We start from the raw sequence: 115,343 nt of genomic DNA, 5'->3' as shown, positions 1-115,343 counted from the left end.
TGTTGCCGTGGTCCTGGAGCTTGATCGGTCCGGTGGACAGGCCCTCGGCGATGCCGCCGCCGGTCGGCCCGTTGAGGGCCACGTCGTCGTGGACCGTCCGGCCGTTCCACACCACCGTGACCCGCGCCTTCTCGGTCATCTCACCGTTGCTGTCGTAGCGCGCCGCCCGGAAGACGATGTCGTAGGACTGCCAGGTCTCCGGCGCCGTCGACGCGTTGGTGTCGGCCGCCTTCTGGGTGTAGATGGCGGCGGCCTCGTTGTTGGCGAGGGTGGGCACCCCGTAGGAGTCGAGGATCTGGATCTCGTAGCGGTTCTGGAGGTAGACGCCGCTGTTGCCGCGGTCCTGGCCGGTGACGTCGTCGGGGAGCTTGGGGACCCGGAACTCGACGTGCAGCCGGTGGTCGCCGAAGTTCTGCTTGGTGCGGATGTCCCCGCAGCACACCTCGATGGAGCCCTCGTCGGTGCGGGGCCATTCGACCGCGCGGCCGTCGGTGTGCTGCCACTGCGACAGGCTGCCGCCGTCGAACAGGTTGATCCGTTCGCCCGGCCGGTTGATGTGGATCATGTCGAGGTTCACATGGCCGTCGTCGCCGTCGTCGTGCCGGTAGGCGATGGTGTTGACGCCCTTGCGCAGGGTCAGCCGCTCGGTCCGCGTCGCCCAGGTGTCCCAGTTGCCGGTGGGCGGCAGCACCGTCTGGCGGACCTTGTCCCCGTTGACGTAGAGGCTGATCTTCTTGTCACCGTGGAAGGGGTTCGGGCCGTTGGAGTAGCGCAGTCCGACGTCGTACGTGCCCTGCTTGGCGACCTCGACACGGAAGGTGGTGGTGGCGCCCTGGGTGCCGTAGCGGTCGACGAAGCCGCCGCCGGAGTAGCCCGGGTGGTCCTTGTTGACGCCCGCGCCGCCGCTGAGCTTGGCCTCTTCCGCCTCGTAGGCGGTGACGGGGGTCTGTCGGCCGGGGATCGCGTTGAGGGTGTACCAGGCCTCGGTGCTCCACAGCGCCTCGCCGTTCTCCGCGGCGAAGGGGCGCGGGGAGCGGATGTGCACCACGCGGTCGGTCTTCAGGCCGGGGATTTCCAGGCGGACCTGCTTGCGGTCGTCCGAGAGGACGGCGCGGGACACCGTCAGCGGCTCCTCGTCGATCTTCGGGCCGCCGTACTCGGGGGTGGGGGAGTAGCGCCACTGGCGGACCTGGTAGCTCTGGGCGAGCTTGTCGGCCGTCTCCTGGGAGAGGGGCTGGGTGTACTTCAGGACGAAGCCCTTGCTGGTGGCGCGCATCGAGTGGATGTCGAAGGCGTTGGTGCCGTTCGGGGTGAGCTTCTGGAGGCCGAAGCGGAGCTTGCCCTCCTGGCCCCAGTTCCCGTCGGCGCCCAGGCCACCGGCGTAGATCGCGCCGTCGGGGCCGACGCTGATGCGGTTGACGCCCGCCTCCAGGCCCTGGGTGTGGCGGAAGACCGCGCCCTGGTACTCGCCGTGGACCTTCTCCAGGTTGGCGCGCTGGAGTCCGCCGTAGGTGACGTCACCGAAGATCATCTGGCCCGCGAAGGGGCCCTTCTTCAGCATCAGCGGGGTGCTGGGCGAGTTGGCGATCTCGTTCTGCGGCAGCCACAGCACCGGCTTGGTGACCGGACGGTCGTCGAAGGGGCCGGACCGCGAGCCGTCGCCGTAGCGGGTGTAGTGGTTGAAGAAGCGGTCCTGCTTGATGTGGAGCAGCTTCGAGGAGGGCAGCCAGCCGCCCTGGTTGTCGGTGACGAAGATGTCCTTGTCCGGGCCCCAGCCGATGCCGTTGGGCGTGCGCAGGCCTCCGGCGACGTAGGAGACCTTGCCGGTCTTCCTGTCGACCTTGATGGTCGTGCCGCGACCGCCCTCGGCGGGCTGCGGGTCGGTCGTGGCGCCGCCGTAGTTGATGGAGACCGACAGGTTGAGGTAGAAGCTGCCCTTGTCGTAGAGCAGGCCGAAGGCGAACTCGTGGAAGTTGCCGCCGTAGGGCCAGGAGGCGATCTTCTTCTTCTCGTCGGCGACCTCGTCGCCGTCGTGGTCGTTCAACTCGGTGAGCTGGTGCTTCTCCGAGACGTACAGCTTGCCGTCGACGTACTTGATGCCCATGGGCTCCCTGAGCCCCGAGGCGACCTTCTTGACCGTGACCTTCTGCGGCCCGGTGTCCCCGATAACGTTGTCCAGGAGGTAGACCTCGCCCTCCGCGGTCTCGCTCTCGCCCCAGGTGGACACGGCCAGCCTGCCGTCCGGCAGCCAGTCCATCGCGGACACCTTGGGCTCGAAACCGGCGGGGCGCAGGTCGGTGAGGGTGTAGTTCGGGTGGACGTCGGCGAGCGGCAGCCCGTCGCCGGGGCTGTCCTGGCCGCCGACGCACTCCTTGCGGCCGGGCGCGGTGACCCGGACGACCCCGGCGTCCGTGCTCAGCGCCGAGTTGGGGACGAGGGTGAAGTCCGTGGCGCCGGGCGGCTTCCACTGGAGGGTGAGCTGCTGGCCGCCGCCCGCCTCGAAGTGCTCGATGCGCAGCGGGTGCAGACCCGCCGTCAGATCGACGGATCCGTCCTTCGGCTCGGCGCCGTGCAGACCGTCGTGGTCGATGACCTCCCGCTCACCGATGGTCAGACGGGAGCCGTCGTCGCTGATCAGACGGAAGGCGTACGTGCCGTCCTGCGGGATGTTCAGGTTCCCGAGGGCGTGGGTGACGAAGTTGCTGCCCAGGCCGAAGTCCGCGTCCGTCGTCCAGTCGACGGTCGGCATCAGCTTGTCGATGTTGGGCGTCTGACCGGCCTTCAGCTCGCAGATCTTCTTCAGGGGTACCTGCACGTCGAAGACGCGCAGTGTCACCCCGGGTTCCTGGGGCGGGATGTCCGCGGCGGTGGCCCGGGTGGCGGACTGGGCGGCGGCGGGGGTCCAGCTTCCGACGACGATCGCGGCGAGTGCCAAGCCCGCGGCATGTCTGCGGCGTCGGCGGTACGGCCGTTGACTCACTTCTCCTCCTGGCGCTGAGGGGGCGGACGGGAGCAGACGCCGCGTCAGGAGTTCGCGCAGCCGCGGAACGTGGCCTGAGGGGGAGGGGAACGGGCGTCTGTGGTCCGCTGGTTGCGGGTGCGCTGTGCCTAGGGGTGGGAGGTCTGGGGTGGTATGTACCGGGTGCGGTGTGCGGCTGCGAGCAAGACGGTAGGGACTTTCCCCTCCCCCGTCCATGCTTTGTCCTCAAAAAGTCGAAAGAGGGAGCGACGGTTGAGCTGCGCGTGGAGGGTAGACCGGGGTCCGATCAGGCCGAGTCGGTGCCGAGCCCTTCGGTGCTCTCGCGCAGAACGAGGCGGTGGGCCACCACGAGATCCTGGGTCGACTGCACGCCGTTGGGCGCCGCGTCCGTCGACGCCGACCCCGTGGCCTCGTCCATCCGTCGTTGCAGCAGTTCGACGGCGACCCGCGCCACCGCGGCCTTGTCGGGGGCCACGGTGCTCAGGGTGGGGACGCTGAACCGTCCGGCCTCCACGTCGTCGAAGCCGATGACGGCGATGTCCTCGGGCACCCGCACCCGGCGCTCGTACAGCGCGCGCAGCGCGCCCAGCGCCAACTGGTCGTTGAGGCACAGCAGCGCGTCCGGCCGGGCGCCGTCCGACAGCGCTCGCGCCACGGCCGCGGCGCCGTCCGGCATCCGGAAGGAGGCGACGGGGAGGAGGGCCGCCGGATCGTGGGCGATGCCCGCTTCCGTCAGGGCGGCGCGGTAGCCGCGGGTGCGGGCCTGTGCCGTTCCCAGGCCCCCGCCGTCGTGTCCGCCGACGACCAGGATGGTGCGCCGTCCGAGGCCGATCAGGTGCTCGGTCGCCTCCCGCGCGGCCTTCTCGTTGTCGATGGCGACGTGGTCGGCGCCCTCCTCCAGCAACTCCCCGAGCAGCACGGTCGGCGGGGCGCCCGCACGGTCGCGCAGGTCGTCGCGGGTGAGGGCGAGCGGGCTGAGGATGACCCCGTCGACGAAGCTGGAGCCGAACCCGGCCAGGGCCGCCAGCTCGTGATCGCGGTCGGCTCCGGTCTGGTGGATCAGTACCGTCAGGGAGCGCCGCTCCGCCTCCCGGATGACGTGCCGGGCCAGTTCGGCGAAGTACGGGACGTCCAGTTCGGGGACGACGAGGGCGATGATGCCGGTGCGTCCCTGGCGCAGGTGCCGACCGGCCAGGTTGACCTTGTAGCCGAGTTCCTCGATGGCCTCGCGGACGGCGCGCCTGGTCCGGTCGGAGACATGGGTGTAGTCGTTGATGACGTTGGACACCGTCTTCTCCGACACCCCTGCGAGCCGCGCGACGTCCTTGATCCTGGGTCGTGCCACCGGAACCTCCCTGCCCTGGCGCTGCCGAGTTTATGTCCCGGGGGGACGCGGCCTCGGAGGCGGGCTGCCCGGCGCCGCATCGGCCCACGCCTTTCAGCCGTGGCCGCAGGCTGCTCGGGACCGGAACCAAAGGCCCGTCGCGCCCAGGAACCCAGACTCGTCGCGCCCGGAGTTCCCGGCGGCTCACGTCCGGAGTCCCGGGCGGCTCACGTCCAGAATCCAGGCAGCTCAGGCCTAGGGTCCCCGGCGGTTCACGTCCAGAGTTCCGGGCCGCTCACCCCGAGAATCCCCGTCCCCTCGCCCTTGCAGCCCCACCCCCCTCCCGCCCAGATTCCCAGTCCCCCCGCCGCCACGGCCCCCAAGCTCTTTACAGCCGATGTACATCGATGTAAAAACAAGCCACCGCACCGGTTCGGCCCGGTGCGCCCCCGCCTGACCCGCGCGGTGATCTCCCCTCCCGGGGTGGTCCACCGCAGGTCCGGCATGCGATCCGGCCGTCGGAAGGTCCGCGATGTCTGCCCGCTTCCCTGTTCCACAACCTGCATCCACGCCCGGTGCGGCACCCGGCCTCACCCGCCGTCGGCTGTTGCGCCACGGCACGGCCGCCGCGGGCGCGCTGCTCGCGGCCGGTCCGTTGTCCGGCTGTGCCACCTCGTCCTCCAGCGCCTCGGCCCTGAGCGTCTGGGACCTGTTCCAGGGCGGTGACGGCATGCTGATGGACGACATGATCAAGGCCGTGTCCGGCCGCCCGCGCGGCTTCGAGGTCGAGCGGACGATCCTGGACTGGGGCCCGTCGTACTACACCAAACTGGCCATGTCGGCCGCCGGGGGCCGCGCCTCCGACGTGGCGATCCTGCATCTGTCCCGGCTCGCTGGCTATGCGCCCGGCGGCCTGCTCGACCCCTTCGACCTGGACCTGCTCGCCGAGTTCGGTGTCACGCGGCAGGACTTCGCACCGGCCGTCTGGTCGCGCACCCAGCATGACGGGGCCGTCTACGCCATCCCGCTGGACGTCCACCCCTTCATCGTCTTCTACGACAAGGAGGCCGCCGACAAGGCCGGACTCCTCGACTCCGACGGGGAACTGGCCCCGCTGGGCTCCCCGGACGCCGTACTGGACGCGGGCAAGGCGCTCGCCGACGCGTCCGGGCACTCCGGCATCCTCTTCGGCCACGTCCTCGACACGGCCCAGAACTGGCGGCAGTTCGCCGCGCTCTACGCCCAGACCGGCGCCGCCTTCACCCTGCCGGACGGCGGCCCGGCGGAGATCGACGTCGACGCCGCGGTGCGCGTCGTCACCTTCATGAAGCAGCTGTTCGACGGCCGGACGAACCCCAACAACCTGGACTACAACAGCGCGATGGCCAGCTTCATCGGCCGCCGCGGAGGCATGATCATGCTGGGCGAGTGGGAACTGCCCACGCTGAAGAAGTCCGGCGTCCCGCTCGGCGCCGCGCCCTTCCCGCAGGTCTTCGACAAGCCCGCCGTCTACACGGACAGCCACAGCTTCGTCCTCCCGCACCAGGAGAACCCCGACCCGGAGCGCCGCCGCCAGGCCCACCGGTATGTCGCGGAGATGGTCAAACAGAGCCTGACCTGGGCGAGCGCCGGTCACATCCCGGCCTACCAGCCCGTACTCACGGAGCCGGAGTACGCCGCCCTGGACCCGCAGTCCTCGTACGCGGACGCCGGGGAGGTGGCGGTGCTCGACCCGCCCAACTGGTTCGCCGGAGCGGGTTCCAACTTCCAGAACCGGATGTGCCAGCCACTCCAGTCGGCGCTCCTGGGCAACACGTCCGCCGAGAAGGCGGTGCGTCAGATGGTCCGCGAGGCGGACACGCTGCTCCGGCAGCCCAACCCGGTGGCCTGACGAGCAGAAGGAGTGACCCCATGACCACCACCGCACCCCCCGGCGCCCCCGACACGAAGACGGGCTCCGACTCCCCGCGCCGCGCGGTCCTGAACCGCGGCCGTACCAGCCACGGCCCGGGATGGGCGTTCGTCCTGCCGTTCCTGCTCGTCTTCGCGCTGTTCCTGGTCTGGCCGATCGTGCACGGACTGTGGATGAGCTTCACCGACACCTCGCTGGCACTGCGCGACACGTCCTTCGTCGGCTTCGACAACTACAGCGAGGCGTTCGGCGATCCGGACGTCTGGAGCAGCCTCGGCAACACCGCCTTCTTCACCGCCGTCTCCAGTCTCCCGCTGGTGCTGGTCGCGCTGGCGATGGCGCTGCTGGTGCACAGCGGGCTCGCCGGGCAGTGGGCGTGGCGCCTGGCCTTCTTCGCCCCCTACCTCCTGCCCGTGACCGTGGTGACGCTCATCTGGAACTGGCTCTACCAGCCGGAGATCGGCATGGCGAACCAGTTCCTCGACACCCTCGGCATGGAACCCGTCGGCTGGCTCTCCGACGAGTCCGTGGCGATGTGGTCGATCGCCGCCCTCACCGTGTGGTGGACCGTCGGCTTCAACTTCCTGCTCTACCTCGCCGCGCTCCAGTCCCTCCCGTCGACCTACGACGAGGCCGCCGCGCTGGACGGCGCCGGAGCCTGGCGGCGCCTGTGGTCCATCACGCTGCCGCAACTGCGCAGGACCACCGCGCTGGTGGCGATGCTCCAGGTCCTCGCCTCGCTCAAGGTGTTCGACCAGATCTACATCCTCACCAAGGGCGGCCCCAACGGCTCCACCCGCCCGGTCCTGGAGTACGTCTACGACGTCGGCTTCACCGGCTACCGGCTCGGTTACGCCTCCGCCATCTCCTACCTCTTCTTCGCCCTCGTCATCGTCGTCTCGCTCGTGCAACTGCGCCTCTTCCGCCAGGAGGACTGACCGTGTCCGCAACCGCAACACCCCTTCGCCCGCGGCGCCGCCCCTCCGCACCGAAGGCCGGTTCCCCGATGCTCCTCGGCCCGGGCCGACTGCCCCGCGTCCTGGCCGGGACAGCGCTGGTCGTCCTGGCCGCCGTATGGCTGCTGCCGTTCGTCTGGGCCGTCGCCGGGTCCGTGCAGAGCGAGCAGGACGTGGCCTCGCCCGGCCTGTCCCCGATCAAGGGCGCCTTCACGACGGAGGCGTACCGGCAGATCCTGGAACGCGGCAACATCACCGTCTGGGCCTTCAACAGCTTCCTGATCGCCGCGCTCGTCACCGTCATCACCGTGGTCGTCTCCACGCTCGCGGCGTACGGCTTCTCCCGCGGCACGTTCCGGGGCCGCCGGACCCTGCTCGCCGTCACCGTCGCCGCCATCCTCGTACCGCCGCAACTGCTCGTCGTGCCGCTGTTCGAGCAGATGCTGCTGTTCAACCTGGTGGACACCTACGCGGCGGTCATCCTGCCGCAGGTCGTCGCGCCCATGATGGTGTTCATCCTCAAGCGCTTCTTCGACGCCATCCCCCGGGAGCTGGAGGACGCGGCCCGGCTGGACGGCGCCTCCGAACTGCGGGTCTTCCGGTCGGTCGTGCTGCCCCTGTCGCGGCCCATCGTCGTCGCGGTGGCGATCTTCGTCTTCATCGGGGCGTGGAACAACTTCATGTGGCCGTTCATCGTCACCAACGACCCGGACCTGATGACCCTCCCGGTCGGCCTGGCCACCGTCAAGGACGCCTTCGGCATCCAGTACGCCCAGTCCATGGCCTCCGCGCTGCTGGCGGCGCTGCCACTGATCGTGGTGTTCCTCTTCTTCCAGCGCCGCATCGTCGACTCCGTCGCCACCACGGGCCTCGGCGGGTCCTGACCGCATCCCCCTCTCGCTGTACCCACCGGCCGACGGCTTCGCGTCGGCCCCCGATCACCTGGAGCACGCGTGCCCGAAAACTCCGTACCCCGTCCGGAGTACCCGCGACCGCAGTTCGTGCGGCGCGACTGGCTCAACCTGAACGGCGCCTGGCAGTTCGAGACCGACCGGGGGGACAGCGGGCTCGAACGCGGCCTGCTCGGCCGTGAGCTGCGTGACGAGATCCTCGTGCCCTTCCCGCCCGAGTCCGAGCTGTCCGGCATCGGCGACACCGACTTCCTGGAGGCCGTCTGGTACCGGCGCGCCCTCACCCTGCCCGCAGACTGGGCCGGACGCCACGTCCTCCTGCACTTCGGCGCGGTCGACTACGACACCACCGTCTGGGCCAACGGCGAGGAGGTCGCCCGGCACCGCGGCGGCTTCACCCCCTTCACCGCCGACCTCGGCGACATCGCGGGCAGCGGCGAGGAGGTCGTCCTCACCGTCCGGGCCCGCGACCCGAGGTCCGGACCGCAGGCCCGCGGCAAGCAGGCCATCCAGTACGCCAACCACGACTGCAACTACACCCGCGTGACCGGCATCTGGCAGACCGTCTGGCTGGAGCCCGTACCCGAGACACACCTGCGCCGCCCCCGGATCACCCCCGACCTCGCCGGTTCCGCCTTCCACCTGGAACTGCCCCTGTCCGGCAACCGCCCCGGCCACCGGGTCCGCGCCGTCCTCAGCGACGCCGACGGCGAGGTGACCCGTGCCGAGGCCCGGGCCGACCTGGACCTGGCCCCGCGCCTGCACCTGCCCGTACCGCACGACCGGCGCCGCGAGTGGGGCCCGGCCGACCCCCATCTGTACGACCTGCGCCTCGAACTCCTCGACGCCACCGGCCGGGTGGTCGACCGCGCAGACAGCTACGCGGGCCTGCGCGCCGTCGGCCTGCGCGGCAAGGCCGTACTGCTCAACGGCCGCCCGGTCTTCCAGCGCCTCGTCCTCGACCAGGGCTGGTACCCCGACGGCCTGATGACCGCGCCGACCGACGAGGCCCTGGTCCGGGACATCGAACTGGCCATGGAAGCGGGCTTCAACGGCGCCCGCCTGCACCAGAAGGTGTTCGAGGAGCGCTTCCTCTACCACGCCGACCGCCTCGGCTACCTGGTGTGGGGCGAGTTCGGCGACTGGGGGTGCGAGGTGGGCGGCTCCTCGGGCGACAACCAGCAGCCCGACGCCTCGTACGTCGGACAGTGGCTGGAAGCCCTGGAACGCGACTACTCGCACCCGTCGATCATCGGCTGGTGCCCCCTGAACGAGACCTACCAGAAGCTGCACGACCGCATCACCCAGCTCGACGCCGTGACCCGCGCGATGTTCCTGGCCACCAAGGCGATGGACACCACCCGCCCGGTGATCGACGCCTCCGGCTATGCCCACCGCGTCGCCGAGACCGACATCTACGACTCCCACAGCTACGAACAGGACCCGACCGCCTTCCGCCAGCAGATGGCGGGCCTGGCCAAGGACGCGCCCTACACCAACGCCCACGAGAGCGGCGCCCCCTATTCCGTCCCCTATCGCGGCCAGCCCTACTTCGTCAGCGAGTTCGGCGGCATCTGGTGGGACCCCGAGGCCGCCGCCGCCCAGTCCGGCGAGGACCGCACCCTCTCCTGGGGCTACGGCGAACGCGTCCGCGACGAGGACGAGTTCCACGCCCGCTTCAGTGGCCTGACCGAGGTGCTGCTGCGGGACCGGGACATGTTCGGCTACTGCTACACCCAGCTGACGGACGTCTTCCAGGAACAGAACGGCGTCTACCGCTTCGACCGCGGCCTGAAGCTGGACGTCGACCGCATCCGGGCGGCGCAACTGCGCCGGGCGGCCATCGAGGAGGAGGGCGACACAGAGGACTGACGGTGGTGGCCGGGAAGGTCCTGGAGGATGGCGCTGACTTCCTTGTCGGCCTGTGTCAGGGAGGTCACGTCGGCGTCGAAGCCCGTTGCCTTCTCCATGGCGGGCTCCATGACAGCGCTGATGTCGGCGGCGTGGTCGGTGATGGGATGCAGATGGGTGGTGCCCGCGTCGACATGGGTGGTGAAGGCGGTGATGTCGACGCCCTTCTCGGCGAACTTGAGCTTGGCGATGCTGGCAGCCTCCGCCACGGCGGGGAAGACCACGCCTTCTCGGCGACCCGCTTCGATGGTGAGCACCACGTAGACGAAGGTGACCTCCAGCGCGTTCCAGAACTCGGGATCCTCGAACGCCTGGCGGTAGTTGTCGATGCCGACCCATCGCGGCGGGGCCAGCAAGGTGTACTCGGTGCAGCTCAGGTAGACCGTCCGCAGCGTGGGCCACAGGTAGAAGACGACGAATCCCAGGGCGGCGGGCAGCACGAACAGCAGCGCTGCCCGGCCCTCTCCGTTCTTCCCACCAGGACAAGCCCGTTGGCGGTTGGCTCTGGGAGCGGCGCCGGGCCCGAGAAGGCCGTCGGTGGGCCGCGGGTCCGGTCGCGTCGTACGTTCAGCATGCCGTCACCCTCAGCAGGAGGATCTGCTCCGGGTGAAGTGCCGGGGCCTGAACGCCGACTGCGGCGAGCACGGCCCCGGTGGCCCGAACGGTGACGTCCTCAGCGAGCCAGGGAACGGTGCCCGACCCGTTGACCTCGGGGGAGTCGCCCGGAGGCAGGGGGCGGACCAGGTAGTGAGCCTGGGGGGCGAGACCGGGGAGTCGTACCCGGCCAGGGGGTGAGCTGACGCCGGTCCCGGTCGCGGCGAGGGCGATCCGCTCGACCGCCAGCTTCGGGTGGTCGCCCTCCAGGAAGGCGCTACCGCCCAGGATGAGCCGCGTGGTGCGGGTCCGGAGCGTGAAGAACGCGCCCCCGGGAAGAGAGCCCGCACAACCGGTTGGCACGGAGAGGTACTTGCCGCCCGCCCCGCGGTCCGGAGCGGCCATGCCGGGGTCCGTGACCCAGCGGAACCACGTGTCATGGAGGAAGCAGAGGGCGAGGGGTGGCCGGGCCGGGCCCCTCCCACGCGGCCCGGAGGTCAGCGCCCTCAGGACACGGCCGCGCCCGAAGCTGGCTGCTTGCCGACCCCAGCCCGGTGATCATGCTTGGTGGTGCTGTGTCCCGCCCGCCTGACGGAGCGGGACACGGTGGCCGTTTGAGACGCGCAGCCAGCGGCTCCGAGCGCAGACGGTGCCAGCCCTCGAAGGCGCCTCGGCAGTGTGGCGTGCCGCCCCGGCTCATCGCGACGTTGGCGGGCACCTCGATGACGCCGTTCTCCGAGGTCGCAGGATCGGCCGCGGTGAACCACTGGCCGATCCGGACTCGCCCTGGCGCGCGCTACGTGCTGGGCGCGGCGGTCACAGGCAGTGTGCGCGTGGGGCCAGGCCCGTTGGGTGTCGCGGCAGTGGAGTGCGATGCGGCCCGAACCGCGCGCTCCCGTACCGGCTGCCCCGCTGGCCACGGGCCCCCGCCCGGCTGTCAGGCCCGGTCGCCGTCGAAGATCAGCTGCAGTGAGCTGCACGCCCCGTCCAGGTGGGCGCGCATACGGCGAACGGCTTCCTCCGCCTGCCCGGCGCGCAGCGCCTCCAGTATCGCCCCGTGTTCGGCGACGATGCGTTCGCGTCCCAGGGTGTGCCGGGTCTGCACCATGCACAGGTGCATCTCGCCCTTGATGCCCCGGTAGAGCCTGCTGAGCCGAGGGCTGCCCACCGCGTCCACCAGTGACTGGTGGAAGCGCAGGTCCGACTCGACGAAGGTGCTGTGCGGCGCGTCCGGACCCAGCCGGTCGAGGTCCGCGATGGCCCGCTCGGCGGCGGTCACCGGTACCGTCCCGCGGTCGACGAGAACCCGTACGACCTGCGCCTCCAGTGGCGTACGGACGAGGAACAGATCGTCGACGTCGGCGCGGGTGAGGTGGGGCACGTAGGCCGGTTTGTTGGCATCGCGGTGCAGCAGTCCCTCGTGGACCAGTGCGGTCACCGCGCTGCGGGCGGTCGGCCGGGAGACGCCGTAGCCGACCGCGATCTCGGTCTCCGCGAGGGTCGTTCCCGGTGCCAGTTGACCGTCCAGCACGCGGTCGCGCAGGGACGCGGCGAGGGCCTCGACAACCGAGACGGTGGACAGCCGGATGGCGGCGTCCTGAGCCATGAACACCTCCGATGGGGACACGGACATTCTCGCACGCGCCCTTGCGCGATTCATTGACAGACATGTGCGGTTGTCTGACAATCGATCGATCCCGCGGCCCGGAGTGACGGGCATCACAGTGGAGTCCGACAATGAGGCAAGGACGCGTCATGGCTGCTTACCAACAGGTTTTCGACCCCGTCGGGGGCTCCCTCGGGTGGAGCGCGCTGTTCGCCGCGCTGCCCCTGATCACGCTTTTCATCCTGCTCGGTGGACTGCGGTGGAAGGCGTGGAAGGCGTCGCTGGTGTCGTTGGCGGTTGCCCTGGGAGTGGCGGTCTTCGCCTACTCGATGCCCGCCGGGCAGGCGATGCTGGCCGCGAGCGAAGGTGCCGCGTTCGGCCTGTTCCCGATCATCTTCATCGTGCTGAACGCACTGTGGATCTACAAGATGACCGAGATCACCGGCTGGGACGCGGTGCTGCGCAGGGCGTTCGGGTCCCTCTCCGGGGACCAGCGGGTCCAGGCCGTGATCATCGCCTTCTGCTTCGGTGCGCTGCTGGAGGCGCTGGCCGGATTCGGCACCCCGGTCGCGGTCTCCTCCGTGATGCTGATGGCCGTCGGCCTGAGGCCCATGAAGGCCGCCGCCGTCTCCCTCGTCGCCAATACCGCCCCGGTCGCCTTCGGCGCCATCGCCGTCCCGATCACCACCCTCGGCAAGATCACCGGCATGGATGCCGCCGACCTCGGCGCCATGGTGGGCCGTCAGACCCCGCTGCTCGCCCTGTTCGTGCCCCTGGTCCTGGTCTTCATGGTGGACGGCAGGCGCGGCGTGCAGCAGACCTGGCCGGTGGCGCTCGTCGCCGGCTTCACCTTCGCCGCCGCCCAGTTCGTCAGCGCCAACTACATCTCGTACGAGATCGCCGACATCGTGGCCGCCTTCGCGGGCGCCCTGGCCGTCGTGGGCATGCTGCGCGTCTGGCAGCCCAGGGAGGTGCTGGCCGCGCAGCGCCACGTCCCGGTCATCGCCGGTGGCTCCACCGCCGACGCCTGGTCGGACGCCGTGCTGCGGCGTCGGCAGACCGGCGAGGGCTCGGCGCTGAAGGCCTTCGCGCCCTACCTGATCGTCGTGGCGCTTTTCGCCGTGGCGACCGCCGGACCGGTCAAGACCTGGCTGGAGGCCCACTCGGGCTGGAAGTTCGCCTGGCCCGGCCTGGACGTCGTCAACGCCGACGGTGAGCCGCTCTCCTCCCTCACCTACAACCTCAACGTCTTCAACGCAGGCGGATCGATTCTGCTGCTGGCCGGCCTGCTCACCGCCGTGCTGTACGGCATCGGCGGCCGACGGACCGCGGTCGCCTACGCCAACACGGTGCGGCAGTTCCGCTGGACGATCGTCACCGTCATGGCGGTGCTCGCCCTCGCCTACGTGATGAACCTGTCCGGCCAGACCGTCACCCTCGGGCTGTTCCTCGCCCAGACCGGGGGCGCGTTCGCCCTGCTCTCTCCCGTGGTCGGCTGGCTCGGCGTGGCCGTCACCGGTTCCGACACCTCCTCCAACTCCCTCTTCGGCATGCTCCAGGTCACCGCCGCCGAGGAGACGGGCATCTCCGCCTACCTGCTCGGCGCGGCGAACACCACCGGTGGTGTCCTCGGCAAGATGATCTCCCCGCAGAACCTGGCCATCGCGGCCGCGGTCGTCGGCCTCGAAGGCCGGGAGGGCGAGCTGTTCCGCAAGGTCGTCGGCTGGGGCCTCGGCATGCTGGTCGCGGTCTGCGCGCTGGTCTACCTGCAGTCGACACCGGTCCTGGACTGGATGGTGGTGCGCTGATGCCCGCCCGTACCGACCTGGCCGCGATCGTCGGACCGGACCATGTACGGACCGACGACGGTGCCCTGGCCGCGTACGCCCGCGACGCCACCCCGCTGTTCCACTCCCGGCCGCAGGCCGTGGTGCTGCCCGGCAGCACCGAGGAGGTCGCGGCCGTCCTGAGGTACGCCACCGCACACGGCATCCCCGTGGTGCCGCGTGGCGCGGGCTCCAACCTGTGCGCTGGCACCGTCCCGTTGACCGGGGGCATCGTCCTGGTCCTGACCCGGCTGAACCAGTTGCTGGAGATCAGCTCCGGCGAACTACTGGCCCGGGCGCAGACCGGCGTGTCCACCGCGGCGCTGGCCGACGCCGCGGCCAGCAAGGGCCTGCTCTACGCCCCCGATCCCGGCAGCCGCACCGTCTCCACCATCGGCGGCAACGTGGCGACCTGCGCCGGGGGCCTGCGCGGACTGAAGTACGGCGTCACCCGCAACTACGTCCTCGGTCTGGAGGCCGTCCTGCCCACCGGCGAGATCATCCGCACCGGGGGCAGGCTGTGGAAGGACGTCGCCGGCTACGACCTGACCCGACTGCTCACCGGCTCCGAGGGCACCCTGGCGGTGATCACCGAGGTGACCGTGGCACTGCTGCCCGCACCGGCCGAGTCCGGCACCGGAGTGGCGTACTTCGACACCCTCGCCGACGCCTCCCGCGCGGTGGCGGCCGTCATCGCCTCCGGCATCGTCCCGGCGACCCTGGAGTTCCTCGACCGCAAGTGCGTCGACGCGGTCGAGGAGTTCGCGGGCCTCGGCCTGCGCAGGGACGCCGGCGCGCTGCTCCTGTTCGGTGACGACGGCTCGGCGGCGAACGTCGCGGGCAACCTGGCCCGGATCGGTGACGTCTGCCAGCAGAACGGAGCGCTGGAGGTCACGCTCGCCGAGAACGTGGCCCGCGCCGACGCCCTGCTCGCCGCCCGCCGCTGCTCGCTCCCGGCGCTGTCCAGGCTGGGCTCGCTGACGATCCTCGAGGACGCCACGGTGCCCCGGCACCGCATGGCCGAGATGGTCGACCGCATCGACGAGATCGCCGACCGGTACGACCTGCGGATCGCCACCTTCGGCCACGCGGGCGACGGCAACCTGCACCCGACCTGCGTGCTGGACCCCGACGACAGCGAGGGCGCCGACCGCGCCCACAAGGCCTTCGCCGAGATCTTCGCCGCCGCGATCGCGATGGACGGCACCATCACCGGCGAACACGGCGTGGGCGCGGCCAAGTTGCCGTACCTGGCCGACCGGCTGGGGAACGACCAGGTGGCGCTGTTGCGCCGCATCAAGCAGGCCTTCGACCCCGCAGGCATCCTCAACCCCGGAAAGCTCGGATCATGACCGACCTCGACAGCGAGGACCGCTCCGGCCCGTGCGGCTCCTCCGGTCCGTGCGGCTCCTCCGGTCCGTGCGGCTCCTCCGGCCCGTGCGGATCTTCTGGCGCCGGGTGCGCCGACGGCGACTGCGGATCCGCTCCCGCGGCCTCTCCGCCTCACGTCCCGCCCGGCCCCGGCCGCGGGATCTTCGACAAGGAACTCCTGGACCGCTGCATCTCCTGCGGTTTCTGCCTGCCCGCCTGCCCCACCTACACCCTCACCGGCGAGGAGACCTCCTCCCCGCGTGGACGCATCACACTGATGCGGGCCCTGGAGACCGGCGACCTCCCCCTCGACGACCCCACGCTGGCCGAGGAGTCCTCGTTCTGCCTGGGCTGCCGCGCCTGCGAGACGGTGTGCCCGGCGGGTGTGGAGTACGGCCAACTGCTGGAACAGTGGCGCGACCACCAGTGGAGCGGCCGGAACCGGCCGTGGATCGCCCGGGCCCTGATGATGCTGGTCTCCCGGCCGGGGCTGCTGCGCCTGCAGGGACTCGTACGACGACACGCCAGCGGTCCCGGCGGGAAGGCGCGGCCGGAAGCACCCGCGCCCGCGCCGTCGGCGCGCGAGACCGGTCAGCCCGCGGAGTCGGCGCGGCCACCGGCCGAGTCGGAGCGGCCCGTGTCCCTGATGCTGGGCTGCGTGGAACGCGGGCTCTACCCCCAGGTCTCGCGCGCCGTCCGCCGCCTGTGCCCGGAGGTCGACGTGCCGACCGAACAGGGCTGCTGCGGCGCGCTGCACGCGCACAACGGCGACTCGGAGGCAGGCGGGAGGCTCGCCCGCACCCTCGGCGACCAGATGCCCGGCACGATACTCACCACGGCGGGCGGCTGCGCCGCACATCTCGCGCACCACCTCGGCCGCGACCGGGTACGGGAGCTGAGCGAGTACCTCGACGGCCAGGGGCACCGGCCGGTCGGCCAGGTCACGGTCGACGGCCGCAGAGCACGGGCCGCGCTCCAGGACTCCTGCCACCTGCGGAACGGCCTGGGCGTCACCCGCCCGCCCCGTGAACTGCTCGCGGCGGTCTCCGACTACGTCGAACTCCCCAGCTCAGGACAGTGCTGTGGCGCCGCAGGCACCTACTCGATGCTCCGGCCGACCGACAGCAGGAAGGTACTGGAGCCGAAGCTGAGCGAGGTGGAGTCGGCGCGGGTGGACTACGTCGTCGCGCTCAACCCGGGCTGCCTGCGGCAGCTCCAGCAGGGCCTGCGCCGCGCCCGCTCCCGCGCCAAGGCCATTCACCTGGCCGAGTTCCTCGCCCTGGCGGCGGAGCCCGGTCAAGGCCCCCCTGATCCGGTCCCGGGCGCGGCCGACCTGAGGGAGCCGTGAGACTCCATGCCCACGGACCATGCCTGTCAGGCCGCGGCCGATGCGGCGGCGCGAAGCCTGCGTCGGCTCCGGGACCACCTGGGGGAGATCCAGGGTCACGACGGTGCACTCCGGCCGGACCACAGCGGCCCAGCCGACGGCGCGGCGGGACTGCTCGTGTTCCTGGACGGCCTGCACGCCCAACTGAGCGACACCCTGATCGGCTGGCACTCCACCGTCGGCCTCCGGGTCTGTGACGTCCTGGGTCTGCCTCCGCCCGGTCCTGGGAGCACCGCACCCCGCACCACGCGGCAGCTGTTCGGTTGGGATGCCCTCAGCCTGGTGCGGCACAGGGCGGAGGAGATCCTCACGACGATGGCCGACCGGTCGCACGACGGACCGGTCGGTGGGGCGGCCCTGCCCCGACGGCTGGACCTGGTGGGGGACGCCTTGGCCGGTGCCCTGCGCCGCCTGGGCGTGCCGGTACCGGAGTCGGCCCACCACGCCGCCGAACTGGCCGCGGCCACCGGCTCGATCTTCGGCATGCACCCGCATCCCAGGACCCGAGTTCCCCACCCCATGCCCGCCCCGGCCCACCCGCAGCCCCCCGCGACACCGTTCGTGCACCTCCCGCAGATGAGCGACTGGGCGAAGGACGGCATGCCCTGACACACAGCCACCGACGTGCGCCTCCCCGGGTGGGCCCACCCGGGGCGAGGGCCGACGGCGACCGGCCCCGCGCCGAGCCACGACGACTCCCGACCCAGGAGGCGCGACCCTCGACGTCACGCCACAGTCGGCACGAACTCGGAACAAGGACGCGCAGCGCGCGTCATGGGCGTCGGGCAGCGGACGCGCCGCAGACAGTGGCACGCGCACTGCTGCCGGTGGGGCGAGACGGAGGAGTGCGACTCCTCCTCACATCGGCTCCGTGGGCAGAGCCAGCCCCGGGACTTCTCGGACGGGTTGCTCGGCCGCGCTCCAGTTGGCCAGGAAAGCCAGGGCCTCCGCCGAGCGCGAGCCCGGTTCGACCGTGTACGCGAGCAGCATCTGCTCCGACCTGCCGCCCACCTCCAGCACCTGGAAGTCCAGGCTGAGCGCACCAGCGGTCCCAGTGCACGTACAGTCCCCGGACCTCTGGGGCGAGGAAGGCCAGCCAGATGTGGTTGCGCTGCTCCGGCGGCAGTGCGGCGAAGTCGGTGAACAGCGCGGCGCCCAGGCGGTTCCACGCCAGGATGTCCATGCGCTGGCCCTGCACGAGGGCGGGGACGCCCTGCATGCTGTCCAGCAGCTGGTAACCGGGGAAACGCGCTGTGCCCGGGACGCGGCCGAACCCGTCCTCGACGCCGGGGAGCCCGTGGGCGCCGCGCACCGCAGGAGGTACTCCTCCTCGTCCGGGCGCAGACGCAGCGCCCTGGCGAGTGCGGCGAGGATCTCGGTGGAGGCGGACCTGACCCGGCCCTGTTCGAGACGGACGATGTAGTCGACGCTGACGCCCGCGAGTGAGGCGAGTTCCGCACGCCGCAGCCCCGGCACCGCGAACTTGGTGGAGCAGTAGACGCCCCAGTCGGCGGAGCTGTGGAACCCTCCGACGGAACTGAGGTTGAGGACACGGCCCGAGCCCTGTCACCGCATCACCGGGAGCACGGCACGGCTGACGTTAAGGAGGCCGAAGACGTTGGTGTCGTACACCGCGCGGGCTTCCGCGTCCGATGCCTCCTCCACCGCGCCCAGCAGGCCGCGGCCCGCGTTGTTGACCAGGACGTCGATCGCTCCGAAACGCTCGGTGGCGGCCGCGACAGCGGCTCGGGCCTGCGACCCGTCGGTGACGTCGAGTGCCAGCGCCAGCAGCCGGTCACCGTACTCCGCGAGCGCCTTGTCCACCGTTGCGAGATCGCGGGCGGTCCCCACGACGTTGTCACCACGTCGAGGGCTTGACGGGCGATCTCCAGTCCGAGACCCCGGGACGCTCCGGTGATGAACCAGGTGGTCATGTCTGCCTGCCTGCCCAATCCGGTCCGTGCGATGTCTGTCCCGCCCATGCTCACCGGTGCCCGGGCGGCCAGCCAGGGAAAGACCTGCATAGGAACGTCCGTTCCAGCCCACGCCCTGTGATCTCTTGGCGTGGGCGCTCGATCCCCCGTGGGTCTTCCCCTGCCGCGACTCCTCTACTTCGGTATAGAGAATTGTGCGGAGACAGGCCGGTGTCGGCGACCCGCCCCGACCTGCGTTGACCGTGGCGTGCGTGATCGACGGACGACCGGGGCGGCGGACGAAGCGCGTGGTCGAGGACTCAGTCGTGGTGGTCGCGCCCGGGGCGCTGACCGTGCTGGTGGCAAGGGCCCGTCAGCAGGGACTGTCGCTGTATCCCCAACTGTGCAGCGGAGCGGCGTTGTTGGAGCTGCTGTCGCTCAACTGGTTGCTGACCGCACAGGGCAACGCGCTGGTGCCGTTGGGCGCCTGCGCAGCGCTGTACTGGCGCCGGAACCACCCGGTGGCCCTGGCCCTCCCGATGGTGCGCTGGCCTGCGTCTGGCCGGTTGTGGTGCCCATGCTGGTCGCGTTGTTCGCCGTGGCCGCCGCACGTCCGGCCCGCTCACCCGCCGGGTGACCGCCGTGGCCCTGCTGCCGGTGGCGGTACAGGTGTTCCTGGCCCCTTGGGACGGGGCGCCGAGCGCGGCCACGGCCGTGTCCGGGGTGCCCTTGTCGCGGGTTCGGTCGGCTGGGGCCTGTACGTGGCCGGAGTGCGCGAGCGCGGACGGCACGCGGATGGGGGGCCGAGCTGCGGGAGCAGCGTGCCAGGCACGACACGCGCGGGGAGATCGCTCGGGAGATGCACGACGTACTGGCCCACCGGCTGACCCTGCTGAGCATGCACGCGGGGGCCCTGGAGTTCCATCCCACCGCGACGCGGTCCCAGATCGCGGAGGCGGCGGGCGTGATGCGGCGCAGCGCCAGCCAGGCGCTGGAGGAACGGCAGGACGTCCTCAAGGTCCTACGCACGCCCGCCGTCGCGACGCACGCCCAGCCTCCGCAGCCCCAGCTCGCGGACATCGGCCAGTCGATCGACGAAGCTTGCGCGTCCGGCGCCGTCATCGACCTGCGCGAGCTGGTGGAGGGCCGGACGATGTCGGCGGACATGACCGGCCGCACCGCCTACCGCGTGGTCCAGGAAGCGCTGACCAACCACCGCAAGCACGCGCCGGGGACACGACTGCGGCTCACGGTGGCCGGAGGCGCGGCAGGCGGTCTCACCAGCACCGCGGTCAACGCCCTGCCGAAGGTCCCCGCGCGCGAACGGCGAGGGCAGGGGCACGGTCTGGTGGGCATGAGCGAACGTGTGCACCTGGCAGGAGGGCACATACGCCACGACCGCACCGACGCCGAGTTCCGCCTGGAGCTGCTGGAGCGGCGAGAACTCGAGGTCGCGCTCGCCGTGGGGCAGGGGATGACCAACGCGGAGATCGCCGCTCACGCCTACATGAGCCTGCCCACCGTGAAGGCACACGTCTCCCACATCCTGACCAAACTCGATCTGAACAACCGCGTGCAGATCGCTTTGCTGGTGTACCAGGCCGGGCTTGTCTGACCGGCGCCCGGCCGCCCCCGCCCGGCCGCCCCCGCCCGGCCGCCCCCGCCCGGCCGCCCCCGCCCGGCCGCGGTCAGCCCTTGACGGCGGAACTGGCGACCCCTTCGACGAACCAGCGCTGGAAGAAGGCGAACACGACGAGGACCGGCAGGACCAGCAGCACGCCGAAGGCGAGGATCTGGCCCCAGTCGGGGGGCTGCTGCCCCTGGAAGACGCTCATCTCCAGGGGGAGGGGACGCACCGACGGGTCGGACACCATCAGCACCGGCCATAGGAAGGAGCCCCACTGGATGAGGAAGGTGAGGATCGCGACCGAGGCGAACACCGGCCGCGACATCGGCACGATGATCGCGAAGAAGGTGCGCCAGGGCCCCGCGCCGTCCAGCCGGGCCGCCTCCTCGATGCTCGGCGGGATCTTCCGGAAGAACGTGTGGAACTGGTAGATCGCGAAGGCGTTGGCGATGAACGGCAGGGCCTGGATGAACAGGGTGTTGCGCTGGCCGTTGAACATGTAGAACAGCGGCACCGCCACCGACTCGAACGGGATCAGCATGAGCAGTAGTACGAGGGTGAACACCGCGTTCTGCCCACGCCACTTCAGCCGGGTGAGCCCGTACGCCGCCATCGAGTTGACGATCAGCCCGCCCGTGACCACCACGAACGACAGCAGCACCGACACGCCCATGAACTGCCAGAAGTAGCCGGTGCTCTCCGAGTTCAGGCTGTCGAGGACGGCGGCGTAGTTGTCGAAGGAGAGGTGGGTGGGCAGGAAGCCGGACAGGCCGTTCAGGACCTCGTCGGACGGCTTCAGACTGCCGAGGAAGAGGTAGAGCGCGGGCAGGGCGAAGACGAACGCCAGGACGCTCAGGACGGTGTAGTCAAGCACGCGGCGTACGGGATTACGGGTCATGGCCATGGGTTGAGTCAGTCCTCGTTGTCGGGCCGGACGACGCGGCGCTGGACGATCGTCAGGGCGACGACGATCAGGAAGAACACCACCGTGACGGCCGAGGCCTGCCCGATGTCGTTCTGGTCGAAGGCCGTGGTGACGGCCTGGTACATCACCGTACGGGTGGCGTCCTCGTCCAGGCCGCCGCCGCGGATGAGGATGTACACCTGGTCGAAGACGCGGAAGGACAGCACCGAGGTCAGCATCGCGACGAACACCAGGGTGCCGCGGATGCCGGGCAGCGTGACGTGCCGGAACCGCTGCCAGCGCGAGGCCCGGTCCAGTGCGGCGGCCTCGTGGAGTTCGCTCGGGATCTGCTGCAGCCCGGCCAGCAGGATGACCATCTGGAAGCCGACGCCCTGCCACACCGACAGCACGATGATCGAGCCCATCGCGGTGAGACCGTCGCCGAGCCAGTCGAAGGCGCCCCAGTTGCCGAAGGTCACCGCGTCCAGCGCGGAGTTGAGCATGCCCTGCTCGCCGCGGGCGAGGATCAGCCGCCAGATCACGGCGACCAGCGCCATCGGGAAGACGACCGGCATGAAGAAGAAGGACCGGAACAGGCCGATGGCCCTCAGCTTGCGGTTGAGCAGGATCGCCAGCGCCAGCGCGAGGCCGGTCTGAAGCGGTACGACGACCGCGGCGAAGGTCAGGTTGTTCAGCAGCGCCCGCAGGAACGGGCCGGACAGGTCGGGGTCGGTGAACAGCCGCCGGTAGTGCTCCACACCGAAGAAGGTGGGCTCCAGCGGGGAGCCGAGGCGGACGTTGTAGAAGGAGAGCACGACGGCGTAGCCGAACGGGATGCCGACGAAGGCGATCAGCCCGCCGACGGCCGGGGCGGACATCAGCAGCCCGTGCAGCCGGTCGCGGTTGCCGCGCGGGCGGCGCGAGGGGTTCGCGGGGGGCACGGAGGAGGCGGCCGGCGTACGGTCTGGGGTCGCGGCGTGTGCGGGTTCCACGGTTTTCACGGGAGGTTCCTGTTCCCGGCGAGGCGGGCCCGCCGACATGTCGCCGACGGCCCGCCCGGGCCGATGCGTCCTGCGGGCTACGGGATCTCGTAGCCGGCGTTGTCGGCGAAGTCCCGGTCGATGGCGCGGGCGGCCTTGCGCAGGGCCTCCTGCGGGTCGGCACCGCCGTAGATCGAGTTCAGGGCCGTGTGGAACTTGGCGGTGACCGTGGGGTATCCGGCGGTCACCGGGCGGGTGACGGCGACGCAGGAGTCGTCGACGGCGCTGTCGCCGCAGGACCGGGCGAGCTGGTCGGCGAAGATCTGGAGCGGCCCGCCCTCCCGGTACAGCTCGCTCTTGGCGAGCGCGGTCCTGGTGGCGGGCACCGCGCCGTTGGCCTTCGTCATCGCACCGACGTTGGTGTCGTTGAGGAGGTAGTCCAGGAAGGCGCCCGCGGCCTTGCCGTTCTCGCTGCGGGCGCCGATGCCCCAGGCCCACGAACCCTGCCCGGTCCTGGGACCGTCGCCGAAGTCCGGCAGCGGCAGGACGACGAGGTCGTCACCGAGGGCCTCGCCGTAGGCGGGGTACATCCAGTGCCCGACCCAGCTCAGCGCCACCTTGCCCTTGGCGAAGGCGTTGCCGTCGGTGTTGGGGTCGACATACGCCTTCCAGGACTGGAAGGTCTTCATCGCGGAGACGACCTCCGGACTGTCGAGGGCGCCCTCCGCCTTGCCGTCCTTGAGCAGCGCACCGCCGGCCGACCACACGATCGGGGAGAAGCCGTAGGTGCCCCACTCGGTGGCCAGGCCGTACTGCTCCGATATGTCGAGGACCTTCCCGTCGGGGTCCTCGGCCTTCAGCGCCTTCAGCGCCTGGCCGAACTCCTCGGCCGTCCAGGCGTCCTCCACACCCTTCGGATACGTCACCCCGGCCGCGTCCAGCAGCTTCTTGTTGGCGTACAGACCGAGCCCGGAATCGAACATGCCCAGGCCGTAGTGCTTGCCGTCGATCTGGCCCTGCGCCTTGACGGCGTCGGTGGCGTTGCCGAGGGTCCGGGTGGAGACGTGGTCGTCGACCGGGGCGAGCTTGCCGTTGTAGACGAAGTTCGCCATCGTCGGGCCGTCGAACTCCAGCACGTCCGGCAGTTCGGAGGCGTCGGTGGCGGTGATGGTCTTCGTGTAGTCGTTCTCGGGGATCAGCTTCAGCTCGGCCTTGATGTCGCTCTGCGAGGAGTTGAAGGACTTCACCGCGTTCTGCAGGGCGGCCGTCTCGCTCGCCTGACCCTGGTGGGCCCAGATGCTGATCGTGCCCTTGCCGCTGCCCTCCTCGGCCGAGGTGTCGCCCGTGCCGCCCCCGCCGCCGCAGGCGGCCAGCGCGGCCAGCGGCAGGAGGGCGAGGGCCGTCAGGGCCGTCCGGCGGTGTCTTCTGGGTGTGTTGGTCATGGTGGTACCTCCGAGCGGTGTGCGGTGTGCGGTGTGCGGTGGGTGCGTGGACGGTGGAGCCGGGGGGATCGGCCCTCCGGGAACGGATGGTTGACGAGGCGGGCGTGGGCTACCGCTGCCGCTGGCTGTGCGGCGGAGCGGTGGTCTCGCGGAGGACGAAGCGGATGGGCATCTCGACGGGAGCCGCTGGCCCGGCGTCCGGGTCGTCGAGCTGGGCCAGCAGCAGCCGGGCCGCCTCCCGGCCCTGGGCGGCGACCGGCTGGGCCACGGTGGTCAGTCCGACGACCTCGGACAGCTCGTGATCGTCGAAGCCCACGACGGACACGTCCTCCGGCACCCTCAGCCGGTGCCGGCGCAGGGCGCGCAGCGCACCCATCGCCATCTCGTCGGACTGGGCGAACACGGCGGTCGGCGGGTGACGCAGCGCCAGCAGCTCGGTCATGGCCCGCTCGCCACCCTCGACGGTGTAACCGCCGTCCGCCTCCAGGCCGGGGTCGTGCTCGATCCCGGCGTCGGCCAGCACGTCCAGGTAGCCCTGGCGGCGGTCCAGGGGAGTGGTCCAGTGCAGCGGCTCGCTGGCCCCGGAGATGATGCCCACCCGGCGGTGGCCGAGGTTCACCAGGTGCCGTACGGCGCTCTCCGCCCCGCCCCGGTCGTCGATGCCGACCACCGTGAAGCCGGGCCGGGCGCCGCCGACCGTGGTCGCCAGCGGCACGTCCAAGGAGCGCAGGGCGGCGGCCTCCTGCGGGTCCGGGATCAGCAGGGACAGCACGGCGTCGACCCGCTTGCGGATCGGGAGCTTGGTGAAGAAGCGCTTGCGTACCTCCGGTGAGCCGAGGTTGTAGAGCAGGACGTCGTAGCCGGCGGCGCTGAACACCTTCTCGGCCGCGTCCAGGACGGTGCCGAAGAACCAGCGGCCCACGTACGGGACGACGACGCCGATGGTGTAGGTGCGCCCGCTGGCCAGGCTGGACGCCGAACGGGACGCGGTGTAGCCCAGGTCGGCGGCGGCCGCGACGATCCGGGCCCGCATCTCCTCCGACACTCCGGGGCGCCCACGCAGGGCGCGGGACACGGTGGACGCCGAGACACCGGTGGCCTCGGCGACATCGGTGATGCTGACCGTCACGGGACGCTCCTTGTTCGGGTACGCGCCGCGTGGCCGGGGCCCGGCAGCACGTCGGCGTGAGGGGGAGTGACGAGACCGTAAACCCGCCCCAGCAGTTGCGCAAGCGTTTGCGTTCGGATTTACTGCGGCTGGTCACCGGAGGAACTCTCACCAGCCAGAGCACAGCGCACACGCTTGAGTGCCGCTGTCGGCAGACAGGACCCGTCCATGCGATACGCGCCGCCCGGCCTCTGCGTGAACGACTTCGACCTCCTGCGCCACGGGGACGGCACCTACACCGTGCTGCACCTGCAGGGCCCGTGGACGGCCGAGTTCGACCACCTGCGCATGGAGACCTCGTACGGCCGGGCCACCTCCGCCGACCTGGTCCACTGGGAGCCGCAGGGCACCGCCTTCGGCAACGGCCTGCCGGGCCGCTTCGACCAGCAGGCGGTATGGACCATGCACGCCTTCCCGCACGGCCCCGGTACGGCGATGCTCTACACCGCCGTCTCGGGACTCACCCCCGGTGGCTGGCCCCTGCAGTCGGTGGGCCTGGCGTACTCCGACCGCACCGACGGCACCGGCTGGCGCCGCCACGGCACAAGGCCGGTCGTCGAGGCCGACCCGCGCTGGTACCGCACGGGTGAGCGCATGGGCTGGCGCGACCCCTTCGTCGTACGCGACGACGAGTCCGACGGCTGGGTCATGGTGCTCTGCGCCGCCGACGCCACCCTGCCCGTCGACGTCAGCGGCTGCGTGGCATGGGCGACCTCCGACGACCTGGAGCACTGGACCGTTCACCCGCCGCTCGTCTCCCCGGGAGACGTCGACGAGTTGGAGTGCCCCGTCCTTGAACGCCTCGACGACGGCAGTTGGCTGCTGCTCGGCTCCATCGGCGCGACCCGCGGCTTCGAGGCGTGGACGGCGCCCCGCCTGCGCGGCCCGTGGACCCGTCGCGGCCCGCTCGGCCCGACGGGCGCGTACGCCCCGCGTGTCGTCGCCGCCCCCGACGGCTCCCGCGTCGTGCTGCACACCACCCCGCGCCGCGTCGGCCTCACCGACACCGGTGACCGCTGCCGCGGCATGCTCGCCCAGCCCAAGAAGCTGGTCGCCCTGCCGGGCGAGACGCCACACCTCGCGTGGTGGCCGGGCCTGGAGCCCTGGCTCCAGGAGCAGACCCGCGATCCCGCGCTGCACGCGGTCGGCGACGTCGACGTCAGCGGACGCGTCGAGGTCGTGCTGCGCGCCGAACATCCCGGCGACGACCGCGCCGCCCTCGCGGTGGTCTGCGACGGCACCGATCTCCGGATCACCGGCCCCGGGGGAGAGGCGCTGGCCTGGACCGCCCTGTCGAGCCTCCCCGGCACGCTGCGCATCCTCACGGTCGGTGAGTACGTCGAGGTCTACGCCGACGACACCTTCGCGCTGACCGCTCTGAGCTATTCCGGTCGGCCCGTCCCCTGGACGGCGGTCACCGGCAAAGGGGCCAGCCCAGTCCCGGTCCGCCCGGTCCGCCTGCCCGACCCGTTCCGGGACGACGCCTCCGCGGTGTGGCCCGGCGCGACGGCACCGCCCGCGGAAGCCGCCGGGCGGAGGTGACCTCCGGCGACCGCGTGTCTGAGCCGCTCCTGAGTCCGGCCTTCGGGCCGCCGAGGAGTGCGATGCCCACCCGGGTCGGGCCTGCGGCAGCGCGACTGCCGGGTTCACCTCCGTGAACCCGGCGGATGTGGCGACATCGAGTCGAAGGCCCGCCAGCACTGGAGCCGTTGGGACCGTGAGGCCGTCCGGTACGCGACGGCTGCAGCGGCCTCGCTGCCGGGCTCGGTGGTCTGCCGGTAACGTCCCGCCGACTTCGGCACCCTGGCGCACAGCGGCTGGAGTCCCCGCAATCGACTTGCGGTGCATGTGCCGTGCGCGGCCGACGCCTTCTTGTCCATCGCGGTCGCGGACCTGCTGCCGGAGATCACCACGCTCGGTCAGCCACCAGCTCCCGCACTTCCGGCGTGCCCCGTCGCGGTCGTCCGCCCGCGCAACTTCCCATTGATCAGCGCGCTAGTGACATGCACCGGATACATCGGGATCTCGTCGGCGGTCTCGCTCGCGGTTACCTTGGACTCCGCCGACACACGACTTCGGCGGCACGAGGACCCGGGATACGAAAACAAGCTACGGACTTGAGCCCGGGATCTCCGGCGCAGGACGCTAGCCCGGCATCTCCGTCCGCTCCCACCACTCGTAGACGGGGAGGCGGCCCTCGGGCGTGTCCGCCTGGCGCGCCGTCGGCCTGAAGTGCTCGTAGCCGTTGCGCAGCTCGATTTTCACGTCCGGCCCGGTGGACGGGGCCAGGACGATCCGGTCGGGCAGGTCGTCGGGGCCGCCCTCGAGAAACACCTTCGACGTGTCGTTCATGAGTTCACCGGTTCCCCTCGTCAGAAGCCTGTGTCCCACGCCGTGCGCAGGATCAGCCGAGTGGGCGATCCGCCGGGCCGGTTCCCGTCGGCCCGGCGTCCGCCGCCGTCCACGGATCAGCGTATGGCCGGTCCCCGTCCCCGTCCGGCGGTGACGGCGGATACTGGTCGAATGACCACGACCGCATCCGCCGTCACCCCGCGTACCGCGCACACCGCCGACCTGACCGCCGACGAACTGCGAGAGCTACGCGCCCTGTTGGACGACGCTTTCGACGGCGACTTCGCCGACGAGGACTGGGATCACGGGCTCGGTGGCATGCACGTCCTCATGCACGACGACGCCGGCCGGCTCCTCGCGCACGGCGCGGTGGTCATGCGGCGCGTCCGGTACCGGGACCGCTGGCTGCGGGTCGGCTACGTGGAGGCGGTCGCCGTACGGTCCGACGCGCGCCGCTCGGGGCTCGGCGGTCGGGTGATGGCGGAGCTGGAGCGGGTGATCGGCCGGGCCTACGACGCGGGGATGCTGTCCGCGACCGACGAGGGGGCCGCGCTGTACGCCGCCCGCGGCTGGAGGGTGTGGGGCGGGCGGGTCTGCGCGCTGGGCCCGCAGGGCATCGTGCGGCTGCCCGGAGAGGAGGAGGGCCTGTTCGTGTGGCGCGCCCTCGCCGGTCCGCTCGACCTCGCGTCCGAGCTGGTCTTCGACTGGCGGGACGGGGACGTGCTCTGACGGTCCGAGGAGTCCCGCACCGTGGCCCAGCGGTTCATCCGCAGATCATCAAGCCCCGGACGCGGGGCGTCGTCACGTCCGGCCGAACCGCATACCTCTTCTGCTACCCCAGCCTCGCCGTGTGCTCCGCGATGACGAGCGACCTCCGCACGCTTCCCGGTTCCCCTCATATGCGCCTGCAACCGGAAACCGTTCGGGACAGGATCTGATCCAGGTGTACCCGCATCCCGAGCCTTCGCCACGAGCGGACAGCCTCCGGCGAAGCCGGAACACCCGGGAGAGATCCCGCCCCCGCCAAGGGGGGGCGACCCGTCCAGCGCCGGACGTGTCGGCGCGTGCAAGATGTCCGACTGCGAGCACAACGTCGACTTCGCATCCCGTGCCCCCGGCACCACCGTCAGCTACCAGCACACCGAGGTCGACTGCCTGACCTGCGCACCCGCCTGAGTCTCACGGACCAGGGTCCGCTGGCGCCGAGTCCGCCGATGCCCTGCAGGGAGCGGCCCACCTCCACCGGTCAGGCGCGGTCCGGTCGCGTGGTGGGTGGGGTTCGGTGCAGTACACGAAGTGCCCGTGGCGGCACATCGCGCACGCGCCGCCGTGTCCGCCCAGGTAGCCCAGACCGCCCCGCTGTCCGACGTGCCACCGGGAAACACCGTCACCAAGAGCGTCGATCCGGCCGATGACCTCGTGCCCCGGGCACCACGGGCCCGCCGGACGGCCGACTGCCGGTCATGTTCATGATTCCAGCCACGTCGCTGTGGCAGACCCCGCACGCCTCTACGACGATTCGGACCTGTCCTGCTCATGGCCGCTCGAACTCTCGCTCGACGAGGGTGAAATCACCGTCAGCGGTCGCCTCGACGGCGCGATAGCCGCTCGCGACGTCCTCCTGTTCCTGTCCGGGCCCTGTCGGGTTGACGTCCGTCGCTTCACGAGACCCTGATGTCGGTGAGGCCGATGGAGACGATCACCGGTTCGGCGACCTTCTGGTTGTGCTCGTCGGTGAGGTGCACCGAGCGCCGGGTCGGGAGCACGAGGCCGTCGAAGGTCCGGTGCTCCCACGTGTAGTGCGCCGAGTCGCGGTCGGCGGCACCGAACACGTCGGGACGGTAGTCGTGGCGCCGGATGAGGCCCTCGACGTCGATGTAATAGGTCTGCACCTGGCTGTGGGTGGCGATGCGCTCGGGGAAGTCACCTCCAGGCGCCGCCACGTCTCGCCGTTCTCCTCCCACGGCTCGATCTCCGTGGTTGTGAAGCCCGGCTCGGTGAAGACGAAGGGCTCGGTCAGATAGGTCCACATGGCGTACCCGGCGAAGTACGCCGCGTGCACCCGGTCCCACGGCGTCTCCAGTGTGTGACCGGCGAAGGACTCCCGCGGCTGGACACGCTCCTGCGTCACCTGCCCGTCGAGGGACTCGATCGCGACTCGGTCAGGGGTGTACACCGCGCGCAGCCCCGGCTCCGCGAAAGGCGCGAGGGTGGCCGACTGCCGGTGCAGGTCGGCGGTGATGGTGTAACGGTCGAGCACTCCGGGTTGGCCCTTGAGGCCCCACAGCGCGCCGTCGGCCTGCACCTCGGCCGTGATCTGAGTAGCGGAGCGCCAGCGGTCGAGGCCGCCGTGGGCGGCGATGACGGTGTCGAGGAGATCGGACATGGAGGGTTCCTTCCTGGTTCCGACCGTTCAATATGACCAGTCGTCTTAATAGCTAGAAGCGGATCGCCTGAAATGCAAGAGAGAGCGTCGTCATCAACACCTGGTGGGCCGCGACGACCGGACCGGGTGCCCCCGCCGCACGCCCGCGCGCGGGTTCCCTGGGGGCGCGGGCGCGTGATGAACAACGTGATTCCGCATGTCGGCGGCGAGCCGTCGCCGCCGACACCCTTACGGCAGTCGCGTCAAAGCCTCAGAGCTTCGGTGAGCCGGACGGCCCCGAGGAGCCCTTCCTCCGCAGGTCGCCACGTACTGGCGGACGAACCCGACCTCGCGGCAGCTGTCTCCCCTGCTCGACCGCAACGACCGCAACGACCGCAAGGCGTGGGAGCTGTCCGGAGTCGAGAACTCGGTCGGCGACGCCGCCGTGATCGCAGACGGCTGCCACGGAACTGTCCTGATCATTACGCACTCCCGAGAATGCGGCAGGACTGAGCTACCGCCCCGGAAGGAAGCCCGCACGGCTTCCCACCGCAAGGGCGCCCGAGTCGAGCACTCCTTCGCCCGGATGAGGACCTGGAAGATCCTCCGCGCTCCGGGGCAGCCCTCAGACGACGATCGCGTCGAAGACGTCGAAGAAGCTGTCCAGGGGAGCCCGGCGCCGGGTCACCTTGGCCCGCAGCACCGCGCCTTCCCACCCGTCCACCAGAAACTGCCCGAGCTGGCCGGGGGAGAGGGCGCTCGTGAGGGCGCCGGCCTCACGAGCTTCTTCCAGTACCTGTGTGACGGCGTCGGTCCAAGCGCTCAGCCCGGCGTCCACTTTGCCGCGCATGGTGTCGGTCTGGTTCGACAGTTCCGCCCCGAAGTTCCCGAACATGCACCCGCGCTCGTAGGAGAAGTGCTCCAGATCCGCGGCGAGGTACTCAAAATGGGCGCGGAGCCGCGGCACGGGCGCCAGTTCCTCGTCCGCGAGCATCTCCAACCTGCGGGAGGCGGCGTAACGGTCCAGGACCTCGCTGGCGAGGGCTTCCTTGTTCTCGAAGTGGTTGTACACCGACCCCTTGGGAATTCCCGCCGTGCGGGCGATGTCCTGAATCCCCGTGCCGTTGAAGCCGCGCTCGTGGAAGCACTCCATGGCGGCCTCGATCAACTGCGGACGAACGCTGGGCCTGGGCATACGGACCCCCTTTCTCCCATACGGGATAATATGAACGGTCGTCTTGCTCGTCAAGCGGGATCGGTGACGAGCGGGATGCTCACGCCGTGCCAGTGCCAGTGCCAGTGCCAGTGCTAGTGCCAGTGCCAGTGCCGGGAGCTGGGTGCGCGCTGGCGATGTGGGGCATCCGGTGCCGCACCGGGGGGGGAGCCGATGTCTCGCGGCGCGATGGCCGGGCGGGCGTCGCGGCGGCGGACGAGGCGGTGGCCGGGCCGGGGCAGGGGGCGACGGCGGCGCCCTCGTCATCACCACCACCCTGTGTCGGTGATCCGTGAGGGCGAGACAGGTCCACTACTGAGGGCCCGCCGGGGTCCCAGCCGCTGCCAGATGACGAGTTCGGCCAGGCGGGCGGGGTGGCCTGGTCGGCTCTGCCGCCAGGGCAGCTGTCGCAGTTGCCGACGGAGCTTCTTCTGGTTGTCCTTGACGACCAGAAGGTAGTGCCCGTCGGCGGCTGCGGTGTTCTTCGCGGTCGGGCGCCGGGTGGCTGTCATGCGGGGCGGCGGTCGGCACGTGTATCGCGGTCGCGATGTCGGTGCGGGACCCACGTAACCGCCCAGCGAATCACTCAGGACTGACCGTCCGGCATCGACCTTTCGCGACCGCGGAACCGGCGGTAGGCGGTCCCGACCGGGCCCGGAGAGGTAGCGGTCAATGACTAGGCCACTGTCCGGGGTGGACAACTGCTGTGTCATGAAGCCGATGAGTCCTCTCTCCGCCAGCCACCCGTGCCACACGACCTCGTTGTGATCGGGGCTGACCTCGACCGGGATGACCGCCTCAGGATGCCCAGCCAATGAGGGCTGAGGCCACTCCGACTCGGGAACTTGGTCACACAGCGGGCGGACGCCCGTACCCCAAGCTCCTCCGTCAACTCCCGAATCGCGCGCCTCTTCATAGGATTCACCAGCAGCAACCGCCCCGCCCACCACGACCTCATGATGTCCCGGGTACCGGGCCGCTCGCTCGGACCGTCGATGCACGAGGATCCGCCCGTCTCGATCACGGCACAGCGTTACGGCGGCCCGATGCAGCGAACCCAGGCGGACGGCATCACCGCGAAGCACCACGGCAGATACCTGGTCCTGCTCCTGCCGTTCTAGCTGAGGGAGCTGGAAGAACTCACAGGCATCCGCAGTGATGTCGTGCGCACTTCGCGATGGAGACACTGTCGGATCCGTCAGCCGTCATGCCCAACGTGCCCGTTGTCGGTACGGCCGTCCATGTCGGTGTGATCGCCGTCAACATAGAGCAAAGGGCCGCGCTATGCCCACGTCCCGGCAGGAAACGGTCAAGGTCGAGGTGACGTTCTTCGTCGCTGTCGCTGTCGCTGTCGCTGTCGCTGTCGCTGTCGCTGTCGCTGTCGCTGTCGCTGTCCGGGCGCCCTGGCGGGCCCGGTCGCCGATGCTTCGTCGACCGCCCCATCGAGGGCCGACTTCGGTTGGACGCTAGGTCTGAGGTGGATGCTCCTCGACCCTCTGGCTGCGGGTCATGACGTTGTCGGCGTGGTGTCGGTCAGAGGCTTCCGGGGGTAGGCGCGGAGCACGAGGGACGTGGTGACAGGACCGTAACGGGCAAGTGCGTCGACGACTTCTTCGAGTCGTCCTGCCTGGGGGCAGTAGACGTCGAAGACAAGGCAGTCCTCTCCGGTGACCCTGAGGGTGGAGGCGATCTCGGAGGTCCGGGAGGCGTAGTCCAGGGCGCGTGCGAGCTGGGCGTGTGTGGTGCGCAGCCGGATGACCGCGTGAATGTTCAGACCGAGGGCTGCGGGGTCGACCACGGCTCGGTAACCGGTGATGACGCCGCTCTTTTCCAGCCGTTGGATGCGCGCGCTGGCCGCGGGCTGCGAGAGTCCGACGCGGCGCCCCACCTCCGCGCCGGTCAACCGGCCGTCGGTCTGGAGCAGAGTGAGGATGTCTCGGTCTATCCGGTCGAGTGATTCCATTGTTGTCCGCACCATTCTCTTTGAGATCACTTGCGTCACCGCCGCTGCCCTGGTGCATCCCACAGAATGTGCGCCAGGTGCTCCCGCGATCGTAGGGAGCGACGAGTGGAACGGTGGTGGGCAGTGGTCTTGTACGTCATCATCCCGGGTATCGACGGCTCGGACGGGCGGCACTGGCAGACCCTGTGGGAGCGGCAGTGGGGCACCTCAGCGGTGAGGATCTCCCCTTCCTCGTGGTCCGCCCCCGATCTGGATGACTGGGTTGACGCTGTCCAGGAGGCGTACGACGACGCTTCCCGGCAGGGCGGCCACGTTGTGTTGGTGGCCCACAGCCTGGGCTGCTGGGCCGCGTCCGCCTGGCTGAACAGGAACCCCTCCAGCCCGACAGGCAGCGCGTTCCTGGTCGCACCGCCCGACCCGCACGGGTCGGCCTTCCCACGCCAGGCGGCCGCGACGTTCACCGGGGTGTCGGCACAACCGTTGCCGTGCCCGGCCCTGGTGGTGGGCAGCACCAATGACCCGTACTGCACCCCCGAGGCAGCCGCCGGGTTCGCGGCGGGCTGGGAGGCGCGATGGCACCTCGCGGGCGCGTCCGGACACATCAACTCGGCCAGCGGCCTGGGCTCGTGGCAGGACGGCCGTGAACTCCTGGACTCGCTGACCCCGCGGTGATCGACCACCGTGGGGGACGTACAGCCACCGATCACAGGGGTCGCGGTCGGTACGCCGGGCACGGTGGCCGCCGTTGCCAGTCGAGTGGCCGCCCCGTCTTCCTACCCGGGCTGGCCGTTGACGTTGTCCTCGAAGAGTTCCCGGGTACGGCGCAGCAGAGCTTCCCGTACGGCGTCCGGTGACAGGACCCGAAGGGGGGTGGCCAGGCTGAGGAGGTACTTGGCGAGCCCGTCCGCGTCGGGGCCGCCAATGTCGACGATCGTGGCGTCGCCGCCCTCCTCCGGGCGGTGCGCACCGACGGTCGGCGGGATCAACCGAAGTGCCTGCTCCATGGTCAGGGGCAGGCGGATCGTCACGTAGAGCGGGTAGGCGCCGGTGGCGATGGAGTGGGAGACGAGCAGAGCCGGGTCAGGTGGGTCGATGAGTTTGACCGGGAGCCCTGTCGGTTGTATCCGGCCGACTCTGTCGGCCCGGAAGGTACGCCACTCGTCCCGCGTCACGTCCCTGGCCACGAAGTACCAACGGCGTCCCGTGTGCACCAGGCGGTACGGGTCGACGTCCCGGACCGTGTCCCTCCCTTCCCGATCGCGGTAGGACAGGCGGCTGCGCTCGCCCCGGATACACGCGCCGGCCAGTTCGAGCAGCATGCCGGACACGATCTGCGGCTCGTCGAGCCTCGTGGTGTGGACGAATGCGGCGTCCATCTCACTCAGCCGGTCCGCGATCCGGCGCGGCAGAACCTGACGCAGTTTCAGGAGAGCGGACAAGGCGGCCTGGTCGCCGCCGAGAACCCCGCTGAGCGCCGCCTCGCGCAGCCCGACGGCCACGGCGAGCGCCTCCTCCTCATCGAGGATCAACGGCGGCACCCGGGCCCCAGCCCGGAGGCGGTATCCGCCCCATGGCCCAGGATCGGACTCGACTCCGTAACCGAGTTCCCGGAGCCTGGCGACGTCCCGCCGCACCGTGCGCTCGGTGACCGCCATCTGCTTGGCCAGATCGGCGCAGGTCCACGACGGCCGCGCGGACAGCAGCGACACCAGTCGCAGCAGACGGGCGGAGGTGCTGATCACGTTTCCCAGTGTCCCGCATGACCAGGACCGAATCTGTCCTGGTCCCGTCATAGCGTCTGCCGCATGAGCACTGGAAACCCTTCCGCACCCGCGATCCGCTACGCGGCCATCACTTTCGACTGCCCGGACCCCGCCGAACTGGCCCGCTTCTATGGCGAAGCCCTCGGCCTGCCCGTCGCCTACTCCAGCGACGACTTCGTCCTGCTCGGCCAGGAGGGCTCGGCCGGACTGGGGTTCAACCGGCTGGCCGACTACAAGCGCCCCACCTGGCCGGACCCCTCACAGGAGAAGCAGGCCCACATCGACCTGGGCGTCGACGATCTGGACTCCGCCCAGGCCCACCTGCTGGCCCTGGGCGCTGTCGAGCCCTCGGCCCAGCCCCAGCCCGACCGGTGGAGGGTCCTGCTGGACCCCGCCGGCCACCCGTTCTGCATCACCACCCTGGTCTGAACATGATCGGCAGAATGATGACCATGACCGCGCACCCGGGGCCGCACGCCGAAGGTCCCGACCCCGCAGATGTCCTCGCGCTCCTGTCGTCCCCGCCGCAACGCACCGACCTGACTGTCCTCGGCGGAGTGGGCCTGCCCACCGTCGGCGGTCGGCCCTGAGTCATGCCCCTGGCCGCAGGGAATGGCCCGCTCGGAGACCGGTCCTGTGGCTGGGGCGCGTACGGCGTCGGCGGGCGGCCGGTCGCTGGTTGGGCTTGACAGCGACTGGCCGCACCGGGGTACGGTGCGTCCGGTGACGTGTCCGGAGCGGCGATGCGTTACTCGGCCTCGGTGACCGCGTGTTCCAGGGCCGAGGATGGGGGCGGTCGCCGGGATGACAACGATCCGGGATGACACCGATAAGGATCAGGCTGGGGTCTCGCCGACAGCTCCGTACCGCCACTACTCGGACCGCGACGCGCTCGTCCCCGCCGTCGCCGCCGAGTGGTACCGCGAGCTGGCCGAGCGCCTGGCCACGGCGTACCCCTCGCCCGACGACACCGGCTGAACTCGCGACCGTCGCTGCCGCCTACGTGCGCTTCGCGCTGGAGCATCCGGCGATGTTCCGGGTGTTCTTCGCCGAGCCGTGCGACCCCACCAGCGAGGAGCGGGTCAGGGTGACCGAGGCCATCTCGGAGTACGTCCGCGGCATCGTCCGCGCGGCCTTCCCCGAGGCCGACGCGGACGCACTGTCGACGACCGTGTGGGCCTTGGTCCACGGCCTGGCGTTCCATCACCTGGACGGCAGGCTCGACGCCGCCAGCACCGAAGTCGTCGACCGTCAGGTGCGTTCCGCTGTGCGGGCGCTGTTCGTGGTCTCGCCCGCGATGTCACAGTCGGTTGTGGGGGAACGGGATCGGTGGGGGCGTAGGAGCACCGCCCCCGGGTCAGTGAGGGTCCGAGCGAGCGGCTCGTCTCAGGGGGCAGGCGGCAGGGGGCAGGGGGTCGCCCGGCTCACCTCCCGGAACTGACGGTAGAAGTCCCCCATCACCGCGGCGACCGGTGCGTAACGGACAAGCAGTGCCGCGATCGCCGCGGGGACCCCCTCCGGGTGCACGCCTTGGGCGCAGGCGCGTACGAAGGCCCTGCGTTCTTCCGGTGCGTGCCCGTACAGGGCGACGACCAGCCAGTTCACCAGATGGGTGACGGAGTAGTGCCTGTCGTAGGCGCGGTGCCGGTCGAAGAAGTCGGCCTCGTCGTGGGGGAGTTGGAAGTGGGAGGAGATGGCCAGGCCGTAGTCGGTGAAGAAGAGTCGGTGGCCGTCCGTCAGGATGTTCTGGAAGTGGGCGTCGAAGTGGAGCAGTCCGTGGGCGTTCATGAAGGAGATGCCGGATTCCAACTCGTCGTCCACCATGGCGCAGGCACGTTCGGCCGCCTCGTCACCGGCTCCGATCCGGGTGCCCAGCCAGTCGTGCAGGTTCTGCGGGATGTACTCCAGGAACAGCGTGAGGAGGGCCGTGGAGTGTCGGAGGGCCTCGATGCGGTGGCGTACCGCTGATCCGCCTCCCCAGTAGGCGACGGCTCGCTCCACGTCGGCGAGTTCGTCGGGCAGTGGCTGGCCGGGGCCGGGCAGGACACGCCAGTGGTACAGCAAGGGGAAGCCCTCATGGGCGCCCGTGAGCACCCAGTTCGTCGTCATGGTGTGCGCGGCCAGCTCCCGCCAGGCTCCGAAGCCGGGGCCGCCGATGGTGCCGACGCCGTAGTGGCAGAAGAGCGGCAGTCCGAACAGGTTCGTCGTGGAGTGGACGTTCTCCGGCTGTCGCTCCAGATCGGTCAGGGGTATCTGTTTGACGAACACCGGCGTCTCGTCGACCTCCAGCAGTACTGATGTGCCGCCGATGCCGGAACCGAGTGGGGTGGCGGTGTCCAGGAGTTCTCGCAGCCTGCTGTCACTGCACAGCGTGAGCGATGTGGAGACGGCCCCGTGGGCGGTCAGGCGAGCACTGCGGGACATGTCAGGGAACTTCACCCGGTTCGAGCGTGAGCATCGGCTCGGCCAACGCGGGCGCCGGTGCGTCCGGATGCGCGGCGACTGCCTGTTCCAGTCGTCGGAAGCCGGTTTCCAGTTCGTCGGGGTTGAGCTGGGCGAAGAGTGAGAGGGTGCGCAGGCGGAGTCGTTCGAGCATGTCGCCGAGGGTGCCCGGGGACGGCTCGGTGACGGTCGTGAAGTCGGTGACGCGCCACCCTGCCGAGGTGAATGTCGCGATGACCTCGTGCAGTGGCTGGAAAAGCGATGCTTCCACCTCGTAGCCGCGGGGGAAGTACTCCAGCCACCAGGGCCAGGGGTGGTGGTCGCTGAAGTTCGTGCGGAGGAGCAGTCGGCCGCCCGGCCTGAGGACCCTGGCCAGTTCGCGGGCCGCGCGTGGCTTGTCCCGGACGTGGTGCCAGGACCAGGCCATGAGGGCGTAGTCGGCGCTGGCGGACGGCACGGGGATGGCCTCGGCGGCGCCTGCCACGTATCGCACGTCGGGGTGCCGGGACTGCCTCTGCGCCACCTCCCGCATGCGGACCGACGGCTCTACGCCGGTCACGGGGCCGAACGCCCCAGCCAGCGCGGGCGTGAAGCGGCCGGTCCCGGAGCCGATGTCCAGCCCTGTCAGCGGGCGTCGCTCGGGCAGCACCGCTTCGAAGGCGCTGACCCATACGTCGAGTTGCCGCTGGCTGAGCGCGCGGCCGCGTGCGTAGTCCTTGTGCTGCTCCGTGTCGTAGTCGATCGACCTCATGGCACCTCCGCGTCGGCCGGGGATCGCGACCAATGGGCTGCATGTATCGCTTCGATATATCCAGACGATATGTGGAGTCGTGGCACCGCACAAGGTGACCGTGCGACGGGAGTTGCACCGGCGACACGGTGCCAGCCCCCGCAGCCAGGGCTGGGAACCGGCGACCTCGATCCCGAAGCCGATCAGGCCGACGCCTGTGACGGACAACAGCTCCACCAGCGCGGCGCCCCGGTCGGTCAGTCGCTGGCGTACCTCACGGCCGTGACGCTCCCGTTGGAGCAGCAACGAGACCGGCAACGTCCAACCCGTGCTGGGCCTGAGCACCTGACACCACCCACCCGGCCCGGGCGCGCGGCCAATCAGGGCCTACAAGGCACGGATTGGGGGCGTTCGGCCCTGGCGCAGTGTGATCGGGACGGCCTCTACTGGCCGTGCCCGATCGACGAGCAGTCCTAGGAGACTCCTTATGCGCGCGTCCGGCGCCCAAGACTCCACCGGACCCCCGGTCGCGGAGAGCGAACCGGGCGGTGCGCTGCCGCATGTCGTGGTGGTGGGCGGCGGAATCGCCGGGCTGGCCGCGGCGGCCTTCCTCAGCGGTGTGGCGGACGGGGTGTCCCGCGCGCGCGTGACCGTCCTGGAGGCCGCCGACCGCGTCGGCGGCAAGCTGTACGTCGGCGAGGTGGGCGGCATCGCCGTGGACCTCGGCGCCGAGGCCCTGTTCGCGCTGCGCCCGGAGGCAGTCGACCTCGCCCGGCAGGTCGGGCTCGGGCCGGACCTGGAGTCGCCGCGCACGACCGAGGCCGCCATCTGGACCCGGGGCGCGCTACGTCCCGTCCCCACCGGGCAGGTGATGGGCGTGCCCGGCGACCTCGACGCGCTGGCCGCCTCGGGGGTGCTCTCCGACCAGGGCCTCGCCCGGGCCCGCCAGGACCTGGAACTGCCCCGCACCGAGATCGGCGACGACATCACGGTGGGCGAGTACGTCGCGGCCCGGGTCGGCCGGGAAGTGGTGGACCGGCTGGCCGAGCCGCTGCTCGGAGGCGTCTACGGGGGCCGCGCCGACCGCATCTCGCTGCGCGCCGCCGTGCCGCAGCTGCTGACCGTCGCCCGGGGCGAACGCTCCCTCGTGGAGGGGGTGCGGCGGATGCTGGACGGGCCGTCCGACGCGGCCTCGGGCCCCCGACCGCCGGTGTTCCAGGGCATCCGGGGCGGCATCGGCCGACTGCCGGAGGCCATCGCCGAGTCGTGCCGGGCCGCGGGGGCGGACATCCGTACCGGCACCGAGGTACGCAAGCTGCGCCGCACCCGCCACGGCTGGTGGCTGGGCGGCACGGGACCCGGGGGCGAGCGGGAACTCACCGCCGACGCGGTCGTACTGGCCGTGCCCGCGCCCGCCGCGGCCCGGCTGGTGGCCGACGACGAGATGAGCGCCGCCGTGGACCTGCGAGCCGTCGAGTACGCGAGCATCGCGCTGGTCACCATGGTGTTCCGGCGGGCCGACCTGCCGGAGCTGACCGGCAGCGGCTTCCTCGTGCCGCCGGTGGACGGCCGCACCATCAAGGCGTCCACGTTCCTCAGCAACAAGTGGGCCTGGCTGACGGAGGCCGCGCCGGACCGGTTCGTCCTGCGGACCTCGGTGGGCCGCCACGGCGAGACGACCGCGCTCACCCTCGACGACCCCCGACTGGTCGCCCGCTCGCTGGCCGAACTCGCGGAGGCGACCGGGCTGGACGCCACACCGTACGCGACCGCCGTCACCCGCTGGGACGCCGGACTCCCGCAGTACCCCGTCGGCCACCTGCCCCGAGTGGAACGGGTCCGTCAGCGCCTCGCCGCGCTCGGCCCGCTGGCGGTGTGCGGAGCCGCGTACGACGGTGTCGGCATCCCCGCCTGCGTCGCGAGCGGCCGACGGGCGGCCGAGGCCGTGGTCGGCGCCGTGGGCGCGCGGCACGACGCCCGATGACGGGAACAGGCCGTAGGGGGCGATCGATTGCCCCGGCTACCGCCGACACCACCGGCCCGGACCCCCAGAGCGCGACCGCGTCGCACTCCTGCCGCGACGGGTCGTGCCCGCTCGGCGCGAGGCAGGTGGTCATGCCGTGCGAAGGAGTTCCCCAGTCGCGGCCCGTGCCCACGCCCGGCCCGCCCGCCGCGCTGTCCGCGTTGCTGCCACGGCTTCCTCTGTTCTCCGGCCTCACCCCGGACCAGATCGCCGTCCTGCGCACGGGCTCCCGCCTGACCACCGTGGACAGAGGGGAGGTCCTCTTCCACCAAGGAGACCCGGTACGGGGGTTCTACTTCGTACTGCGCGGCCAGATGCAACTGTCGGTCTCGACCGCCGAGGGCGCCGCCAAGGTGGTCGAGATCGTCGCCGCCGGGGAGACCTTCGGCGAGGCCGTGGTCTTCGACGGACTGCGGTATCCCGTCACCGCCGCGGCACTGGTCACGACGGAACTGCTGGCCGTATCCAGCGAGGCGGTGCTCGATCTGCTGGACCGGGACCCGGCCTTCGCACGGCGCATGCTCGCGAACATGGCGGTCCGTCTGCGCCGCTTGGTGAGCGACGTGGAGGCGTACTCACTGAGGTCGGGAGTCCAGAGGGTCGTCGGCTTCCTGCTGCACGAGACCGACGCGGACGGGGACGGGGAGGCGGCTCGGGACCGTGTCGTGGTCCTGCCGACGCGCAAACACGTCCTCGCCTCACGCCTCAACCTCGCGCCGGAGACGTTCTCCCGCGCCCTGCGTGACCTCTCGGCCGAGGGACTGATCAGTGTCGAGGGGCGGCGGATCACGCTCCATGACGTTCCCGGCCTGACGGCCCGCCTCGCCTGGCAGTGAACTCCCCAACCCCCAGGGCAGTTTGTGAATCCGGTCACAAAGTGTGGTGGTGACGCGGTGCCTTGATGTGCGTCAAGGATCCGGCGGTCCGCCGTCCCTAGCGTCGGGACGGCAAGGCCATGAAGATCCAAGGAGGACACCCATGTTCTGCTACCAGTGCGAGCAGACCGACCGGACCGGAGACGTACCTGGCTGCGCGGGGCCACTCGGCAACTGCGGCAAGGATCCGGAGACATCCGACCTGCAGGACCTCCTGCTCCACGCGGTGAAGGGCATCGCCCAGTACGCGACGAAGGCCCGCGCCCTCGGAGCCGCCGACGACGAGGCGGCCGGGTTCATCCTCTTCTCGGTCTTCACCACCCTCACCAACGTCAACTTCAACCCCACCCGTCTCGTCGGCCTGGTGCAGGAGGCCGCGGCCGTCCGCGACCGGGTCAGGGCACGGTACGAGGAGGCGGCGCGCCCCCGCGGACTGCGCACCGAGCCACTGCCCGGCCCGGCGGCGTGGGAGCCCGCGCCGGACATGGAGGGGCTCCTCGCCCAGGCGGCCACGGTCCGCGTCGACGCGGGACTCACCCTGGTCGGCCCGGACGTCGTCGGACTGCGCTCCCTGCACCTCTACGCCCTCAAGGGGATGTGCGCCTACGCCCACCACGCCCACGTCCTCGGCCGCCACAGCACCGAGGTCCTCGCCGGAGTCGAGGAGGCCCTGGCCTACCTGGCGGGCGACCCCACCGACCCCGAGGAACTGCTGGAGCGCGCGCTCGGCCTGGGCCACCTGAACCTAGCGGTCATGGAGCTGCTCGACGCGGCCAACACCGGCGCGTACGGCGCCCAGCGGCCGACCGCCGTCCGCACCACGCCGGTCGCGGGCAAGGCCGTCCTCGTCAGCGGCCATGACCTCAGGGACCTGGCCGCCCTGCTGGAGCAGACCAAGGACACGGGCATCAACGTCTACACCCATGGCGAGATGCTCCCCGCGCACGCCTACCCGCTGCTCAAGGCGTACCCCCACCTCGTCGGCAACCACGGCGGCGCCTGGCAGGACCAGCAACGCGAGTTCGCCGCGTTCCCCGGCCCCATCCTCATGACGTCCAACTGCATCATCGAACCGCACGTCAGCTACCGTCGGCGGATCTTCACCGCCGGTCCGGTCGGCTGGCCCGGCGTACGGCACCTCACGGACGGGAACTTCGCCCCGCTGATCCAGGCCGCCAAGGCACTGCCCGGCTTCCGCGAGGACGGGCCCGAGGAGTTCGTCACCGTCGGATTCGGCCGGGACGCGGTGCTCGCCCTCTCGGACCAGGTCATCGACGCCGTCAAGCAGGGCGCCATCAGGCACTTCTTCCTGATCGGCGGCTGCGACGGCCCGACCCCCGGACGCGACTACTACGCCGACCTCGCCCTGGGTGCCCCCAGCGACACCGTCATCCTCACCCTCGGCTGCGCCAAGTACCGTTTCCACAAGCACGACTTCGGCAGCATCGGCGGGATCCCGCGGCTGCTGGACGTCGGCCAGTGCAACGACACCTACTCCGCCATCAGGATCGCGACGGCGCTCGCCGACGCCTTCGACTGCGGCATCAACGACCTGCCCCTGACGCTGGCGCTGTCGTGGACCGAGCAGAAGGCGGTCGCGGTCCTGCTCACCCTGCTCGCGCTGGGCGTGCGCGGCATCCACCTCGGCCCGACGCTCCCCGCCTACCTCACCCCGGCCCTCGTCGAAGGGCTCGTCGAGCGGTTCGGGCTGCGCACGATCGGCGATGCCCGGACCGACCTCGCCGCGGCACTGGAGCGGACCACGTCATGACCGCCGCCACCGACGGGGCCGCCGTCTCGCTGTCCACCTCCGACGGTGAGCGGCTGGAGTTCACCTGCGCGCCCGGCCAGAGCGTGCTGGACGCCGCCGCGGCAGCCGGAGCCGCCCTGCCCGCCTCCTGCCGACAGGGCACCTGCGGCTCCTGCCACGCGGCGGTCACCAGCGGCTCGTACGAACACGGTGCCTGCACCCCGCAGGCACTCCCACCGGACGAACGGGAACGCGGTGAGGTGCTGCTGTGCCGCACCTATCCCCGGGGCCCGCTGACGGCGGCGCTGCCGTACGCCGCCTCACGGATCCTGTACGGCGGCATACCGAAGCGCGACAGCGTCATCACCGCGCTGGAGCCCGCCGGACGCGGGACCGTACGGCTGGAACTGCGGGTGGCGCCCGACGACGACGCGGGCGAGGGCTGCCAGTTCGACCCCGGGCAGTTCATGGAACTGCAGATCCCCGGCCAGGACGCCAAACGCGCCTACTCCCTCGCGAACACCGGGAACTGGGAAGGCCGCCTGGAGTTCTTCATCAGGCTCCGCCCCGGCGGACTCTTCTCCTCCTACCTGGGGGAGCGGGCCCGCCCCGGCGACCGGATCACCGTGCACGGCCCCCAGGGCGCCTTCGGACTCCACGAGACGGGTCTGCGACCGCGCTGGTTCGTCGCCGGAGGAACCGGTCTGGCGCCGCTCCTGGCGATGGTGCGCCACATGGCCGAATGGCAGGACCCGCAACCGGCCCGGCTGTTCCTCGGTGTCAACGAGGAGGAGGACGTGTTCGGCGTACCCGAGCTGAAGGCCGTGGCGGCCGAACTCCCGGGCTTCGCCCACGAGATCTGCGTCCGGCGTCCCGGACCCTCGTGGCCGGGCCCACCGGCGACCCCGGCCGACCTGCTGGCCGCGCACCTGCCCGCCGCGCCGGTGAAGCCGGATCTCTACGTGTGCGGTCCACCGCCGCTGGTCGACTCCGTCACCCGCACGGCGACCGCCTGCGGCGTCGGGCCGGACCATGTCTTCCACGAACGGTTCCTGCCCACCTGAGGGGTGACGGTCGGCTGGGCCGAAGGGCCCTGGGCGGGCGGCGCGGGAGCCGGTTGACTCTGACCTGGGTGCGGACCACCTCCGGGTGGTCCACTGTGTCCGGCCGCGGTTCCCCGGACACGGCGATCGGCCCGGACGGTGCATGTCTTCTCCACCGTCCGGGCCGTATATCGCTTCGCGACTCCCCTCCGGGGCCGGACGGCCCTGCCGGGCGCCGGGGCCGCCGGGCTAGGTTCGCGGGGTGCGATGCAAGAACATCACCGACCCGGGCTACGCGCAGGACGACGGATCGGCTGATCCGCGCCCGGCCGAGGCACCGGCCGCCGACCTCGCCGCCGATCCGCTGCCGCGCGTGCGCGTCGACCGCGGCCTGGACCTCAGGGTCGTACCCGGGCATACGACCGCGCCGACGCCGCCTCTGCATGACCGGGACTGATGGCGCGTACCGGGTGCCGCCCTGCCCGTCCAGGGGAGCGGGCCGCAGAGGGGTGCACCCGGCCGCGAGGCAAGACAACCACCGCGTGCGGCGGGTGGGGTAGGGCCGAACGGCCCCACGAGGACCGGTCGGCCGACCGGCGCCGACGGGCCGACGAGGGCCGTAGGCTGGTCTTTCGTGGAAGCACGCATGCACCCTGACCTGGCCCCCGCCCCCGCTCCTCCCGTACCGCTGCGGGTGTTCATCCTGGACGACCACGAGGTGGTACGACGCGGGGTGCGTGACCTGCTGGAGGCCGAGCCGGACATCGTGGTGGTCGGGGAGGCCGGGACCGCCCAGGAGGCGCTCGCCCGGGTGCCCGCGGCCCGCCCGCACATCGCCGTGCTGGACGTACGGCTGGGCGAGGGCGGCGGCGGGGACCACGCCGGGGTCGAGGTGTGCCGTGAACTGCGGGCCAGGATGCCCGAGCTGGCGTGTCTGATGCTGACGTCGTTCGATGACGACGAGGCGCTGTTCGACGCGATCATGGCGGGCGCGGCCGGGTACGTGCTCAAGCGGATCGACGGTTCTGACCTGGTGGCCGGGGTGCGTACGGTGGCGAGCGGGCAGTCCCTGCTCGATCCGCGGGTGACCGCGCTGGTGATGGCCCGGCTGCGCGCCCCACGGCCGGTGCCGACACCGGCGGCCCCCTTCCCGGCTGTGCTGGACCGGTTGTCGCCCCGCGAGGTGCAGGTCCTCGAGCTGATCGGCGAGGGGCTGACGAACCGGCAGATCGCCGAGCGGCTGTTCCTCGCGGAGAAGACGATCAAGAACCGGGTGTCGTCGATCCTGGCCAAGCTGGGCGTGGGCCGACGCGTCCAGGCGGCGGTGCTCGCCGAACGGCTGCGGGAGCAGCAGGGTCCCCGATAGGAGACCGGTCCCGCTCAGTCGGCGGGCAGGGGGACCTGCCAGATCAGCCGGGTGCCGCGGTCCGCCGACGACTCGACGGTCAGTGTGCCGCCGTGCTGCTCGGCACGCGAACGCAGGTTGGTCAGTCCACCCGTGGGCCGGGCGGCGCCGATGCCCACGCCGTCGTCCGTGACCGTGAGAGTGAGCCGGTCCCCGGCCACCGGTACGGACACGACGACGTCCGCCCGATGGGCCCGCGCGTGCCGGGCGATGTTGCTGAGGGCCTCGGCCAGCACGGCGAGCACCTGCTCGGCCACGTCGGCCGGGACGGTCGAGTCCACCGGGCCGTCGATCCGCAGGGACGGGCTGAACCCCATCGACTGCGAGGCCAGGCGGGCGGTCTCGGGCAGGCGGCGGCGCAGCCCCGGACCGCCGCGGTCGTCCCCCGCGGACCGCAGCTCGAAGATGGTGGAGCGGATGATCTGGATGGTGGTGTCCAGATCCCGCACCGCGCGCGAGACACGCTCGGCGGCGTCCGGGCGGTCGATCCCCCGGGTGGCGCTCCGCAGGGTCATGCCGGTGGCGAACAGCCGCTGAATGGCCAGGTCGTGCAGGTCGCGGGCGATGCGGTCGCGTTCCTGCATGACGGCCAGCTCCTCGGACTCGGCGCGGCGCAGGGCGAGTTCGAGGGCGATGGCGGCCTGGTCGGCGAAGCGGGAGACGAGGGCCACCTCGGTGTCGTCGAACGCCGCTCGCCCGGTACGTCGGCTCAGCCGCAGCGCGCCACAGGCGGAAGCGCCGACGGGGAGGGGTACGGCGACGGCGGGACCGTACGCCGTATCCCCGAGCGGGCGGGCGCGGGGGTCGTCGGCGATGTCCGCGCTGGCCACCGGTCTCCCGGTCCGCACGGCCCGCCCCGCCAGCGACCCGCGTACGGGAAGGCCGAGCCCCTGGAGACGCTCGGCGTCGGGCCCGTAGGCCACCTCGACCGTGAGCCGGTCACCGTCGGCCCGGGCCGGGAGCAGGACGACGGCCTGGTCCGCGTCGGCCATCTCGCTCGCCCGGCGCGCGATCAGCCGCAGTACGTCGCGCACCTCCGTCCCGCCGAGCAGACTGCGGGTGATCTCGCCGAGCGCCTCCAGCCACTGCTCCCGGCGGCGGCTCTCGTCGTACATCCGGGCGTTGTCGATGGCCACTCCGGCCGCGTTGGCCAGCGCGGTCAGCACGGCCTCGTCGTCGGCGTCGAAGTCCGCGCCGCCCCGCTTCTGCGTCAGGTACAGGTTGCCGAACACCTCGTCACGCACCCGGATGGGCACCCCCAGGAACGTTCGCATCACCGGATGGTGCTCGGGGAAGCCGTAACTGGCCGGGTGACGGCTGAGGTCCGTCAGCCGCAGCGGCACGGGGTGGTGGATCAGCTCACCGAGGATGCCGCGCCCGGACGGACGCGGGCCGATCCGGGACGCGACCGCGTCGGTGACGCCCACCGTCAGGAACTGGGAGAGCCGCTGCCCGTCGCCGATCACGCCCAGGGCCCCGTACTCGGCGTCGGTGAGGGCGACCGCCGCCTCCACGATGCTCCGCAGCACCTGGGGGAGCGCCAGGCCGCGACCGATGTCCGTGACGGCGTCGAGGAGCCCGTGCATCCGGTCCGGCACGTCGAGCCGGGGGTGGGACGGCCTCGCCGCCTGGGGTGTGGGTTCGGTCATGCCCGCCGTTCCTGGACCAGCTTGTGGCCAGCAGCGTACGCACGGGGGTGTGCGTGGGGGAGGGGCCGTTCGACCCCAACGGATATATGAGTTGCCAAATCTTGCAATTCATTAGATGATGTATTCAATATATTCGCAACGCGTGCCGGAGGCCGGAAGCAGCCGGGGAAGTCAGGGAAGAGGAGACCGATGAGCACGCCCTCCGCCCGGGTGGGCTGGACCCGGATCACCTCTCTGCTGCCCTCCCGAGCCGACCTGGCGCAGACGCGGCGTGACCCGCGCCGGGACCTGCTCGCCGGGCTGACGGTGGCGATCGTCGCACTGCCGCTCGCGCTCGGCTTCGGTGTCTCCTCCGGGCTGGGCGCCGAGGCGGGCTTGGCCACCGCCGTAGTCGCGGGCGCCCTGGCGGCGGTCTTCGGCGGCTCCAACCTCCAGGTGTCCGGGCCCACCGGGGCCATGACGGTCGTCCTCGTCCCGATCGTCGGCCAGTACGGCCCGACCGGTGTGCTCACCGTCGGTCTGATGGCGGGCGTCCTGCTCGTCGCGCTGGCCGTGCTGCGTGCGGGGAAGTACATGCAGTACGTGCCCGCGCCCGTCGTGGAGGGCTTCACGCTCGGCATCGCCTGCGTCATCGGCCTCCAGCAGATCCCCAACGCGCTCGGCGTGCCCAAGCCCGAGGGCGACCGCGTCCTGGTGGTCACCTGGCGAGCGGTGCGGGCATTCGCCACGTCCCCGAACTGGACCGCCGTCGCCTTCGCGGTCGCCGTGGCCGCACTCATGCTGATCGGCGCCCGGTGGCTGCCCGCCGTCCCCTTCTCCGTCCTCGCGGTCGTCGGCGCGACCGCGGTAGCCCAGTTCTTCCACCTCGACGCGGCCACCCCCATCGGTGATCTGCCCGCCGGACTGCCCGCGCCCTCGCTCGGCTTCCTGGATCCCGGATCGCTCGGCTCCCTGCTCGCCCCCGCCGTGGCGGTCGCCGCCCTGGCCGCCCTCGAGTCGCTGCTGTCGGCATCGGTCGCGGACGGCATGACGGTCGGTCAGAAGCACGACCCGGACCGAGAGTTGTTCGGACAGGGCCTTGCCAATATCGCCGCGCCGCTGTTCGGCGGCGTGCCCGCGACCGGTGCGATCGCCCGCACCGCGGTCAATGTGCGGACCGGCGCGAGCACCCGCCTGGCCGCCCTCACCCACGCCGCCGTCCTCGCCGTCATCGTCTTCGCGGCGGCGCCCCTGGTCTCGAAGATCCCACTGGCGGCGCTGGCGGGCGTGCTGCTGGCCACCGCGATCCGCATGGTCGAGGTCGGCTCGCTCAGGGCGATGGCCAAGGCGACCCGGTCCGACGCCGCGATCCTCGTCCTGACCGCGGTCGCCACGCTCGTCTTGGACCTCGTCTACGCCGTGATCATCGGCCTGGTGGTCGCCGGTGCTCTGGCACTGCGCGCCGTGGCCAGACAGGCCCGCTTCGACCAGGTGCCCCTCGACCGCGGCGACCACAGCGCCGAGGAGCATGCCCTCCTCGCCGAGCACATCGTGGCGTACCGCATCGACGGGCCTCTGTTCTTCGCCGCCGCGCACCGCTTTCTCCTGGAGTTGAGCGAGGTCGCCGAGGTCCGCGTCGTCATCCTGCGGATGTCCCGGGTCTTGACCATGGACGCGACCGGCGCCCTGGTCCTGAAGGACGCGGTGGAGAAGCTGCGGCGGCGCGGCATCCTCGTCCTGGCCTCCGGCATCCGCCCCGGTCAGCGCCAGGTCATGGAGTCCATCGGCGCCCTGAGCCTGCTGCGCCACCAGGGCCGGGAGTACGCCACCACACCCGAGGCCATCCGTGCGGCCCGCGATCACCTGGAGAAGGGCGGGTTCCTGCCCGCTGTACCCGCGCAGCAGACGAGCGCGACGACGCCGGACGACGAGTCGCAGCCGAACGAGTCGCAGTCGAACGAGTCGCTGTCGAACGAGTCGCTGTCGAACGAGTTGCTGTCGAACGAGTCGCAGCCGAACGAGTTGCTGTCGAACGAGGCGCCGCCCACGGTCAGACGCCCGCCCAAGGAGGAAATTGCTAATCTTGGCAATTCATGCGAATGCGATGCGTCCTGACTGCGCGGGCGAGACGCGAGACGGTACGGGCGCTGCCCGGTGCCGGGGAGGAAAGGAGACGGCACGATGACAACGCCGCTCTACCAACTCAAGGCCGAGTTCTTCAAGACGCTCGGTCACCCCGCGCGCATCCGGGTCCTGGAACTGCTGAGTGAGCGCGAGCACGCGGTCGCGGAGATGCTGCCCGAGGTGGGCATAGAGCCCGCGCACCTGTCCCAGCAACTGGCCGTGCTGCGCCGGGCGAACCTGGTCGTGACCCGCAAGGAAGGGTCGACCGTGTACTACTCCCTGGCCACTCCGCAGGTAGCCGACCTCCTTCAGGTGGCACGGGCCATCCTGTCGGGCGTGCTGGCCGGGCAGGCCGAGCTGTTGGCCGACCTGCGGGCCGTACAGGCGGAGACGAAACCACCGTCGTAGGGGCTACGCGAGGTGCCCGGCCCCACGCGGCCAGATCAGCTCGACGTCGACCCCGTGACTGCGGGCGTAGGCCACCAGGTGCGCCGTGGCGTCCCGGCCGTTCGAGGGGGAGCCGTTCCACACGGCGAGCACCCGGGAGCAGGCGCGCAGCAGGCTCTCGTCGGCAGCCAGGCACGAGGCGCGGTCGCTAGGGTCGTACTCCACCAGCCGTACCTGCTCCGACAGCAACAGCAGCTCACCGGCCGCCTTCCGGTCGGACTCGGTGGGATACCCGGGTACGCCGTCACGGCATGGCAGCACCGTCACCAAGGACAGCCCCGCCCTGCGCGCAGCCCGCCCGACGGTGAGCGGCAGCCCCTTCCCCGCGCGGACCAGTCCGGCCCTCCCCGCCTTCGCGAAATCAGCCAGCCGGGAACGCAGCTCCTCCTCGAGTAGCGCGAGCGTCGGCGAGCTGAGATGGGGGTGTCCCACGACAGCGATCACTCCTGGCATCCCCTCTCACCACCGCATGGTGACCCTCGAAACCGACTCGATGAGAAGTCCTGGTGGAAGCCGCCCACAAGCACACTGGATCATCTCAGACGGCGGACGCGACCCACCGGGGCCGAGGGGACCGACAATGGGGCCCATCGGCCCTTGGCAGCCGCCTGCTCCAGAGGATCGGCGGCGGCACGGCCAGGGCGAGGACAGCGGCCACTGGACCGGCTCGCTTGCCCCGCTCCAGCAGTGGAGCCGTAAGTCAGGGCGTAGACGTGTTCGCGCGGCCGGAGGTCGGGTGTGGGGCCCCGTGGACCCGTACGCCACGGCCGAAGGGGGCGGAAGCGGATGCTCTCCGCCCTTCCCCGCGTACCGCCCCGGTCCAGACCGCCCTGACCCGGGTGCGCCGGTGTCGACCGGCTGGCGCTGCCGCCGAGACCCAAGTTGATCACCCGGGCGGCCTCGTCGGCGGCCCACTGCATGCCCGCCTCGATGCCCGACTCGGTGCCGTAGCCCTCGTCGTCGAGCACCTTGCCGTCCAGGAAACGGGCCCCGGGTGCCACACCCTTGAACTACCCGTCCGACTTCTCACCGGAGCCGAGGACGGCCGACGCGACATGCGTGCCATGGCCGTACCGGTCGACCGCGTCGGCCGCGGCGCTGGAGTTCCGTTCGGTCACCTGCCGTCCGGGCAGGTCCGGGTGGGTGTCGTCCACGCCGGTGTCCAGCACGGTTACCGTCACGCCGGTCCCGTCGTAACAGGCCTTGCACACCTGCGGTGCCCCGATCTGCGGAGCGCTGCGGTCGAGTGTGGTGCGCGCCGTGCCGTCCAGCCATATCCTCCGCACGCCCGGTGCCGCCCCGAGCCGACCGGTGTCCGTCTCGTCCGTGAGGGCCTGCCGCGCGTCCACCGCGTCGCGCCTTGGCCGCGCGATCGTGTCGGTGCCCAGGGGGGGCAGTCTCCGGCCGAACCTGCCGTCGGCTTCTCGCACTTCCGCCTTGGTGGCCGCCGCGGTGCCCTGGAAGGAGACGACCAGCGGCAGTGCCGCCCGGCGGGTGTTGGCGTAGTCATGAGCCCTGGAACCGGAGCCCTTCGGCACCACGGCGTCGGCGGTGACACGGCTGCGGCCTATGCCGGGGGGACCACTGCCACGGGACACCCCGTGTCGCGCAGCAGACCGAGCATCGCGGGGCCGAGCGTCCTGCCGTGCCGCCCCACCACGGCCAACTCGGCGGAGTACGACACCCGGATCAGCGGGTGGGACGGGCCGGGCACGACGACGTCGCCGACGACGCGCACACCGGGGTACTTGTCCCGCCAGGGGCGCAGAAGTTCGGACAGCCTCCGGACCTTCTCCTCCCACGGCTCCAGGTCGCTCCCGAATCCGGGCGGCGGTGGCTGCCCCACCACGGGCGGGGCGGACGAACACGCGTAGAGAACCCTCAGCCGGGCCCCGCGCCGTTTCGCCGTGTCGAGCGCGAAGTCGATGGCGGCCTCCACCGGATCGCGGGCGTCGACGCCGAGCACCACCTTCTCAAGGTGTTCTCCTGTGCCCGTGCACGTCGGCCCGGCCGGAACCAGCACCACCGGGGAGGGAGCCTCAGCGGCGACACCCCCCGCCACGGAACCGAGCGACAGCCCGGCGTGACCGCCCGCGCCCCGCAGACCGAGCACCATCAGATCGGCCCACGCCCCGAGCGCCAGCAGGAGCGGGAGCGGCTCTCCGGCGAGCGCCGCTCCCTTGGCCTCCAGACCCGGATGGCGCTCGGTGAGCTGTGCCGCCACTTCGTCGGGCACGGATGTGGCAGACCCACGCCCCGTCGTGGCGGAGCGCCCCGCGGCGAACGGGGAGACGTGCGCCACCAACAGCGGCAGACCGCGTCGTAACGCCTCCAGCGCGGCCCAGTCCGCTGCCACGCGACTGCGTGGGGACCCGTCGACTCCGGCGACCACGACTCGTTTCACGGCCTCTCACCTCTGTTCACCCACACAGGCCCGGACGCTTTGCCGCCTCTACCGTCCGCCGGTCGGGGCCAGGGTGCGAAGGGGCCGTACGGCCCGGCCGCGAGACCAAGGGCCTCTCGGCTCCGATGCGCGGCCCCCTCCCGGCCCCGGGAAAGGGCCGGTCGCCCCTGGCCGTGCCGCTGGTCGCGGACAAAGCTGTGGCGCAGGCAGGCGCCACGAGTCGAGGCGATCACCATGAAGCGGATCCAGGAGAGCAAACACCCACGGCCCGTGCGTCGGCCAGACCCTCCCGACCCGCGGACGCCGTCCGGGCGCCCCATGCCCTACTGAGTGCTGTCACCGGCACGGATCGTCGGGCGCCGTCGCCGCCAGACGCGGGCGGACAGCCGTGTGCGCGGCCGGTGCCGCGCCGACCGCGCACACGTGGTGCGCACGCGGGACCCCTGATGAGCCGCGCCGCACACGAAGGTCCTCGTCCCCGCCTGCCCGCCGGGACCGGGACCCTGATGGTCAGTACACCGTCCTTGTACTGCCTCCTTCACCCTCAGCTTCGCGCCCCACGACACCGCACACCGATGGGCCGACCGGCCCCTGCCGAAGACCGGTCGGCCTCTGGCGGCCCGACACCGTACGTCCCTGAGTGCCTCCGCTGAGTAACACCTGGCGGTGGCCTCCGTCCGCTGAGAAGCTGGAACGGAGACTGCTCCGTCCCTGAGGAGCTGGAACCGAGACTGCTCCGTCCCTGAGAAGCTGGAACGGAGACCGTTCCGGAAGCGGTCGGCGTCCGGCGGTGTCGGGCAGGGCCGGAAGGCGGGGGACGCGGGGGTACCCGGGTCGTGTTCCGAGCACCCGGCTCGCCCGCAGGAGAGGAGGGAACGATGCCGCACACGGTGGAATGGACGGTTCGTCTCCACCTTGTCGAGGACGACGAGGGAACGACGACAGCCCGCGTGGTGCTGGACACCGGCAGCGCGGCGTTCACTGGCCACGGAGCCGCACACTGTCATCCGGCCGACACGAACGTGCCCGAGATCGGCGACGAGCTGGCAGCCGGCAGAGCCATGAACAACCTCGCCCAGCAACTGCTGGACGCCGGTGAGCGCGACATCGACAGCGTCGGCGCGTCCCGGTCGAACACCCGTCAGGCCAGAGGATGGCTCATGTGACCCGAACCCACACCGCACGGGACGGATGAGAGGGCGGCGACCATGCGAGCGCACCTCGGCGACCAACTCGTCATCGAAAGCCCGACGACCGGCACCACCAGGCGTGACGGCGAGATCGTCGGACTGCACCACGAGGACGGAACACCTCCCTACGACGTGCGCTGGTCGGACACGGACGAAGTGACGCTCGTGTTCCCCGGCCCCGACGCACACATCCGCCACGTCCCGCACAGGCAGCCGGAGACAGCCGACGAGTCCTCCCAGACGGACACGGATGAGCCACGGCCCCCGTCGGCGGCTGCGCCCGCCGGGACACATGACCCCGGCGACATCGGCCGACGTGTGGCCGTCCAACGCCGCAGGCGGGGACTCAGCCTTGAGGAGACGGCCCACCGCGCCAGGATGTCCCCGGGATACCTCGCCTACCTGGAGGAACGGCCCGCAGACCCGAGTACGGCGACCCTGATCCGGATCGCCGACACACTGGGCACCACCGTCGCGGCGCTCCGTGGCCATGGCGCCGACGTCCCGCCCGGCCAGGGGCAGGCGCTGCGGCATCCCCGGCTGAGGGACCTCAGCGAGGAGGAGTGCCGTGCCCTGCTCTCCACGCACGGGGTGGGGCGCATCGCGGTGTCGGCGCCCGACGGCCGTCCGGCCGTCGTCCCGGTGAACTACGAGGTCGTCGAGGGTGAGATCGTCTTCCGGACCGCTCCCGATTCCGTGCCCGCGGCGGCTGCGGGAACAGAGGTCGCCTTCGAGGTCGACCACGTGGACGAGGCGCTGAGCCAGGGCTGGAGCGTGCTCGCGGTCGGCCCCGCCGCAGTCGTCACGGACCCGGAGATCACGCGCCGTCTCGCCCAACGGGCCCACACCCTGCCGTGGGCGGGAGGCGAACGCGACATGTGGGTGGCGGTCCGGCCCGAAAGCCTCACCGGCCGCCGCATCACCCCGCCCGACGAGTAGGGCCACGATCGACCGAGGCGTGGCCCTCGCAGAGCCCGGCGCCGACTCGTGAGGGGAGTCTCCCCGTGAACCACCCCACACCGCCGTCCGACGAACGGGTGGCGGCCCTGGTCCAGGACGCCGTGGCCGCGCCCTCGATGCACAACGCGCAGCCCTGGCGCTTCCGTTACTCGCGGCGCGACCGCACGTTCACCCTGCATGCCGACTTCGAGCGCGCCATGCCGCACTCCGACCCCGACGCACGCGGCCTCCACCTCGGCTGCGGCGCCGCCCTCTTGAACCTGAGGGCCGCCGTGGCCCACGAGGGCTGGCATCCGGAGACACGGCTGCTGCCCGACCCCGCAGACCGAGGACTGCTCGCGACGGTCCGCTTGGCCGACGTCGGCGACAGTGAGAGCGACCTCGGAGCCCTGTATCCGGCGATCCGCCAACGGCACAGCAGTCGCTACCCGTTCGAGGAGACGGAGATCCCCGAGGCCGTACGAGAAGGCCTGCGAGCAGCCGCCCTGGCCGAGGGATCGACACTGACGTTCCCCACTTCCTGGCACCTGCAAGGGGTGCTCGAACTGTTCCGGGAAGCCGAGGCACGCAACGTCACCGACAGCGGCAGCAACGAGGACCTGGCCCGCTGGACCCGCACCGACCCCCAGTCGACGGACACCGCCGACGACGGGGTCCCGCACCATGCCTTCGGACCGCGCAAGCGCGGAGGCGGAGCCCCCATGCGCGACTTCATGGGCCACCGGCACCTGGCGGACCGTGACATCGCCGACTTCGAGCCGAACCCCCAACTGGCCCTTCTCAGTACGGGACACGACCACCCACAGGACTGGCTCCGGGCGGGCCAGGCAATGGAACGCGTCCTCCTGCTGGCCACTCTGGAAGGCCTGGTCACTTCTATAGCCACCCAACCGCTCGAATGGCCCGACCTGCGCTGGCCACTGCGCGACCCGGTGACCGGGACGGGCACCACACAGGTGGTGCTGCGCCTGGGATACGGCCCCACCGGCCCCGGCGCGCCGCGGCGCTCCGCGTCCGAGGTCCTCGACATCCGCCCCTGACTGGGCGGGTGTCTCGAACCCTTGCCCTGATCACCGGTGGCGTCCGTTGTGCCCCTCCGTGCCGTCGCGGCGTACCTGCATCGCCACGAGCACGGCCCTCGGGGGAGCGGTCGTGCCCGGTGACCTGGTCGCCGGGCCGCCCCCGCTCGGCGCCGAGACGGCGGTGGCCGCCGAGGCCACCACCATCGAGGGCCTCGGGAAGGGCAACCGGCTGCATCCACTCCAGTAGGCGTTCATCGACGGCTTCTGCACGCCGGGGCGGATCGTGTCCGGCGTCGGCCGCAGGCGGAGGCCGCCGTGCGGTGCCGCGTCCGCGTCTTCCGGCTCGTGCGGCCGAGTGCCGGTCCGCAGGCCGGTCGGATGGACCGTCATGCACCGGATGGACCATCACATACCCGTGGGCGCCTGTGGTCGGCGCAGGCTGCCCGGTGACACGGCGAAGGCGCGTCTGAATGCCCGGCAGAAGGCGGCTTCCGACTGGTAGCCGAATCGGCGAGCGACGGCCGGTAGCGGCTCCGCCGTCTGCTGCAGGTGTGTACGGGCGAGTTGCATGCGCCATCTCGTGAGATAGCGCATCACCGGCTCGCCGACCAGTTCGGTGAACCGTGCGGAGAACGCCGAACGCGACATTCCGGCCTCGCCCGCCAGCGACGAGACGCTCCACTCGCGCTCAGGCGCACGGTGGATCGACGCGAGCGCGCGCCCTATGTGCTCGTCGCGCAGGGCGGCGAGCCACCCCTGACGGGCCTCGGGCGCCGAGTCGAGCCAGGACCGGATCGCCTGGATGACGAGAACGTCGGCGAGCCGGGTGATGACGGTCTCACCACCGGGGCGCAGTGCGCGCGCCTCACGGGCGATGAGGCGCAGCGTGCTGTGCAGCCAGCCGGACACGTCCTCGTCCCAGGTCTCGATGTGCAGCACCGGAGGGAGTTGGGCGAGCAGTCGATGGGCCGCCACGTGGTCGAAGCGCACCACACCGTAGGTGATCTGAGTGACCTCTCCGCCGCCTCCATGGCGCATGATCTCGTACCGGTCGCTGATCTGCTCGACGGGTATCTGAAAGAGCGGTTCGGTGGCGGCCTGGGGGCTGCTCCGCAGGCGGTGGGGAGTGCCGTGCGGGATCAGTGTGAGGCTGCCCTGCTGGAGCAGGTACGGCTCGGCCGCGTCGGTCTCGAGCCAGCAGCGGCCCGCGGTGACGACCTGGAAGGCCATGAGTTCACTGAGTTCCGGCACCTCGACTCCCCAGGGCGCGGTGAGTTCGGCCCGGCAGTAGAGCGTGCCGGTGAGCCGGAGCGGATGGAGGACCTCGCCGAGGAGATCGTCCGGCGTCGGGAAGTCACGGCTGGTGCTCGACACGTTTGTCATGGTGCCACCGGCACGGACTGCACGTCCACGATGCTGGACGAACGGCAAAGAACGGCGGACCCAGAGTCATTGCGGGTCCATCCCCTCCCGACCACGCTGGATTCCACGGTCTCCATCGATCAAGGGGCAGCGGAATCATGGATCGTTCACCCATTCTCGTCATCGGCGCCACCGGGAAAACCGGCCGCCGGATCGTCAGCCGACTGACCGGTTTCGGACTTCCCGTCCGGGAGGCGTCACGGGGCTCCGTCCCTCCCTTCGACTGGACCGATCCCTCCTCCTGGCCGGAGGTGCTGCGCGGGGCGGGCGCGGTCTACGTCTCCTTCTTCCCCGACCTCGCCGCGCCGGGCGCACCGGCAGCTATCGAGACGCTGACGGAATGCGCGGCCGACGCGGGTGTGGAACGACTGGTGCTCCTGTCCGGCCGGGGCGAGCACAACGCCCGGCGCTGCGAGACCATCGTCAGCGAGTCCCGCGTGGACCACACCCTGCTGCGGGCCAGCTGGTTCGCCCAGAACTTCAGTGAGGGCCACCTTCTGCACCCCGTGCTCGAAGGCGTGATCGCGCTACCGGCCGGGGACGTGAAAGAACCTTTCGTCGATGCCGACGATGTCGCCGATGTCGCGGTCGCCGCGCTCACCGAGGACCACCACCTTGGACGGTGCTACGAGCTGACCGGACCGCGCCTGGTGACCTTCGCCGAGGCCGCGGCCGAGATCTCCCTGGCCGCGGGCCGGGATGTCGAGTACGTCGGGATCTCCGCGGAGCGCTTCCGCGCCGCCCTCACCCAGGACGCCGGACCCGAGTTCGCCGACCTGTTCACCGGCCTGTGCGAGGAGGTCTTCGACGGCCGCAACGCCTCACTCGGCTCCGGTGTGCGGCAGGCCCTCGGCCGCGAGCCGCGCGACTTCACCGACTTCTGCCGGGCCACGGCCGCCTCCGGCACCTGGACAGCCCGCTAGAAACCCTCCTGGAGCGAAGGACAACGGAATGAAGAACTCCGTACTCACCAAATCCGTACTGACCGTCTCCGGTCTGGTCGCCATCGCGATCGGCGGGGCGATCCTGTTCGCCCCCGCCGCGTTCCACTCCGCCAACGGCATCCACTTCGGCGGCGACAGCAGTCTGCTCAGCGAGACCCGGGCCGCGGCGGGCGCCCTGCTGGCGACGGGGGTGCTGCTGTCCTTCGGCGCGTTCACTCCCCGACCGACCTTCACCGCCGCGACCGTCGGCGCGATGACCTACCTTGCCTACGGCCTGTCCCGGATACTGAGCCTCGCGCTGGACGGTATGCCAGCGACCGGCATCGCACTGGCGGGGGTTGCGGAACTGGTCATCGGCGCTGCCTGTGTCCTGGTCCTCACCCGCACCAGCACCTCCTCCGTCCGAACCGAGCCCACGGCCCGGCTACGCCGTGGGGCAGAGCGCACACGCCTCACGTGACCATGCGGTCGCTCCGTCCACCTGACACCCCAGGTTCCCGGCGGGAGACGCCCGGCGGCAGTGAGGTGCTGGGCCACGGCCACACTGCCGCCGCCCGCGATCCGCATGACTCGCCCCTTCAGCTCTGCAGGACGGAGCAGGGGTTGGCCGGACAAGCGGCCGAAGAGTTGGGGGATCCGCGGGCCATGGGCGGGCTGTGTCGTCTGCAGCGCGGGCAGCGGCTCGGTGCAGCCGTCAACACCGAGGAGACGGCCTCCGCGGTGCCGTCGGTGCCGTTCTCGACGCCGAGGCGCCGCCGGACGCGTCCGGCGCCTTCGCCGTATGCCGCGAGGCCGTGTTCCATGTCGTCGCTCATGGCTCCTCGACCTCTCCCACAGCACCTGCGACGAGCGCCTGCCAAGCCCGTTCACCCCACACGGCGCTCCCGTCGCTCCGGCCTGTTACGCCACCCCGACCGACGCCCACGCCGTCGGCCCCGGCCGCCCCGTCACCCCTGTTGAGGCATACCTGCGCTACGAGCACGGCCCCTGCCTCCACAGCTTGCCTATCCGACTGCGCGACGCCTACGTCGCCACGATGGCCGACCTCGCCATCACCCCCGGCATGCCCGAAGAGTGAGGGCCATACCGAGCCGGGCGGTGTGCTCGAGGACGTCGCGCGGCGTCCGCCACGGCACCGTGGCGCTGCTCCTCGTCCGGACGCAGGTGACCGCGACGCCGGTCGAGCGCGTCCAGGAGGTCGGTGACCGCCTGCCTGACGCGGCTCCCGTCGGCGCGCCCGGTGCGGGTGATGGGGTCGGCACCTGGGCGGGGGAGCGGGCCGGGCGCCGACTCAGGCCCCGCTCATCGCCCCAAACACCCGCGCGTTCCGCAGCCCTGACCGGCTGCACCACTCCCTGGGACGCCACCCGCCCGGGTGGGGACGCCACACCCGCCGGGGTGGGACGCCACCCGCCCGGGTCGGGCCCTCACACCCGGCGCCAGCGCGCCATGGCGAAGGAGAACAGGCCGAACAGTACGAGACCGACGGCCACGGCCACCAGCAGCCACGGACCAGCCGGGGTGGCGGAGAACGAGCGCAGGGTGTCATCGAAGCCCTTCGCCTCGCCCGGGCGGGCCTCGGCCGCGGCACGAACGACGAAGACACCAGCGGCGGCGAACACGATCCCCCTCGCCACGCCCCCGCCCACCCCGCACACGTCCGTGGCCCGCCATGCCCAGCGGGGCATCCGTCCGCTCCGCAGGTGCTTGCGGTAGCGGCGGGTGACCGCCCGGCCCGCCATCCACAGCCCCGCGCCGACGGCGACCACGCCCGCCGCGCCGACGAGCCACTGGCCCGCGGGCATCTCCAGGGCCCGCGCCGTCACGTCCCGGGACTGCTGGTCGCTGGAGCCACTGTCCGACGACGATGACCCGCTGGCCATTGCCAGCACCGAGAACGCGATGAACCCGTAGAACAGAGCGCGGGCCGCGGAGAGCAGCCGCTTGCTCGTCTTGTGGCCGTCGGGCCCGGACGCGCCGAACAGGGCCTCCGTCAGCCGCCAGAGCGCCATCCCCGCCAAGCCGACACCCACGGCCCACAACAGCAACGACCCGAAGGGGCGATCGGAGAGCTGGGAAAGCGCACCTCCGCGGTCGGCCTGCTCCCTGGTGCCGTCGAGGGCGATCCGCAGGGCGATGACGCCGACCAGTGCGTAGATGACGCCGCGAGCGGCCAGTCCCCAGCGCGCCGCCGCTTCGACGACCTGACTGTTGGCCGCCTTCCGTGCCCCGGCCCGTCCGCGGGGGAGCAACGTGGTCGATGAGTTCACGGTCCACCTCCGCGCATCGGATGCCCTGGCGGGCCGCGCGAAAACAGCCGCCGACTGTCGGACCGGTGCGCCGAGCGGAAATCCGGCTTCAAACAGTCGGTGTCGGCCGGTGCCCGCCTAACGCTCCTCGATCCCGCGCCGGGCGCCCTCCTCCGTACCGGTGAGGTGGGCCAGCGTTCCGGTCAGCTCCAGAAGGCGTTCGAGATGCTCGGGCCGGTGGTCCAGGCGCAGACGGTGGCCGGTGGCGACCGCGCACCGGTGGATCATGAGGAGCGCGGTCAGGCCCGTGGAGTCACAGATCGCCAGGTCCGTGAAGTCCAGCCGCAGCGCGCGCGAGGGGATGCCGGTCTCCAGGTGTTCCCGTGCCACCTTCGTCAGTTCGTCCGCGGTGTCCCAGTCGAGGTCGCCGACGACGCGGACGCACACGTCACCGGCTTCCGTCAGGACCGTCCTGAGGCGGAAGCCGTCGGGCAGATGAAAGGTCATGCGCTCGAACCGGCCGTCGAGGGCGGGGCGCCGCGTCCGCGCAGGACGCTGCTCCCCTGGGTGAGCAGGGCGACAGCGCGGGGGAAGTCCTGGAGTTCCTCCCGCAGCAGGGTGAGGGCCGGGTCGAGGACGTGGGCGGCCACCCCACGCGCCTCCAGGATGTCACCGGTCCAGGCCAGGAAACCGGTGAACAGGTCGGCGTCGTCGGTGTACAGGCCCGCGGAGAGGAAGTCGACGACGTGGGCGACGTCCTCGGCCGTGCGCTCGTGCTGCTCCTCGGTGTAGGAGCGCATGGCGGGCAGCCTCGCCTCCAGACCGGCGAGGGTGCTCCTCACCAGCTGCCACTTGCTCCGGGAGACCATGGTGTACTCCTGGTCGCCCAGGTGGGGCAGGTCGTCGATCGCCTGCCGGGCGTCGCCGGGTCCGGGCCGGGGTATGCCGTCGGCGAGCAGGTCCGCCGCCGCGCGGGCGTCGGGAGCCCAGGCGTCGGCGCCCAGCAACCGGGCTCGGTGCCCGTCCGCGCCGAACGCGGCACCGCCCACGAGCACGGGGATGCCGATCGCCTGGATCGCCGTGATCGCGGTGTGCGCCGTGGGCAGCCGGGTGGGCAGGGTGGAGGACAGGGCCACCGTGTCCGGCGCCGTCTGGTGCAGGTGGGCGATCAGATGCGGAGTGGGCACCTGGGCCCCGAGGAAGTCGATCCGGTGGCCGCGCAGCCGCAGCACCTCGGCGAGGATGCGGGCGGGCAGGGCGTGCCACTCACCGTCCACGCAGGCGACGGCCACCGTCCTCGCCGCTTGCGCCCCCGCATCCCGCCCCGAAGGCGGTCCGTGGACCGTCGCAGCGATCACCCGCTCGTGTATCGCGGTCGCGGCGTGCTCCTGAGCCACCGTCATGCGGCCCGCCGCCCAGGCGGCGCCGACCTTGTCCTGCACCCGGGCGATGACCTCCAGCAGGACGTCCTCACCGTCCGCCCCGGCCTCCAGGGCTGCGTCGACGACCCGGCGCGCTGCGTACTCGTCGCGTGCGAGGACCGCCTGCCACAGTTCCTCGCGCGCACGGGCCAGGACCGAGCCCACGTCGTCGTCGGAGGGAGAGGCGGGGGAGGAGGAAAGGCTCTGTGTCACCTGGTGTACCTGCCTGGAGTGTGTCCGTCCACTGCTGTCAGATGGGTGTTGCGGGGCGTGGTGATGGCCATCAGGGCCATGTCATCGTGGGGGTTGTCACCGATCCACTCGCTCGCGAGCATCTGGATGTGCTCCACGACGGCCTCCGCGGGCATCCCGGCACAGTGGGCCAGAGCGCCGCAGAGCCGTCGGCCCCCGAAGAACGTGTTCCGCAGCGGGCCGCCCCTGGCTTCGGTGATGCCGTCGGTGAACAGCAGACACGTCTCACCGGGTGCCAGCTCGACCTCGACGGTCGTGGCCTTGATGTCGGGCAGCGCCCCGACGATCGTGCCCGAGGTCGCCGTCTCCTCCACCACGCCCGTGTTGCGCACGATGAGCGGCCTGGGATGGCCCGCGCTGGTCACCCGTAGCCGGGTGAGGTGCCCCTCACGCCGCACGGAGACCAGCACCAGCGAGGCGAAGCGGGTGTGCCGCCCGTTGAGCAGCGCGCCGTTGAGCAGCCGCAGCACGGTGGCGTGGTCGTGGGCCATGGGCAGCAGCGCCTGGAGCGTGTTGCGGATCTTGCCCGTCAGGACGGCCGCGTCCAGGCCCTTCCCGCAGACGTCGCCCAGCACGGCGAGGGTGTCGCCGTCCCGGCCGGACATCGGGTGGACATCGTAGAAGTCGCCCCCGATGCGTTCGATCTCCCGTGAGGCCCGGTAGGCGCCCGCGAACTCCACGCCGTCCACCTGCTGCAGCGTCGGCGGCAGCAACTCCTCCATCAAGGTCGCTGTGATGCGGGTCTGTTCCGTGTAGAGGCGGGCCGCCGACAGGGCGGCCCCGGCGCGCGCGGAGAAGATGCGGGCGAAGACCTCCTCGGACGGGTCGAACGCGGCCTGGTCGCTACGGCGCAGCAGGACCAGCGCTCCGGCCGGAACACCGTGTCCCGGCAGCGGCGTCACCACCACCGAGCCCACCGGGCCGTCGAAGGCCTCGGGTACGGCCCACCGCGGCAGCGTGGCCGGGTCGATCCAACGGGACGGCACAGGCGGAAAGCCCTGCAGCGCCTCCGCCAGTCCCGGTACGGCGTTGGCGTCGATCTCAGCCATGGCGTGCGTCACGGGCGTCCCCGCGGCGCCGAAGGCGAGGGCGTGGCGACGGCCCGTGCGGGGCGCGACCAGCACGGCCGCGTCCGCCAGGTGCTGAGCGGCCAGTTCGACGGTGACCTCCATGCACCGCTTGGTGTTGAGCGAGGCCAGCAGCCGGGAGGAGGCGTCGGCGAGGAACGCGGTGCGCTCCCGCTCACGGTGGAGCGCCGCCTCTGCCAGCAGCCGGTCGGTCTCGTCGACCAGCCACCACGTCACGGCCCCGTTCCCGGCCACGGTCGGGTGCGCCGCCAGGGTCAGTTCGCGGTAGGGGCCACGCGCGACGGGGACGTCGACGTCGGCGCCGCCGGTCGCCCGCAGGTGCGCGTCCGCCAGCCAATCGGGCACCGTCCCGGCCATCGGTGCCCCGCACCGTGCGTCCGGGAACAGGGCACCGGCGGCGTTGTTGATCTCCATCACGGACCCGTCGGCTCCGGCGACCAAGGCCGGGTAGGGCGCTCGCAGCCATGCGGCATCCATGTTCACGCTCAGATGTCGCGCGCTGGGCGAAGAGCCATCGAAAGTCGTCATGCCGCTCACATCCGCATGGCGCGGACTCGATCGCCCTTCATGAGAAAGCAGTAACTCCCACCATCCCCCACGAGCTCCCTCCCCATCAACTGTGCCCGGTACGGGTGCGGGGGCCCCGGTGGCGCCGGTGGAAACCAGTTACATCGAGCGATGGGTGGTGCGCTCGTGCAAACCACCGTCGGGTACCGCCGAGACGCCCGTCCAAACCAGGCTGTGGCGCGGATGATCCGGCAGTCCGACGGGACGACCGGGAAGGAGGGGAGCACGGCGGCTGTTCTGACCTTACCGGCGTGATGTCGTGAGGGCCGACGGGTCGTGCTGGTCGCGGTACGCCGATGACATGAGGCGTCCGCAAGGGGCGGGCTGACCGCGGAACGACGGGCGTGTTCGCGAGCGCGTCCGGATGCGGGCGGCCGACCGGTTCGCCCGGTACACGACGATGCCACCACCGCCAAGCAGTCAGGCGAACGCCGCTTCCACCGACCCTGACCACCTCATGGCCCGCAGCTGACGCCTGGCTATGACTGAGCCTGGTGCCGAGGCCCAAAAACGGAGGTGAACTCCTCCCGCTCGACCGGCGAGGCAGGGTCAGGTAGGAGTCGAGGCGCCGTCGCCTTCTTCATGGTGACCACCACCGCTTCCACCTGGTCGACGCTGATGCCGGGTGGCTGGCCCGGCCTCGGCTCGTCGGCCAGCCCGTCCAGCCGTTCGGCGAGGAAGCGCCGCCGCCACTTGCGGACCGTGTCCGCAGTCACCCGCAGACCCCGGGCGACCGCGACGATCGGCGGCACCCCCGGCAGCGCGCAGTCAGCCGTATCGTTCGACGAGCGCGTTGCCGATCGAGGCCATGCGCTCTCGGACACCCGGGGGGCCGGTCACCTCGAGCCATTCGACCAGCCCGGCGAGCTCACCGGCGAGCATGTACTCGTTGTGGCCACGGATCACGACCTCGATGCGGCCGTCGGTCGTGGGACTTCCCACGTCGAGTCGGCCGCCGAGCGCCATCCGCAGTACGCCTATGCCGTCGGGTGTGCATACCGCCTGGATCTCCAGCGGCGTTCGTTTGCGGTCGACCTCGTCGGCGATCTCGCACCAGCTCTCGGCAAGGTCGAAGTCCTCGGGTCGGTGCACGGGATCGTCGGTCTGGTCGGCGGACGACACGCGGTCGATCCGGAAGACCCGACGGCCGGTCTCGGTGTTGGAGACGAGGTACCACGCCGGACCTTTGGCGACGATGCCCAGCGGGTGGACGGTTCTCTGGGTGTCGACGCCTTTGCTGTCGACGTAGCCGAGCCGCACCTGGACACCGCGGATCACCGCGTCTTGGAGTACGTCGAGGAAGCGAGGCGGAGGCCGGTGCTCGACCCGGCTCGACCCCCATTGTTGCGGGTCGACGACCAGCGACGACGCTGCCGCCTCGGCCTGCACGCGGAAGGGCTCCGGAAGAGCATGGACGAGCTTGCGCAGAGCTGCCTTCACAGCTGGCGTCGCAGCCGAGGCCGGGCCGACAGCCAAGAACAGGGCACGAGCCTCACGGGCGGTCAACCCGGACAGGTCGGTACGGGCGCCGCCCACGAGGCGCCAGCCACCACCCCGGCCCTGCACGGAGTACACGGGCACCCCGGCCATGGCCAGGGCGTCGAGGTCGCGGCGGGCGGTGCGCTCGGAGACCTCGAGCTCTCGGGAGACCTCTGCCGCTGTCACCTGCTCGCGTCGCTGCAGCATGAGGAGGATGGCCACCAGCCGGTCGGTTCGCACGCCGACGAAACTCTCACACAAACCGGTCATGGGGTGACCGGTTTCGGGCAACAGGATGGCGACATGACCTCACCGAAGAGGTCGACCGCCATCGAACGCCCCCAGAGAGGAAATGCAGTGTTCAATCCAGCCGATTTCCCCGAGCCCACCCTCATCCCGGTCAACGGTGTGGAACTCGAAGTCTTCGAAGCAGGTCGAGAGAACGCGGGAAAGCCCATCGTGCTCTGCCACGGCTGGCCGGAGCACGCTTTCTCCTGGCGCCACCAGATGCCCGCCCTCGCCGCAGCCGGCTACCACGTCATCGCACCGAACCAGCGGGGTTACGGCAATTCGTCCCGCCCGGTCGAGGTGACCGACTACGACATCGAACACCTGTCGGGTGACCTTGTCGCACTCCTCGACCACTACGGATACGAAGACGCCACCTTCGTCGGCCATGACTGGGGCGCGTTCGTCGTCTGGGGACTGACCCTGTTGCATCCGAACCGAGTAGACAAGGTGATCAACCTGAGCCTGCCTTACCAGGAGCGCGGAGAGAAGCCCTGGATCGAGTTCATGGAGGATATGCTTGGCGGCGACTTCTACTTCGTCCACTTCAACCGGCAGCCAGGCGTCGCGGACTCCGTGTTCGAGGACAACACCTTCCAGTTCCTCCGCAACCTTTACCGGAAGAACGAGCCCCCCAGGGAGCCTCAGCCGGGTATGGCGCTGATCGATCTCGCCAGAGCCGAAACGCCACTCGGCGATCCCGTCATGAGCGACAGCGAACTGGCTGTTCTCGTCTCCGCTTTCGAATCATCAGGGTTCACTGCCAGTGTGAATTGGTACAGAAACCTGGACCGCAACTGGTGCCTGTTGGCGGACGTGGACCCGATCATCCACCAGCCCACCCTCATGATTTACGGCGACCGCGATGTGGTCGCGAGGTCTGAAAGGCTGACGGAATTCGTGCCGAACGTGGAAGTGGTCAGTCTGGATTGCGGTCATTGGATCCAGCAGGAGAAGCCGGAAGAAACGAACCGGGCCATTCTCAAGTGGCTGGACCAGCGGGATGCCGTCTAAAGACGTCGTTTCTTATGGCGTGATCGTTCGTTGATCCGTGCATGACGGATCTGGTAGAGCGGTTGGTGCCGGACGAGTTGTGGGCGCGGTTCCGGCAGGTGGTGCCGCCGACAGTGGTGACACGTCCGCAGGGCGGCGGTCGACGTCGAGCAGGTGATCGGCAGACGCTGGCCGCGATCATCTTCGTGGCGACATCGGGCTGCACATGGCGGCAGCTGCCGCCGGTGTTCGGGCCGGCCTGGCCCACGGTCTACCGCCGGTTCGCCCAGTGGAGCCGGGACCGGGTCTGGGCCCGCCTCTACCGCGCGATCCCCGACGAACTAGGGGTCCGGGGTGAGCCGGACTGGTCGCGGTGCGCGATCGACTCGGTCAGTCTGCGGGCTACAAAAGGGGGCCTTTGACGGGACCGAACCCGACCGACCGCGGCAAGCCGGGATCGAAGATTCACCTGGTCTGCGACCGGAACGGACTGCCCCTGTCGTTGGGCATTTCCGGCGCGAACATGCACGACAGTCTGGGCCTGGAGCCGCTCGTGCGCGGTATCCCGCCCGTCCCGGTCCCGCCGCGGGCCTCGAAGCCGGGAGCTGGCGAAACTGCATGCGGACAAGGGCTACGACTACGACCACCTGCGCCGATGGCTCCGCGAGCGTGGGATCCGCCCTCGCATCGCGCGCAAGGGCATTGAGTCCTCACAGCGGCTGGGCAGGCACCGTTGGGTAGTCGAGAGAACCGTGTCCTGGCTGGCCAGCTGCCAAAGGCTCCACCGCCGCTACGAGCGCAAGGCTGAGCACTTCCATGCCTTCGTTGGCATAGCAGCAGCCCTCATCGGCTACCGCCGACTAGGGCCTGTCTGGAGTTGTGATCATATTGGGGGGGCTAAGGATCCAGGTGGTTGAACCCGGCAGCTGAAGCCCCCGCCAGGTGCGTGCCCGAAGTCTTGATGTACCGGTCCTGGCGACCGTGGGGTATCGGTGAGCGTAATAGGGAGCCCAATGGACTGGCGTTTCGACGAGGCGTTGACGGCGCAGATCCAGCGAATGGATCGGGCGCAGCGGCATCAGGCCGTGTTCCTCGCGCTGCGGAGGCTGCAGGCGCCTCTGCTGGACATCGAGATGCCCAGGGACTGGGGAATCGACTCGGCAGCAGTCGATTCCCTGCTCCGCTATGGTGCGGCACGGCTGGACGGCCAGCCCGACGACGCGTTCCAGCGGGCCATCGCTCGACTGGGTCGTGCACCGCTGTTCGTATCTGAGGTCGATCCAGAACTCGCCGAGAGCTTCCAGCTGGAGGCGATCGGTGGGTGGATCTTGCTGGGCGAAGCCTTGGGTGAGATGAGTGAGGTCCAGACTGACAGAATCATCATTCTCGCTCGAGAACAGGCCGATTACCTCGACCAGTGCATTGACAGCACACTGATGGTGGTGGCAGAGGAAGGACTGCGCGAGCGCTATCTCGCGAATGTTGCAAGCCGCCTCCGCGCTTACAACTTGGGGTATTTCGCCACCAGAAACCTTGAAGTCGAAGGGCGGTGCCATGAAGCCATCCTGGCCGCTTCTGCTGGTGGCGATCTGTTCGCCTCTGAGGCAGGGCGTGAGCTGCTGAACAGCTGTGACAACTACAGCAGCGAGCTGGTGTCAGCCCTTAGGGCCTTCCCGACATAGTGGGCAGGGCCACGTCTGCGGAGAGCCGTGCTCTCGGTCCGGTGATCGCTTCCGGCAGCCACGATGGAACTGGTAGGTCTCTCATGCGCCGCGACGCGAACTGAAGGATCGAGGCTGGAACTTGATCCGCCCTCACCTGCCGATCGGGCAGTACGGCGCCTGTCCAAAGAACCTGCGCGACCAGTTGGAAGGGATCATCTGGCGGTTCCGTACAGGCAGCCCGTGGCGGGATGTGCCTGAGGCGTTCGGCTCCTGGTCCACGGTCTACGACCGATTCGCCCAATGGCGCGCTGCCGGGGTGTTCGCCGCCGTGATGGAGGCTGTGATCGCCGAGGCCGCGCGCTGCGGGCAGGCGGACTTGTCCCTGGTCAGTGTGGACTCCACCATCGCCCGTGCTCACCACGACGCGGCCGGCATGGTCGTGGACGAGGAGGTCTTGTCCGCCCTGGAGGAGGCCGCTGAGGCCGAAATGGGGGCAGGCGAAAAGCGCGAGAGTGGCGCAAGCGGCAGGCCGCGACCGAGGCGGTGCCCCCGGCCGAGGAGGCCGAGTTTGGTCCCGAGCGCGCAGAGCGCTGCCAGCAGCGGCGCCGACGCCGGGCGCGGCTGAAGGTGGCTGCCTTGGGCCGTTCCCGCGGCGGCCTGACCTGCAAGGTTCACCTGTCGGCTGACCGACGCTGCCGTCCGTTGTCGTTCGTGGTCACCCCAGGGCAGGCCGCCGACAGCCCGCAGTTCCTTGCTGTGCTGGCGGCGGTGCGGGTGCGTGGACCGGCCGGACGTCCGAGCACCCGGCCCGGCGCCGTGGCCGGAGACAAGGCGTACTCCTCCCGAGCCAACCGTGCTCACCTGCGCAGACGGAAGATCAAGGCGGTGATCCCGGAGAAGGCGGACCAGGCGGCCAACCGGAAGAAGAAGGGCGCGAGGGGCGGGCGCCCAGTCTCGCACGACGCCGAGTTGTACAAGGAGTGCAACACCGTGGAGCGGTGCATCAACAAGATCAAGGACTGGAGAGGGCTGGCCACACGCTTCGACAAGAGGCCCGACAGCTACATGGCGGGGCTCGAGCTGCGGAGCGCGGTCATCTGGCTGCGCAGCCTCCGTCCCGCCACGTGATCACCACTCAGAACAGACCCTAGCCAGGCAAGCGCCTGACACCCCGATGTGTCACACCCCTCCGCCATGCTCTCCGACATGAACAAGAACACCTTCTGGCAGCTCATCGAAGCGTGCAGCCCTTCTGTCCCCGACCCAGAGGGCGATGAGCTTGCCGCTGCCCTGACCGCCCGCCTGACGAACGGCCTTGTACCTGACGTGGTCGGCTTCGCCGAGCAGCTCTCCTGGGCCTTGTACAGGCTGGACCGCAAGGAATACGGAGACGGCCTGTCGAGCGATCAGTTTCTCTATACCCGGGCCGCGGTCGTCGCGGCCGGCCGGGAGGAGTTCGAGCGCGTACTTCGAGACCCAGAGCGGTTCAGGCCATACGCCAGCGACCTCGTCTGGGCCGAAGCCCTGCTCTACGTACCCGACAACGCATACAAGCACCTCACCGGTGACGAATGGGACCGCAGTACGCGCTACAGCTACGAGTCGTACTCCAACACAGCCGGGTGGACCGCCGCATAGGCGCTTACAGTCGCTCTCGCCTTCACCATCTGAAACAAGGCCTAAAAAGGCGTTCTGTCTCAGTAAGAGTGCTTTATCACAGTTTAGGTAACGGACCGCTTCGGGTCGGCTGGGGCAGTAGACGTGTCTTGTGACAGGTGAGGCGGATGATGGCCTTCGAGGGCCCGTTTCGGTCCCTTCGCTCCTGTCTGATCCCAACGCGCACCCGGTCGCACCGGTTTGCGCCCTGTGGCAGGGCGGCGGCCATCGGTACTACAGAAACATGCCTCGTAAGCAGCGGCCCTATGCGAGTGATCTGTCCGATGCCCGTTGGGAACTGCTGGAACCGACTCTGACAGCCTGGCGGGCCGAGCGAAGAGGGAAGGGCCTGGACATCGGCCGACCGCCCGAGCGTGCTCTGCGCCGGATCATGGACGCCATCCTCTACGTCGACCGGACCGGGATTCCTGGCGGTTCCTGCCGCACGACTTCGCCCCTTGGAAGACGGTTTACGGGTACTTCGCCGCCTGGCAGAAGGACGAGGTCTTCGACCAGCTCAACGGTCTCCTGCGGCGACTGGCCCGGGAGGCCGAAGGCCGCGACACCGAGGCGAGCGCCTGCGTCCTGGACGCCCAGAGCATTAAGACCTTGGCCAACGTGCCCGCGGCTGGCCAGGGCATCGACGCGGGCAAGAAGATCGCGGGCCGCAAACGGCACGTCGGCGTCGACACGCTCGGCCTCCTCCTGGCCGTGCTGGTCACAGCCGCCAACGTTTCCGACAACGTCGGCGGCATTCAGGTTCTCTCGAGCATCGGCACAGACCATCCGCGTGTCATGAAGGCGTGGGCCGACACGGGCTACCGCACCCAGGTCATCGACCACAGCGCCCGCCTCGGCATCAACGTCCAAGTCACCCGCCGCGACCCCGCTCACAAAGGCTTCAAGGTGATACGGCGACGTTGGGTCGTCGAGCGGACGTTCGGCTGGCTCATGCGCCATCGCCGCCTCGCCCGCGACTACGAAACCCACCCGCATCGCTCCGAAGCGATGATCCACCTTGCGATGATTGACCTGATGAGCCGCAGGCTCACCCAGAGTCGACTCCGAACTGGAAGGACTCATAGCCGCCGGGCCACGCTGACCCGCGCATCCTCGCTCCTCATCGACCGCGGCCAGCGGCTATCGATGAGACTCGCCGCTTCCCGACAGGCGCCGCACGCATCTTCCCCTTCCGGCAGCCACGAGTAGTCGGACGGTGACATGCCAGCTTCCTGAATGCCGCACAGCGTCTTGGCGAAGATGCCGAACGCGTAGGAGACATCAGAGGCAAGGCCATCCGCGACGGCCTTCTCCCAGCGCTCCCCAGGGGCAGATACGGCGGTTGCGAAGTCTCGAACCACTCGCCGCCCACATGGGTGGCCGCATGGCACCAGGAACAGGACCAAATCTCCTCATCCCAGGCCGTCGGTGGTGCCGGCCACCGCCACATCGACCGTCCGCACACATCACACTCCACAGGCGGCTCCTCACACGCTGGCACGGGCCGACCCAAGCGGCCAACATTGCGCCAGTTATCAAACGCCCTTACCAGAACAAAACGCTCCGTAACGACCTCGTGCACGGTTGGCCGTGGCTCGTCGCTCAGGTGGCTCGTTGAACCGGGCATGGTGAGGGCTGGGGCGCGTGAGTTGATCGTGGCGGAGTACCGGGTCACTGGGCTGTCGTCGACGGTGATCGCTGGACTCGTCGCTGAGGTGGGGCCGTTGTGGCACGAGCAGCGTCAGGCTCGTCTGACGGCTCGGCCGCGGCGTAGGGCTGTAGGAGCTGGAGCGAAGCACAGGTTCGTCTTCGTCGACCGGCTGCTGGCGACTCTGGTGAGTCTGCGCCATGGCACCACTCACGACGTGCTGGCCTGCTGGTTCGGCGTGGACCACTTCACCGCTACCCGCGCCATCGGCGAGGTGCGGCCCCTGCTGGCGCAGCGGGGCTGCACCGTCGCGCCGGACGTCCGGCCGCGTACTGTCGCCGAAGTCGTCGAGTACCTGGGTGTCGACGGCCAGACCGGGATCATCGATGGCACGGAGATCCGTGTGCGGCGCCCGGCCGCAGGCCGCAAGGACCGGGGACCGGGGACCGGGACAAGTTTCGTCTCCGGCAAGACCAAGCAGAAGGCCGTGAAGGCCATGGTCCTCACGGACGCTGAAGGGTGCATGCTTTACTGCAGCCCGGTCCGGCCAGGTAGCTGCGCCGACATCACCCAGGCCCGGCAACGGTCAAGCTCCTGGCCGACGGCCCGTCCATGGAGATCCTCGTGGACGCCGACTATCAGGGCATGGGCGCGCAGACTGGCGGACGGGTGGTCACACCACCACACCGCAAGTTCAAGAAGAACGCTCCCGCCTGGTACCAGGAGCGGCACGAACTCCAGCGCAAAGCGCACTCTTCACGGCGTATCCGCGTCGAGCATGGCATCGCGCACTTGAAGAACTGGTGGGCTCTTGCCCGCCATCTTGGCCGTCGCGAGCACATGAGCGACATCGTCCAAGCCGTCGCTGGACTGCTCTCACACCAGCAGAGCGCCGCTCTATCCCGCGGCGTTCAAGCGTGACCACTGCCAGGACCGCAACTCTCGACGAGCCACCGCCAACCGCGCACGAGGTCGTTAGAAAGCGGCTCAGCGGCCGCGAGTGACACGCCGGTGTAGTGCGTCCCACCAAGCTGTGAGGCGGAGGTCGCGTACGCCGGACTTTGGGGCTTTACCTGCTTTGGCGCTTTTGCTGTGCGTGCACGTGGTGCGGGCAACGGCGACGGGGGCAGCCCCATGTTTCTGTGCGTATGTGAGCCAGGCGTTGTCGGAGTAGTCGGCACACCCGTCACCTGTCTTGAGTGTGTCTTGGTGGGGGTGTGGTGGTGGTGATGGTGGCGGTGAAGGTGGTGGTGTTGTTTTGGTGTGCGGTGATGTGGGTGGTGGTGCTGTTGCTGTCTGTGTTGCCGGTGCCGGTGCCGGTGCCGGTGCCGGTGCCGGTGCCGGTGCCGGTGGTGCCGGTGTTGGTGGTGGTGGGTGGGGTGTGGGTGTGGATGTAGGTGGGTGTGTGGAGTTCGGTGTAGTGGTGGTATTGGGTGGTGATGTGGGTGGGGAGGGTGGGGTGGGGGTGGTGGGTGTTGGTGGCTTGGCGGGCGGCTTCGAGGAGGACCATGCCGGGGACGTGGTCGACGGGGTGGTCGAAGAGGATGGGGTGGTGGGTGTTGGGGCGGAGTTGGTAGTGGTGGGGGTGGGGGGTGGGGGCGAGGACGACGTCGGTGGGGTGGTGGCGTCCGACGTGGTGGGGGGGTAGGGGGGGTGGGAGGGGTGTGGGGGTGGGTGGGGGGTTGAGGTGGGGTGCGCGGATGCGTTGGTAGACGGCGGGGGTGATGCAGGTGAAGGTGGCGGTGGCGGTGGCGTGGGGGTGGTGGTTGCGGTGGAGGGTGGCTTTGAGGTGGAGGCCGGCGAGGTGGTGGCGGCGGCGTTTGATGTTGTGGCAGGTGACGTCGAGGGTGATGGTGGCGGGGGTGGGGCCGGTGAGGAGGTGTTCGGGTGGGGTGGTGAGGGTGAGGTCCCACATGAGGAAGTGGTGGTTGAGGGGGACGTGGTAGGCGGCGTGGGCGAGGAGGAGGCCGGTCTGGCGGATGGTTTCGGCGGCGAGGAGGGGGTCGTGGTAGCCGTCGAGGGTGGTGAAGTAGGCGTGGAGGCGGGGCCATTGGGCGGTGACGGTGAAGTGGTGGTCGGCGCGGGGGGTCCAGTGGGTGAGGAGGACTTCGCTGATGGCGGCGCGGTGGACGTAGTGGCGGGGGACGGTGGTGGTGAGGGTGGGGTCGGGTGGGGTGGGGGGTGTGGTGGGGTGGGGGGTGGTGGTGGACGTTCCCGGGGCGGGGAACGTGTGGGTGGTCATGGTGGTTCCTCCTGGGCCGGGTGGGTGGGGTCGGGGTGTGAAGGGCGTGGTCAGGGCTGTGAAGATACATACCATCCGGTTTAATCTCTAGCGGTAGCTGGTGTTCCGCTTCTGTGGTTGTCGGAGGGGTTTCGTCCGTTTGCTGGTGTGGCCTGGTGGGGGTTGGGTGGGGCTGCAGTGGGGTGCGGGGGTTTCTCGAGTGTGTCTCGAGTGGGGCGGCTGACGATGGGCCGGGTCCTGGGTGGTGGTTGGCCGTGGGGCTGGCAGTGGTGGGTCGGGGACAGGGGCTGAGAGGGGTTCGTGCTTGTTGCGGGTGCGGCCGGATTGTGTGGTGGCCGGTCGTGGGTGTGGTGGTGTGGGTGTGCTGGGGAAGGGGCAGGGCGGATGGATGGCGGGCATCGGGTGTGGCGGGTGGAGCGTGGCCAGGCCGGTGCGGAGGAGTTGGCCGCGTTGGCGGCGGTGCTGCTGGCGGTGCGGGCCCGTGCGGGCGAGCCGGGTGCGGCGCGGCCGGTTCTGGGCTGGCGCTGGTGGGCGCGGCGGGCTGCTTATGCGCCGCCGGGCAGCTGGCGGTGAACTCGTTCTGGGTGCCGCCGGGCAGTTGGCGGTGAGCTTGTTGTGGGTGCCGTCGGGTGGTTGGCGGTGAGCTTGTTGTGGGTGCCGTCGGGTGGTTGGCGGTGAGCTTGTTGTGGGTGCCGTCGGGTGGTTGGCGGTGAGCTTGTTGTGGGTGCCGTCGCTGTGTGGTGTTTAAGGGGTGGTGAGAGGGATGGGTGAGGGCCGCCCGCCGGGAGTGTCCGGTCAGGCAGGGGGGGTTGTGTCCGCCCCCGGTGCCTGCGCCGTCCGCCGCCGGGGGTCAGGGAGGGTGGTGTGTGGGGGCCGTCGGCGGGGTGTGTGCCGTTTGGTGGCTGGTGGGGTGCCGGTCTTGGGGTGTGGCCTGTGCCGCCGGGTGGTGGCCTGGGAGTTGGCTGTGGGTGTGTTGAGGGTGTGCTGTGAGGGGGCGGGTGGCGTACTGGCCGCCGGATCAGCTGTGTGCGGTTTGGCGGTGGGTGGCGGTCCGGCAGCAGCCGCTGGCCCCGTTGTGCGACGCCGCCGGGTAGCTGGTCGTGGGCCGGTTGGCGGTGTGCGGTGGGTGTGCGCTCGGGTGGTGGGCGGTTGCCCGGTCTTTCGCGGGCGGGTGATGCGCCGTCCGGTGGCCGGTGGCCCGCTGCGGGCTGTAGGTCAGGCTGGGCGCCGCCGTGCGGTGGCGGCTGGTGGTGGGCTGGGTGCCGCCGTCCGGATGGTGTACCGCCGGGCAGCGGTGACCGGCCGCGCGTCCACCGTCAACCACCCGGCGCCTGCCGTCGATCTCCCGGCGCTCGCCGTCAACCCCCCGGGGTGTGCCGTCGATCTCCCGGCGCTCGCCGTCAACCACCCGGCGTGTGCCGTCAATCACCCGGTGTCCGCCGTCGATCTCCCGGCGCTCGCCGTCAACCACCCGGTGTCTGCCGTCAATCACCCGGTGTCCGCCGTCGATCTCCCGGTGTCTGCCGTCGATCTCCCGGCGCTCGCCGTCAACCACCCGGTGTCTGCCGTCGATCTCCCGGTGTCCGCCGTCGATCTCCCGGTGTCTGCCGTCGATCTCCCGGCGCTCGCCGTCAACCACCCGGTGTCTGCCGTCGATCTCCGGGCGCTCGCCGTCAACCCCCCGGGGTGTGCCGTCGATCTCCCGGCGCTCGCCGTCAACCACCTGCCGTGTGCCGTCAACCACCCGGTGTCCGCCGTCGATCTCCTGGTGTCTGCCGTCGATCTCCCGGCGTGCGCTGTCGGCCGTCTGGTGCGGGCTGCGGGCAGGCCTGTGCTGACCGTCCGCTGCCGGGGGTGTGCTGTCGGGTGCCGGGCGGGTGCTGTCGGCTGCCTGCTGCGCGGCGCTGTCTGCTGTCGGCTGGCTGGCGTCTGCCGTCCCGTGCTGGCGGGTGCGTGCCGTTTACTGCCTGGTGCGTGCCGTTCACCGCCGGGCGGGTGCTGTCGGCTGTCGGCTGGCTTGCGCCTGCCGTCCCGTGCTGGCGTGCGTCTGCCGTCCCGTGTTGGCGGGTGCGTGCTGTTCACTGCCTGGTGCGTGCCGTTCACTGCGGGGCGTGTGCTGTCGGCTGGCTGGTGCCTGGTGTCCCGCTGTGTGTGGTCCGTTGCTGCCGGGCGTGCGCTGCCGGTTGGCGGGTGGCGGTTGGCGGGTGGCGGTGGTGGGGGGGTGAACCGGTTGGCGGGGTGGTCCGTGTTTCTTTGAGGGTTGTGGTGTGGGGTGGGGGGTTGTTGAAGGTGGGCGGGGTGTTGGTGATGTTCTGTGTCGGGGAAGGGATGGGTGTGTGATGGCGGGTACGGGGGATGGTGGAGGGCCGGCTGATATCCGGGGCCGGGTGGCGGAGTTGGGGGCGGTGCGGGCGCGGGCGGTGGCCGGTCCGGGGGAGGAGGCGACGGCGGCGCAGCATGCGCGGGGGAAGCTGACGGCGCGGGAGCGGATTGCGCTGTTGCTGGATGTGGGGTCGTTTTGTGAGGTCGGGCAGTTGCGGCGGCACCGGGCGAGCGGGTTCGGGCTGGAGGGGAGGCGGCCGTATACGGATGGTGTGGTGACGGGCTGGGGGACGGTCGAGGGCCGTACGGTGTTCGTGTACGCGCATGATTTCCGGATTTTCGGCGGTGCGCTGGGTGAGGCCCATGCGGAGAAGATCCATAAGATCATGGATATGGCGATCGCGGCGGGGGCGCCGCTGGTGTCGCTGAACGACGGTGCGGGGGCGCGGATCCAGGAGGGGGTGGCCGCGCTGGCCGGGTACGGGGGGATCTTCCAGCGCAATACCAGGGCCTCGGGTGTGATTCCGCAGATCAGTGTGATGCTCGGTCCGTGTGCGGGGGGCGCCGCTTACAGTCCGGCGCTGACCGATTTCGTGTTCATGGTGCGGGAGGTTGCGCAGATGTTCATCACCGGCCCGGAGGTGGTGAAGGCGGTGACGGGGGAGGAGATCTCCCATAACGGGCTGGGCGGTGCGCAGGTGCACGGTGAGACGTCGGGGGTGGCGCATTTCGTCTATGACGATGAGCAGACGTGTCTGGCGGAGGTGCGGTATCTGCTGTCGATGCTGCCGTCCAACAACCGGGAGCCCGCTCCGCGGGTGCCGTGTGCTGATCCGGCTGCCCGGCGCTGTGAGGGGCTGCTGGACCTGGTCCCGGCGGACGGCAACCGCCCCTATGACATGGCGCGGGTGATCGAGGAGATCGTCGACGACGGTGAGGTGCTGGAGGTCCATGAGCGCTGGGCCCGCAACATCATCTGTGCGCTGGCGCGTCTGGACGGCCGGGTCGTCGGTATCGTCGCCAGCCAGCCGCAGGTGCTGGCGGGGGTGCTGGACATCGAGGCCTCGGAGAAGGCCGCCCGGTTCGTGCAGATGTGTGACGCGTTCAATATTCCCCTGGTCACGCTCCTGGACGTGCCCGGCTTCCTGCCCGGGGTGGGCCAGGAGCACGGCGGGATCATCCGGCACGGCGCGAAGCTGCTGTACGCGTACTGCAATGCCACCGTGCCGCGGATCTCGCTGGTGCTGCGCAAGGCGTACGGCGGCGCCTACATCGTGATGGACAGCCAGTCCATCGGCGCGGACCTGGCGCTGGCCTGGCCGACCAACGAGATCGCCGTGATGGGCGCGGAGGGCGCGGCCAATGTCATCTTCCGGCGGCAGATCGCGGGCGCGGCCGATCCCGAGGCGATGCGGCAGAAGATGGTCAAGGAGTACAAGTCGGAGCTGATGCACCCCTATTACGCCGCCGAACGCGGCCTGGTCGACGATGTCATCGACCCCGCCGACACCCGTGAGGTCCTCATCGCCTCCCTGGCGATGCTGGACACCAAGCACGCCGACCTGCCCTCCCGCAAGCACGGCAACCCGCCGCAATGACGGACACAACCCCCCACTCCCACCCCCCGGCCAACCGCACGCCAGGTCTGTTATCCCGGCCCGGCACCCCCCATTATCCCGGTGAACGCCCGTTTGCGCTGGCTTGTTTTTCCTGTGTGCCCGCCACCGGCCCCTACGCTGTCCCCGGGCCGCCACCGCCCCCGGGACAGCGAAAGGGCAGGTCACAGCCGTGGAAGGAGAGGCGGCGGCGGGACGGGAGGCCGCCGCGGCAAAACAGCACAACTGGTTTGCTGTTGACAAACCGTGCGGACTGTTTTGTACTCGGTGTCACATGGCAGCGCACTCGTCTAGGGGGACAACGGCGTGCAGATCGACGTACTGGGCATATTGGACGTCAGGGAGACCGGGGTCTCCATCGCTCCCACCGCGCCGAAACCCCGGCAGGTGCTCGCGCTGCTGGCGCTGCACGCCGACCAGGTGGTGCCGGTCTCCGCGCTCATCGACGAACTGTGGGCGGGCCGCCCGCCGCGCAGCGCACGCACCACGCTGCAGACCTACGTGCTGCAACTGCGTGACCTCATCACCCTCGCGCTGGACAAACAGGCCTCCGCCGCCGAAGGGCCCCGCCGCAGCGCCAAGGACGTCCTGGTCACCGCGCCCGGCGGCTACATGCTCATCTCCGGCGAGGACGGCGTCAGCGACGTCCGCGAGTTCGAACGGCTCGCCGGGCAAGGCTACCGCGCCATCGACGCCGGCGACTTCCCCGGCGCCTCCCGCCTGCTGCGCGAGGCCCTCGCCCTGTGGAGCGGGCCCGCCTTCGCCGACGTGCAGACCGGCGCCCGCCTGGAGATGGAGGCCAAGCGGCTGGAGGAAAGCCGCCTGTGCGCCCTGGACCAGCGCATCGAAGCCGACCTGCGCCTGGGCCGCCACCGCGAACTGCTGGCCGAACTCACCGTCCTGACCAGCCGTTACCGCGCGCATGAGAACCTGCACGCCCAGTTCATGCTCGCCCTGCACCGCTCCGGGCGGCGCGGGGAGGCCCTGGACGTCTACCACCGCCTGCGCTCCACCCTGGTACGCGACCTGGGCCTGGAGCCCTCCGCACGGCTGCGCCGCCTGCAGCAGTCGATCCTGGTGGCCGCCCCGGAGACCCCGCTGGCCGCCGAGGCCGGGCAGCCCGCCGCGCTGCCGCTGTCCTCGGCCTCCTCCGGCCGCACCACCCGCACCGCCAGCGACGCCCGCTGCCCCTAGGAAAACCCGGGCGGCCCCGCACACGGCCCGCAACGGCCCCGCCGCTGCCGCCCGCGCGGCGGCAGCGGCCCACCCCCACCCCCACCCCCGCCCCCCGGGTGCAGGCCCCTGGGACCCCAGCAGCGGCCAGCCCCGCACCACCGGGCCAAGTCACCGCCCGGCAGCTGGCGTTCACCGAGCCGCGCAGCCCCCGGCACCCCCGCCGCGCCGCGGCCAGCGCGCCACCGCCCCCGACAGCGGCCGGGCACCACACACTCCGCCCAGAGCCGGGCCACGGGCACCCGCCGCCCCCGCCCGGACCGCCGGGCCATCAACAGCCCCGCCCGCCGGTGCCCCACGGCCAGCCGCCCCGCTGCCCGCCCTCACCCGAGAGCGCGGCCCCCGGCGGCGCCAGGCGCCGCGGGCATCCCGGCACGGGCCCTCATCCGCCAGCCCGGCCGCCCCGCCCGCACGTCCCGCCGTACGCGAGAGCACCGCGCACCCCCCGCGCCCGGGGGGAAGGAGGCAACTGCGCCGCCCCACCGGACGCGGGGGGTGCCGCGGCGCGGGCGGTGCCGCGGTGCGGGCGGTGCCGCGGGCTGGCGCGGGAGCGCACCCGGCCAGCGCCTCCCCGGCGAACGCGCCGACGAGGCCGTCCCGTTCAAGCCCCCCCTCACCGCCTGCCCGCCTGCCCGCCTGCCCGGTCCTGCCTGGTCCTGCCTGGTCCTGCCTGGTCCTGCCTGGTCCTGCGCACCGGCTCGGTCCACGGCAGGCAGAGCGACGGCACCGCCCCGCTGACCGCGCCCGCCCTGCCGGTCCGGGCGGGACCGGGGGCCGCCACCGGGCGGCCCCCTTTTTAGCCGTTGGCCAGGCCGGGTTCGCCCCGCCATATATGAAACCGCCCAAGCGGTTTGTTAGTCTGGTGTGCGCGGCTCCCCGCACGGCCGTGCCCGCGTCGGCCTGCCCTTTGGCGCGCACAGCACCCGGCCATCCTAGGTGTACGTTGCAAGGGGCATGAGGTGCCGGTGTCTTTGCCGGCTTTCGGCATCGCGTTGCCCAGGAGGCAGCACATGGTCAAACAGGAACGGGCCGCGCGTACGCGGCGTTCACTGATCCGGGCCGCGGCCGAGGTGTTCGCCGAGGTGGGCTTCGTCCCCGCGTCCCTGGGCGCCATCAGCAAACGGGCCGGGGTCAGCAACGGGGCACTGCACTTCCACTTCGCCAACAAGAACATGCTCGCCGAAGCGGTCGAGGCCGAGGCCGCCGAGACCGTGCGCCGCCTGACCGAAGGGGTACGGGCCCGCCAGGACGACCCCCTGCAGTCCGTGGTGGACGCCACCCACGAACTGATGGGCCACCTCGCGGGCGACGTCGTCGTACGCGGCGGCTTCGGACTCGCCGGCGACATCGCCCGCCGTACCGAGTCCCCGCTGCGCAAGGAGTGGCAGCGCTGGGTCGAGGACAGCCTGCGCCGCGCCGAACGCAGCGGCGCGCTCGCCCAGGGCGTCTCCTGGGCGGACGCCTCCCGGGTCATCGTCGCCGCCACCGTGGGCCTGGAAGTCCTCGGCGGCACGGACGCCTCCTGGCTCTCCCGGCAGAACGTCACCCGCTTCTGGGAACTGCTGCTGCCCCGGCTCACCGACCGCCCCCAGGCGGGCACCCTGGTGTCCTCCGGCTCCGCGGCACCCGCCCCCCACGGCCACCTTCCCGCCTGACCCCCCACCCCTACCGCCAGCCAGCCCCCCCCTCAACACCGCTACCCCGCAAGGCAGTTGACGATCCATCAGGGATCGCCCCGGCCAGATGAAAATACAGGGTGCGCGGTTTAGTTTCCCCGGCAGGCCCGGCAGGCCCGGCAGGCCCGGCAGGCCCGGCAGGCCCGGCAGGCCCGGCAGGCCCGGCAGGCCCGGCAGGCCCGGCAGGCCCGGCAGTCTCGCTGGCGTGGGGGTGTCGCCGGGCCGGGGGAGAGGCCCGCGGACCCGGCCCTGCCCCATCCCCCCTTGCTTCATCCCCGCCCCCGGTGTGAGGGGTGTCACCGGTGCGCGCTACGGTGCCAGCCGGACCGGAGCCAGGAAGCGGACCGGGCCTGCCCGGGCTGGGCCCCGAAGGGGCTGCGGCGGGGGTCCCGATAACGCGGAAACCGCCGCAAGCGGCGGGGAGCGCAGTATACCCGCCGAGGGTGGCCGTCTGTGAGGAGAAAGCTTTTCTAGTCGCCGTCGCGTTATTTTCGGCCAATTCCTCAGGGCTTCCTTCTGTGTTTCTCTAATTACGGCTGCCGCACCGCCTGGTCTTTGAGGATTACTCAAATGCCGCTGAAGGAACCGATGCCTCCGGCGTAGTTCGGATAGCGTGCGAGTTCGCCGACGACTTTCCGCCATCGGGAGTGCCCGACGACGAACGGAGGGAACCATGGAGATTCAGGTCTTGGGTCCGCTGTGTGCCGCCGTGAACGGGGACTCGATCGTCCCGACCGCTGGGAAGCCCCGACAGGTTCTCGCCCTGCTCGCCCTGTACCCGAGCCGCGTCGTCCCCGTGTCGACGCTGATGGAGGAGATCTGGGGGACCGACCTGCCGCAGAGTGCGATGACCACCCTGCAGACCTACATCATGCAGCTGCGCCGCTGCCTGGGCACCGCCATGGGGCCCGGCGCCCCGGGCGGCGCTGCGAAGAACGTCCTGGCCACCCGGCACGGCGGCTATCTGCTGCAGATACCGCCGGAGTCGGTGGACGTGCACACCTACGAGCGTCTGGTCGCCGAGGGCCAGGAAGCCTTCGACGAGGGCGAGGACGAACGTGCCGCCCGCAGCTTCCGCCAGGCGCTGGCCCTGTGGCAGGGCCCGGCCCTGGTCGACGTACGCCTCGGGCCGGTGCTGGCCATCGAGGTCACGCGGCTGGAGGAGTCGAAGCTGGTGACCACCGAGCGGCGCATCGACGCCGACCTGCGGCTGGGCCGCCACGCCGAACTCATCGCCGAGCTGACCGACCTGATCGCCCGTCACCCGCAGCACGAGGGCCTGCACGCGCAGGCGATGGTCGCCCTGTACCGGTCCGGGCGGCAGGCCTCCGCCCTGGACGTCTACCGCAAGCTGCGCGAGGGACTGATCGAGGAACTCGGCGTGGAGCCCTCCCCGCAGTTACAGCGTCTGCACCAGGCCATGCTCTCCGTCGACCCCGAACTCGACGTGATGGCCGGGCCGCGCCGCGGCTCCACCTTCGACCGGTACGCCGCCTAGCCCCCCGCCCCCGCCCCTGCCCGCGGCACTCGCCTCCGCCCTGCGCCCTGCGGCCCTGTGCCGTGCGGGCCTGTGCCGTGCGGGCCCGGCCCCGGTTCCCGGCCCTCCCCGGGAACCGGCCCGCCACGGCCCGCACGGCACAGGCCCGCACCCCACCCCCAACCCCCACCGCCAACCCCCAACCTCACCCCCACGACCCGCCCCTAACCCCCACCCCACCCCGCCCCCCACCCCTGCCCCCCACGGCCCGCCCCCGCGTCCCCCAGCCCCGGGTGAGACCAATTCCCGCGCCCCTTGGGCGACGTGAGCCCCTCACCCCTGGCGCGTCCTCAGTCCCGCCCTCCCGCGCGTGACCCGGGCCCGTCTGCCTCCCCCCTCTCACACTTTTCTCCTCCCTTTCACGCCCGCGCCTTCCTCTCACGCCCACCGCCCGTCACATTCCCGCGCCCTCCGCAACCCCGCCTCAGGGCGCCGGTGGGCGCGCGGGCCCGGGCCTCGGCCTGGTCTCGAGCGTGATTCGAGGGGGGACGGTGATGCTCGAACCCTGCCCGCCGTGGCGGGAGGAACAAGCGCGAGGGCCACGCGAGAAAGGGGAGGCCGTGTCGGACGAACCGCCAGTGCGGCTGCACTGTTTCGCCCGCTCCGGTGAGGGCGTGTCCGTCTTCGACGGCTGGGCGGCGCGCGTGGGCCCGGGCGTCGAACCGGTGCCGGTGCGGGTGCCGCCCAGCACCGCACCGCACCCGGTGCACCCGGTGCACCCGGCGGGGCCGGTGAGCAGGGCCGAGCCGCTGCTCGCGCAGGTGCTGCCGCGCATCACCGCGGCCCGCGGCGGCTGCTTCGTCCTGTACGGGCACGGCCTGGGCGCGATGATCGCGCTCACCGTGACCCGGGCCCTGCACGAGGCGGGCCTGCCGGGCCCGGCGCTGCTCGCGGTGGGCGCCTGCCCGCCGCCGCGTGCGCTGCCCGACGCGCGGCGGGCCACGGACGCCGAACTGCTGCACCTGTTCGCCGGTGCCACCGTGCCGCCCGCCAGCGATGAGGGGATCTTCCTGCGGGCCATGCTGCCGGTGCTGCGCGCCGACCTGCAACTGGCTCAGGACCTCACCGAGAAGGCCCGCGCCCCGCTGGCGCCGGGCCCGCTGACCACCCCGGTCCTGGTGATCGCCGCGCCGCGCGGCCCGCTGGCCGGACCGGCGGCCAGCGGCTGGCGCCAGGTGACGCGGGGGCCCGTGCGCTCGCGCACCGTGCCCGGGCACCACGTCTTCGCGCGCGGCGGTGGTGAACTGCCCCGCCTGCTGGGCCGGGCCTGCCGCGTCGCCCGCCGGCTCACCCCCCAGCCCGCGCCCATCGGCTGACCGGGCGTGCCGCACCCGGCCGGGACCCGGGCTGCGGCACCCCCGCCCCCGCCCCCCCCCTTTTTTTCGGGGCCGCCACGACCGGCGGCCCCTGCCCCCGGGGCCGGTGCCCTGTGACGAAAACGAGGTGTTCAGATGTCTGGTGAGCGAGTCGGCACCGTGACACACCAGGCCCGCGTGGTGACCCACCAGGCCCGCGTGGCCGCGCCCGCCGGTGTGGTCTACGCCGTGCTGGCCGACGCGGCGACGATGCCGCTGTACTTCCCCCCGAGCATCCACGTCGAGCGGCTCCACTTCGACGGCGCGCAGGAACGCCTGCGGGTGTGGACCCTCAACGACGGCCAGCTGACCGCCTGGACCGCCTGGCGTCACCTCGACCCCGTCGAGCGGCGCATCACCTTCCGCCAGGACCTGCCCTCCAGCCCGCCCAGCCAGCTGCACGGACAGGTCAGCCTGCGCGACGAGGGCGCCCGCGGCACCGTCCTGGAGATGCGCTACGGCCTCACCGGCGCCGCCGGTCTGCCCAACTGCCCGCCCTCAGCGCACCAGGCCGCCAGCGGCGATCCCTGCAGCCGGCTGACCGGGCTGAAAAGCTTCGCCGAGCACTGGACCCGCCTGGACGACCTGGTGCTGTCCTTCGAGGACTCCATCCGCATCAACGGCCCCGCCGAACTGGCCTACGACCTCCTCTACCGGGCCGCCGACTGGCCCGGGCACATCCCGCACATCACCCGCGCCGACCTCGACGAGGACACCCCCGGCGTGCAGCGCCTGACCCTGCACACCCTGACCGAGGACGGCCCCGCCACCACCACCTCGGTACGGCTGTGCTTCCCGCACGCCGGCCGCATCGTCTTCAAACAGACCACGCCCTGGGCGCCGCTTGCCGCCCACACCGGCGAGTGGTCCATCATCCCGGACGAGAACGGCGTGACCGTCACCTGCCAGCAGAGCGTCGTGCTGCGCGAGGACCCCCTCACCGCCGCACCGGGCACAACCACGCACCTGGCCTTCGCCCGCCGCCGGGTACGCACCCTGCTCGGCAGACACAGCCAGGCCCTGCTCACCCTGGCCAAACAGCACGCCGAAAGCGCCGTACGCATGCTGTAACCCCCGCCCCGCACCCCGCCCCGCACCCCGCCCACGCCGCGCCCGCGCACCGCCGGACGATCCCCACACCGCCGGGAAGACCCCCCCACGGCCGGGGAAGATCCGCACACGGCCGGGGAAGATCCCCACGGCTGGGGGAGATCCCCACGGCTGGGGGAGATCCGCACGGCCGGGGAGATCCGCGCCCCCGTCTTTTGGTCCACGCCCGGCGGGGAAATTCCGCAGGAATCCTCAAGGCGCCGAATTCCCGGCCCGGACTTTCAATGGGCTAAACCTGTTGCGGGTATTTGCCGGTCAGCGGCGTTGGCCACCGGCGGGAGGCAGGCAATGCCCGCGAGCGGGCGCGGGGCTGGCTCATTTACGCCCTGTCTCTCGCGTCCTGCTCGGGTACCGCTGTATAACCGCTCGGGGAAACGGACTTCGGGTGCGTACTGCCATTAGCGTGCTCATTCCGGCCGATCACCGGGAGGGTGGCCGGTCACCGGGGGAGTGGCCGGTTACCGGGGGAGTGGCCGGTCCCCGGGGCCCGGGCGGGACCCGCAGGCCGGGAACCAGCCCCCCTCTCCCGCACCCCCGCACCCCGGCGTACCCTCACACCCCCGCCCCCGCACACCCCGTATCCGCCCGCCTTCTCGCGATCCGCGTCCGGAAAGGAGACAGAAGGGGAATCCGGCCTCCCGCGGCGGACCGCACCCCGGACACCATGACTGTTCACCGCCCCCCGCACGCGCCGGTCTTCGTGGTCGTCGAGGCCCCGCCCGCCGCCCGGTCCGCGCCGTGGGACCTGCACCTGCACGGCCCGCTGGACGCCGCCCGCCTGGACGGCGTCCTGGACGGTGTCCTGGACGGCCCCGCCGCCCGCACACAGGGCGCTTTCGCCTGGCGGCACCGGCTGCTGCGGCACGGCCCCGGCCACCACACCCTGCGGCTGACGTCACCGCACGGTGTGCCCGCCGAACTCGCGGGCCGGATCGCCGACCGGCTCACCGGGCCGCCGGATGCCGGGCGCCCGCTGACGCCCGCCCAGCGCGCGGCGCTGACGGGCAGCACCCGCCACGGCCACGGCTACCAGGCCATGCTGATCGAACCGGCCGCACCGGCCACCGCGGGCGGGGCGGGTGCGCTGCGCGCGGCCCTGCGTACCGTCGTGGCCGCCCATCCGCAGCTGCGCTCGCGCCTGCACACCGTCGACGGCTGGCGCACCGTCGCGGACGGGCCCGGACGGGACGCCGAGGCGGGGCTGGTGGAGGGGGAGTTCACCGACGAGGCCGGGTTCGCCGCGCTGCTGGCCGCCGCCGGCCGCACCCTGAACGCCCACGGCGGCCCGCAGCTGTGCCTGCTGCGGGCCGCGGACCGCCGGCCGGGCGGGCCGCGCCCCGACCGGCTCGCCGTCGTGGCCCATGACCTCGCCGTGGACGCCGCCTCCTGGCCCATCCTGCTGCATGACCTGACCACCGCCCTTCGCCACGGCCCGGACACGGCCGCAGCACCGCCCCCCGCGCCCCCCGCGCCGCCGGGCGCGGCTGCGGGTGCGGTGGCCGACTGGGTCGGCGAACTGCGCCAGCTGGCCCGGCACGCCGCCGAGACCCGGCACTGGAGCACCATCGCCGAACGCCGCCTGCACGCCGCCCGCCCCACCACGCCCGGACCCGCCCCGGGTGCCCCCCGGGACACCGCCCGGGACACGGTCCCGGTACCCGCCCCCCACCTTCTCCCGCCCGGCACCCCCGCCCCCGGCTCTCCTACGGCCCCGCAGCCCACCGCTTACGGCACCCCCGCCCCGGCCGTGCTCACCGGGCCCGGCGCGGCGGCCGCCGGGCCATCCGGTACGGGCCCGCGACGCCACGCCCGGTTCACGCTGGGCGAGGAGGCCACCGAGCGGATCACCCGGCACCTGCCCGAGCGGCTCGCGCTGACGGCCGCTCAGGTACTGACCGGTGTGTTCGCGCTGGCCGTGGCCCGCTGGCAGCACGGCGACGAGGCCGTCTTCGACGTGTGCGGTGACCCGCGCGCCGAACGCCTGGGCCTGCGCCGCCAGGTGGGCCGCCTGATCGACCCCTATCCCGTCCACCTCACCCTCACCCCCGGCCTCCCCCCGCTGGCCCAGCTCACCGCCCTGGCCGGGCCGCTGGCCGCCAGCGCGGGCCGCGCCGAGGGCGGCGCGGGCTTCGGCGCCTGCCGCGAGTTCAGCCCCGACCCCCTGCTGCGCCGCCTGCTGCGCACCCTGCCGCCCGCCCCGGTCTGCCTGGTGCTGCCCGCGCCCGGCGACCACCTCCCCGACCTCGCCCGGCCCCTGCCCGGCGGCCCGCCCGCCCGGCCCGCCCACCGGGTCCAGGTCCGTGCCCGCACCAGCGACGGCGCCCTGCACCTCCACCTGGACTGGACCGACGACCCCGCCCACGCCATCACCGGCAGCCGCGTGGCCGCCCTCGCCCGCCACCTGCGCACCCTGCTGGAGGAACTGGCCGCCGCCGCACCCCCGCGGCCCCGGCCCGCCCCCTACCCCGCCACCCCCCAGCAGGCGGCCCTCTACCGCGGCGGCGACGCCCGCCCGGGCACCGCAGGCCACGTCGAACAGCTCCTGTGGGACTGGCACGGCCCGCTCGACCTGCAGCGCTTCACCGCCTCCTGGCAGTCCGTCTTCGACCGCGAAAGCGTGCTGCGCACCGCGTTCACCGGCGGCAGCGACCCGCAGCTGGTCACCCACGAGCAGGCCGCCTGCGAGATCACCCGCCGCACGGTCACCGGCGCCGACTGGCCCGCCCTGCTCGAACACGACCGGCTGCGCGGCTTCGACCTGCGCCGCCCCGGCGCCCTGCGGCTGACCCTGCTGCACCCCGAACCCGGCCCGGGCACCCGCCCCGCGGCGTCCTGCCGGATCCTGGTCACCTACCACCGGGCCCTGCTCGACCCCGCCAGTACGCACCTGCTGCTGCGCCAGTTCTACCGCGCCTACCTCGCCGGCGGCACCCTGCCCGGCGGCCAGCGCCGCCCCGACCTGCGCGACTACACCGCCTGGCTCGCCGCCCAGGACCCCGGCCCCGCCCGCGCGTTCTGGGCGGCCCACGCACCCCCGCCCGGCGCCGCCACCACCCCCGCCCACCTCACGGCCGCCCCCCACACCCCGACCGCCCCCCTCCCCGGCGGCGGTACGGGCCGCACCCGGCTGCGCCTGGACCCGGCCGAGACCGCCCGCCTGGCCCACTGGGCAGCCGCGTTCGGCGCCACCGAGTCCAGCGTGCTGCAGACCGTGTGGGCCCTGCTGCTCTACCGCGCCCGCCCCACCCCCACTGCGGGGGCTGTCCCGGTGAGCTTCGCGGTGACCGTGCCGGGCCGCGGCATCCCCCTGGACGGCGTGGCCCGGATGCCGGGACCGCTGCGCAACCCGCTGCCGGTGTCCGTCGAGGTCGACCCCGCCGGCACCGTCTCCGGCCTGCTGCGCCGCCTGCGGGACCGCGCCCTGGACCTGGCCGCCTACGAATGGGTGCCCGCCGACTGGATCCACACCTGGGCCCGCCGCACCACCGGCCTGACCACCGGCACCGCCCTCGTCTTCGAGGACCCGCCGCACCCGCTGGACGGCCTGGCCCCGGCGCTGGCCGCCCGCGGCCTGGACGCCAGCTTCCCCCACCCCCTGCCCGCCCGCTGCGGGCCCCCCTTCACCCTCCTCGCCCACCACGACCCCCACGGCGGCCTGGACCTGACGGCCGTGTACGACCCGGCCGTGTTCGACGAGGACAGCGCCGCCGCCCTGCTCGCCCACAGCGCCCTGCTGCTGCGCGCCCTGCCCCGCTCGGCGGGCGAGTCCACCACCGTCCAGCACGCCCTGGACCTGCTCGCGGACCGCCCCGTCCCCCGCCCGGCCCCGCACCCAGAGGCCGTCCCCGGCCCGCTGACCCTGCTGCGGGCCGCCCGGCCGGGCCTTGAGGCGGGCACGGTCGTACTGATCCCGCCCCCGGGCGCACCCGCCGACTGCTACGAGACCCTGGCCCGCACCTACCGCGGCCCCCAGCAGCTCCTGCTCCTGACCCGCCCCCGGCCCGGCCCGCCGCGCACCCTGACCCCGCCCGCCCGCGGGCCGGTGCTGCTGGCCGGGTACTCCGGCTCCGGCCACCTGGCCTGCGGCCTGGCCCAGCACCTGACGGCCCAGGGCTGGCCCGCGCCCCGCACCGTCGTGGCCGGGCGGGCCGACGCCGAAGGCGCCCGCCACCTGGCCGCCGCCCTGGCCGCCGCCACCGCACCGGCCCCCTGACCGCAGCCCGCCCGCAGCCCCAACTCCACGCGTTATTCACCGCTGTTCGAGCGTGCCTCGTCCGCACCTGTGCAGGGTGGGCTGTGACACGGGTCACCCCGCCCGGTGTCGGCAGCCCCGGTCATCACGCCAGCCGGCCGAGCAGGAGGATCAGGATGTACGACACCGACGACGAGGCCACCAGCACCACCACCAGCACCAGCAGGAGCGCCCGGGTCTCCGGCCCGGCGCCGCGGGCGTGCCCGCACCGTGTGCCGCCGCTGCGGCTGGCCGGGATCGACGAGGACGACACCTTCGAACCCCACCTCGTACGCGGCATCGACTAACCGCCCCCCCCGCGCGTCCTGGGCAGCCTCAAGGGGCCCGCGAGCGCACGGTGCCAGCCTGGCCAGGACCAGCCCCCGCAAGGGGGCGGGGAGACCGGCACCGGCACGGGAACATCCAGAAGGGGCGTCATGAGGCAGTGGGCGAGGGACGGACGCCAGTACCTGGCCCGCTACGTGCGCCCGCTGTGGCGGTCGCTGGCCCTGTTCGGGTCCCTGTACTGCGATCCGCGGGTCCTGAAGGAACTGTCACCGCCCCCGCCCCCGCCTGCCTGGCCGGGGCCGGGGCTGCTGGCGTGGTCGGCCCCGGCGGGCGGGCCGCCGCCCGCCCACCCCGAGCGGCTGTGCGAGCACGTGCCGCTGTCGGAGGCGGAACGGCGCTACGCCGCCGAGGTGTGGCCCCCGTACGGCAGCGGGCAGCGGCCGGGACCCTAGCAGGGTGCCGGGGCACTGAGGACGGTGCCGGGACCCTGGCAGGGTGCCGGGGCCCTGCGTACGGTGCCGGGGCCCTGGCAGGGTGCCGGGTTTCAGACGGTGGTGATGACCTCGTCGCTTTCCAGGCGCGGTCCGCGTGGCAGCCAGGCGTCGGGGCCGGGCCGGCCGATGTTGACGATCATCAGCGGGGTGTGGTCGTCGTCGAGGAACTCCTTGCGTACGCCGGTGGCGTCGAAGCCGCTCATCGGGCCGGCGGCCAGGCCCGCGGCGCGGATGCCGATGATGAAGTAGGCGGCCTGCAGGGCGGCGTTGAGCAGGGCGGAGTGCTCGCGGGCCGGGCGCTGTGCGTAGATGAGGTCCTTGGCCTGCGGGAAGTGCGGGAGCAGCCGGGGCAGTTCGTGGTGGAACTCGTTGTCGGCGGCGAGGATGGCGGTCAGCGGGGCGGTGGCGGTCTTGGGCGCGTTGCGTTCGCTCATGTAGGGCACCAGGCGGGCGCGGGCCTGGGGGGAGCGGACCAGGACGATGCGCAGCGGGCACTGGTTGTGCGCGGTCGGCCCGTACTTGACCAGGTCGTAGATGGCCTGGATCTGTTCGTCGGTGACCGGTTCGTCGGTGAAGGTGTTGGCGGTGCGGGCCTGGCGGAACAGCAGGTCCTGCGCGGCGGCGTCCAGGGTGAGGTGCATCGCGGTGTGCGGCCTTTCGGGTCGGGTCGGGGCGGGCCGCTGCCGCGCCGCCTGGTGCCCGGCCGTGTGCGGGCCGGGTGAGGAACAGACTGAGGAAGGGCGGCGCGGCGGCGGCCAGAGCGAGTGGAAACAAAGGGGGCGGGGGCGGGGGTGTCAGGTCACCATTCGATCAGGGCGAACCCGGCTGCCATGCCGCCGCCGAATCCGGCGATGAGGATGAGGTCGCCGCTGTGGAAGGCGCCCTGGCGGGCGGCGGTGTCCAGGGTGAGGGGGATGGAGGCGGCGCCGGTGTTGGCGTAGTGCTGAAGGGTCTGGTGCATGCGGGCGCGGGGCAGGGCCAGGGCGGCGAAGACGTCGTCGAGGAGGACGCCGTTGGCCTGGTGGGGGACGAAGTGGCGGATGTCGTCGGGGACGACTCCGGCCTCGTGGAGGAACTGCTTGGCCAGCGGCGGCAGGTAGTCGTTGACGAAGCGGCGGACCTCGCGTCCGATCATCGTGAAGTAGTGGGCGCCCGCGGTGACGGAGTCCTCGTCGGCGGGCTGGCGGCTGCCGCCCGCGGGCACCGCGATCAGGTGGGACATCTCGCCGAAGGTGTGCAGCTGGGTGTGGCGGACGCGGGCGCCGTGCGGGGCGGGGCCCAGGACCATGGCGCCCGCGCCGTCGCCGAACAGGACGACCGTTTTACGGTCGGCGGGGTTGAGGATGCGTGAGTACACGTCGGCGCCGATGACCAGGGCGTGGCCGCCGCGGCGGGCGAGGATGCCCTCGGCGGCGGACAGCGCGAAGACGGGGCCGGAGCAGACGGCGTTGACGTCGAACGCGGCCGCGCCGATCGCGCCGAGGCGCTGCTGGACGTAGACGGCGGTGGGCGGCTGGGGGCGGTCCGGGGTGGAGGTGGCGACCACGATCACGGACACTGACTCGGCGCCGATCCCGGCCGCTTCCAGGGCGGCCTGGGCGGCGTTGGCGGCCAGGTCGGAGGTGGCCTGGCCGGGCGCGGCCCAGCGGCGCTGTTTCATCGCGGTCTTGGCGGTGATCCAGGCGTCGTCGACTCCGGCTGCCGCACCGACCTCATCGTTGGTGACAATCCGGTCCGGCACATAGGCACCCGTTCCGAGGATCCTGACATCGCTCATGCGGCGGCCCTCCCTTCAAGTGGTGGAGCACGGGGTGTTCAGGTGGCGTGCGGGTGGTGCGGGGCGGGGGAACGCGGTGCACGCAGACGAAGGACACAAAAAAAGGGGCGGCCGGGCGGACACCCTCCCCCTGGTGCGGAAGAACAGCAAGGGAAAAATGGGGGGTGTCCGCCCGGCCGCGCCGCGCCGCGCGCCATGCGGTGGGCGCGGGGCGCGGGGCGTGCGGTGGTGTGGGGGTGTGTGGGGGTCAGCGGGCTTCGTAGATGCGCTTGTGGCCGTTGAGGGCGGCCAGGCGGAAGGGGCCGCTGGTCTGTTCGGGGGTGGGGTAGTGGCCGCCGTCGGTGGGGAAGGCGCGCTGGTGCAGGGTGCGGTAGGCGGCGTAGTCGACCGGGGTGCGGCGGTCGATGGCGTCGCGGTGCTGGGCGGTGCGCAGGTGCTCGCGGTAGCCGGGGACGACGGTGGCGGCGAAGAACTCCGCGACGCTGCCGGAGCCGTAGCTGAGGAAGGCCAGCGGCTGCCCGGACAGGTCGTCGGCCTGGTCCAGGAGGGCGGCAAGGCCCAGGTAGACGGAGGCGGTGTAGCTGTTGCCGATGGTGGTGTTGTAGGCGGTGGTCAGGCCGATGGCGCGTTCGATGGTGTCGGTGTCGGTGTCGGCGCCGCAGTAGTTGAGCAGGTGGCGGTGGGCCTTGTAGGCCATCTTGGTGAAGGGCTGGTGGTAGCAGAACGCGGCGAACTCCTCCAGGGGGCGGCCGCCTTGTTCGGTGTAGTCCTTGAAGCTGCCCTCGACGGCCTGGAGGTAGGCGCTGATGGATTCCTGTCCGTCGACGAGGGCGGCGTCGCGGTAGTTGGGCCGCCAGAAGTCCATGACGTCCGCGGTGAACAGGCCGGAGGGTTCCTCGATGCGCAGCAGGTGCGGGTCCAGGCCGACCAGCATGGCCACCGCGGCGGCGCCCTGGGTGGCCTCGCCGGGGCTGTCCAGTTCGTACTTGGAGACATCGCTGGCGATGACCAGGACCTGCTGGGCGGGGTCGCGGCGGACCAGGCCGAGCGCGAACTGCAGGGCGGCGGTGGCGCCGTAGCAGGCCTGCTTGAGTTCCACCACGCGGCAGGCGGAGGGCAGCTGGAGCAGCGAGTGCACATACACGCCGGCGGCCTTGGCCTGGTCGATGGAGGACTCGGTGGCGAAGACGACGGTGCGGATCCGGTCGCTGCCGTGGGCGGCGATGAGGGGGGCCGCGGCGGCGGCGCCCAGGGTGACGATGTCCTCGTCGGCGGCGGGCACGCTCATCGAGTGCTGGCCGATGCCGATGTGGTACTTGCCGATCTCGGTGCCGTTGTGGGCGGCGAGTGCCGTGTGCGGCAGGACGTACTCGGTGGTCGCGAATGACAGATCGTGTATCCCGATCGCGATATCGCTGGACATGCCCTTACACACCAACCTTTACCGTCGTGTTGTCGCGTTCCAACTGCACGTGCGCGCGCATGAGTTCGCCGGGGTTCGTCTGGGCCGCCAGCAGGGACAGCTCGCCGCACAGCACGGTCGCCGCAGCGATGACGGCGAGGCGGCGGGCGTTGTGTCCGGGTTCGGCCTGGGCGCGGCAGCCGAGGCGGGCGAGGTTGGTCTCCACGAAGCCGAGGCCCTTGCCGTTGCCGACGGTGCCGACGATCAGGTTCGGCAGGGTGCAGGAGAAGTACAGGTCGCCGTCGCGGTCCTCGGCCATCGTCACGCCCTGGGAGCCCTCGACGATGTTGGCGGCGTCCTGGCCGGTGGCCAGGTAGAAGCCCAGCAGCATGTTGGCGTAGTGGGCGTTGGCGGAGCGGATCCCGCCGGCCAGCAGGGTGCCGAGGAGGTTCTTGCGGATGTTCAGCTGGACGATCTTCGCGGCGGTGGTGTGCAGGACGCCGGTGACCACGTCGCGCGGGACGAGGAGTTCGGTGACGACGTTCTTCCCGCGGCCGAGGATGCCGTTGATCGCGGTGGCTTTCTTGTCGGTGCAGTAGTTCCCGGAGATCGACCCGTAGGAGATGCCGGGGATGGTGTTGAGGAGGTGTCCCAGCAGCGCGTCGGAGGCGAGGGTGGCCATGTTGTGGCCGGAGGCGTCGCCGGTGGTGAACTCAAAGCGCAGGAACAGCAGGTTGGAGGTGATCTCGTGGCGGATGTTGACGAGTTCGGCGAACCGGCTGCCGGCGCGCACCACCTTGCGCAGTTCGTCGATGCGGGCGTGGATGGTCTGCGCGGCCGTGTGGGCGGTGCCCGCGTCGGTGGCCTCCACCAGCACCGAGCGGGTCATGCGCTCGTCGACGAGGGTGGCGACGATGCCCTGCTCGGCGAGCATGGACACCTTCGCGCCGCGGCCCACCGACGGCCACAGCGGGGACTCGTAGGTGGCCAGCGGCACCTTCGTCTCGGTGGTGGCGACGTTGCCGGTGATCCGCAGCGGCCCCACCCACCGCATCGGGACCCCGGCGATGGAGTGTGCGTCGGTCATCGTGTGCTTCCCGTCGTCGAAGAGGCGGAGGCAGGGGCGGGGCTGCGCTGGGCGAGGGTGCGGGTGTCGATGCCGCGGTCGGCGCAGAACTCGCGCAGCGAGCCGTGGATGAGCAGGTCGCAGCCCGTCAGGTCGGCGGGGGTGCGCGCGCCGAGCATGGTCTGCAGGGCGGCGAGCTGGTCGAGCCAGGACGTCAGCTGGGCGACCAGCGCGTCCACGCCGCCGTCCAGCAGGGTGCGCAGGAAGCCGCCGGAGGAGCCGACCGCGCGGGCTCCCAGCGCCAGTGCGCGGGCCACGTCCAGCGGGTGGCGTACCCCGCCGGAGGCCAGCAGCGGCAGGTCCACGTCGGCCGCGTCCAGCAGGCAGGCCGCGGTCGACTGGCCCCAGCCGTGCAGGAAGGCGTACTCGCCCAGCTCCCGGCGGCCGTTTTCGATGCGGGCGAAGTCGGTGCCGCCGCGGCCGCTGACATCGGCCGCCGCCACCCCGAGGTCCTTCAGCGTGGCCACGCTCTGGCGGCTGAGGCCGTTGCCGACCTCCTTGACGATCACCGGCACGTCGACGGCCGCGGCGATCTTCTCGATCTGCCCGGCCCAGGCGGCGAAGGACCGGTCGCCCTCCGGCATCGCGGTCTCCTGGGCGGTGTTGATGTGGATCTGCAGCGCGTTGGCGCGCAGCAGGTCCAGGGCGCGCCACACGTTGTCCACCGACGCGGTGGCGTTGACGTTCGCCATCACGAACCCGTCCGGGTTCTCCTCGCGCAGCACCTGGAAGGTGTGGGCGCAGGAGGGGTCCTTGAAGTAGGCGTTCATGGAGCCCGACGCGATCGGCACGCCGCTCGCGCGGGCGGCGATGGCCAGGTCCCGGTTGATGACACCGGTCTTGGCGCTGCCGCCGGTCATGGCGTTGATGTAGATCGGCACCGGCCAGGCCAGTCCGGCGAAGGAGGTGTCCAAGGACACCTCCTCCCGGTCGATCCCGGCCAGCGCGTGGTGGACGAAGGACACCTCGTCGAACTGGTTGGTCCCGCGATGGGTGTGCTGCTGCTCGATGGCGAGCCGGACGTGGTCGTCCTTGCGTTGAGCGCTCATTCCTCGATCCCTTCCAGGGCGGGACCCACCGGCAGGGGCAACACCCCGGCCGCGGCCCACCGTTGCCTAACCTCGTCGATCTCCCGCGGCGCCGCGGCGTCCAGCAGGGCGATCCCGCAGTCACCGCCGCCCGCCCCGGAGGGCTTGGCCGCGCCGCCGGCCGCCTCGGCCATGTCACACAGGGCGGTCAGCTTGGGCGTGAAGATGCCCAGCCCCACCTCCTGGTCCAGCCGCGCCAGCTGCCCGCGGGCCCGCCGGATCTGCGCCAGCAGCTCCGCCCGGTCGCCGCTTTCCAGAGCGCCGGCCGCGGCCCGCACACACTCCCCGGTGCTCTCGACGAACCGGCGGTGCGCGGCGGTGCCCCGCCAGGGGCGGCGGTGCAGCCCGGACACCAGCGCGGTGGTGGAGGCGGGCTCGCCGGTCCAGCCGACCTCGAAGGCCAGCCCCGCCGGCGGCGGCAGCCGCCGCACCTCGAACCCCGGCCACGGCGCGGCCAGCGCCCGCTCCAGGCCCACCCGGCGGGCCAGGTCCGTCACGAACGCCCGGTCCGGGGCCCGGTAGAGGATCCAGCCGCCCCAGGTACTGGCGGCGACATCACCGCCGGAGGACTTGGCGTCGATGGCGGCGGTGGCCAGCAGCGCCAGCCGGTAGCGGGCCTGCCGGGACAGCTCCAGCCCGGCCGCGGCGGCCACCGCCGCGACCGTCGCCACCGTCACCGCGCCGCTGGAGCCCAGCCCGTACTTGCGGCCCCGCTCGTGCAGACGGCTGCTGACCGACAGCTCCAGTCCCGGTGGCCCCAGGCCGCGTTCGGCCAGCAGCGATCCCACCGTCTGAACGGCCGCCGCCACATACGCCGCCTGGTGGGTGTCGCCGCTCAGGCGGCCCTCGTGCCAGCGCAGCCGCACCGGCTCGGGCGACAGATCGGAGCGGATGACCACCTGCGGCCCGGCACCGGGGCTGGCGCGGACGGTGACCTGCCGGTCGACGGCCACCAGGATGGCCGGGTTGCCCGGCTCCACCACCGCGTACTCACCCGCCACGAACAGCTTGCCCGGCGCGTGGCGCACCACCGTCGGCGCCGGCATCAGCCGTCCTCGCCCAGCAGCCGCGCGCCCGGCCCCGGCCCGGCGACCAGCACCGTGCCCCCAGGCGCCGCCTCCCGCACCGCGCGGGCCACCTGCTCGGCCTGCGCGCGGTGGCACAGCACCTTCACGTTCGGCCCGGCGTCCATGGTCACGTACGCCGCCACCCCGCGCTCGCGCAGCTCACTCACCCGGTCCAGCACGGTGACGGTGGCGGGGGACAGGTAGCGCACCGCGGGCCGCGCGGCGAGCATGGTGGCGTGCATGCCGAGCGCGTTGCGCTCGGCGATCTCCCCGACCGCCCGCAGGTCCCCGCGCACCAGCGCGGCCCGCATGTCGGCCAGATCGTCCCGGCTGGAGGCGGCCCACGGCCCGTACAGCGGCGAGGTGTCAACGGTGCGCCGCATCGCCTCCCTGCTGGAGACGGCCTTGGGCCCGGCGTTGACCACCGCGATGACCAGCGCCACGTCCAGCCGGGCCGCGGGCACCGCCTCGGCGTACGAACTCTCGTCCCCTTCAGGGCCGGTGCCGGTGCCGGCGTGCCACTGGGCGAAGCCGCCGAACACCGACCGGGACGCCGACCCCGACCCGCGGCGGGCCAGCCGGGACAGCCCGGCCGCGTCACAGTCCAGGCCGTAGGCGGCGGCCGCGGCCATCGCCAGGGCGGCGAACCCGCTGGCCGAGGACGCAAGGCCCGCCCCCGTCGGCACGGTGTTGCGGCTGTCCACCACCGCCCGCAGATCCCGCCCGCAGCGCTCGCGCACCAGATCCAGGAACGCGGTGATCCGCCGCAGCGCCTCACCCGTCGCCGGCGCCCCGTTCAGCGTGACCTGATCGGGCCCGGACCCGTCCACCAGCCGCACGCTGGTGGTGGTGGGAAAGACGTCCAGCGTCATCGACAGGCTGCTGGTGACCGGCAGGATCAGCCCCTCATCACGCTTGCCCCAGTACTTGACCAGCGCGATGTTCGGATGCGCGACAGCGGTCGCCCGGCCCGCCGCCTCGTACCCGGCAGGCAGTACGGCCATCGGATGTTCACGGTGCATGGTTGTCGAGCCCCTTCAGCGAGACGACCCACGTCTGTACGGCACCGGCCTCATGCAGCTGCCGGGTGACCTCCCGGGCCCGCTCCGGGCGGGCCAGGGCGATCACACAGCCGCCCAGACCGCCACCGGTGATCTTGGCGCCGAGGGCGCCCGCCCACAGCGCGGCCTCCACCAGCGCGTCGATACGGCCGGTGCTCAGCCCCGCCGCGCGCATCAGGTCGTGATAGTCCGTCAGCCGGGCGCCCAGATCCTCCGGCTTGCCCCCGGCCAGCGCCCGGCGCGCCGCGAACGTCAGATCCGAGGCCCGCTCGACGAACCGCTCCTGCGCCCCGGGATGCGCCGCAAAGCCCTCCCGCAGCAGGGTCACGGCCTCCTTGGTGCTGCCCGCGGTGCCGCTGTCGGCGACGATGAACAGCCCGTCCCAGCCCACCCGCAGCGCCTCCACGCGACCGGCCTGGAACAGCAGCGGAGCCGGTGCGCCCACGGCCCGCGCGTCCACGCCGCTGGCCCGGCCGTGCGCCATGTTCTCCGCCGTCTGCACCAGCTCGAACACCGCGTCCTCGTCCAGCTCCCGGCCGAACAGATCGGCCAGCGCCAGCACGATCGCCCGGGAACTGGCCGCGCTGGAGCCCAGCCCCCGCCCGGGCGGCAGCGCGCTGTCCAGCAGCACATCCAGATGCGGCCCGCCCGCCGCGCCGGTGCGCGAGCGGAACTCCGCGATCAGCCGGCGCAGCCCGTCGGAGGCCTGCGTCACCAGCGCCCGCGACGGCGTCCCGGTCATCGTGTACGACAAGTCGTCCTGGCTGTCGGCGCCGTGGGACGACCACCCGGCGCTGGCGGTCACCGTCAGCTGCGGAATGGGCAGCGCGAGCGCCGGAGCGCCGTACACGACCGCGTGTTCCCCGAGCAGGATGGCCTTGGCGTGGGCGCGGCCGACGCCGACCGAGCGGGCCCGGCGCTGTGGTGACACCCCCTGCGCTGAGGTCGGAAGAGTCAACGCACTCAGCTCCCTTTGTCTTTTCTGCATGGCGATCGCATGGGCATGGAGATGGTCATGGGCTCGCATCATCCAAAAGGTGTGGAAAGACGAAAAGGCATAGAAAAACGAGCAAGGTGAGAAGAACCGGGCAAGAGGAGAAGGGCCCGGGCCGGGCCGGAAGGGCCGGGCACGGCCGGGAAAACGACAGCGCAACGCCCGAAGCGGCCCCCCTTGGAGGCCCCGGCAGCTGCCGGGACGCACCGGGGGGCCGCTTCGGCGAAGGCCAGGCCGCGCGGGACGGGGCGCTCACGCAAGGAGACGGGCGCCCGCGCCCGGGAACACACGATCCACCACCGCACACCAGCTTTTGGGCAGGGTAGACGTGGGTAGATAGTGACACGGGCAGCGCCACGCCGCCAACCGCCCGCCCAAGTGACCTGGGTCACGCGGCAGTTGGGGCAGGGAAGACGCGCAGACGGGGCCGGGACACGGCGAAGCCGGCCCGGACCCCTTCACGGGGTCCGGGCCGGCTCTTTGTGCCGCCCCTCGTGCGGACGCCGGGTCAGGACCGGCGCTGGAGGGCGATCTCGGTGAGTTCCTCGATGTCGAACTGCGAACGGCGGTGCGGCGCACCGTAGCGGGTGATCTTCCCGCGGCTGACCCACTTGCGGATGGTCGCCTCCGACACGCCCACCGCGAGCGCGGCCACCTTGGTGGGCACGAGCCGGTGACTCGGTGGCTTGGTCATACGCTGACACCCTTTCGCTGCCGCTCCATGAGTTTCCTGAGACCGAGCCACTCGCGCATCTCCCATGAATGCCCCGCGGAGCAGGCGATGCTGCGGTGCCCCGCCGTGACCCCGGCGCCGGGCGCCACACTGATCGTCCCCGAGCAGTTGTCCACCACACACTTGCGGATCAGCGTCTGCAGATCACTCGGCTCCGGATCGATGGTCTGCCGCAGCCGCACCACCAGGCCCTCGATCTCGTCGGCGAACTCGGCGGCCGGGGGCTGCGCGGTCAGCCACCCCAGATGGCGCATGAGGAACCGCGCCAGGTGCGGCACACTGCGCGGCGGCGCCGTCACCCGCAGCTTGTCCACCACCATGCCCGACCACGACTCCACGATGGTCAGGATGTGGTGACGGGCATCGAGCACCGAGATGTCCAGGTAGTCCCGGCTGCGGCTGCCCGAGACCTTGGTCGGGTTGGTGCGCCGGGCACTGGTCGGCGACACCTGGTGCAGACACTCCTGGTACAGGCCCGGCAGAGCCCGCAGACTGCGCTCCACCCGCCGGATACAGGGGCCGCACAGCACCGACCCGGCGGCGGCCCGGCTGTCCTGAGTGTGGCCTCTGGGGCATGGGTGAGACTTCATCGAAGCTCCTTCATCAGGTGGCTCGCCCCCGTGTGCGTCGCGTGCATGTCCCGCTGCCGTTCACGGCCGTCTCAGCGGACGCCTTCTTTCTCGTGGTGTGTGAGCGCGCCGTCTGCGGCCGGCTGGCGTACAGCCTCGAAAAAGTGCCGGTGCGGCGGCTTTGCCCGGGCGGACAGACCCATTACCCGGCCGACGACTCGAGTCCCGATACAGCCTCGTTCGGGGCTCGTTGGGAAAGGGGCCGGGCCAGGGCCGCAGGTGACGGCTCCACCCTCCTTCCAGGCGGAAGCGAGCCCTGGTTGAGCGCCGCGCCCGACGGTGGCCCAGGAAGGAGGCACTGTGGACGGTACGCACGGAGGCGACCGCGCAGCACGCGCCGCACTCCCCGCAAGGCCGCACAACATGGCGGCCGCCAAGGTTCCCCCGGGCGGTGCCCTCGCGCCCGGGCACCTCAACCCCCGCGCAGCCGCCGCTCCGCCGGCGGGGGATGGACCGGCCGCGCACCTACAGGTGTGCCTCGTCGGTGCCGGGCCCCGGGGCCTTTCCGTACTGGAACGGCTCTGCGCGCAGGAACGCAAGTCGCCCCGCTGGGACACCGTCACCGTGCACGTCGTCGACCCCGACCCGCCCGGCTCGGGACGGGTCTGGCGCCCCGATCAGTCCCCGCACCTGCTGATGAACACCGTCGCCTCCCAGGTGACGGTCTACACCGACGCCAGCGTGCCCATCGAGGGCCCGCTGGAGGAGGGGCCCAGCCTGCACCAGTGGGCCAAGGCCCTGGAATCGGGCAGCCTGGACACCAGCCCCCCGCTGGGCCACGACCCGGCCGTGCTGGCCGAGGCACGCGCCCTGGGCCCGGACACCTACCCCACCCGCGCCCTCTACGGCCGCTATCTGACCTGGGCGTTCACCCGGATCACCGGCAAGGCACCCGCCCATGTCACGGTCCGCACCCACCGGCAGCGCGCCGTCGCCCTCAACGACAGCGGCACCACCCAGAGCGTCGTCCTGGAAGACGGCACCCGGCTGGACGGCCTGTCCGCCGTCGTCCTGGCCCAGGGCCACGTCCCGGCCCGGCCCACCGCGAGCGAACGGGAACTGGCCGGCTTCGCCGCCCGCCACCACCTCACCTACATCGCCCCCGCCAACCCGGCCGACGTCGACCTGTCCGCCCTCACCCCCGGCCAGAACGTGCTGCTGCGCGGCCTGGGCCTGAACTTCTTCGACTACATGGCCCTGTTCACCCAGGGCCGCGGCGGCACCTACACCCGCACCGCGGGCCGCCTGGTCTACCGGCCCTCCGGCCGCGAACCCCACCTGATCGCCGGATCCCGGCGCGGCGTGCCCTACCAGGCCCGCGGCGAGAACGAGAAGGGCGCCCACGGCCGCTACTTCCCCCGCCTGCTGACCGCCGAGCACATCGCCGCCCTGCGCGCGCACAACCGGCCCATCGACTTCCACGCCGACCTGTGGCCGCTGATCTCCAAGGAGGTGTGCGGCGTCTACTACGCCGCCCTGCTCACCGCCCGCGGCGAACCGCCCACGGCGGTGGAGGAGTTCACCGACCACTACCTGCACGCCCCGCCCGGCCCGGCCGAGGACCGCCTCCTGGACCAGGCCCGCATCCCGGCGCCGCAGCGCTGGGACTGGCAGCGCGTGGCCCGCCCCTACCCCGACGACGCCCTGCGCAGCCCCGCCGCCTTCCGCGCCTGGCTGCGCGGCCACCTCGACGACGACGTCCGCCTGGCCCGCCAGGGCAACATCAGCGGCCCCGTCAAGGCCGCCCTGGACGTCCTGCGCGACCTGCGCAACGAGATCCGCCTCGCCGTCGACCACGCCGGACTGCGCGCCGACTCCCACCGCGACCACCTCGACCGCTGGTACACCCCCCTCAACGCCTACCTGTCCATCGGCCCGCCCGCCTCCCGCATCGAGGAGATGGCCGCCCTCATCGACGCCGGGATCCTGGAGGTGACCGGCCCCGCCCTGCACATCGACACCGACGCCGAACACCCGCTGGGCCCCTGCTTCACCGCCACCTCCCGCGAGATCCCCGGCACGCGGGTGCGCGCCACCGCCCTCATCGAGGCCCGGCTGCCCGAGATCGACCTGCGGCGCACCGCCGACCCCCTGATGCGCCAGCTGCTGGCCAGCCGGCAGTGCCGCCCCTACCGCATCCCCCACCCCACCGGTGACTACGAGACCGGCGGGCTGGATGTGTCCGAGCGGCCCTACCACCTCCTCGACGCCGACGGCACCGCGCACCCGCGCCGCTTCGCCTACGGGGTGCCCACCGAATCCGTGCACTGGGTGACCGCCGCCGGGATCAGACCCGGCGTCGGCTCCGTCACCCTGGAGGACTCCGACGCCATCGCCGCCGCCGTCCTCGCCCTGCCCCCCGCCGCCCCGGCCACAGCCGCGGCGCCCCCGAGCGCGAAGGCGGACGCATGAACCCCCACCCACCCGCCCCCACGCCGCCCGCCCACCAGGACGCGGCCCTGCTCTCCCCGGTGCGCGCGGGCACCGCCGCCGAAGCGGCCACCGGCGACACCGCCTGGCTCCAGGCGATGCTGGACGCCGAAGCGGCCCTGGCCCGCGCCCAGGCCCGCTGCGGCACCGTGCCCGGCCAAGCGGCCCGCGCCATCACCGACGCCGCCCACGCCCACCTCTACGACGTCCGCGAACTCGCCCTGGCCGCACGCGAGACCGCCAACCCGGTCGTCGGCCTGGTCAAGGCCCTGACCGCACAGGTCGCAAGGACCTCCCCGCAGGCCGCCGAGTACGTGCACCGCGGCTCCACCAGCCAGGACGTCCTGGACACCGGCGCCATGCTGGTCGCCGCCCGCACCCTGCGCCTGATCATCACCGACCTGGACACCACCGCCACCGCCCTCGCCGCCCTCGCCGCCGCCCACCGCGACACCGTGATGGCCGGCCGCACCCTCACCCTGCACGCCGTCCCCACCACCTTCGGCCTGAAGGCGGCCGGATGGCACCAACTGGTCCGCGACGCAGCCCACCGGCTGCGCCACCTCACCGAGGGCGGCCTGCCGGTCGCCCTCGGCGGCGCCGCCGGAACCCTGGCCGGCTACCTCCAGTACGCCGGCCCCCACACCGACCCCGCCGCCTACCTCGACGACCTGACCGCCGCCTTCGCCGCCGAGACCGGCCTGGCCGCGCCCCGCCTGCCCTGGCACGCGCTGCGCACCCCCGTCGCCGACCTGGCGGCCGCCCTCGCCCACACCACCGGCGCCCTCGGCAAGATCGCCGCGGACGTCCTGGTCCTCACCCGCACCGAGATCGGCGAGGTCAGCGAACCCCAGCGGGCCGGACGCGGCGCCTCCTCGGCGATGCCCCACAAACGCAACCCCGTCCTGGCCACCCTGATCCGCTCCGCCGCCCTCCAAGTACCCGCCCTGGCCGCCGTACTGACCCAGTGCCTGACAGCCGAGGACGAACGCTCCGCCGGGGTCTGGCACGCCGAATGGCAGCCCCTGCGCGAAGCCCTGCGCCTGACCGGCGGCGCCGCACACACCGCCGCCGAACTCGCGCGCGGCCTGAGCGTCCACCCCGACACCATGCGCACCAACCTGGAGGCCACCGCCGGAGCGCTCGTCTCCGAACGCGTCAGCGCCCACCTGGCCCCCCGCATCGGCAAGACGGCCGCCAAGGACCTGCTCACCCAGGCCTCCCTCCTCGCCGACCGCACCGGCCGCCCACTCGCCGACGTCCTGGCCGAACTCCCGCAACTCGCCGGCATCCTCACCCGCGCCGAAGCCACCGCCCTGCTCGACCCGCACGGCTACACCGGCGCCGCAGGCGCCCTGGTCGACCGCGCCCTCACCCCACCCACACCCACACCCGCACCCACCGGATAGAACCGGAAACGGCCCGCCCGGGGCCGGGGCGCTGCCCCGGGCGGCCCGCTCAAGACCCGCTCGCGAACGCCTCAACACCGCCTTGAACTCCCGGACACGACTGGCCAAACCATGCCGTCCCGGCGCCCGCTGCCCGCATGATGCAAGAGGCAACGTACAAGGAGGGCGGGCGAGTTGACTCAGGACGCGCACGGCACCGCGGGCACCGGCCACGGCCACGGCGTGGTCATCGGCTCCGGCCTCGCCGGGCTCACCGCGGCACGGGCCCTGGCCAACTTCATGGACCACGTCACCGTCATCGACCGCGACTGGATCCCCCACGGATCCGCCCGCCGCCGCGGCGTGCCCCAGGCCCGCCGCACCCACACCCTCACCCCCGCCGCCCAGCAGGCCCTCGCCGAGCTGTTCCCCGGCATCAGCGCGGACCTCACCGCCGCCGGAGCCGTCCGCGTGCGCCCCGGCCACGACCTGCTCGTCCTGGGCCCCGGCGGCTGGCTGCCCCGCACCCCCGGCACCGAGCCCCACCTGAGCGCCAGCCACGACCTGATCGAGGCCGTGCTGCGCCGCCGCCTGCACACCGACCCGAAGATCACCTTCCTGCCCCGCCACCAGGCGGTCGGCCTCGAGGGCGGCCCCGGCGACACCGTCACCGGCGTGTGGGTTAACACCCGCGACACCCCCGCCGCCCCGCCCCGCCGACGGCTGATATCAGCCGACTTCGTCGTCGACGCCAGCGGACACGCCTCCCACGCCCCGCAGTGGCTGGCCGACCTCGGCTACCCGCCCCCCCGGCAGACCGTCACCGAGGCCCGCACCACCCGCCTCACCGCGGTGTTCGCACCCCCCGTCGGCCATGTCGCCGACTTCACCGCCCTGTTACTCCTGCCCGCCCCCGGCCAGCAGACCCAGGGCACCCTGCAGCCCCTCGAAGGCGGCCGCTGGTCCCTCACCCTCACCACCGACCAGCCCCCCGCCGGCCCCGCCGATCACGCCGCGCTGCTGCGCGCCGCGGGCAGCCTGCGCCACCCCCTGCTGCGCGACCTGATCGAGGCCGCCACCCCCCTCGGACCCGTCTACCGCGCCACCGCCCCCGCCGGCCGCTGGCACCACTACGAGAAACTGCGCCGCTTCCCCGACCAGTTCCTCGTCATCGGCGACGCCCACGCCACCTTCGACCCCGGCCCCGGCCAGGGCCTGACCCACGCCATCCAGGGCGCCCTCGTCCTGGACCGCCTGCTGAGCGCGCACGGCACCGCCGTCGGCCTGGGCTACCGGCTGCGCCGCGCCCTCGCCCGCGAACTCGCCCCCGCCTGGCGGGCCGCCACCCGCCCCGCGGCCCGCCACGGCCTCACCGCCCGCCTCACCGCCCGCCTCACCGCCCGCCTGACCGCCCGCCTCACCGCCGCGGCGACCACCGACCCCGACGCCGCCGCCCTGCTCATCGAACGCCTCCACCACCCCCACCAGCCCACCCGGCGCCTGCGCCTGTGGCGGGCCGCACTGCGCGGCACCAGCGGCCCGCCCCCCGCAGGCCCGCCCAGCACCACCCACGGCCCGCACACCCGCCGCCGCCGCGCCGCCGCCCCCGACCCGCGCGCCGCCCGCCCGCTGCCCGCCGCCGTGCGCGCCCCCGCCGCGCCCGCCCGCACCCCCCAGGCGGGCACCTCACCCGCCGCGGACCGCCGCCGCCCCTGACGGGGCACCCGGTCGCACGGCACACCGGGGGCGGTCCTACGCTTTCCCTATGACGACAGTGGATCAACTAGCCTTCCCGCGCGCTTACTTGAAGGGAAAACAGCCGCCCCGCACGTGTCACGAGGACGCCACCCACGCGGCGTTACGCACTCGGGCGGGCGCGGCGCACCCCGGCAACTCGAAAGCCGCTCAAGAACCGCTCGAGGCGGGCTCTAACTTCGGCTTGAAGGCGGTTGTCCGCCCGCGTCGCACGTCGATAGCGTTTGTGCAGCTCCAGGGCACGGGCCCGCTTCCGCCGCGGCAGGCCGCCCCCGCAGGCGGCCCCGTGCCGTGCGCAGCGGGTGTGCCTGTGACGGCCGAGCGGCGAGGGGAGGGCGCGCGGGTATGACCGCGACCGAAACGGCGCCGCACACACGCACCACCGAGGTGCCGAAGGGCGAACGCATAGCCGACTGGGCGGACGGACGGCTCGGGCTTTACCGGTTCCGATTCATGGTCCGCAAGGTGTTCCCCGAGCACTGGTCGTTCATGTTCGGCGAGATCGCCCTCTACAGCTTCGTGATGCTGGTCCTCACCGGGATCTGGCTCACCCTCTTCTTCGAGCCCAGCATGGCCGAGACGGTCTACGAAGGCCCGTACGTGCCGCTGCAGGGCGTGGTCATGTCGGAGGCCTACGCCTCCACCCTGGAGATCAGCTTCGAGGTGCGCGGCGGCCTGCTGATCCGCCAGATGCACCACTGGTCGGCCCTGGTGATGATCGCCGCGCTGTGCCTGCACACCCTGCGGCACTTCCTCACCGGCTCCTTCCGCAAGCCGCGCGAGGCGAACTGGCTGATCGGCTTCACCATGCTGATCCTGGTCATCCTGGAGGGCTTCTTCGGCTACTCCCTCCCCGACGACCTGCTCTCCGGCACCGGCATGCGCATCGCCTCCGGCATCACGCTGGCCGTCCCCGTCGTCGGCACCTACGTGCACATGCTCGCCTTCGGCGGCGAGTTCCCCGGCATGGACCTCGTGCCACGCCTGTACAGCCTGCACATCCTGCTGATCCCGGCGATCGTGTTCATCCTGGTCAACGTCCACCTCATCCTGGTCGTCTTCCACAAGCACACCCAGTTCCGCGGCGCCGGCCGCACCGAGAAGAACGTCGTCGGCGAGCCCTTCGTGCCGAACTACACCGCCAAGGCAGGCGGCTTCTTCTTCCTGGTCACCGGCGTGCTCGCGCTGATGGGCGGCATCGCCCAGATCAACCCGGTGTGGGCGTACGGCCCCTACAAGGCCGACCAGATCTCCCAGGGCTCCCAGCCCGACTGGTACATGGGCTTCCTGGAAGGCGCGCTACGGGCCATGCCCGCCTGGGAGTTCGTCGTCCCAGGCGGCTACACGGTCAACATGGGCGTCCTGATCCCGGCGGTCATCCTGCCCACGGTGATCATCCTGGTGTTCGCGCTGTGGCCGTTCCTGGAATCCTGGGCCACCGGCGACAAACGCGAACACCACCTGCTGGACCGGCCCCGCGACCACCCCACACGCACCGCCTTCGGCGTCGCCTTCGTCGCCTTCTACCTGGTGCTGTTCTTCGGCGGCGCCAACGACATCCTCGCCGAACGCTTCAGCCTGTCCCTGAACGCCATCACCTACGCGGTCCGCGTCGGCGTCTTCGTCGTGCCCGTGCTGACCTACATCCTCACCCGGCGGATCTGCCTGGGCCTGCAGCGCCGCGACCGCGACAAGCTCCTGCACGGCCGCGAGACCGGGAAGATCCGCAGGCTGCCGCACGGCGAGTTCATCGAGGTCCACGAGCGCCTGGACCGCTCCAGCGAGTACGCGCTGCTGGCCCGCGAGGACTACCAGCCGCTGCCCGCGCCCGCGCCGGAACACGACGGCGTCCCCAACCCCAAGGGCCGCAAGGAGGTACTGCGCCACCGGGTCAGCCGCTGGCTGTACGGCAACCAGATCGCCAAGCCCACCGAGCAGGAGATGCGCGAGGCACTGGAGCACGCCGAGCACTCCGCCAACGGACACGGCACGGCCGACGGCCAGCTGGAGGGCACCGCCCGGCCCGCCCTGGAGGAACGGGCCCCGGACCGGGAAGCACACTGACCCGGACCTAGCAGCCCCAGCAACCACCGGGCCCCACAGCGGCGGCGCGGGTGATCAGCAACCCCGGTCACCCGCGCCGCCGCCGTCCCAGCCCCCGCCACCCCCCGGGGGGGGGCAGGCCCGGACGCCCGCACGACCCCCACCGCCCCGGACCCCGCCCACGACAGCCCTCCTCACCCCTGGACCCGCCCCTCGGCACTTCCGGGAGGAGGCCCGACACCCGTACGGCGCCACCGCGTTCCCCCACCGCCCCACCGCCCCACCGCCCTACCGCCCTACCGCCCAGCCGCCCAGCCGCGCCGGGCCCCGCCCACGACAGCCCTGCCCGCCCCCGGCACCCCCGGAGGGTCCCGACACCAGTACGGCGCCACCGCGTCGCCCCGCCGCCCCCCCGGCGTGGGCCCGCCACGGAAGGTGACCATCCGCTGTCCGGCGCCGTGCCGGAGTGTCCACGGAGGCCCCATGAACACCCGCCCCTGGCGCCGGGACGCCGCCCCGGCGAAGTCCATCACCGCCGCCCGCACCGGCCTCACCCGTGACCTGCGGGGCCGTCAGCGCCGCTACCTGGCGGCCATGCTGGTGCGCACCGCCTGTGTGGTGGTGATGGCCGCGACCTGGAACCGCTGGCCCGCCGTCGCCGTCGGCGCGCTCGCCGGCGCGGCGCTCATCCCGTATGTCGCGGTGGTGGTGGCGCAGGCGGGCTGGCGCCAGCAGCGCGGCGCCCGGCCCGCGCTGGCCCCGCAGCCCGACGAGCCCGCCGCCCGGGTCGTGCTGGAGCCCACCCTGATCCTGCCGCCGGAACGCAACACGGCCGCCTGACCCGGCACTTCGCCGCCGCCCGCCCCCGAACGCGGCGTGACTCACGTCACTTTCGGCTGCTCTTGGCGCCATCACGCCGAGCGTGTCACTATTTCAGCACGCCTCCCCTGCCCAAAACCCGCCGCGCGGACGCCCGTTGAGCGCCGCGACCGCCGGGCCGCACCGGCAAGATCGGCCTCTGCCCGTGTCAGGTGTGTGGCGCTGAACCGCCCGCCTTGTGCGCATCGGCGACGCGGCGGCCCCCCTCTCCCCGCCCTCGAAGCGGCTCCCCTCACCAAGAGGGGGGCCGCCTTTTTGCGTGCCGGGAGCCGAGCGGCCCACCCCCGCGGCGCCGGCCAGGGTGCCGCGCACAACAAGGCTCTTCACGTACCGAAGGCAGACTCTAGAGAAAGAGATTCCAGATATGCCGAGGCTATGCAAGCCCGCGGTGAGCGCGCCGGAATACGTCATCACGATGGAAGAGACCCTGGAATTCGCCGAACGAGTCCACGGCGGAAAGCCTCAGCTTCCTCTGGCGCTTCGCCTGATCAGGAACACGGGGGTGCAGAAGCGGCATATCGTGCAGCCCATCGAGAAGACGCTTCAGCACCCGGGCCTGACCGAACGCAACCGCATCTACGAGGTCGAGTCCAAGAAGCGCACCCCGCAGGTCATCGAAGAGGCGCTGAAAAACGCCGACATGGCGGCCCGGGACATCGACGCGATCATATATGTATCGTGCACCGGGTTCCTGATGCCGTCGCTGACCGCATGGCTGATCAACAAGATGGGCTTCCGCTCCGACACCCGCCAGATCCCCATCGCCCAGCTGGGCTGCGCGGCCGGCGGCGCCGCCGTCAACCGCGCCCACGACTTCTGCGTGGCCCACCCCGGCAGCAACGTCCTGATCGTCTCCTGCGAGCTGTGCTCGCTGTGCTACCAGCCCGACGCCGACGACATCGGCTCCCTGCTCTCCGACGGCCTGTTCGGCGACGCCGTCGCCGCCGCCGTGGTCCGCGGCACCGGGGGAGTGGGCATCGAACTGGAGCGCAACGCCTCCTACCTCATCCCCAACACCGAGGACTGGATCTCCTACGACGTCCGCGACACCGGCTTCCACTTCCAGCTGGACCGCCGCGTGCCCGGCACCATGGAACCCCTCGCCCCCGTCCTGCGCGAACTGGCCAAGGACCACAGCTGGGACGCGGGCAGCCTGGACTTCTACATCGTCCACGCCGGCGGCCCGCGCATCCTCGACGACCTCGCCAAGTTCCTCGAGGTCGACCGCAGGGTGTTCCGGCACAGCTGGTCGACGCTGAACGAGTACGGCAACATCGCCAGCGCCGTCGTCCTGGAGGCCGCCCGCCGCCTGTTCGAGGAGAACGCCCTCGCCCCCGGCGCCACCGGCATGATCGCGGGCTTCGGCCCCGGCATCACCGCCGAGATGGCGCTGGGCACCTGGGCCGAGGACACCCCGACCGAACTGGGCAACGCCGCATGACCGGGCTCATCCTCCCGCCCGGAGCGGGCCGCAAACTGGTCACCAAGGCGCAGGAGGTGACCTTCAAGGCCACCAAGGCCGACGGCTCCTCGGTCTCCATCTTCGAGGTCGTCGTCCCGCCCGGCTTCGACGTCGGCGCCCACGTCCACAACGATTCCCAGGAGTTCTTCTACGTCCTGGACGGCGAACTGCAACTGCTGGGCTTCGAGCCCGAACAGCGCACCGGCGACACCTGGCACGACTGGCGCTCCGCCACCGGCGACCAGGTCGTCACCGCCACCGAGGGCGCCTGCATGTTCGTCCCCTCCGGCACCCCGCACGCCTTCCGCAACGCCTCCAGCACACCGGCCCGCATGCTCTTCCAGTGCTACCCCTCGCCGTACCACGAGCTGTACTTCGAGGAGATCGCGGAGATCTGGGCGGCCGGCGGGGCGGCGGTGGACCCCGCGGCCGTGGAGCAGATGCGCCAGCGCTACGACGTCCACCAGCTCACCCCGCTGCGCTACCAGCCCCCCACCGACGCCGACTTCCAGCCCACCCAGCGCGGAGCGTGAGCGACATGAGCACGAACGACTCGATACCCCTGGTCCACGCCAGCCTGGGCGAGCGGGAACTGGCCGCCGTCGCCGAGGTGTTCGCCTCCGGCTGGCCCGCGGGCCAGGGCCCCCGGGGCAAGGCACTGGAAGCCCAGCTCAAGGAACGCTACGGCGCCGGCGACGCGGTCGCCGTCAGCAACTGCGGCGCCGCCCTGCACCTGGCCATGCTCGCCCTGGGCGTCAAGCCCGGCGACGAGGTCATCGTCGCCGACTACACCTTCCCCGCCCCCGCCCACGCCGTGCGCTACGTCGGCGCCGTACCCGTCTTCGCCGACGTACGCGCCGACACCGGCACCATCGACGCCCAGGCCGTCGCCGACCTGATCGGCCCGCGCACCGTCGGCATCATCGCCGTCGACACCGTCGGCATGCCCGCCGACTACGCCCAGCTGCAGACCCTCGCCGACCGCCACGGCCTGTTCGTCGTCGAGGACGCCGCCTGCGCGGTCGGCGCCACCTACCAGGGCCGCGAAGCCGGCGCCCTGGCCGAGGTCGCCTGCCTGTCCTTCCACGGCCGCAAGGGCGCCACCAGCGGCGAGGGCGGCGCCCTGATCGCCACCGACCCCGCGGTGGGCGCCGACGCGAGGCTGCGCTCCTCCTTCGGCATCGGCTCCATCTTCGACCAGGCCCAGGTCGTCGGCCTGCCGATCCCGGAGTTCACCGAGATCGGCTACAACTTCAAACTCTCCGACATCGCCGCCGCCATCCTCCAGGTGCAGATCGGCCGCATCGGCGAACTCCTGGGACGCCGCACCGCCGTCGCCGCCCGCTACGCCGACCTCCTCGCCGACGAGGAACTGCTCACCCTGCCGCGCGTGCCCGAGGACCGCACCCACGCCTGGCAGTCCTACATGGTCACCCTCGACGCGGGCGTGGACCGCGCCGCGGTCGCCAAGGACCTGCGCGCCCAGGGCATCGGCTGCGGCCACGGCACCTGGGCCACCCACGTACAGCCCGTGTTCGAGACCAAGCAGACCTGCCCCGTCTCGGCCGACCTGTTCGCCCGCAACCTCGCCATCCCCATGCACGCCGAACTCACCGGGGACCAGACCGAGCGGGTCGCCGCCGCGCTGCGCCAGGCGGTACGCACCCACGCCACGGCCGCCGGACGCGCCGCCTGACACCCGCACACCCCCGGCCCCAGGAAGCCGGCCGCGCCCGCACCCACCCGGGGGGCGGCCGGCTTCCACGGTGCCGCTGCGCCGACGGCGGCCCACCGCGCGACGGAACCGCCCCCACCACCGGCCTTCGCCGGGAGTCGAGCGGTACTTGAGAGGCGGTCCCTACGCTCCCCGACACCCCGACCCACCCCGGCCACCGGTTCCCGCACCCGCGCCGTCCGACCTCGCAGCGCGCCCAAAGGAGACAGACCCCATGAAGGGCTCTACGGTCTACAAATCGATACAGAAGCGCGGTCTTCACATCGGCCTCCTGCCGGAGATGGCCGCGGCCGTGAACCCGTCGACGCCGATCACCCTGGACCACGACCTGGAGGTCCTGCCCGAGGTGGGCCGGCGGCTGACGGTGGCACAGTACGCCGACCACGTCGACGACCTCGCGGCCCGCCTGTGGGCGGCCGGAGTGCGGCCCGACGAACGTGTCGTGATCTTCAAGACGGCCAACGCCGACCACTGGATGCTCGCCGCCGCGGTCTCCCGCATCGGCGGCGTCGTGGTCAACCTCTCCCCGCACCTGGACCCCGACACCGTCGCCGTCCTGCTGGGACGGGTCGACCAGCCCACCCTGCTCACCGACGGCGCCAAGCTCGACCTCCTGGCCGACGTCCCCCTGGGCGACCTCACCCGCCGCGTGATCAGCTCGTCCGGACAGCGCGAGGGCGCCACCCTGCTCGCCGACCTCGCCGGCGCACCCCGCGTCAAGCCGGTGGTCCGGCCCATCGACGAGGCCGCCGTCATCACCCACACCTCCGGCACCACCGGCATCCCCAAACTCGTCGTGCACACCCCCCGCACCCAGGGCATCCGCCTGGTACCGCAGTGGCGGCTGCTGTCGCTGATGCGCAAGAAGGAGACCGTCGCCATCCACGTGCCCTTCGTGCACTCCCGGATGGTCGCGGCGATGTCCCTGGCCCTGCTCAAGGAGTACCCGGTCCTGCTCATGCGGCAGTCCGACCCCGCCGAGGTCGCCGAGCACCTCCTCGAGCACCGGCCGGTGTTCATCGAGGCACTGCCCAACTCCCTGATGGACTGGGAGGAACTCACCGACGACCCCAGGATGCCGTTCGGATCGGTGAAGGTCTTCTCCAGCACCTTCGACGCCATCCACCCGCGCACCATGAGCCGCCTGCTGAAGGCCTCCAACCGGCGCGGCGCCCTGTTCTTCCAGATCTACGGCCAAAGCGAGGTCGGCCCGGCCGTCGGCCGCGCCTACTTCCGCCACTCCGCCCACAAGGCCAACGGCCGCTGCGTGGGCTGGGCCATGCCGCACGGCGCCGCCCGCGTCCGCGTCGTCAGCCGCGACGGCCAGCCCCCCTCCGAGACCAACCCCGGCTTCATCGAAGTCGCCTGGGACGGCCTGGCCAAGACCTACTACGGCGAACAGGACCGCTACGACACCAACCGCGACGGCGACTGGTGGCGCACCGGCGACGTCGGCTACCGCACCCGCTTCGGCTGCCTGCACATGCTCGACCGCGAAGTCGACATGATCCCCGGCGTGCGCAGCTCCCTGGAAGTCGAGGACGTGGTGCTCAGCAAACTCGACGAACTCAGCGAACTCGTCGTCGTCCAGGGCCCCAACTCCGAACCGGTCCCGGTGATCTGCACCGTCGACGACCAGCCGGTGGACCCCGCCCGCTGGCGCACCGCCGTCGCCGACTTCCCCCAGCTGGCCGACCCCGTGCACATCCCGCAGGCCGAACTGCCGCGCACCGCCACCCTCAAGGTGCAGCGCCTGGCCCTGGCCCGCCGCTTCGAGGAGATGCAGAAGTCGGCCTGACCACCAGCCCACCTCCGACACGGGAGTGCCCGCCCACCCGCGGGCACTCCCGCACCCGCGCCTGCCGCACGGCCGTTCAACACGCACTCCAGGCGTACTGGACCGCCCGCCCCTTCAATGACGGCAGACCGCCCGCCCGACGGGGCCCCGGCCCGGGCCCAGCTCCGCAGCGCCGCCGACCACGCCCGCCGCACCAGCTCACCCGCCCTGCCCAAGGAGATACGCAGTGACCACCGACGTGACCTCCGGGCCCGCCGACGGCCCGGAGCCCACCGCCTCCGTGCGCCGTATCACCGACGACCTGCTGCAGCGGGTGGAGCACACCCTGCGCTCCTTCCTCGCCACCGAGCACACCCGCTTCGCCGAGGTCGACGAACGGGCCGGAGCCGTCCTCGACACCCTGTCCGCCCTGGTCACCTCGGGCGGCAAACGCATCAGGCCCGCCTTCTGCCTCACCGGCTACCTCGCCGCCGGCGGCCAGCCCGAAGACAGCGGCATCGTGGCCGCCGCCGCGGGCCTGGAAATGCTGCACGTCTCCGCCCTCATCCACGACGACGTCGTCGACAACTCCACCCAGCGGCGCGGCAAACCCACCATGCACACCGCCCTCGCCCAGCACCACCACCGCCACGACTGGCGCGGCGAGGCCCGCCGCTACGGCGAGGGCATGGCCATCCTCATCGGCGACCTGGCCCTGGTCTACTCCGACCAGCTGATGGCCCAGGCACCCCCCGCACTGCTCGCCGAATGGCACAGCCTGCGCTCCGAAGTACAAGTCGGCCAGTGCCTGGACGTCACCGCCGCCGCCGAGTTCGCCGTCGACCCCCGCCTCTCCCGCCTGATCGCCCTGATCAAGTCCGGCCGCTACACCATCCACCGGCCGCTGGTCATGGGCGCCAACGGCGCCGGCCGCCCCGACCTCGCCGCCGCCTTCCTGGAGTACGGCGAAGCGATCGGCGAGGCCTTCCAGCTCCGCGACGACCTGCTGGACGCCTTCGGTGACTCCGCCCAGACCGGCAAACCCGCAGGCCTCGACTTCAGCCAGCACAAGATGACCCTGCTGCTGGGCTGGGCCATGCAGCGCGACGAACGCATCCGCACCCTGATGACCACACCCGGCCACACCCCCGACGAAGTACGCCGCCGCCTGCTGGACACCGGCGTCCCCGACGACGTCGAACGCCACATCGCCGACCTCGTCGAACGCGGCCGCAAAGCCATCGCCGACGCCCCCATCGACCCCGCCTGGCGCACCGAACTGGCGGACATGGCCCTGCGCGTCACCTACCGCACCAACTGAAACCCCCACCTCCGGCGGCAGCACGCGACGAACCACCGCGACCGGGAGCGCCCCTCATGGAGCACGTAGTACGGCATGCCGTCACCCTCATCCACGAACGCTTCTGGGAGCCCCTCACCCTCGACGACCTCGCACGCTCCGCCATGGTCAGCAAATACCACTTCCTGCGCGTGTTCACCCGCGTCACCGGCATCACCCCCGGACGCTTCCTGACCGCCGTACGCCTCCAGGAAGCCAAACGCCTGCTGCTGAGCACCCCCCTCACCGTCGCCGACGTCTCCGCCCGCGTCGGCTACAGCAGCTCCGGCAGCTTCACCCGCCGCTTCACCGAACTGGTCGGACTCTCACCCACCCAGTACCGCAAGCTCTCCCTCACGGCCCGCGACGAACTGCGCGACCCCACCCCCCTCGACACACCCCCCGCCGCCCCACCGGCCCGACCCACCGGCCTGGTCACCGGCGCCCTGCGCACCGACCGGACCACCCTCACCAACGCCTACGTCGGAGCCTTCGACAGCCCCCTGCTCCAAGGCGTTGCCGCCTCCTGGCACACCGCCCCGGCCCCCGGACGCTTCACCCTCACCCACATCCCCCACGGCACCTGGTACATCCACGCAGTGGCCCAGAGCACCGACCACGCCACCGCGGCACCGCACACCCTGCTGACCGCCACCATCGGCCCGGTACGCGTCAAGGGCGACACCCGCCGCCTGCCCGACATCACCTTGGCCCCCATGGACTGGACACACCCGCCGATCCTCTCCGCCCTGACGGGCATCGACCCGCAGCCACTGGCGGCGTGATGCGCCCAGGCCCCGCACCGGGCGCACCGCAACGACCCGGCTCACGGAGACAGAACGCATGACCACACATCAGACCACGTCCCTCCTCCTCGGCCTGGCCGTCATCGTGCTGCTGGCCCGCCTGCTCGGCGCGCTGGCCCGCCGCTTCGGCCAGCCCGCGGTCATCGGCGAAGTCCTGGCCGGTATCGCACTGGGACCCACGGTCGTCAACGGGGCACTGTCCGACGCCCTGTTCCCCACCGACATCAGGCCCCTGCTCAGTGCCCTGGCAGCGGTAGGCGTCGCCGTCTTCATGTTCCTCGTCGGCCTCGAGGTGGACGCCGCCCTGCTCCGCGGCAACGGCAGCCTCGCCGCCACCGTCTCCTTCAGCTCCATCCTCGTCCCCTTCGGCCTGGGCATGCTCCTGGCGCTCTACCTCGTCGACGACTACGGCACCGACGACAAAACCGCGTTCATGCTCTTCCTGGGCATCGCCATGTCGATCACCGCGTTCCCGGTCCTGGCCCGCATCCTCACCGACCGGCAGATGACCCACACCTCGCTCGGCGCGATGGCCGTGGCCTGCGCCGCCATCGGCGACGTCCTCGCCTGGATCCTGCTCGCCGCCGTGGTCGCCGTCAGCGGCTCGGCCGGCGCTGACCAGTGGCGCATGCTCCTCGCCGTCCCCTACCTGCTGGGCATGCTCTTCCTGGTACGCCCCCTGCTGCGCCGCTACGCCGCCCGCAGGCCCGAACTCACGCTCACCCCGACCGTGTTCGCGTGCGTCCTGGCCGGACTGCTGCTGTCCGCCGCCGCCACCGAGTGGGTGGGACTGCACTACATCTTCGGCGCCTTCCTCTTCGGCGCGATCCTCCCGCGCACCGGCACCGAGAAACTGCGCACCCACGTCCACGACCGCCTCGGCCAGATGACCGCCACCCTGCTGCTGCCGGTGTTCTTCCTGGTCTCCGGCCTCCAGGTCGACCTGTCCAAGGTCGACGTGGGCGGCCTGGGCGCCCTCGCGCTGATCCTGCTCGTCGCGGTCGGCGGCAAGTTCATCGGCGCGTTCGCCGCCGCCCGCCTCAACCGCATGCCGACCCGGCCCTCCGCCGCGCTCGCCACCTTGATGAACACCCGCGGCCTGACCGAACTCATCGTGCTCAACGTCGGCCTGCAACTGGGCTTCCTCGAAAGCGACCTGTACTCCCTCATGGTCGTCATGGCCGTGATCACCACCGCGATGACCGGCCCGCTGCTGAACCTCATCCTCGGCCGCCCCCGGCACGACGACACCGAAACCCCACCGCACACCAGCGACCCCACCACCCAGCCCGGCACCGTACGCACCGCCGCCTGACCCGCCCCCGCCGCCCCACCGTCTTCCTCCGAAGGAGTCGTCATGCTCGTGCAGCGCCTGGACCGGGTGGTCATCAGGTTCGCGGGGGACTCGGGTGACGGGATGCAGCTCACCGGGGACCGGTTCACCTCGGAGACGGCGTCGTTCGGGAACGATCTGTCGACGTTGCCGAATTTCCCGGCTGAGATCCGGGCGCCCGCCGGGACTCTGCCCGGTGTTTCGTCGTTCCAGCTGCATTTCGCCGACCATGA

At 71.7% G+C, this 115,343-nt stretch carries 96 protein-coding genes and 11 pseudogenes (1 of these 107 running past the window's edge); 61 read left to right on the top strand and 46 right to left on the bottom strand.

Annotated elements, in window-relative coordinates; translation table 11 throughout:
• Together ACFVQG_RS27215 and ACFVQG_RS27210 are read right to left on the bottom strand one after the other, a co-directional pair.
• Positions 1–2,980, bottom strand: the 5' portion of a protein-coding gene (locus tag ACFVQG_RS27215; RefSeq protein ID WP_383388303.1) for a family 16 glycoside hydrolase. Its footprint begins 41 nt before the window's first position; the window shows 2,980 of its 3,021 coding nt (coding positions 1–2,980); the start codon lies at positions 2,978–2,980; the stop codon falls past the left edge of the window.
• A gap of 286 nt (positions 2,981–3,266) precedes the next feature.
• Positions 3,267–4,325: a LacI family DNA-binding transcriptional regulator gene (locus tag ACFVQG_RS27210; RefSeq protein WP_383388301.1), complete on the bottom strand. Its 1,059-nt coding sequence runs from the start codon at positions 4,323–4,325 to the stop codon at positions 3,267–3,269.
• A gap of 511 nt (positions 4,326–4,836) precedes the next feature.
• On the opposite strand from ACFVQG_RS27210, the gene ACFVQG_RS27205 reads away from it, so the two are divergent.
• From ACFVQG_RS27205 to ACFVQG_RS27190, 4 genes are all read left to right on the top strand, one after another.
• Positions 4,837–6,195: an extracellular solute-binding protein gene (locus ACFVQG_RS27205; protein ID WP_383388299.1), complete on the top strand. Its 1,359-nt coding sequence runs from the start codon at positions 4,837–4,839 to the stop codon at positions 6,193–6,195.
• A gap of 20 nt (positions 6,196–6,215) precedes the next feature.
• Complete coding sequence (locus tag ACFVQG_RS27200; protein ID WP_383388297.1) at positions 6,216–7,154, top strand: carbohydrate ABC transporter permease; 939 nt, start codon at positions 6,216–6,218, stop codon at positions 7,152–7,154.
• Positions 7,155–7,156: 2 nt separating this feature from the next.
• The gene (locus ACFVQG_RS27195; protein WP_383388295.1) at positions 7,157–8,056 is read left to right on the top strand and encodes a carbohydrate ABC transporter permease; all 900 of its coding nucleotides are present in this window, start codon (positions 7,157–7,159) and stop codon (positions 8,054–8,056) included.
• A 69-nt stretch (positions 8,057–8,125) separates the two neighbouring features.
• Entirely contained in the window at positions 8,126–9,955 is a 1,830-nt protein-coding gene (locus ACFVQG_RS27190) for a glycoside hydrolase family 2 protein (protein WP_383388293.1), read from the top strand.
• Here ACFVQG_RS27190 and ACFVQG_RS27185 read toward each other — a convergent pair.
• From ACFVQG_RS27185 to ACFVQG_RS27175, 3 genes are all read right to left on the bottom strand, one after another.
• On the bottom strand, positions 9,856–10,434 hold the full coding sequence (locus ACFVQG_RS27185; protein ID WP_383388291.1) for a carbohydrate ABC transporter permease: 579 nt from the start codon (positions 10,432–10,434) through the stop codon (positions 9,856–9,858). The two genes, ACFVQG_RS27190 and ACFVQG_RS27185, sit on opposite strands and share 100 nt — an antisense overlap.
• Before the next feature lie 127 nt (positions 10,435–10,561).
• A complete protein-coding gene (locus ACFVQG_RS27180) occupies positions 10,562–10,993 on the bottom strand; it encodes a hypothetical protein (RefSeq protein ID WP_383388289.1) in 432 nt (143 codons plus the stop codon).
• Positions 10,994–11,525: 532 nt separating this feature from the next.
• A complete protein-coding gene (locus ACFVQG_RS27175) occupies positions 11,526–12,194 on the bottom strand; it encodes a GntR family transcriptional regulator (protein ID WP_383388287.1) in 669 nt (222 codons plus the stop codon).
• A gap of 149 nt (positions 12,195–12,343) precedes the next feature.
• Between ACFVQG_RS27175 and ACFVQG_RS27170 the strand changes: the two genes are divergently transcribed.
• From ACFVQG_RS27170 to ACFVQG_RS27155, 4 genes are read left to right on the top strand one after another with little or no spacing between them, the layout of a single operon-like run.
• Positions 12,344–14,002 carry an L-lactate permease gene (locus ACFVQG_RS27170; protein WP_383388285.1) on the top strand — a complete coding sequence of 553 codons (1,659 nt, stop codon included), beginning with the start codon at positions 12,344–12,346 and terminating at the stop codon, positions 14,000–14,002.
• Positions 14,002–15,372: an FAD-binding oxidoreductase gene (locus tag ACFVQG_RS27165; RefSeq protein WP_383388283.1), complete on the top strand. Its 1,371-nt coding sequence runs from the start codon at positions 14,002–14,004 to the stop codon at positions 15,370–15,372. The genes ACFVQG_RS27170 and ACFVQG_RS27165 overlap by 1 nt, the downstream gene beginning before the upstream one ends.
• Complete coding sequence (locus ACFVQG_RS27160; RefSeq protein WP_383388281.1) at positions 15,369–16,739, top strand: (Fe-S)-binding protein; 1,371 nt, start codon at positions 15,369–15,371, stop codon at positions 16,737–16,739. The genes ACFVQG_RS27165 and ACFVQG_RS27160 overlap by 4 nt, the downstream gene beginning before the upstream one ends.
• A 6-nt stretch (positions 16,740–16,745) precedes the next feature.
• On the top strand, positions 16,746–17,387 hold the full coding sequence (locus ACFVQG_RS27155) for a hypothetical protein (protein ID WP_383388279.1): 642 nt from the start codon (positions 16,746–16,748) through the stop codon (positions 17,385–17,387).
• A gap of 249 nt (positions 17,388–17,636) precedes the next feature.
• Here ACFVQG_RS27155 and ACFVQG_RS27150 read toward each other — a convergent pair whose 3' ends face one another.
• From ACFVQG_RS27150 to ACFVQG_RS27135, 4 genes and pseudogenes are all read right to left on the bottom strand, one after another.
• The gene (locus ACFVQG_RS27150; RefSeq protein ID WP_383388860.1) at positions 17,637–17,789 is read right to left on the bottom strand and encodes a hypothetical protein; all 153 of its coding nucleotides are present in this window, start codon (positions 17,787–17,789) and stop codon (positions 17,637–17,639) included.
• 85 nt (positions 17,790–17,874) lie between these two features.
• A pseudogene (locus ACFVQG_RS27145) lies at positions 17,875–17,961 on the bottom strand (transcriptional regulator); the annotation flags it as partial.
• A gap of 200 nt (positions 17,962–18,161) precedes the next feature.
• Positions 18,162–18,254, bottom strand: a pseudogene (locus ACFVQG_RS27140) (helix-turn-helix domain-containing protein); the annotation flags it as partial.
• A 90-nt stretch (positions 18,255–18,344) separates the two neighbouring features.
• The gene (locus tag ACFVQG_RS27135; RefSeq protein WP_383388277.1) at positions 18,345–18,629 is read right to left on the bottom strand and encodes an SDR family NAD(P)-dependent oxidoreductase; all 285 of its coding nucleotides are present in this window, start codon (positions 18,627–18,629) and stop codon (positions 18,345–18,347) included.
• Between the two features lie 921 nt (positions 18,630–19,550).
• Here ACFVQG_RS27135 and ACFVQG_RS27130 point away from each other — a divergent pair.
• A complete protein-coding gene (locus ACFVQG_RS27130) occupies positions 19,551–20,306 on the top strand; it encodes a hybrid sensor histidine kinase/response regulator transcription factor (RefSeq protein ID WP_383388275.1) in 756 nt (251 codons plus the stop codon).
• 73 nt (positions 20,307–20,379) lie between these two features.
• Here ACFVQG_RS27130 and ACFVQG_RS27125 read toward each other — a convergent pair whose 3' ends face one another.
• From ACFVQG_RS27125 to ACFVQG_RS27110, 4 genes are all read right to left on the bottom strand, one after another.
• Positions 20,380–21,222, bottom strand: a complete 843-nt coding sequence (locus tag ACFVQG_RS27125) for a carbohydrate ABC transporter permease (protein WP_383388274.1) — start codon at positions 21,220–21,222, stop codon at positions 20,380–20,382.
• An 8-nt stretch (positions 21,223–21,230) separates the two neighbouring features.
• Entirely contained in the window at positions 21,231–22,223 is a 993-nt protein-coding gene (locus tag ACFVQG_RS27120) for a carbohydrate ABC transporter permease (RefSeq protein WP_383388272.1), read from the bottom strand.
• Positions 22,224–22,300: 77 nt separating this feature from the next.
• Positions 22,301–23,644: an ABC transporter substrate-binding protein gene (locus ACFVQG_RS27115; protein ID WP_383388270.1), complete on the bottom strand. Its 1,344-nt coding sequence runs from the start codon at positions 23,642–23,644 to the stop codon at positions 22,301–22,303.
• Between the two features lie 109 nt (positions 23,645–23,753).
• Positions 23,754–24,773, bottom strand: coding sequence for a LacI family DNA-binding transcriptional regulator (locus ACFVQG_RS27110; RefSeq protein ID WP_383388268.1), 1,020 nt, complete (start codon positions 24,771–24,773; stop codon positions 23,754–23,756).
• A gap of 207 nt (positions 24,774–24,980) precedes the next feature.
• Between ACFVQG_RS27110 and ACFVQG_RS27105 the strand changes: the two genes are divergently transcribed.
• Positions 24,981–26,354, top strand: coding sequence for a mucin-1 (locus ACFVQG_RS27105; RefSeq protein WP_383388266.1), 1,374 nt, complete (start codon positions 24,981–24,983; stop codon positions 26,352–26,354).
• Between the two features lie 603 nt (positions 26,355–26,957).
• Here the strand turns inward: ACFVQG_RS27105 and ACFVQG_RS27100 are convergent.
• Positions 26,958–27,164: a DUF5988 family protein gene (locus ACFVQG_RS27100; protein WP_210927280.1), complete on the bottom strand. Its 207-nt coding sequence runs from the start codon at positions 27,162–27,164 to the stop codon at positions 26,958–26,960.
• A 171-nt stretch (positions 27,165–27,335) separates the two neighbouring features.
• On the opposite strand from ACFVQG_RS27100, the gene ACFVQG_RS27095 reads away from it, so the two are divergent.
• Positions 27,336–27,893 (top strand): GNAT family N-acetyltransferase, encoded by a 558-nt coding sequence (locus ACFVQG_RS27095; protein ID WP_383388264.1) that lies wholly within the window; start codon positions 27,336–27,338, stop codon positions 27,891–27,893.
• A 450-nt stretch (positions 27,894–28,343) separates the two neighbouring features.
• On the opposite strand, the pseudogene ACFVQG_RS27090 reads toward ACFVQG_RS27095, so the two are convergent.
• Both ACFVQG_RS27090 and ACFVQG_RS27085 read right to left on the bottom strand, forming a co-directional pair.
• A pseudogene (locus tag ACFVQG_RS27090) lies at positions 28,344–28,595 on the bottom strand (alcohol dehydrogenase catalytic domain-containing protein); the annotation flags it as partial.
• 230 nt (positions 28,596–28,825) lie between these two features.
• Positions 28,826–29,107: a hypothetical protein gene (locus ACFVQG_RS27085; protein ID WP_383388262.1), complete on the bottom strand. Its 282-nt coding sequence runs from the start codon at positions 29,105–29,107 to the stop codon at positions 28,826–28,828.
• Between the two features lie 804 nt (positions 29,108–29,911).
• On the opposite strand from ACFVQG_RS27085, the pseudogene ACFVQG_RS27080 reads away from it, so the two are divergent.
• Positions 29,912–30,139, top strand: a pseudogene (locus ACFVQG_RS27080) (IS5/IS1182 family transposase); the annotation flags it as partial.
• Positions 30,140–30,154: 15 nt separating this feature from the next.
• On the opposite strand, the gene ACFVQG_RS27075 reads toward ACFVQG_RS27080, so the two are convergent.
• On the bottom strand, positions 30,155–30,724 hold the full coding sequence (locus tag ACFVQG_RS27075; protein WP_383388260.1) for a TetR family transcriptional regulator C-terminal domain-containing protein: 570 nt from the start codon (positions 30,722–30,724) through the stop codon (positions 30,155–30,157).
• A gap of 284 nt (positions 30,725–31,008) precedes the next feature.
• Positions 31,009–31,254 carry a hypothetical protein gene (locus ACFVQG_RS27070; RefSeq protein WP_383388258.1) on the bottom strand — a complete coding sequence of 82 codons (246 nt, stop codon included), beginning with the start codon at positions 31,252–31,254 and terminating at the stop codon, positions 31,009–31,011.
• Between the two features lie 444 nt (positions 31,255–31,698).
• Between ACFVQG_RS27070 and ACFVQG_RS27065 the strand changes: the two genes are divergently transcribed.
• Complete coding sequence (locus ACFVQG_RS27065; RefSeq protein WP_383388256.1) at positions 31,699–31,863, top strand: hypothetical protein; 165 nt, start codon at positions 31,699–31,701, stop codon at positions 31,861–31,863.
• Positions 31,864–32,249: 386 nt separating this feature from the next.
• Here ACFVQG_RS27065 and ACFVQG_RS27060 read toward each other — a convergent pair whose 3' ends face one another.
• Positions 32,250–32,705 (bottom strand): Lrp/AsnC family transcriptional regulator, encoded by a 456-nt coding sequence (locus tag ACFVQG_RS27060; RefSeq protein WP_383388254.1) that lies wholly within the window; start codon positions 32,703–32,705, stop codon positions 32,250–32,252.
• A gap of 123 nt (positions 32,706–32,828) precedes the next feature.
• On the opposite strand from ACFVQG_RS27060, the gene ACFVQG_RS27055 reads away from it, so the two are divergent.
• Entirely contained in the window at positions 32,829–33,377 is a 549-nt protein-coding gene (locus ACFVQG_RS27055) for an RBBP9/YdeN family alpha/beta hydrolase (protein ID WP_383388253.1), read from the top strand.
• Positions 33,378–33,478: 101 nt separating this feature from the next.
• Here ACFVQG_RS27055 and ACFVQG_RS27050 read toward each other — a convergent pair whose 3' ends face one another.
• Complete coding sequence (locus ACFVQG_RS27050) at positions 33,479–34,447, bottom strand: helix-turn-helix transcriptional regulator (protein ID WP_383388251.1); 969 nt, start codon at positions 34,445–34,447, stop codon at positions 33,479–33,481.
• Positions 34,448–34,510: 63 nt separating this feature from the next.
• Between ACFVQG_RS27050 and ACFVQG_RS27045 the strand changes: the two genes are divergently transcribed.
• The 3 genes and pseudogenes from ACFVQG_RS27045 to ACFVQG_RS27035 form a co-directional block, all read left to right on the top strand.
• A complete protein-coding gene (locus ACFVQG_RS27045) occupies positions 34,511–34,897 on the top strand; it encodes a VOC family protein (protein ID WP_383388249.1) in 387 nt (128 codons plus the stop codon).
• 23 nt (positions 34,898–34,920) lie between these two features.
• Positions 34,921–35,058 carry a hypothetical protein gene (locus ACFVQG_RS27040; RefSeq protein WP_383388248.1) on the top strand — a complete coding sequence of 46 codons (138 nt, stop codon included), beginning with the start codon at positions 34,921–34,923 and terminating at the stop codon, positions 35,056–35,058.
• A 247-nt stretch (positions 35,059–35,305) separates the two neighbouring features.
• Positions 35,306–35,777: pseudogene (locus ACFVQG_RS27035) on the top strand (TetR/AcrR family transcriptional regulator); the annotation flags it as partial.
• A 77-nt stretch (positions 35,778–35,854) separates the two neighbouring features.
• Here ACFVQG_RS27035 and ACFVQG_RS27030 read toward each other — a convergent pair.
• Both ACFVQG_RS27030 and ACFVQG_RS27025 read right to left on the bottom strand, forming a co-directional pair.
• Positions 35,855–36,892 carry a protein kinase family protein gene (locus ACFVQG_RS27030; RefSeq protein ID WP_383388246.1) on the bottom strand — a complete coding sequence of 346 codons (1,038 nt, stop codon included), beginning with the start codon at positions 36,890–36,892 and terminating at the stop codon, positions 35,855–35,857.
• Position 36,893: 1 nt separating this feature from the next.
• Positions 36,894–37,661 carry a class I SAM-dependent methyltransferase gene (locus tag ACFVQG_RS27025; protein WP_383388244.1) on the bottom strand — a complete coding sequence of 256 codons (768 nt, stop codon included), beginning with the start codon at positions 37,659–37,661 and terminating at the stop codon, positions 36,894–36,896.
• A 466-nt stretch (positions 37,662–38,127) separates the two neighbouring features.
• Between ACFVQG_RS27025 and hemG the strand changes: the two genes are divergently transcribed.
• The 6 genes from hemG (at position 38,128) to ACFVQG_RS26995 (ending at position 44,697) form a co-directional block, all read left to right on the top strand.
• Positions 38,128–39,624 carry a protoporphyrinogen oxidase gene (hemG, locus tag ACFVQG_RS27020; RefSeq protein ID WP_383388242.1) on the top strand — a complete coding sequence of 499 codons (1,497 nt, stop codon included), beginning with the start codon at positions 38,128–38,130 and terminating at the stop codon, positions 39,622–39,624.
• 164 nt (positions 39,625–39,788) lie between these two features.
• Entirely contained in the window at positions 39,789–40,499 is a 711-nt protein-coding gene (locus tag ACFVQG_RS27015) for a Crp/Fnr family transcriptional regulator (protein ID WP_383388240.1), read from the top strand.
• A gap of 142 nt (positions 40,500–40,641) precedes the next feature.
• Positions 40,642–42,309: a hydroxylamine reductase gene (gene hcp / locus ACFVQG_RS27010; RefSeq protein ID WP_383388238.1), complete on the top strand. Its 1,668-nt coding sequence runs from the start codon at positions 40,642–40,644 to the stop codon at positions 42,307–42,309.
• A complete protein-coding gene (locus tag ACFVQG_RS27005; protein WP_383388236.1) occupies positions 42,306–43,352 on the top strand; it encodes a 2Fe-2S iron-sulfur cluster-binding protein in 1,047 nt (348 codons plus the stop codon). The genes hcp and ACFVQG_RS27005 overlap by 4 nt, the downstream gene beginning before the upstream one ends.
• 241 nt (positions 43,353–43,593) lie before the next feature.
• Positions 43,594–43,788 (top strand): hypothetical protein, encoded by a 195-nt coding sequence (locus tag ACFVQG_RS27000; protein WP_383388234.1) that lies wholly within the window; start codon positions 43,594–43,596, stop codon positions 43,786–43,788.
• Between the two features lie 189 nt (positions 43,789–43,977).
• On the top strand, positions 43,978–44,697 hold the full coding sequence (locus tag ACFVQG_RS26995) for a response regulator (protein ID WP_383388232.1): 720 nt from the start codon (positions 43,978–43,980) through the stop codon (positions 44,695–44,697).
• Positions 44,698–44,711: 14 nt separating this feature from the next.
• Here ACFVQG_RS26995 and ACFVQG_RS26990 read toward each other — a convergent pair whose 3' ends face one another.
• The gene (locus ACFVQG_RS26990) at positions 44,712–46,322 is read right to left on the bottom strand and encodes a GAF domain-containing protein (protein WP_383388825.1); all 1,611 of its coding nucleotides are present in this window, start codon (positions 46,320–46,322) and stop codon (positions 44,712–44,714) included.
• A 252-nt stretch (positions 46,323–46,574) separates the two neighbouring features.
• Here ACFVQG_RS26990 and ACFVQG_RS26985 point away from each other — a divergent pair, with 252 nt between their 5' ends.
• Positions 46,575–48,479: a SulP family inorganic anion transporter gene (locus tag ACFVQG_RS26985; protein WP_383388230.1), complete on the top strand. Its 1,905-nt coding sequence runs from the start codon at positions 46,575–46,577 to the stop codon at positions 48,477–48,479.
• Between the two features lie 66 nt (positions 48,480–48,545).
• Entirely contained in the window at positions 48,546–48,896 is a 351-nt protein-coding gene (locus ACFVQG_RS26980; protein ID WP_383388228.1) for an ArsR/SmtB family transcription factor, read from the top strand.
• 3 nt (positions 48,897–48,899) lie between these two features.
• Here the strand turns inward: ACFVQG_RS26980 and ACFVQG_RS26975 are convergent, their stop codons facing one another.
• The 3 genes from ACFVQG_RS26975 to ACFVQG_RS26965 form a co-directional block, all read right to left on the bottom strand.
• Positions 48,900–49,379 (bottom strand): hypothetical protein, encoded by a 480-nt coding sequence (locus ACFVQG_RS26975; RefSeq protein ID WP_383388226.1) that lies wholly within the window; start codon positions 49,377–49,379, stop codon positions 48,900–48,902.
• Between the two features lie 566 nt (positions 49,380–49,945).
• Positions 49,946–50,476 carry a S8 family serine peptidase gene (locus ACFVQG_RS26970; RefSeq protein WP_383388224.1) on the bottom strand — a complete coding sequence of 177 codons (531 nt, stop codon included), beginning with the start codon at positions 50,474–50,476 and terminating at the stop codon, positions 49,946–49,948.
• Between the two features lie 26 nt (positions 50,477–50,502).
• A complete protein-coding gene (locus tag ACFVQG_RS26965) occupies positions 50,503–51,339 on the bottom strand; it encodes a universal stress protein (RefSeq protein ID WP_383388222.1) in 837 nt (278 codons plus the stop codon).
• Between the two features lie 878 nt (positions 51,340–52,217).
• Here ACFVQG_RS26965 and ACFVQG_RS26960 point away from each other — a divergent pair.
• The 3 genes from ACFVQG_RS26960 (at position 52,218) to ACFVQG_RS26950 (ending at position 54,529) form a co-directional block, all read left to right on the top strand.
• Positions 52,218–52,505, top strand: coding sequence for a DUF1876 domain-containing protein (locus tag ACFVQG_RS26960; protein WP_383388220.1), 288 nt, complete (start codon positions 52,218–52,220; stop codon positions 52,503–52,505).
• 42 nt (positions 52,506–52,547) lie between these two features.
• Complete coding sequence (locus ACFVQG_RS26955; RefSeq protein ID WP_383388218.1) at positions 52,548–53,468, top strand: pyridoxamine 5'-phosphate oxidase family protein; 921 nt, start codon at positions 52,548–52,550, stop codon at positions 53,466–53,468.
• A gap of 65 nt (positions 53,469–53,533) precedes the next feature.
• Positions 53,534–54,529, top strand: coding sequence for an Acg family FMN-binding oxidoreductase (locus ACFVQG_RS26950; protein WP_383388216.1), 996 nt, complete (start codon positions 53,534–53,536; stop codon positions 54,527–54,529).
• Between the two features lie 387 nt (positions 54,530–54,916).
• On the opposite strand, the gene ACFVQG_RS26945 is transcribed toward ACFVQG_RS26950, so the two are convergent.
• Entirely contained in the window at positions 54,917–55,885 is a 969-nt protein-coding gene (locus tag ACFVQG_RS26945) for an AraC family transcriptional regulator (RefSeq protein ID WP_383388214.1), read from the bottom strand.
• 146 nt (positions 55,886–56,031) lie between these two features.
• Between ACFVQG_RS26945 and ACFVQG_RS26940 the strand changes: the two genes are divergently transcribed.
• Positions 56,032–56,856, top strand: a complete 825-nt coding sequence (locus ACFVQG_RS26940; protein WP_383388212.1) for an NAD(P)H-binding protein — start codon at positions 56,032–56,034, stop codon at positions 56,854–56,856.
• Positions 56,857–56,884: 28 nt separating this feature from the next.
• Positions 56,885–57,337: a DUF4345 domain-containing protein gene (locus ACFVQG_RS26935; RefSeq protein ID WP_383388210.1), complete on the top strand. Its 453-nt coding sequence runs from the start codon at positions 56,885–56,887 to the stop codon at positions 57,335–57,337.
• Positions 57,338–57,455: 118 nt separating this feature from the next.
• Here the strand turns inward: ACFVQG_RS26935 and ACFVQG_RS26930 are convergent, their stop codons facing one another.
• From ACFVQG_RS26930 to ACFVQG_RS26900, 7 genes and pseudogenes are all read right to left on the bottom strand, one after another.
• Positions 57,456–57,692 carry a hypothetical protein gene (locus ACFVQG_RS26930; protein WP_383388208.1) on the bottom strand — a complete coding sequence of 79 codons (237 nt, stop codon included), beginning with the start codon at positions 57,690–57,692 and terminating at the stop codon, positions 57,456–57,458.
• A 612-nt stretch (positions 57,693–58,304) separates the two neighbouring features.
• The gene (locus tag ACFVQG_RS26925) at positions 58,305–59,147 is read right to left on the bottom strand and encodes a DUF1206 domain-containing protein (RefSeq protein ID WP_383388206.1); all 843 of its coding nucleotides are present in this window, start codon (positions 59,145–59,147) and stop codon (positions 58,305–58,307) included.
• 117 nt (positions 59,148–59,264) lie between these two features.
• The gene (locus ACFVQG_RS26920; RefSeq protein ID WP_383388205.1) at positions 59,265–59,633 is read right to left on the bottom strand and encodes an STAS domain-containing protein; all 369 of its coding nucleotides are present in this window, start codon (positions 59,631–59,633) and stop codon (positions 59,265–59,267) included.
• The gene (locus tag ACFVQG_RS26915; RefSeq protein WP_383388823.1) at positions 59,630–60,712 is read right to left on the bottom strand and encodes a B12-binding domain-containing protein; all 1,083 of its coding nucleotides are present in this window, start codon (positions 60,710–60,712) and stop codon (positions 59,630–59,632) included. The genes ACFVQG_RS26920 and ACFVQG_RS26915 overlap by 4 nt, the downstream gene beginning before the upstream one ends.
• Positions 60,713–60,756: 44 nt before the next feature.
• Positions 60,757–62,415 (bottom strand): PP2C family protein-serine/threonine phosphatase, encoded by a 1,659-nt coding sequence (locus tag ACFVQG_RS26910; protein WP_383388203.1) that lies wholly within the window; start codon positions 62,413–62,415, stop codon positions 60,757–60,759.
• Positions 62,416–63,023: 608 nt separating this feature from the next.
• A pseudogene (locus tag ACFVQG_RS26905) lies at positions 63,024–63,215 on the bottom strand (helix-turn-helix domain-containing protein); the annotation flags it as partial.
• A 7-nt stretch (positions 63,216–63,222) separates the two neighbouring features.
• Positions 63,223–64,173, bottom strand: coding sequence for a helix-turn-helix transcriptional regulator (locus ACFVQG_RS26900; RefSeq protein WP_383388201.1), 951 nt, complete (start codon positions 64,171–64,173; stop codon positions 63,223–63,225).
• A gap of 117 nt (positions 64,174–64,290) precedes the next feature.
• Here ACFVQG_RS26900 and ACFVQG_RS26895 point away from each other — a divergent pair, with 117 nt between their 5' ends.
• From ACFVQG_RS26895 to ACFVQG_RS26860, 8 genes and pseudogenes are all read left to right on the top strand, one after another.
• Complete coding sequence (locus tag ACFVQG_RS26895; RefSeq protein WP_383388822.1) at positions 64,291–65,235, top strand: alpha/beta fold hydrolase; 945 nt, start codon at positions 64,291–64,293, stop codon at positions 65,233–65,235.
• A 41-nt stretch (positions 65,236–65,276) separates the two neighbouring features.
• Positions 65,277–66,131, top strand: a pseudogene (locus tag ACFVQG_RS26890) (IS5 family transposase).
• Between the two features lie 96 nt (positions 66,132–66,227).
• On the top strand, positions 66,228–66,896 hold the full coding sequence (locus ACFVQG_RS26885) for a hypothetical protein (RefSeq protein ID WP_383388199.1): 669 nt from the start codon (positions 66,228–66,230) through the stop codon (positions 66,894–66,896).
• 100 nt (positions 66,897–66,996) lie between these two features.
• Positions 66,997–68,006: pseudogene (locus ACFVQG_RS26880) on the top strand (IS5 family transposase).
• A 78-nt stretch (positions 68,007–68,084) separates the two neighbouring features.
• Positions 68,085–68,516, top strand: coding sequence for a DUF4240 domain-containing protein (locus ACFVQG_RS26875; RefSeq protein ID WP_383388197.1), 432 nt, complete (start codon positions 68,085–68,087; stop codon positions 68,514–68,516).
• A 262-nt stretch (positions 68,517–68,778) separates the two neighbouring features.
• A pseudogene (locus ACFVQG_RS26870) lies at positions 68,779–69,619 on the top strand (IS5 family transposase).
• A 540-nt stretch (positions 69,620–70,159) separates the two neighbouring features.
• Positions 70,160–70,426 (top strand): annotated as a pseudogene (locus ACFVQG_RS26865) (transposase family protein); the annotation flags it as partial.
• A gap of 368 nt (positions 70,427–70,794) precedes the next feature.
• Positions 70,795–71,103 (top strand): transposase family protein, encoded by a 309-nt coding sequence (locus ACFVQG_RS26860; RefSeq protein WP_383388195.1) that lies wholly within the window; start codon positions 70,795–70,797, stop codon positions 71,101–71,103.
• A gap of 265 nt (positions 71,104–71,368) precedes the next feature.
• Here the strand turns inward: ACFVQG_RS26860 and ACFVQG_RS26855 are convergent, their stop codons facing one another.
• A complete protein-coding gene (locus ACFVQG_RS26855) occupies positions 71,369–72,424 on the bottom strand; it encodes a ScbA/BarX family gamma-butyrolactone biosynthesis protein (protein WP_383388193.1) in 1,056 nt (351 codons plus the stop codon).
• Between the two features lie 384 nt (positions 72,425–72,808).
• Between ACFVQG_RS26855 and ACFVQG_RS26850 the strand changes: the two genes are divergently transcribed.
• On the top strand, positions 72,809–72,997 hold the full coding sequence (locus ACFVQG_RS26850) for an acyl-CoA carboxylase epsilon subunit (protein ID WP_383388191.1): 189 nt from the start codon (positions 72,809–72,811) through the stop codon (positions 72,995–72,997).
• 445 nt (positions 72,998–73,442) lie between these two features.
• Here the strand turns inward: ACFVQG_RS26850 and ACFVQG_RS26845 are convergent, their stop codons facing one another.
• Positions 73,443–74,168, bottom strand: a complete 726-nt coding sequence (locus tag ACFVQG_RS26845; protein WP_383388189.1) for a hypothetical protein — start codon at positions 74,166–74,168, stop codon at positions 73,443–73,445.
• Between the two features lie 595 nt (positions 74,169–74,763).
• Between ACFVQG_RS26845 and ACFVQG_RS26840 the strand changes: the two genes are divergently transcribed.
• The 9 genes from ACFVQG_RS26840 to ACFVQG_RS26800 all read left to right on the top strand — a co-directional run bounded on the left by ACFVQG_RS26840 (position 74,764) and on the right by ACFVQG_RS26800 (position 88,244).
• A complete protein-coding gene (locus tag ACFVQG_RS26840) occupies positions 74,764–76,344 on the top strand; it encodes an acyl-CoA carboxylase subunit beta (protein WP_383388820.1) in 1,581 nt (526 codons plus the stop codon).
• Between the two features lie 324 nt (positions 76,345–76,668).
• Complete coding sequence (locus ACFVQG_RS26835; protein WP_383388187.1) at positions 76,669–77,556, top strand: BTAD domain-containing putative transcriptional regulator; 888 nt, start codon at positions 76,669–76,671, stop codon at positions 77,554–77,556.
• Positions 77,557–78,605: 1,049 nt separating this feature from the next.
• Complete coding sequence (locus ACFVQG_RS26830) at positions 78,606–79,250, top strand: ScbR family autoregulator-binding transcription factor (RefSeq protein ID WP_383388185.1); 645 nt, start codon at positions 78,606–78,608, stop codon at positions 79,248–79,250.
• Between the two features lie 694 nt (positions 79,251–79,944).
• On the top strand, positions 79,945–80,769 hold the full coding sequence (locus tag ACFVQG_RS26825; protein ID WP_383388183.1) for a BTAD domain-containing putative transcriptional regulator: 825 nt from the start codon (positions 79,945–79,947) through the stop codon (positions 80,767–80,769).
• Between the two features lie 599 nt (positions 80,770–81,368).
• Positions 81,369–82,124, top strand: a complete 756-nt coding sequence (locus ACFVQG_RS26820; protein WP_383388181.1) for a thioesterase II family protein — start codon at positions 81,369–81,371, stop codon at positions 82,122–82,124.
• 135 nt (positions 82,125–82,259) lie between these two features.
• Positions 82,260–83,234 (top strand): SRPBCC family protein, encoded by a 975-nt coding sequence (locus ACFVQG_RS26815; protein WP_383388179.1) that lies wholly within the window; start codon positions 82,260–82,262, stop codon positions 83,232–83,234.
• 703 nt (positions 83,235–83,937) lie between these two features.
• Positions 83,938–87,486, top strand: coding sequence for a condensation domain-containing protein (locus ACFVQG_RS26810; protein WP_383388177.1), 3,549 nt, complete (start codon positions 83,938–83,940; stop codon positions 87,484–87,486).
• Between the two features lie 155 nt (positions 87,487–87,641).
• Positions 87,642–87,812, top strand: a complete 171-nt coding sequence (locus ACFVQG_RS26805) for a hypothetical protein (RefSeq protein ID WP_383388175.1) — start codon at positions 87,642–87,644, stop codon at positions 87,810–87,812.
• Between the two features lie 129 nt (positions 87,813–87,941).
• A complete protein-coding gene (locus ACFVQG_RS26800; RefSeq protein WP_383388174.1) occupies positions 87,942–88,244 on the top strand; it encodes a DUF6059 family protein in 303 nt (100 codons plus the stop codon).
• Between the two features lie 92 nt (positions 88,245–88,336).
• Here ACFVQG_RS26800 and ACFVQG_RS26795 read toward each other — a convergent pair whose 3' ends face one another.
• The 10 genes from ACFVQG_RS26795 to ACFVQG_RS26750 all read right to left on the bottom strand — a co-directional run bounded on the left by ACFVQG_RS26795 (position 88,337) and on the right by ACFVQG_RS26750 (position 98,124).
• The gene (locus tag ACFVQG_RS26795) at positions 88,337–88,927 is read right to left on the bottom strand and encodes a malonic semialdehyde reductase (RefSeq protein WP_383388172.1); all 591 of its coding nucleotides are present in this window, start codon (positions 88,925–88,927) and stop codon (positions 88,337–88,339) included.
• Between the two features lie 158 nt (positions 88,928–89,085).
• Positions 89,086–90,063 carry a 3-oxoacyl-ACP synthase III family protein gene (locus ACFVQG_RS26790; RefSeq protein ID WP_383388170.1) on the bottom strand — a complete coding sequence of 326 codons (978 nt, stop codon included), beginning with the start codon at positions 90,061–90,063 and terminating at the stop codon, positions 89,086–89,088.
• 247 nt (positions 90,064–90,310) lie between these two features.
• The gene (locus tag ACFVQG_RS26785; protein ID WP_383388168.1) at positions 90,311–91,486 is read right to left on the bottom strand and encodes a hydroxymethylglutaryl-CoA synthase; all 1,176 of its coding nucleotides are present in this window, start codon (positions 91,484–91,486) and stop codon (positions 90,311–90,313) included.
• 4 nt (positions 91,487–91,490) lie between these two features.
• Positions 91,491–92,552 carry a hydroxymethylglutaryl-CoA reductase gene (locus ACFVQG_RS26780; protein WP_383388166.1) on the bottom strand — a complete coding sequence of 354 codons (1,062 nt, stop codon included), beginning with the start codon at positions 92,550–92,552 and terminating at the stop codon, positions 91,491–91,493.
• Positions 92,549–93,640, bottom strand: coding sequence for a type 2 isopentenyl-diphosphate Delta-isomerase (gene fni, locus ACFVQG_RS26775; protein ID WP_383388164.1), 1,092 nt, complete (start codon positions 93,638–93,640; stop codon positions 92,549–92,551). The genes ACFVQG_RS26780 and fni overlap by 4 nt, the downstream gene beginning before the upstream one ends.
• Positions 93,637–94,725 (bottom strand): phosphomevalonate kinase, encoded by a 1,089-nt coding sequence (locus ACFVQG_RS26770; RefSeq protein ID WP_383388163.1) that lies wholly within the window; start codon positions 94,723–94,725, stop codon positions 93,637–93,639. Before ACFVQG_RS26770 ends, fni begins: the two co-directional genes overlap by 4 nt.
• The gene (gene mvaD / locus ACFVQG_RS26765) at positions 94,725–95,768 is read right to left on the bottom strand and encodes a diphosphomevalonate decarboxylase (protein WP_383388161.1); all 1,044 of its coding nucleotides are present in this window, start codon (positions 95,766–95,768) and stop codon (positions 94,725–94,727) included. The genes ACFVQG_RS26770 and mvaD overlap by 1 nt, the downstream gene beginning before the upstream one ends.
• Entirely contained in the window at positions 95,758–96,765 is a 1,008-nt protein-coding gene (gene mvk, locus ACFVQG_RS26760) for a mevalonate kinase (RefSeq protein ID WP_383388159.1), read from the bottom strand. Before mvk ends, mvaD begins: the two co-directional genes overlap by 11 nt.
• Positions 96,766–97,309: 544 nt before the next feature.
• A complete protein-coding gene (locus tag ACFVQG_RS26755) occupies positions 97,310–97,495 on the bottom strand; it encodes a hypothetical protein (protein WP_383388157.1) in 186 nt (61 codons plus the stop codon).
• Positions 97,492–98,124: a hypothetical protein gene (locus ACFVQG_RS26750; protein WP_383388155.1), complete on the bottom strand. Its 633-nt coding sequence runs from the start codon at positions 98,122–98,124 to the stop codon at positions 97,492–97,494. The genes ACFVQG_RS26755 and ACFVQG_RS26750 overlap by 4 nt, the downstream gene beginning before the upstream one ends.
• A gap of 402 nt (positions 98,125–98,526) precedes the next feature.
• Here ACFVQG_RS26750 and ACFVQG_RS26745 point away from each other — a divergent pair, with 402 nt between their 5' ends.
• From ACFVQG_RS26745 to ACFVQG_RS26685, 13 genes and pseudogenes are all read left to right on the top strand, one after another.
• The gene (locus ACFVQG_RS26745) at positions 98,527–100,575 is read left to right on the top strand and encodes an FAD/NAD(P)-binding protein (RefSeq protein ID WP_383388153.1); all 2,049 of its coding nucleotides are present in this window, start codon (positions 98,527–98,529) and stop codon (positions 100,573–100,575) included.
• Complete coding sequence (gene pcaB / locus ACFVQG_RS26740) at positions 100,572–102,002, top strand: 3-carboxy-cis,cis-muconate cycloisomerase (RefSeq protein WP_383388152.1); 1,431 nt, start codon at positions 100,572–100,574, stop codon at positions 102,000–102,002. Before ACFVQG_RS26745 ends, pcaB begins: the two co-directional genes overlap by 4 nt.
• 174 nt (positions 102,003–102,176) lie before the next feature.
• A complete protein-coding gene (locus ACFVQG_RS26735) occupies positions 102,177–103,697 on the top strand; it encodes an FAD-dependent oxidoreductase (protein ID WP_383388150.1) in 1,521 nt (506 codons plus the stop codon).
• Between the two features lie 384 nt (positions 103,698–104,081).
• Complete coding sequence (locus ACFVQG_RS26730) at positions 104,082–105,800, top strand: cytochrome bc complex cytochrome b subunit (RefSeq protein ID WP_383388148.1); 1,719 nt, start codon at positions 104,082–104,084, stop codon at positions 105,798–105,800.
• A 462-nt stretch (positions 105,801–106,262) separates the two neighbouring features.
• Complete coding sequence (locus ACFVQG_RS26725; RefSeq protein ID WP_383388146.1) at positions 106,263–106,619, top strand: DUF3099 domain-containing protein; 357 nt, start codon at positions 106,263–106,265, stop codon at positions 106,617–106,619.
• 403 nt (positions 106,620–107,022) lie between these two features.
• Entirely contained in the window at positions 107,023–108,099 is a 1,077-nt protein-coding gene (locus ACFVQG_RS26720; protein ID WP_383388144.1) for a type III polyketide synthase, read from the top strand.
• Entirely contained in the window at positions 108,096–108,653 is a 558-nt protein-coding gene (locus ACFVQG_RS26715; RefSeq protein ID WP_383388142.1) for a cupin domain-containing protein, read from the top strand. Before ACFVQG_RS26720 ends, ACFVQG_RS26715 begins: the two co-directional genes overlap by 4 nt.
• A 5-nt stretch (positions 108,654–108,658) precedes the next feature.
• Entirely contained in the window at positions 108,659–109,816 is a 1,158-nt protein-coding gene (locus tag ACFVQG_RS26710) for a DegT/DnrJ/EryC1/StrS family aminotransferase (RefSeq protein WP_383388140.1), read from the top strand.
• 253 nt (positions 109,817–110,069) lie between these two features.
• Positions 110,070–111,653: a class I adenylate-forming enzyme family protein gene (locus ACFVQG_RS26705; protein WP_383388138.1), complete on the top strand. Its 1,584-nt coding sequence runs from the start codon at positions 110,070–110,072 to the stop codon at positions 111,651–111,653.
• Between the two features lie 226 nt (positions 111,654–111,879).
• Positions 111,880–112,953 (top strand): polyprenyl synthetase family protein, encoded by a 1,074-nt coding sequence (locus ACFVQG_RS26700; RefSeq protein WP_383388136.1) that lies wholly within the window; start codon positions 111,880–111,882, stop codon positions 112,951–112,953.
• A 56-nt stretch (positions 112,954–113,009) separates the two neighbouring features.
• Positions 113,010–113,756, top strand: coding sequence for a helix-turn-helix transcriptional regulator (locus ACFVQG_RS26695; RefSeq protein WP_383388134.1), 747 nt, complete (start codon positions 113,010–113,012; stop codon positions 113,754–113,756).
• Positions 113,757–113,814: 58 nt separating this feature from the next.
• On the top strand, positions 113,815–115,092 hold the full coding sequence (locus ACFVQG_RS26690; RefSeq protein ID WP_383388132.1) for a cation:proton antiporter: 1,278 nt from the start codon (positions 113,815–113,817) through the stop codon (positions 115,090–115,092).
• A gap of 42 nt (positions 115,093–115,134) precedes the next feature.
• A pseudogene (locus ACFVQG_RS26685) lies at positions 115,135–115,343 on the top strand (2-oxoglutarate ferredoxin oxidoreductase subunit alpha); the annotation flags it as partial.

This window comes from Streptomyces sp. NPDC057877, from assembly GCF_042796855.1.
GTDB lineage: Bacteria > Actinomycetota > Actinomycetes > Streptomycetales > Streptomycetaceae > Streptomyces.
This window is presented reverse-complemented; position numbering and strand designations above follow the sequence as displayed.

Coding starts and splice junctions, on each gene's coding strand:
- ACFVQG_RS27205 (WP_383388299.1), top strand. CDS start 4,837: ATGTCTGCCCGCTTCCCTGTTCCACAACCTGCATCCACGCCCGGTGCG.
- ACFVQG_RS27200 (WP_383388297.1), top strand. CDS start 6,216: ATGACCACCACCGCACCCCCCGGCGCCCCCGACACGAAGACGGGCTCC.
- ACFVQG_RS27180 (WP_383388289.1), bottom strand. CDS start 10,993: ATGGCCGCTCCGGACCGCGGGGCGGGCGGCAAGTACCTCTCCGTGCCA.
- ACFVQG_RS27175 (WP_383388287.1), bottom strand. CDS start 12,194: ATGGCTCAGGACGCCGCCATCCGGCTGTCCACCGTCTCGGTTGTCGAG.
- ACFVQG_RS27170 (WP_383388285.1), top strand. CDS start 12,344: ATGGCTGCTTACCAACAGGTTTTCGACCCCGTCGGGGGCTCCCTCGGG.
- ACFVQG_RS27165 (WP_383388283.1), top strand. CDS start 14,002: ATGCCCGCCCGTACCGACCTGGCCGCGATCGTCGGACCGGACCATGTA.
- ACFVQG_RS27160 (WP_383388281.1), top strand. CDS start 15,369: ATGACCGACCTCGACAGCGAGGACCGCTCCGGCCCGTGCGGCTCCTCC.
- ACFVQG_RS27155 (WP_383388279.1), top strand. CDS start 16,746: ATGCCCACGGACCATGCCTGTCAGGCCGCGGCCGATGCGGCGGCGCGA.
- ACFVQG_RS27130 (WP_383388275.1), top strand. CDS start 19,551: ATGCACGACGTACTGGCCCACCGGCTGACCCTGCTGAGCATGCACGCG.
- ACFVQG_RS27125 (WP_383388274.1), bottom strand. CDS start 21,222: ATGGCCATGACCCGTAATCCCGTACGCCGCGTGCTTGACTACACCGTC.
- ACFVQG_RS27115 (WP_383388270.1), bottom strand. CDS start 23,644: ATGACCAACACACCCAGAAGACACCGCCGGACGGCCCTGACGGCCCTC.
- ACFVQG_RS27105 (WP_383388266.1), top strand. CDS start 24,981: ATGCGATACGCGCCGCCCGGCCTCTGCGTGAACGACTTCGACCTCCTG.
- ACFVQG_RS27100 (WP_210927280.1), bottom strand. CDS start 27,164: ATGAACGACACGTCGAAGGTGTTTCTCGAGGGCGGCCCCGACGACCTG.
- ACFVQG_RS27095 (WP_383388264.1), top strand. CDS start 27,336: ATGACCACGACCGCATCCGCCGTCACCCCGCGTACCGCGCACACCGCC.
- ACFVQG_RS27075 (WP_383388260.1), bottom strand. CDS start 30,724: ATGCCCAGGCCCAGCGTTCGTCCGCAGTTGATCGAGGCCGCCATGGAG.
- ACFVQG_RS27070 (WP_383388258.1), bottom strand. CDS start 31,254: ATGACAGCCACCCGGCGCCCGACCGCGAAGAACACCGCAGCCGCCGAC.
- ACFVQG_RS27065 (WP_383388256.1), top strand. CDS start 31,699: ATGATGTCCCGGGTACCGGGCCGCTCGCTCGGACCGTCGATGCACGAG.
- ACFVQG_RS27060 (WP_383388254.1), bottom strand. CDS start 32,705: ATGGAATCACTCGACCGGATAGACCGAGACATCCTCACTCTGCTCCAG.
- ACFVQG_RS27045 (WP_383388249.1), top strand. CDS start 34,511: ATGAGCACTGGAAACCCTTCCGCACCCGCGATCCGCTACGCGGCCATC.
- ACFVQG_RS27040 (WP_383388248.1), top strand. CDS start 34,921: ATGACCGCGCACCCGGGGCCGCACGCCGAAGGTCCCGACCCCGCAGAT.
- ACFVQG_RS27030 (WP_383388246.1), bottom strand. CDS start 36,892: ATGTCCCGCAGTGCTCGCCTGACCGCCCACGGGGCCGTCTCCACATCG.
- ACFVQG_RS27025 (WP_383388244.1), bottom strand. CDS start 37,661: ATGAGGTCGATCGACTACGACACGGAGCAGCACAAGGACTACGCACGC.
- hemG (WP_383388242.1), top strand. CDS start 38,128: ATGCGCGCGTCCGGCGCCCAAGACTCCACCGGACCCCCGGTCGCGGAG.
- hcp (WP_383388238.1), top strand. CDS start 40,642: ATGTTCTGCTACCAGTGCGAGCAGACCGACCGGACCGGAGACGTACCT.
- ACFVQG_RS27005 (WP_383388236.1), top strand. CDS start 42,306: ATGACCGCCGCCACCGACGGGGCCGCCGTCTCGCTGTCCACCTCCGAC.
- ACFVQG_RS26995 (WP_383388232.1), top strand. CDS start 43,978: ATGCACCCTGACCTGGCCCCCGCCCCCGCTCCTCCCGTACCGCTGCGG.
- ACFVQG_RS26990 (WP_383388825.1), bottom strand. CDS start 46,322: ATGCACGGGCTCCTCGACGCCGTCACGGACATCGGTCGCGGCCTGGCG.
- ACFVQG_RS26985 (WP_383388230.1), top strand. CDS start 46,575: ATGAGCACGCCCTCCGCCCGGGTGGGCTGGACCCGGATCACCTCTCTG.
- ACFVQG_RS26980 (WP_383388228.1), top strand. CDS start 48,546: ATGACAACGCCGCTCTACCAACTCAAGGCCGAGTTCTTCAAGACGCTC.
- ACFVQG_RS26960 (WP_383388220.1), top strand. CDS start 52,218: ATGCCGCACACGGTGGAATGGACGGTTCGTCTCCACCTTGTCGAGGAC.
- ACFVQG_RS26955 (WP_383388218.1), top strand. CDS start 52,548: ATGCGAGCGCACCTCGGCGACCAACTCGTCATCGAAAGCCCGACGACC.
- ACFVQG_RS26940 (WP_383388212.1), top strand. CDS start 56,032: ATGGATCGTTCACCCATTCTCGTCATCGGCGCCACCGGGAAAACCGGC.
- ACFVQG_RS26935 (WP_383388210.1), top strand. CDS start 56,885: ATGAAGAACTCCGTACTCACCAAATCCGTACTGACCGTCTCCGGTCTG.
- ACFVQG_RS26930 (WP_383388208.1), bottom strand. CDS start 57,692: ATGAGCGACGACATGGAACACGGCCTCGCGGCATACGGCGAAGGCGCC.
- ACFVQG_RS26920 (WP_383388205.1), bottom strand. CDS start 59,633: ATGACCTTTCATCTGCCCGACGGCTTCCGCCTCAGGACGGTCCTGACG.
- ACFVQG_RS26910 (WP_383388203.1), bottom strand. CDS start 62,415: ATGACGACTTTCGATGGCTCTTCGCCCAGCGCGCGACATCTGAGCGTG.
- ACFVQG_RS26885 (WP_383388199.1), top strand. CDS start 66,228: ATGGACTGGCGTTTCGACGAGGCGTTGACGGCGCAGATCCAGCGAATG.
- ACFVQG_RS26875 (WP_383388197.1), top strand. CDS start 68,085: ATGAACAAGAACACCTTCTGGCAGCTCATCGAAGCGTGCAGCCCTTCT.
- ACFVQG_RS26860 (WP_383388195.1), top strand. CDS start 70,795: ATGGAGATCCTCGTGGACGCCGACTATCAGGGCATGGGCGCGCAGACT.
- ACFVQG_RS26855 (WP_383388193.1), bottom strand. CDS start 72,424: ATGACCACCCACACGTTCCCCGCCCCGGGAACGTCCACCACCACCCCC.
- ACFVQG_RS26850 (WP_383388191.1), top strand. CDS start 72,809: ATGGATGGCGGGCATCGGGTGTGGCGGGTGGAGCGTGGCCAGGCCGGT.
- ACFVQG_RS26840 (WP_383388820.1), top strand. CDS start 74,764: ATGGCGGGTACGGGGGATGGTGGAGGGCCGGCTGATATCCGGGGCCGG.
- ACFVQG_RS26830 (WP_383388185.1), top strand. CDS start 78,606: ATGGTCAAACAGGAACGGGCCGCGCGTACGCGGCGTTCACTGATCCGG.
- ACFVQG_RS26825 (WP_383388183.1), top strand. CDS start 79,945: ATGGAGATTCAGGTCTTGGGTCCGCTGTGTGCCGCCGTGAACGGGGAC.
- ACFVQG_RS26815 (WP_383388179.1), top strand. CDS start 82,260: ATGTCTGGTGAGCGAGTCGGCACCGTGACACACCAGGCCCGCGTGGTG.
- ACFVQG_RS26810 (WP_383388177.1), top strand. CDS start 83,938: ATGACTGTTCACCGCCCCCCGCACGCGCCGGTCTTCGTGGTCGTCGAG.
- ACFVQG_RS26805 (WP_383388175.1), top strand. CDS start 87,642: ATGTACGACACCGACGACGAGGCCACCAGCACCACCACCAGCACCAGC.
- ACFVQG_RS26800 (WP_383388174.1), top strand. CDS start 87,942: ATGAGGCAGTGGGCGAGGGACGGACGCCAGTACCTGGCCCGCTACGTG.
- ACFVQG_RS26795 (WP_383388172.1), bottom strand. CDS start 88,927: ATGCACCTCACCCTGGACGCCGCCGCGCAGGACCTGCTGTTCCGCCAG.
- ACFVQG_RS26790 (WP_383388170.1), bottom strand. CDS start 90,063: ATGAGCGATGTCAGGATCCTCGGAACGGGTGCCTATGTGCCGGACCGG.
- ACFVQG_RS26785 (WP_383388168.1), bottom strand. CDS start 91,486: ATGTCCAGCGATATCGCGATCGGGATACACGATCTGTCATTCGCGACC.
- ACFVQG_RS26780 (WP_383388166.1), bottom strand. CDS start 92,552: ATGACCGACGCACACTCCATCGCCGGGGTCCCGATGCGGTGGGTGGGG.
- fni (WP_383388164.1), bottom strand. CDS start 93,640: ATGAGCGCTCAACGCAAGGACGACCACGTCCGGCTCGCCATCGAGCAG.
- ACFVQG_RS26770 (WP_383388163.1), bottom strand. CDS start 94,725: ATGCCGGCGCCGACGGTGGTGCGCCACGCGCCGGGCAAGCTGTTCGTG.
- mvaD (WP_383388161.1), bottom strand. CDS start 95,768: ATGCACCGTGAACATCCGATGGCCGTACTGCCTGCCGGGTACGAGGCG.
- ACFVQG_RS26755 (WP_383388157.1), bottom strand. CDS start 97,495: ATGACCAAGCCACCGAGTCACCGGCTCGTGCCCACCAAGGTGGCCGCG.
- ACFVQG_RS26750 (WP_383388155.1), bottom strand. CDS start 98,124: ATGAAGTCTCACCCATGCCCCAGAGGCCACACTCAGGACAGCCGGGCC.
- ACFVQG_RS26745 (WP_383388153.1), top strand. CDS start 98,527: ATGGCGGCCGCCAAGGTTCCCCCGGGCGGTGCCCTCGCGCCCGGGCAC.
- pcaB (WP_383388152.1), top strand. CDS start 100,572: ATGAACCCCCACCCACCCGCCCCCACGCCGCCCGCCCACCAGGACGCG.
- ACFVQG_RS26730 (WP_383388148.1), top strand. CDS start 104,082: ATGACCGCGACCGAAACGGCGCCGCACACACGCACCACCGAGGTGCCG.
- ACFVQG_RS26725 (WP_383388146.1), top strand. CDS start 106,263: ATGAACACCCGCCCCTGGCGCCGGGACGCCGCCCCGGCGAAGTCCATC.
- ACFVQG_RS26720 (WP_383388144.1), top strand. CDS start 107,023: ATGCCGAGGCTATGCAAGCCCGCGGTGAGCGCGCCGGAATACGTCATC.
- ACFVQG_RS26715 (WP_383388142.1), top strand. CDS start 108,096: ATGACCGGGCTCATCCTCCCGCCCGGAGCGGGCCGCAAACTGGTCACC.
- ACFVQG_RS26710 (WP_383388140.1), top strand. CDS start 108,659: ATGAGCACGAACGACTCGATACCCCTGGTCCACGCCAGCCTGGGCGAG.
- ACFVQG_RS26705 (WP_383388138.1), top strand. CDS start 110,070: ATGAAGGGCTCTACGGTCTACAAATCGATACAGAAGCGCGGTCTTCAC.
- ACFVQG_RS26695 (WP_383388134.1), top strand. CDS start 113,010: ATGGAGCACGTAGTACGGCATGCCGTCACCCTCATCCACGAACGCTTC.
- ACFVQG_RS26690 (WP_383388132.1), top strand. CDS start 113,815: ATGACCACACATCAGACCACGTCCCTCCTCCTCGGCCTGGCCGTCATC.